Source organism: Acidovorax sp. Root219 (assembly GCF_001428665.1).
Taxonomy (GTDB): Bacteria; Pseudomonadota; Gammaproteobacteria; order Burkholderiales; family Burkholderiaceae_C; genus Acidovorax.
On record NZ_LMIJ01000003.1, the window covers coordinates 1 to 113200 of the forward strand.

98 protein-coding genes, 1 tRNA gene, 1 pseudogene and 1 riboswitch (1 of these 101 cut by a window edge) are annotated in these 113200 nt (G+C 67.4%); of the genes and pseudogenes, 51 read left to right on the forward strand and 49 right to left on the reverse strand.

Annotation, left to right across the window (positions count from 1 at the left end; genetic code table 11):
• Positions 1-117: 117 nt before the first annotated feature.
• Entirely contained in the window at positions 118-1032 is a 915-nt protein-coding gene (locus tag ASE28_RS02910; protein ID WP_057264556.1) for a LysR substrate-binding domain-containing protein, read from the reverse strand.
• A 124-nt stretch (positions 1033-1156) separates the two neighbouring features.
• On the opposite strand from ASE28_RS02910, the gene ASE28_RS02915 reads away from it, so the two are divergent.
• The 3 genes from ASE28_RS02915 (at position 1157) to ASE28_RS02925 (ending at position 3828) form a co-directional block, all read left to right on the forward strand.
• Positions 1157-2155 carry a tripartite tricarboxylate transporter substrate binding protein BugE gene (locus ASE28_RS02915; RefSeq protein ID WP_057264558.1) on the forward strand — a complete coding sequence of 333 codons (999 nt, stop codon included), beginning with the start codon at positions 1157-1159 and terminating at the stop codon, positions 2153-2155.
• Between the two features lie 5 nt (positions 2156-2160).
• Positions 2161-3039 carry an N-formylglutamate amidohydrolase gene (locus tag ASE28_RS02920; protein WP_157421845.1) on the forward strand — a complete coding sequence of 293 codons (879 nt, stop codon included), beginning with the start codon at positions 2161-2163 and terminating at the stop codon, positions 3037-3039.
• Between the two features lie 102 nt (positions 3040-3141).
• Positions 3142-3828, forward strand: a complete 687-nt coding sequence (locus tag ASE28_RS02925) for a glutathione S-transferase family protein (RefSeq protein WP_057264563.1) — start codon at positions 3142-3144, stop codon at positions 3826-3828.
• Between the two features lie 4 nt (positions 3829-3832).
• On the opposite strand, the gene ASE28_RS02930 is transcribed toward ASE28_RS02925, so the two are convergent.
• The 6 genes from ASE28_RS02930 to ASE28_RS02955 all read right to left on the reverse strand — a co-directional run bounded on the left by ASE28_RS02930 (position 3833) and on the right by ASE28_RS02955 (position 9402).
• Positions 3833-5245, reverse strand: coding sequence for an FAD-binding oxidoreductase (locus ASE28_RS02930; RefSeq protein WP_082607869.1), 1413 nt, complete (start codon positions 5243-5245; stop codon positions 3833-3835).
• 90 nt (positions 5246-5335) lie between these two features.
• Positions 5336-6259: a LysR family transcriptional regulator gene (locus ASE28_RS02935; protein WP_057201234.1), complete on the reverse strand. Its 924-nt coding sequence runs from the start codon at positions 6257-6259 to the stop codon at positions 5336-5338.
• Between the two features lie 9 nt (positions 6260-6268).
• Complete coding sequence (locus ASE28_RS02940) at positions 6269-6601, reverse strand: DUF202 domain-containing protein (protein ID WP_057264565.1); 333 nt, start codon at positions 6599-6601, stop codon at positions 6269-6271.
• Positions 6586-6945 (reverse strand): YidH family protein, encoded by a 360-nt coding sequence (locus ASE28_RS02945; RefSeq protein WP_057201236.1) that lies wholly within the window; start codon positions 6943-6945, stop codon positions 6586-6588. The genes ASE28_RS02940 and ASE28_RS02945 overlap by 16 nt, the downstream gene beginning before the upstream one ends.
• A complete protein-coding gene (locus ASE28_RS02950; RefSeq protein WP_057264567.1) occupies positions 6942-8405 on the reverse strand; it encodes a sulfatase-like hydrolase/transferase in 1464 nt (487 codons plus the stop codon). The genes ASE28_RS02945 and ASE28_RS02950 overlap by 4 nt, the downstream gene beginning before the upstream one ends.
• A gap of 22 nt (positions 8406-8427) precedes the next feature.
• Positions 8428-9402 (reverse strand): tripartite tricarboxylate transporter substrate binding protein, encoded by a 975-nt coding sequence (locus ASE28_RS02955; protein WP_057264569.1) that lies wholly within the window; start codon positions 9400-9402, stop codon positions 8428-8430.
• Positions 9403-9752: 350 nt separating this feature from the next.
• Here ASE28_RS02955 and hppD point away from each other — a divergent pair, with 350 nt between their 5' ends.
• The 4 genes from hppD to ASE28_RS02975 all read left to right on the forward strand — a co-directional run bounded on the left by hppD (position 9753) and on the right by ASE28_RS02975 (position 12645).
• A complete protein-coding gene (gene hppD / locus ASE28_RS02960; RefSeq protein WP_057264571.1) occupies positions 9753-10859 on the forward strand; it encodes a 4-hydroxyphenylpyruvate dioxygenase in 1107 nt (368 codons plus the stop codon).
• Positions 10856-11158: a 4a-hydroxytetrahydrobiopterin dehydratase gene (locus ASE28_RS02965; RefSeq protein ID WP_057264573.1), complete on the forward strand. Its 303-nt coding sequence runs from the start codon at positions 10856-10858 to the stop codon at positions 11156-11158. Before hppD ends, ASE28_RS02965 begins: the two co-directional genes overlap by 4 nt.
• A 9-nt stretch (positions 11159-11167) precedes the next feature.
• Positions 11168-12070: a phenylalanine 4-monooxygenase gene (phhA, locus tag ASE28_RS02970; protein ID WP_057264575.1), complete on the forward strand. Its 903-nt coding sequence runs from the start codon at positions 11168-11170 to the stop codon at positions 12068-12070.
• Between the two features lie 62 nt (positions 12071-12132).
• Positions 12133-12645 carry a low molecular weight protein-tyrosine-phosphatase gene (locus tag ASE28_RS02975; RefSeq protein ID WP_057264576.1) on the forward strand — a complete coding sequence of 171 codons (513 nt, stop codon included), beginning with the start codon at positions 12133-12135 and terminating at the stop codon, positions 12643-12645.
• Here the strand turns inward: ASE28_RS02975 and ASE28_RS02980 are convergent, their stop codons facing one another.
• The 7 genes from ASE28_RS02980 to ASE28_RS03010 all read right to left on the reverse strand — a co-directional run bounded on the left by ASE28_RS02980 (position 12646) and on the right by ASE28_RS03010 (position 20568).
• Positions 12646-13719, reverse strand: coding sequence for an XdhC family protein (locus ASE28_RS02980; protein ID WP_057264967.1), 1074 nt, complete (start codon positions 13717-13719; stop codon positions 12646-12648).
• Positions 13720-13939: 220 nt separating this feature from the next.
• A complete protein-coding gene (locus tag ASE28_RS02985) occupies positions 13940-14623 on the reverse strand; it encodes a CoxG family protein (RefSeq protein ID WP_057201243.1) in 684 nt (227 codons plus the stop codon).
• 37 nt (positions 14624-14660) lie between these two features.
• Positions 14661-15878, reverse strand: a complete 1218-nt coding sequence (locus ASE28_RS02990) for a VWA domain-containing protein (RefSeq protein ID WP_057264577.1) — start codon at positions 15876-15878, stop codon at positions 14661-14663.
• Position 15879: 1 nt separating this feature from the next.
• Entirely contained in the window at positions 15880-16869 is a 990-nt protein-coding gene (locus ASE28_RS02995; protein ID WP_057264578.1) for a MoxR family ATPase, read from the reverse strand.
• Positions 16870-16873: 4 nt separating this feature from the next.
• The gene (locus ASE28_RS03000) at positions 16874-17665 is read right to left on the reverse strand and encodes a xanthine dehydrogenase family protein subunit M (protein WP_057264579.1); all 792 of its coding nucleotides are present in this window, start codon (positions 17663-17665) and stop codon (positions 16874-16876) included.
• Between the two features lie 11 nt (positions 17666-17676).
• Positions 17677-20064 (reverse strand): xanthine dehydrogenase family protein molybdopterin-binding subunit, encoded by a 2388-nt coding sequence (locus ASE28_RS03005; RefSeq protein ID WP_057264580.1) that lies wholly within the window; start codon positions 20062-20064, stop codon positions 17677-17679.
• 33 nt (positions 20065-20097) lie between these two features.
• Positions 20098-20568: a (2Fe-2S)-binding protein gene (locus ASE28_RS03010; protein ID WP_057264581.1), complete on the reverse strand. Its 471-nt coding sequence runs from the start codon at positions 20566-20568 to the stop codon at positions 20098-20100.
• 238 nt (positions 20569-20806) lie between these two features.
• Here ASE28_RS03010 and ASE28_RS03015 point away from each other — a divergent pair, with 238 nt between their 5' ends.
• Entirely contained in the window at positions 20807-21958 is a 1152-nt protein-coding gene (locus tag ASE28_RS03015) for a helix-turn-helix domain-containing protein (RefSeq protein WP_057264582.1), read from the forward strand.
• 11 nt (positions 21959-21969) lie between these two features.
• On the opposite strand, the gene ASE28_RS03020 is transcribed toward ASE28_RS03015, so the two are convergent.
• Both ASE28_RS03020 and ASE28_RS03025 read right to left on the reverse strand, forming a co-directional pair.
• Positions 21970-22746: a TOBE domain-containing protein gene (locus ASE28_RS03020; RefSeq protein WP_057264583.1), complete on the reverse strand. Its 777-nt coding sequence runs from the start codon at positions 22744-22746 to the stop codon at positions 21970-21972.
• An 18-nt stretch (positions 22747-22764) separates the two neighbouring features.
• A complete protein-coding gene (locus tag ASE28_RS03025) occupies positions 22765-23397 on the reverse strand; it encodes a LysE family translocator (protein WP_235516032.1) in 633 nt (210 codons plus the stop codon).
• Positions 23398-23523: 126 nt separating this feature from the next.
• On the opposite strand from ASE28_RS03025, the gene modA reads away from it, so the two are divergent.
• From modA to ASE28_RS03060, 7 genes are all read left to right on the forward strand, one after another.
• Entirely contained in the window at positions 23524-24300 is a 777-nt protein-coding gene (modA, locus tag ASE28_RS03030) for a molybdate ABC transporter substrate-binding protein (RefSeq protein ID WP_082607872.1), read from the forward strand.
• A 31-nt stretch (positions 24301-24331) separates the two neighbouring features.
• Positions 24332-25012 (forward strand): molybdate ABC transporter permease subunit, encoded by a 681-nt coding sequence (modB, locus tag ASE28_RS03035; protein ID WP_057264585.1) that lies wholly within the window; start codon positions 24332-24334, stop codon positions 25010-25012.
• Positions 25012-26103 carry a molybdenum ABC transporter ATP-binding protein gene (gene modC / locus ASE28_RS03040; RefSeq protein WP_057264587.1) on the forward strand — a complete coding sequence of 364 codons (1092 nt, stop codon included), beginning with the start codon at positions 25012-25014 and terminating at the stop codon, positions 26101-26103. The genes modB and modC overlap by 1 nt, the downstream gene beginning before the upstream one ends.
• 92 nt (positions 26104-26195) lie before the next feature.
• Positions 26196-27899 carry an EAL domain-containing protein gene (locus ASE28_RS03045; protein ID WP_057264589.1) on the forward strand — a complete coding sequence of 568 codons (1704 nt, stop codon included), beginning with the start codon at positions 26196-26198 and terminating at the stop codon, positions 27897-27899.
• Positions 27896-29038 carry a saccharopine dehydrogenase NADP-binding domain-containing protein gene (locus ASE28_RS03050; protein ID WP_057264591.1) on the forward strand — a complete coding sequence of 381 codons (1143 nt, stop codon included), beginning with the start codon at positions 27896-27898 and terminating at the stop codon, positions 29036-29038. Before ASE28_RS03045 ends, ASE28_RS03050 begins: the two co-directional genes overlap by 4 nt.
• Positions 29035-29403 carry a DoxX-like family protein gene (locus tag ASE28_RS03055; RefSeq protein WP_057264593.1) on the forward strand — a complete coding sequence of 123 codons (369 nt, stop codon included), beginning with the start codon at positions 29035-29037 and terminating at the stop codon, positions 29401-29403. Before ASE28_RS03050 ends, ASE28_RS03055 begins: the two co-directional genes overlap by 4 nt.
• Positions 29400-29879 carry a DUF2269 domain-containing protein gene (locus ASE28_RS03060; protein WP_057264595.1) on the forward strand — a complete coding sequence of 160 codons (480 nt, stop codon included), beginning with the start codon at positions 29400-29402 and terminating at the stop codon, positions 29877-29879. The genes ASE28_RS03055 and ASE28_RS03060 overlap by 4 nt, the downstream gene beginning before the upstream one ends.
• Positions 29880-29886: 7 nt before the next feature.
• Here ASE28_RS03060 and ASE28_RS03065 read toward each other — a convergent pair whose 3' ends face one another.
• Genes ASE28_RS03065 through ASE28_RS03080 form a run of 4 tightly spaced genes read right to left on the reverse strand, consistent with a single transcriptional unit; the run spans position 29887 to position 33031 of the window.
• Entirely contained in the window at positions 29887-30687 is an 801-nt protein-coding gene (locus ASE28_RS03065) for a molybdate ABC transporter substrate-binding protein (RefSeq protein WP_057264597.1), read from the reverse strand.
• Positions 30688-30702: 15 nt separating this feature from the next.
• Complete coding sequence (locus ASE28_RS03070; RefSeq protein WP_057264599.1) at positions 30703-31539, reverse strand: extracellular solute-binding protein; 837 nt, start codon at positions 31537-31539, stop codon at positions 30703-30705.
• Complete coding sequence (locus ASE28_RS03075; RefSeq protein WP_235516033.1) at positions 31536-32273, reverse strand: phosphate ABC transporter ATP-binding protein; 738 nt, start codon at positions 32271-32273, stop codon at positions 31536-31538. The genes ASE28_RS03070 and ASE28_RS03075 overlap by 4 nt, the downstream gene beginning before the upstream one ends.
• Before the next feature lie 20 nt (positions 32274-32293).
• Positions 32294-33031: an ABC transporter permease gene (locus ASE28_RS03080; RefSeq protein WP_057201259.1), complete on the reverse strand. Its 738-nt coding sequence runs from the start codon at positions 33029-33031 to the stop codon at positions 32294-32296.
• A 49-nt stretch (positions 33032-33080) separates the two neighbouring features.
• On the opposite strand from ASE28_RS03080, the gene ASE28_RS03085 reads away from it, so the two are divergent.
• The 3 genes from ASE28_RS03085 to ASE28_RS03095 all read left to right on the forward strand — a co-directional run bounded on the left by ASE28_RS03085 (position 33081) and on the right by ASE28_RS03095 (position 36996).
• Positions 33081-34205 (forward strand): substrate-binding domain-containing protein, encoded by a 1125-nt coding sequence (locus tag ASE28_RS03085; RefSeq protein ID WP_057264603.1) that lies wholly within the window; start codon positions 33081-33083, stop codon positions 34203-34205.
• Between the two features lie 371 nt (positions 34206-34576).
• Positions 34577-35197: a TRAP transporter small permease subunit gene (locus ASE28_RS03090; RefSeq protein ID WP_057201261.1), complete on the forward strand. Its 621-nt coding sequence runs from the start codon at positions 34577-34579 to the stop codon at positions 35195-35197.
• A 17-nt stretch (positions 35198-35214) separates the two neighbouring features.
• Positions 35215-36996: a TRAP transporter large permease subunit gene (locus tag ASE28_RS03095; RefSeq protein WP_057264606.1), complete on the forward strand. Its 1782-nt coding sequence runs from the start codon at positions 35215-35217 to the stop codon at positions 36994-36996.
• Between the two features lie 462 nt (positions 36997-37458).
• Here the strand turns inward: ASE28_RS03095 and ASE28_RS03100 are convergent, their stop codons facing one another.
• The 5 genes from ASE28_RS03100 to xseB form a co-directional block, all read right to left on the reverse strand.
• On the reverse strand, positions 37459-38541 hold the full coding sequence (locus ASE28_RS03100; protein WP_057264608.1) for a TRAP transporter substrate-binding protein: 1083 nt from the start codon (positions 38539-38541) through the stop codon (positions 37459-37461).
• Between the two features lie 218 nt (positions 38542-38759).
• Positions 38760-39842: a TRAP transporter substrate-binding protein gene (locus ASE28_RS03105; RefSeq protein ID WP_057264610.1), complete on the reverse strand. Its 1083-nt coding sequence runs from the start codon at positions 39840-39842 to the stop codon at positions 38760-38762.
• A gap of 182 nt (positions 39843-40024) precedes the next feature.
• Positions 40025-41908, reverse strand: coding sequence for a 1-deoxy-D-xylulose-5-phosphate synthase (dxs, locus tag ASE28_RS03110; RefSeq protein ID WP_057264611.1), 1884 nt, complete (start codon positions 41906-41908; stop codon positions 40025-40027).
• Between the two features lie 113 nt (positions 41909-42021).
• Positions 42022-42993 (reverse strand): polyprenyl synthetase family protein, encoded by a 972-nt coding sequence (locus ASE28_RS03115; protein ID WP_057264613.1) that lies wholly within the window; start codon positions 42991-42993, stop codon positions 42022-42024.
• Positions 42990-43232 carry an exodeoxyribonuclease VII small subunit gene (gene xseB / locus ASE28_RS03120; RefSeq protein ID WP_057264615.1) on the reverse strand — a complete coding sequence of 81 codons (243 nt, stop codon included), beginning with the start codon at positions 43230-43232 and terminating at the stop codon, positions 42990-42992. The genes ASE28_RS03115 and xseB overlap by 4 nt, the downstream gene beginning before the upstream one ends.
• 332 nt (positions 43233-43564) lie before the next feature.
• On the opposite strand from xseB, the gene ASE28_RS03125 reads away from it, so the two are divergent.
• From ASE28_RS03125 to flhC, 5 genes are all read left to right on the forward strand, one after another.
• The gene (locus tag ASE28_RS03125) at positions 43565-44704 is read left to right on the forward strand and encodes an aromatic ring-hydroxylating dioxygenase subunit alpha (protein WP_057264618.1); all 1140 of its coding nucleotides are present in this window, start codon (positions 43565-43567) and stop codon (positions 44702-44704) included.
• A gap of 126 nt (positions 44705-44830) precedes the next feature.
• On the forward strand, positions 44831-45742 hold the full coding sequence (locus tag ASE28_RS03130) for a DMT family transporter (protein ID WP_057264620.1): 912 nt from the start codon (positions 44831-44833) through the stop codon (positions 45740-45742).
• A 67-nt stretch (positions 45743-45809) separates the two neighbouring features.
• Positions 45810-46712 carry a sulfurtransferase gene (locus tag ASE28_RS03135; protein ID WP_057264622.1) on the forward strand — a complete coding sequence of 301 codons (903 nt, stop codon included), beginning with the start codon at positions 45810-45812 and terminating at the stop codon, positions 46710-46712.
• 247 nt (positions 46713-46959) lie between these two features.
• Positions 46960-47286, forward strand: coding sequence for a flagellar transcriptional regulator FlhD (flhD, locus tag ASE28_RS03140; protein WP_007853391.1), 327 nt, complete (start codon positions 46960-46962; stop codon positions 47284-47286).
• Between the two features lie 55 nt (positions 47287-47341).
• Positions 47342-47896: a flagellar transcriptional regulator FlhC gene (gene flhC, locus ASE28_RS03145; protein WP_057201271.1), complete on the forward strand. Its 555-nt coding sequence runs from the start codon at positions 47342-47344 to the stop codon at positions 47894-47896.
• A gap of 108 nt (positions 47897-48004) precedes the next feature.
• Here flhC and ASE28_RS03150 read toward each other — a convergent pair whose 3' ends face one another.
• Both ASE28_RS03150 and ASE28_RS03155 read right to left on the reverse strand, forming a co-directional pair.
• Positions 48005-48571: a FlgO family outer membrane protein gene (locus ASE28_RS03150; RefSeq protein WP_057264624.1), complete on the reverse strand. Its 567-nt coding sequence runs from the start codon at positions 48569-48571 to the stop codon at positions 48005-48007.
• Positions 48568-49350 (reverse strand): hypothetical protein, encoded by a 783-nt coding sequence (locus tag ASE28_RS03155; RefSeq protein ID WP_057264625.1) that lies wholly within the window; start codon positions 49348-49350, stop codon positions 48568-48570. Before ASE28_RS03155 ends, ASE28_RS03150 begins: the two co-directional genes overlap by 4 nt.
• Positions 49351-49555: 205 nt before the next feature.
• On the opposite strand from ASE28_RS03155, the gene ASE28_RS03160 reads away from it, so the two are divergent.
• Positions 49556-50905 carry an AI-2E family transporter gene (locus ASE28_RS03160; RefSeq protein ID WP_057264627.1) on the forward strand — a complete coding sequence of 450 codons (1350 nt, stop codon included), beginning with the start codon at positions 49556-49558 and terminating at the stop codon, positions 50903-50905.
• Here the strand turns inward: ASE28_RS03160 and ASE28_RS33415 are convergent.
• The gene (locus ASE28_RS33415; RefSeq protein ID WP_369818116.1) at positions 50894-52924 is read right to left on the reverse strand and encodes an EAL domain-containing protein; all 2031 of its coding nucleotides are present in this window, start codon (positions 52922-52924) and stop codon (positions 50894-50896) included. The two genes, ASE28_RS03160 and ASE28_RS33415, sit on opposite strands and share 12 nt — an antisense overlap.
• 166 nt (positions 52925-53090) lie before the next feature.
• Positions 53091-55880, reverse strand: coding sequence for a phosphoenolpyruvate carboxylase (gene ppc / locus ASE28_RS03170; RefSeq protein WP_057264629.1), 2790 nt, complete (start codon positions 55878-55880; stop codon positions 53091-53093).
• Between the two features lie 109 nt (positions 55881-55989).
• Between ppc and hemC the strand changes: the two genes are divergently transcribed.
• The 7 genes from hemC to ASE28_RS03205 all read left to right on the forward strand — a co-directional run bounded on the left by hemC (position 55990) and on the right by ASE28_RS03205 (position 62285).
• Complete coding sequence (gene hemC, locus ASE28_RS03175) at positions 55990-56931, forward strand: hydroxymethylbilane synthase (RefSeq protein WP_235516035.1); 942 nt, start codon at positions 55990-55992, stop codon at positions 56929-56931.
• Position 56932: 1 nt separating this feature from the next.
• Entirely contained in the window at positions 56933-57736 is an 804-nt protein-coding gene (locus ASE28_RS03180) for a uroporphyrinogen-III synthase (RefSeq protein ID WP_057264633.1), read from the forward strand.
• The gene (locus tag ASE28_RS03185) at positions 57733-58812 is read left to right on the forward strand and encodes a uroporphyrinogen-III C-methyltransferase (RefSeq protein WP_057201276.1); all 1080 of its coding nucleotides are present in this window, start codon (positions 57733-57735) and stop codon (positions 58810-58812) included. The genes ASE28_RS03180 and ASE28_RS03185 overlap by 4 nt, the downstream gene beginning before the upstream one ends.
• Before the next feature lie 17 nt (positions 58813-58829).
• Positions 58830-60107 (forward strand): heme biosynthesis HemY N-terminal domain-containing protein, encoded by a 1278-nt coding sequence (locus ASE28_RS03190; protein ID WP_057201277.1) that lies wholly within the window; start codon positions 58830-58832, stop codon positions 60105-60107.
• 308 nt (positions 60108-60415) lie between these two features.
• Positions 60416-60991, forward strand: a complete 576-nt coding sequence (locus ASE28_RS03195) for a cytochrome b (protein ID WP_057264975.1) — start codon at positions 60416-60418, stop codon at positions 60989-60991.
• A gap of 62 nt (positions 60992-61053) precedes the next feature.
• Positions 61054-61626: a YceI family protein gene (locus ASE28_RS03200; RefSeq protein ID WP_057201278.1), complete on the forward strand. Its 573-nt coding sequence runs from the start codon at positions 61054-61056 to the stop codon at positions 61624-61626.
• 74 nt (positions 61627-61700) lie between these two features.
• Positions 61701-62285, forward strand: a complete 585-nt coding sequence (locus tag ASE28_RS03205) for a YceI family protein (protein WP_057201279.1) — start codon at positions 61701-61703, stop codon at positions 62283-62285.
• 60 nt (positions 62286-62345) lie between these two features.
• On the opposite strand, the gene ASE28_RS03210 is transcribed toward ASE28_RS03205, so the two are convergent.
• Positions 62346-64046 carry an ABC-F family ATP-binding cassette domain-containing protein gene (locus tag ASE28_RS03210; protein WP_057264977.1) on the reverse strand — a complete coding sequence of 567 codons (1701 nt, stop codon included), beginning with the start codon at positions 64044-64046 and terminating at the stop codon, positions 62346-62348.
• A 224-nt stretch (positions 64047-64270) separates the two neighbouring features.
• On the opposite strand from ASE28_RS03210, the gene ASE28_RS03215 reads away from it, so the two are divergent.
• Positions 64271-64891 (forward strand): VOC family protein, encoded by a 621-nt coding sequence (locus ASE28_RS03215; protein WP_057264636.1) that lies wholly within the window; start codon positions 64271-64273, stop codon positions 64889-64891.
• Positions 64892-64971: 80 nt separating this feature from the next.
• Here the strand turns inward: ASE28_RS03215 and ASE28_RS03220 are convergent, their stop codons facing one another.
• From ASE28_RS03220 to ASE28_RS03240, 5 genes are read right to left on the reverse strand one after another with little or no spacing between them, the layout of a single operon-like run.
• Complete coding sequence (locus tag ASE28_RS03220; protein ID WP_235516036.1) at positions 64972-66600, reverse strand: ABC transporter ATP-binding protein; 1629 nt, start codon at positions 66598-66600, stop codon at positions 64972-64974.
• Between the two features lie 38 nt (positions 66601-66638).
• Positions 66639-67472 (reverse strand): ABC transporter permease, encoded by an 834-nt coding sequence (locus ASE28_RS03225; protein WP_057264638.1) that lies wholly within the window; start codon positions 67470-67472, stop codon positions 66639-66641.
• Complete coding sequence (locus ASE28_RS03230; RefSeq protein WP_057264640.1) at positions 67469-68425, reverse strand: ABC transporter permease; 957 nt, start codon at positions 68423-68425, stop codon at positions 67469-67471. Before ASE28_RS03230 ends, ASE28_RS03225 begins: the two co-directional genes overlap by 4 nt.
• A 32-nt stretch (positions 68426-68457) precedes the next feature.
• A complete protein-coding gene (locus tag ASE28_RS03235) occupies positions 68458-70035 on the reverse strand; it encodes an ABC transporter substrate-binding protein (protein ID WP_082607876.1) in 1578 nt (525 codons plus the stop codon).
• Between the two features lie 36 nt (positions 70036-70071).
• Positions 70072-71232: a C45 family peptidase gene (locus ASE28_RS03240; protein ID WP_057264642.1), complete on the reverse strand. Its 1161-nt coding sequence runs from the start codon at positions 71230-71232 to the stop codon at positions 70072-70074.
• An 81-nt stretch (positions 71233-71313) separates the two neighbouring features.
• Between ASE28_RS03240 and ASE28_RS03245 the strand changes: the two genes are divergently transcribed.
• The 3 genes and pseudogenes from ASE28_RS03245 to ASE28_RS03255 all read left to right on the forward strand — a co-directional run bounded on the left by ASE28_RS03245 (position 71314) and on the right by ASE28_RS03255 (position 75114).
• Positions 71314-72189, forward strand: coding sequence for a GntR family transcriptional regulator (locus ASE28_RS03245; protein WP_057264644.1), 876 nt, complete (start codon positions 71314-71316; stop codon positions 72187-72189).
• A 147-nt stretch (positions 72190-72336) separates the two neighbouring features.
• On the forward strand, positions 72337-73662 hold the full coding sequence (locus ASE28_RS03250; protein WP_057264646.1) for an aspartate aminotransferase family protein: 1326 nt from the start codon (positions 72337-72339) through the stop codon (positions 73660-73662).
• Positions 73663-73672: 10 nt separating this feature from the next.
• Positions 73673-75114, forward strand: a pseudogene (locus tag ASE28_RS03255) (aldehyde dehydrogenase family protein).
• A 31-nt stretch (positions 75115-75145) separates the two neighbouring features.
• On the opposite strand, the gene ASE28_RS03260 reads toward ASE28_RS03255, so the two are convergent.
• The 4 genes from ASE28_RS03260 to ASE28_RS03275 form a co-directional block, all read right to left on the reverse strand.
• Positions 75146-76768 carry a SpoVR family protein gene (locus tag ASE28_RS03260; RefSeq protein WP_369818117.1) on the reverse strand — a complete coding sequence of 541 codons (1623 nt, stop codon included), beginning with the start codon at positions 76766-76768 and terminating at the stop codon, positions 75146-75148.
• Between the two features lie 8 nt (positions 76769-76776).
• Complete coding sequence (locus tag ASE28_RS03265) at positions 76777-78045, reverse strand: YeaH/YhbH family protein (RefSeq protein WP_057264649.1); 1269 nt, start codon at positions 78043-78045, stop codon at positions 76777-76779.
• 75 nt (positions 78046-78120) lie between these two features.
• A complete protein-coding gene (locus ASE28_RS03270; protein WP_057201290.1) occupies positions 78121-80043 on the reverse strand; it encodes a PrkA family serine protein kinase in 1923 nt (640 codons plus the stop codon).
• Between the two features lie 291 nt (positions 80044-80334).
• Positions 80335-82191, reverse strand: a complete 1857-nt coding sequence (locus ASE28_RS03275; RefSeq protein WP_057264652.1) for a M48 family metallopeptidase — start codon at positions 82189-82191, stop codon at positions 80335-80337.
• A gap of 280 nt (positions 82192-82471) precedes the next feature.
• Here ASE28_RS03275 and ASE28_RS03280 point away from each other — a divergent pair, with 280 nt between their 5' ends.
• Complete coding sequence (locus tag ASE28_RS03280) at positions 82472-85369, forward strand: valine--tRNA ligase (RefSeq protein WP_057264654.1); 2898 nt, start codon at positions 82472-82474, stop codon at positions 85367-85369.
• Between the two features lie 80 nt (positions 85370-85449).
• A complete protein-coding gene (gene galU / locus ASE28_RS03285; RefSeq protein WP_057264656.1) occupies positions 85450-86337 on the forward strand; it encodes a UTP--glucose-1-phosphate uridylyltransferase GalU in 888 nt (295 codons plus the stop codon).
• A gap of 124 nt (positions 86338-86461) precedes the next feature.
• Here galU and ASE28_RS03290 read toward each other — a convergent pair whose 3' ends face one another.
• The 3 genes from ASE28_RS03290 to cysM form a co-directional block, all read right to left on the reverse strand.
• The gene (locus ASE28_RS03290; protein ID WP_057201293.1) at positions 86462-86701 is read right to left on the reverse strand and encodes a sulfurtransferase TusA family protein; all 240 of its coding nucleotides are present in this window, start codon (positions 86699-86701) and stop codon (positions 86462-86464) included.
• Positions 86702-86706: 5 nt separating this feature from the next.
• Positions 86707-87273, reverse strand: a complete 567-nt coding sequence (locus ASE28_RS03295) for an NUDIX domain-containing protein (protein WP_057264658.1) — start codon at positions 87271-87273, stop codon at positions 86707-86709.
• Between the two features lie 123 nt (positions 87274-87396).
• Complete coding sequence (gene cysM / locus ASE28_RS03300; RefSeq protein WP_057264660.1) at positions 87397-88299, reverse strand: cysteine synthase CysM; 903 nt, start codon at positions 88297-88299, stop codon at positions 87397-87399.
• A 41-nt stretch (positions 88300-88340) separates the two neighbouring features.
• Between cysM and ASE28_RS03305 the strand changes: the two genes are divergently transcribed.
• The 7 genes from ASE28_RS03305 to ASE28_RS03335 all read left to right on the forward strand — a co-directional run bounded on the left by ASE28_RS03305 (position 88341) and on the right by ASE28_RS03335 (position 98848).
• Positions 88341-88425: transfer RNA gene (locus ASE28_RS03305), tRNA-Leu, on the forward strand.
• Positions 88426-88719: 294 nt separating this feature from the next.
• Entirely contained in the window at positions 88720-91179 is a 2460-nt protein-coding gene (locus tag ASE28_RS03310; protein WP_057264663.1) for a class I SAM-dependent DNA methyltransferase, read from the forward strand.
• On the forward strand, positions 91172-92470 hold the full coding sequence (locus tag ASE28_RS03315) for a restriction endonuclease subunit S (protein ID WP_157421846.1): 1299 nt from the start codon (positions 91172-91174) through the stop codon (positions 92468-92470). Before ASE28_RS03310 ends, ASE28_RS03315 begins: the two co-directional genes overlap by 8 nt.
• The gene (locus tag ASE28_RS03320) at positions 92467-94143 is read left to right on the forward strand and encodes a DNA glycosylase AlkZ-like family protein (protein WP_057264667.1); all 1677 of its coding nucleotides are present in this window, start codon (positions 92467-92469) and stop codon (positions 94141-94143) included. Before ASE28_RS03315 ends, ASE28_RS03320 begins: the two co-directional genes overlap by 4 nt.
• A gap of 273 nt (positions 94144-94416) precedes the next feature.
• On the forward strand, positions 94417-97716 hold the full coding sequence (locus ASE28_RS03325) for a type I restriction endonuclease subunit R (protein WP_057264983.1): 3300 nt from the start codon (positions 94417-94419) through the stop codon (positions 97714-97716).
• Positions 97713-98408: a M48 family metallopeptidase gene (locus ASE28_RS03330; protein ID WP_057264669.1), complete on the forward strand. Its 696-nt coding sequence runs from the start codon at positions 97713-97715 to the stop codon at positions 98406-98408. The genes ASE28_RS03325 and ASE28_RS03330 overlap by 4 nt, the downstream gene beginning before the upstream one ends.
• 215 nt (positions 98409-98623) lie before the next feature.
• Entirely contained in the window at positions 98624-98848 is a 225-nt protein-coding gene (locus ASE28_RS03335; RefSeq protein WP_057264671.1) for a hypothetical protein, read from the forward strand.
• A 12-nt stretch (positions 98849-98860) separates the two neighbouring features.
• Here ASE28_RS03335 and ASE28_RS03340 read toward each other — a convergent pair whose 3' ends face one another.
• A complete protein-coding gene (locus tag ASE28_RS03340) occupies positions 98861-99532 on the reverse strand; it encodes a GntR family transcriptional regulator (RefSeq protein ID WP_057264673.1) in 672 nt (223 codons plus the stop codon).
• Between the two features lie 324 nt (positions 99533-99856).
• Between ASE28_RS03340 and pcaC the strand changes: the two genes are divergently transcribed.
• Positions 99857-100255, forward strand: a complete 399-nt coding sequence (pcaC, locus tag ASE28_RS03345) for a 4-carboxymuconolactone decarboxylase (RefSeq protein WP_057264675.1) — start codon at positions 99857-99859, stop codon at positions 100253-100255.
• An 81-nt stretch (positions 100256-100336) separates the two neighbouring features.
• Here the strand turns inward: pcaC and ASE28_RS03350 are convergent, their stop codons facing one another.
• The 3 genes from ASE28_RS03350 to ASE28_RS03360 form a co-directional block, all read right to left on the reverse strand.
• The gene (locus ASE28_RS03350) at positions 100337-100543 is read right to left on the reverse strand and encodes a hypothetical protein (RefSeq protein WP_157421847.1); all 207 of its coding nucleotides are present in this window, start codon (positions 100541-100543) and stop codon (positions 100337-100339) included.
• A gap of 102 nt (positions 100544-100645) precedes the next feature.
• Complete coding sequence (locus tag ASE28_RS03355; RefSeq protein WP_057264679.1) at positions 100646-100879, reverse strand: hypothetical protein; 234 nt, start codon at positions 100877-100879, stop codon at positions 100646-100648.
• 222 nt (positions 100880-101101) lie between these two features.
• Complete coding sequence (locus ASE28_RS03360) at positions 101102-102031, reverse strand: LysR family transcriptional regulator (protein ID WP_057264681.1); 930 nt, start codon at positions 102029-102031, stop codon at positions 101102-101104.
• Between the two features lie 212 nt (positions 102032-102243).
• Between ASE28_RS03360 and ASE28_RS03365 the strand changes: the two genes are divergently transcribed.
• The 3 genes from ASE28_RS03365 to ASE28_RS03375 all read left to right on the forward strand — a co-directional run bounded on the left by ASE28_RS03365 (position 102244) and on the right by ASE28_RS03375 (position 106661).
• Positions 102244-103443: an acyl-CoA dehydrogenase gene (locus ASE28_RS03365; RefSeq protein ID WP_057201388.1), complete on the forward strand. Its 1200-nt coding sequence runs from the start codon at positions 102244-102246 to the stop codon at positions 103441-103443.
• A gap of 166 nt (positions 103444-103609) precedes the next feature.
• A complete protein-coding gene (locus ASE28_RS03370; protein ID WP_057264683.1) occupies positions 103610-104863 on the forward strand; it encodes a CaiB/BaiF CoA-transferase family protein in 1254 nt (417 codons plus the stop codon).
• 196 nt (positions 104864-105059) lie between these two features.
• Complete coding sequence (locus tag ASE28_RS03375; protein WP_057264686.1) at positions 105060-106661, forward strand: methyl-accepting chemotaxis protein; 1602 nt, start codon at positions 105060-105062, stop codon at positions 106659-106661.
• Positions 106662-106704: 43 nt separating this feature from the next.
• On the opposite strand, the gene ASE28_RS03380 is transcribed toward ASE28_RS03375, so the two are convergent.
• From ASE28_RS03380 to ASE28_RS03390, 3 genes are all read right to left on the reverse strand, one after another.
• Positions 106705-107220, reverse strand: coding sequence for a 6,7-dimethyl-8-ribityllumazine synthase (locus tag ASE28_RS03380; protein WP_200963899.1), 516 nt, complete (start codon positions 107218-107220; stop codon positions 106705-106707).
• A gap of 179 nt (positions 107221-107399) precedes the next feature.
• A riboswitch (FMN riboswitch) is annotated at positions 107400-107597 on the reverse strand.
• Between the two features lie 84 nt (positions 107598-107681).
• On the reverse strand, positions 107682-108167 hold the full coding sequence (locus tag ASE28_RS03385) for a hypothetical protein (RefSeq protein WP_057264690.1): 486 nt from the start codon (positions 108165-108167) through the stop codon (positions 107682-107684).
• Positions 108168-108321: 154 nt separating this feature from the next.
• A complete protein-coding gene (locus ASE28_RS03390; protein ID WP_082607878.1) occupies positions 108322-109299 on the reverse strand; it encodes a LysR family transcriptional regulator in 978 nt (325 codons plus the stop codon).
• 147 nt (positions 109300-109446) lie between these two features.
• Between ASE28_RS03390 and ASE28_RS03395 the strand changes: the two genes are divergently transcribed.
• The 3 genes from ASE28_RS03395 to ASE28_RS03405 form a co-directional block, all read left to right on the forward strand.
• Positions 109447-110457, forward strand: coding sequence for a TRAP transporter substrate-binding protein (locus ASE28_RS03395; RefSeq protein ID WP_057201310.1), 1011 nt, complete (start codon positions 109447-109449; stop codon positions 110455-110457).
• A 70-nt stretch (positions 110458-110527) separates the two neighbouring features.
• Positions 110528-112309, forward strand: coding sequence for an IlvD/Edd family dehydratase (locus tag ASE28_RS03400; RefSeq protein ID WP_057201311.1), 1782 nt, complete (start codon positions 110528-110530; stop codon positions 112307-112309).
• Between the two features lie 172 nt (positions 112310-112481).
• A protein-coding gene (locus tag ASE28_RS03405) for a fumarylacetoacetate hydrolase family protein (protein ID WP_057264695.1) crosses the window boundary here: on the forward strand, positions 112482-113200 show its 5' portion. 496 nt of this gene lie beyond the right edge of the window; 719 of the gene's 1215 nt are visible here — the first part of the coding sequence; the start codon lies at positions 112482-112484; its stop codon lies beyond the right edge, outside the window.

Here is a 113200-nt window from a genome sequence, read left to right on the forward strand (position 1 = left end):
CTGAGTATGGGCTATGTGCAGACAGGAAAAATGCCGCTCACTGGCTTAAGTGAACGGCATTACCTCGCGAGAGGGCTTTTTGCTTGGTGCGCCATGCAAACACGGGCATGGACCCGGTCACGCGGGCATCAGGGCAATGTCCTCGCGGGCCCTGTCCAGCAACCACTGGCGAAAGACCGGCAGGCTGGCCGCTGCCCGGCGCCCCGGCAGGCGGCAAAGGAAGTAGCCGCGCTGCAGGGTGATGGGCAGGTCGAACGGCGTGACCAGGCGACCGGCATCGAGTTCGGCCCGAACCAGGCAGCGCTGCACCAGCGCAACGCCCATGTCGGCCATGGCTGCCTGGACCAGGATGGACACCTGGTCGAACACCGTCGACAGCTCGGGCTCGGCCCCCGCAGCGCCGGCAGCCCGCAGCCACTGCGCCCAGTTGCCAGGCGAGGTGGAATGGGCCAGCAGCGGCTCGGCGGACAGGTCGGCCGGATGCTGCCAGCGCTGCCGGGCGGCACGCGCCGGGTGGCACACCGGCACCACCTCGCGGCCAATGACGTAGTCACACTCCCACCCGGGCCACTGCGCCGCACCCAGGCCCGTAAGGATGGCGGCATGCGGCGTGGGGCCCGAGAAATCCTCATCCTTGCGGTAGGGAACGAAGCGCACGCGCACATCCGGGTGCCGGGCTTGAAAGTCCGGCAGGCGCGGCACCAGCCACACGCTGGCCAGCGTGGGCACCACGGACAGCACCAGTTCCGTGGTGCGCGCGGGCCCCTCGCGCAGGGCCTCGCTGGCCGCCTCTATCGCTGCCAGCGGCTCGCGCACGGCAGCCAACAACTGTTCGCCTGATGCGGTCAGCAGCATCTGCTGCGAACTGCGCTTGAGCAGCACCTTGCCGTAATGGCCTTCGAGACGCGCCACCGCCCGGCTGATGGCGCCCTGGGTCACGCACAGCTCGTCCGCCGCGCGCGAAAAACTGCCTGTGCGCACCACGGTGACAAAGGCGTGCAACTCGGACATCGATGGCGAATGCAGGCGCATGGTGCAGCAAGGCTGGGGTGGTGTATGACCAATGGTAATACAGGAATGCCGGAGTGTCGTTTGCGGGTGATCACCGTTCGCCAGAGACTGCCAGCACCCTTTGGCCACCGAGAGAACCCCCACCATGGCAAGCATCCGCCTCCCTTCCTCCCTCAGCCGCCGGGCCACCCTGCTGGCCCTGGCCCTGGCGCCGCTGGCTGGCGCGGTCCATGCGCAAGCCGCTTTCCCGGACCGGCCGATCAAGCTGATCGTGCCCTTCGCGCCCAGCGGCTCCACCGACCTGGCGGCGCGGCTGATTGCCGAATTCGCGGGGCGCGAGCTCGGCCAGCCCATCGTGGTGGAGAACAAGGCCGGCGCCGGGGGCTCGCTGGGCATGGAACAGGTGGCCAAGGCCCGTGCCGACGGCTACACACTGGGCATGGCCACCATGAGCACGCACGGCTCCAACGCGGCCGCCTATGGCAGCCGCATGAAGTACGACCCGGTGAAGGATTTCGCCCCGGTCTCCAACGTGGCCGCCGTCCCCAGCGTGTTCGCGGTGAACGCAGCTTTTCCCGCCCGGACCATGCAGGAGTTCATCGCCCTGGCCAAGGCCAACCCGGGCAAATACAACTTCGCATCCCCGGGCACGGGCTCGCTGGGGCATGCCAACGTGGAGCATTTCTCCAGCCTGGCCAAGATCCAGCTGCTGCACATTCCCTACAAGGGCGCGGGCATGGCGCTCAACGACGCCGTGGCAGGCCAGGTCGATGGCATCACCGACAACCTGCCCTCGGCGCTGCCGCACATCAAGGCGGGCCGCTTGCGGGCGCTGGCCGTGCTCTCCGAGACCCGCTCGCCCCTGCTGCCCGATGTGCCCACCTACGGCGACCTGGGCTTCAAGGAAATGGGTGCCGGTGGCTGGTTCGGCGTGGTGGCACCGGCCGGCACGCCCGCGCCCGTGGTCAACCGGCTCAACCAGGCGATCCATGCGGCCATGAAACACCCCGACTTCATCAAGAAGATGGACGAGGCCGGTGCCACGCTGATCCCCGGTACGCCCGCGCAGTTCGGCGTGCAGATCCGCCAGGCGCTGGACCGCTATGCGCGCGTGGCCAAGGTCGCCAAGCTGACGGCGGAATGATGCGCATGGACCTGCACCGCGACGTCCCTGCCTTCACCCTGCATGTGCCGGTGGCGCCGGCCATCCCCCTGGTCTGCGACTCGCCGCACAGCGGCACCGCCTACCCTGCGGATTTTGGCCATGCCGTACCCCGCGCCCTGCTGCGCGCGGCCGAGGACACGCACGTGGAGGCGCTGTGGCAGGCCGCGCCCGAGGTGGGCGCCAGCTTGCTGGAAGCGCATTTCCCGCGCAGCTACGTCGATGCCAACCGCACGCTCGACGACCTGGACCCGGCCCTGCTCGACGCGCCCTGGCCCACGCCGCTGGCCCCGGGCGAGAAGACGCGCCTGGGCTATGGCCTCATCTGGCGCAACGTGAACGCCACCACGCCCATCTACGACCGCAAGCTCACCGTGGCCGAGGTGCAGGCGCGCATAGCGCGCTGCTACCAGCCCTACCATGCAGCCCTGGCGGCTGCCATCGGGCAGGCACATGCGCAATTCGGCGCCGTCTGGCACCTGAACCTGCACTCCATGCCCAACAACGCCTACGAGCGGCTGCAGATACACAGCCCACACCCGCTGGCCGACTTCGTGCTGGGCGACCGCGATGGCACCACCTGCGAGCCGGTGTTCGTGGACCTGCTGGAAAAGGAACTGAAGTCCCGGGGCTACACCGTGGCACGCAACGACCCCTACAAGGGCGTGCAGCTCATCGCCCGCATCGGCCAGCCCGCGCACCAGCGGCACAGCATGCAGGTGGAGATACGCCGGCCGGTCTACATGAACGAGGCCAGCCGCGAGCGTGGCGCGCACTTCGACACGGTGCAGCGCGACCTCACCGGCGTGCTGCAGGCGATTGCGCGCTACCTGCGCGAGCACCCCTCCCTGCACACACGGGGATGAACCGCCCGGCACAGGGCCAGAATGGCGCCAGCATCGCCCAGGCGACACAAAGGGCGCACAAAGGGCACACAAAGCATCGGCAACAGCGCCTAAGATGCGCGCATGATCACCGTCCACCACCTTGAAACCTCGCGCTCCCAGCGCGTCCTCTGGCTGCTCGAAGAACTGGGCGTGCCCTACGAGCTCAAGATCTACCAGCGCGACAAGGCCACCAAGCTGGCCCCGCCCGAGCTCAAGAAGATCCACCCGCTGGGCAAGTCGCCCGTGATCACCGATGGCGACGAAGTGATCGCCGAGTCCGGCGCCATCGTCGAGTACCTGGTGGAGACCTATGGCGCGCAGGCCACGGGCGACCTCGCCCATCTGCAGCCCGCGCGCGGCACGCCCGAGTACCGCCAGTGCCGCTTCTGGATGCACTACGCCGAAGGCTCGCTCATGAACTGGCTGGTGATGAAACTGGTGTTCATGACCATCCCGCGCCAGCCCATGCCCTTCTTCGTCAAGCCCATTGCCAAGGCGCTGTGCGGCAAGGTGCTCGACAAGATGGTGGACCCGAACGTGAACACCGCCATGGACTTCATGGAAAGCCACCTGGGCCAGCACAACTGGTTCGCGGGCGAGCACCTGACCATGGCCGACTTCCAGATGAGCTTTGCGGTGGAGGCGGCCCTGTCACGCTCCAGCAAGGCCAGCACCTGCCCCAACATCCAGGCCTACAAAAAGCGCATGGAGGCCCGCCCGGCCTACCAGCGCGGCATCCAGAAGGGCGGCCCGGTGGTGATGGGCTGACAGCTCAGGCCGTATCCAGAATACGGCCTGGGTTCAGAATGCCCGCGGGATCGAGCAGTGCCTTGAGACTGTGCATGAGTTCGATCTCCACCGGCGAGCGGCTGTGCGCGAGGAATTCCTTCTTCACCACGCCGATGCCATGCTCAGCCGAGATGGAGCCGCCCACACGGCCGGTGGCGGCATAGACCACCTCTTCCACCTGGTGCAGGCTGTCCGGTGACGCATGAGGACCGGAGAGCACGTGCAGGTTGCCGTCGCCGATGTGCCCGAAGAACAGGTGGCGCTGCGCCGGGAAGCGGCGCTCCAGCTCGGACCCCACCGATTCCACAAAGGCGTCCATGGCCGCCATGGGGATGCCGACGTCGAAGGCCGCAAACGGCTTGAGTTGGCCCAGCAGCTCGCCAATGGATTCGCGGTAGGCCCAGAGCTTCTTGCCGTCTTCCACCGACTGGGCCACCACCACGTCGGAAATCAGGCCCTGCTCCAGGGCCTCGCCCAGCTCGCGCTCCAGCGCTTCACGGTCGCGCTCGTCGTTGGCCCCCAGTGTCTCGACCAGCACATAGACCGGGTGGGGCGCATCGAAGGGCTGGCGCAGCCGCGTCACCTCCATGGCCGCCTCCAGGTAGTCGTCCCACATCACCTCGAAGGCCGACAGCGCAGGCAGTGCGCAGCGCAGGTCGCGCACCAGGTGCGTGGCCGCATCGAACGAGGGCAGCGCGCACAGCGCCGTGTTCGCCGCCGTGGCCCGAGGCGAGAGCTTGAGCACCAGGCGCGTGATCACGCCCAGCGTGCCCTCCGCGCCGATGAACAGGTGCTTGAGGTCCACGCCCGTGGTGTTCTTGGTCACGCGGTTGAGCATGGTCATGAGCCGGCCGTCGGGCAGCGCCACCTCCAGCCCCAGCACCAGGTCGCGCATGGTGCCGAAGCGGATCACCCGGTTGCCGCCGGCATTGGTGGCCGCATTGCCGCCCACCTGGCAAGAGCCGCGCGCCCCCAGGTCGAGCGGGAAGGACCAACCCTCTGCTTCCACCCGCTGCTGCAGCTGCTCCAGCACCACGCCGGCCTGCACCACGGCCGTCCCGCCCACGGTGTCGATGTCTTCGATGGTGTTGAGTTTGGCCAGCGACAGGGCCACTTCCACACCCGAGGGCGTGGCCCCACCGGCCAGCCCCGTCAGCCCACCCTGAATGGCCACGGGCTGGCCCAGGCGGCTGCACACCGCGAGCACGCCAGCCACCTCCTGCGGCGTTCGAGGGAACACCACCAGGGCGGGCGCATGGCGCGGTGCCTCGCTCCAGTCGCCCGCATGGCTGGCGGTCACGCCGGGGTCCCGAACGATCTGGGCGGGCGAAAGGACGCCAGCCAGGGCATCCACCAGGTCTTGCACCGGCATGTCCTGCCGCGATATCGTCTGCATTGCATTTGTCTCCGTTGAAGTCATTGCACTGTACGGAAAGACAAGCACGCGGAGAAATACGCCTTGCACCCATGCGCCATCAGATAAACCTCATGGCAGCGTGCGCCCCACCAGTTGCCCGTCTGCCAGCAATTGGGCAATGAGCTCCAGCAGCAGGTCGCGCACCAGTTGGCCGGCCGGCGTCAGCGGCTGCTCCATCGACCAGACCACCGACTGGGTACGGCTCAGGACCGGCTCCACGATACGCCGGGCCACGATGCCGCGCGCCTCGAACGCTGGGAAGGAATTGCGCGGCATGACCGCGAAGGCCAGCCCGCCGCAGACCATGCTGCGCAGCAGATCGGAGCTGTTCACCTCATAGCGCACGTTGAGCGGGCAATCGAGCGCGACGGCCGTGCGCTCGATGAGCTTGCGCAGGTCGTGCTCGCGGTCGGGCTCCACCAGCGGGCGGTCGCCGATTGCGCGGAAGGCGATATCGCCCGTGGCATCGCCCATCTGCTCCCGGGTGCCGAACAGGCAGAAATCCTCCTCGTAGGCGGGCCGGGATTCGAGCTTGGCCATCTCGGACGCCGTGGGCAGCAGCGCCAGGTCGACGCGCCGCGCCTCCACCAGGGTCTGGGCCTCGCGCGACATGGCGGTGCTCAGGTGCAGCTGCACCTCGGGCGCGCGCTCCTCTATCAGCCGGTACAGGGGCACCACCAGCACGGGCGCGACCGAGCCGACGATGCAGGCGCGCACCACGCCGCGGAACTGCGAGGCCGCGTCGCGCACGTCCTCGCGCAGGCGTTCCATCTGCCGCAGGATGGAGGCCGCCCGGTCAAACAGGCGTTGCCCCTCCATGGTGAGGCGCACGCCGCGCGCATGGCGCTGCAGCAGCACCACGCCCAGTTCTTCCTCCATCGCCGCGATGTGGTGGCTCAGCGCCGGCTGGGCGATGTGCAGGGTGGAAGCGGCCGTCGTGATGCTGCCGGACCGCGCGATCTCGACGAAGTACTTGAGCTGGCGGGGGGTCATGCCCAGACTCTAATGCAGCAGGTGCCAGGCGACGCGCGCCACGCCCGTAGCGCAGGCCAGCAGAACCAATGCCGCCACCCGGGCCAGGCCGGCCGGGTGGGGTACCTGGCCTTCGCAGGCCAGCAGCACACGGCCGCGGTGCACGCCATAGCCGTACAGCGCACAGGCCGCCAGCGCCAGCATGGCGCCAGTGGCCAGCAGCATGGCCGAGCCATCGATCCAGGCGCCGCGCAGCGCCACCAGGGCGTTCAGCAGCACGGCCAGGGCCGTGCGCGTCCAGGCCAGGCTGGTGCGCTCGGGCTGCAGGCCCGGATCGCGCGCGGTCCCTAGAGCGAAAGCCACAGCACCAGGCCCAGCAGCAGCACCGCCACCAGGAACAGGCCGGCCGCCAGCACGGCCAGCGCCGCAGTAGCGGGCAGCGCGCCCTTGCGGCGCATGGCGATCTCGTTGGCGCGCCAGCGCCGGTAGGCCAGCACGCACAAGGCGGCGGCCAGCGCGCACATCAGCAGCGCAATGGCCGAGACCAGCAGGCGCGGCTGCAGCCGGGTGGCGAACTGCTCCAGCAGCACGCCGCCCGCCAGCACGGCCAGGGCGGTGCGGATCCAGGCCAGGAAGGTGCGCTCATTGGCCAGGGTGAAGCGGTGGTCGGGCTCCTCGCCCTCGTGCCGCCAGGCAGGCCCCTTCATCGGGCCTCGGCAGTGGCCAGCGCCTCCTGCGGTACGGGCGTGGCGCCCCCGGCGCCCATGCGCGAGGCCACCTGCACTCCGCCCAGGCGCTCGATCATGCGCTGCTGGTCGGCCTTGGCCAGAGCGTCCACGGCCTCAGGGTCGCAGATAGCGCGCAGCTCGGCCTCCATGGCGCACAGCACGTCGGCAAAGGCGGGATCGCCCGCCAGGTCGGCGAGTTCCTCAGGGTCCGCCACCAGGTCGAACAGTTCGGGCCGGTGGCGCACGTAGTAGTGATACTTGTAGCGCCCCTTGCGCACCATGAAGCCGGCCGTGTTGCTGCCGGCCGCGTGGTATTCGCTGAAGACCACGCGCTCGGGCTCGGCCGGGCCTTGCGCCAGGTCCAGCAGCGAGCGGCCGGGCCGGTCCTGCATCTCGGGCGCCGGGTTGATGCCCACGCCCTGCAGGATGGTGGGGAACAGATCGAGCAAGTCCACCGGCGTCTCGCAGACCCCGGGTTGCACGCCCTGGCCCGCCACGAGCATGGGCACGCGCACGCTTTCCTGGTACAGCGTGGACTTGCCCCACAGCCCGCGCGTGCCCAGGTTGTCGCCATGGTCCGAGGTGTAGACCAGGGTGGTGTCGCCCTCCAGCCCTGCATCGCGCAGGGCCTGGGTGATGCGGCCCACGTTGTGGTCCAGGAAGCTGCACAGCGCGTAGTAGGCCACGAAGGCCTGCCGCCGCTCCTCGGGGCTCTTGAACTCGCCTTCGTTGTCCATGAAGTCCGCGTAGGCCTGCACCCAGGGGTGGCGCTGGTAGCCGCTTGCAGGCTGCAGCTTGGGCTCCGGCATCACTTCATCGGAATACAGCGCGAAGAACTCCTCAGGAGCAACCAGCGGAAAGTGCGGCGCCAACAGGCCCACATAAAGCACGAAGGGCTTGTCGGGGCGGGTTCCCGCATCGCGGATCCACTCGACCGCACGGCCAGTGACCTCGCGGTCGTAGGCGGTGTAGTGCGATTCGCCAGCGCCGATGTGCTCGCCCAGCATGCGCTTGCCGCTGGGGCTGGAAATGTAGGGGTCGCGGATGGACGCCCACACCATGCCATGGCCGCCCACCACATGCATGGGGATGTGCTCCTTGTCGAAGCCGGCGGGGTCTTCCTCGGCGCGGTAGTGCAGCTTGCCGATGCTCTCCACGCGCACCCCCTGGCGCTGCAGCACATGGCCCCAGCCGCGAGGGTCGCCCACGTAGGGCATGGCGTTGTCCCAGTGGCGCGTCTGGTGCACGCGCAGGCCGGTGGCGAAAGCGGCGCGCGCAGGCACGCAGATGGGGCTGGGGGTGTAGGCATCGGTGAAGCGCACGCCGCGCGCGGCGAGTGCGTCCAGGTGCGGCGTCTTCACGAAGGCATGGCCGGCACAGCCCATGATGCGGGGATCATGCTCGTCGGACATGATCACGATGACGTTGCGGCGTGGCATGGGTCGGGTATCTCTCATCAAGTCACGAGTCTTCAGGTGTGTAGCCGGATGCCTTCACGATCTGGCCCCAGCGCGCATGGTCCTCGCGCAGTTGCCTGTCCAGGGCTTCGGTGGTGGCGGTCTGGGGCTGGTATTCGAGCTTGTGCAGCAGCGAGGCGATCTTTTCGGACTGCACGGCCTCCGTGGCGCTTTTGTTGAGCTGCGCGACAAGGGGCGCGGGCGTTCCGGCCCGAGCGAACAGGGCGAAGGTCTCGGTGATCGCCAGGTCGCCGTAGCCCAACGACTTGAAGGTGGGCACGCCGGGCAGCGCGGCCAGCGGCGCCTCATCGGAGATCGCCAGGATGCGCAGCTTGCCCGACTTGTGCATGGGCAGCAGGTTGGGCAGGGTGGTGATCACGCAGGGCAGCACGCCGCCGATGGCATCGGTCACCGCGGCCGAGCCGCCGCGGTAGGCCACGTGCGCCAGCGGCACCTTGGCGGCCTTGCCCAGCAACTGGCCGATGAAGTGCATGGCCGTGCCCGCACCGGGCGTGCCGTAGGCGGCCAGGGCGTTGTCCTTGCGCGCCAGGTCCAGGAACTCCTTGAGCGTCTTTGCCGGGCTGTTGGCGCTCACGGCCAGGGCAAAGCTCATGCTGCAGGCCTTGCCCACGCCGACGAACTGCTTGAGCGGGTCGTACGACAGGGACTTGAAGACGTGGGGGTACAGGGTCAGGTTGCCCATGGGCGTCATGAGCAGGGTGGCGCCGTCTGCCGGCGCCGCGATCAGGGCCTCGGTGGCCAGCCGGCCGCCGGCACCGCCCTTGTTGTCCACCAGCATGTTGAAGCCATGGCCGCGCACGCCTTCGGCCACGGCACGGGCCACGGTGTCGGCAGAGCCGCCCGCGGCGTAGCCCACGAGCACGCGAATGGTTCTGTCCTGCGCGAAGGCAAAGGGGCTGTGGGCGGCCAGGGCCGAGGCGCCCAGCAGGCCCGCGAACTGGCGGCGGGTGGTGTTCATCGCTTGTCTCCTGTTATGGGGCTTGAGTATGGTCAAGGGATGCCGGCGTGAGAAATACCGTTTCAGCGCCCAAGGCATGCAGAAAACTTGATGCCTTTCACCTCCTCAGGGGCCCGCATGCCTGCACTGCCAGGATGGCCTTGTGCATTGGCTCAACCACGCCCCAATGAGCAGCAAGCCTGCACAAGTTCAGTGCTTTGCGCTCTTCAAATGCACTGCATTTGGTTTCCCGCATGAATCCAGCGCACAACGGTGCTTGGCATGCCGAAATTGCAAGATAACTGCGCCTTGAAATCCCTACAGTCTCCCTATCCCCCGGCCTTAGTGCTGCCCACTTCTGGAGACGATGTATGACCGATCTGTTTGACAACCCCATGGGCCTGTGCGGCTTCGAGTTCGTGGAATTCTCCTCGCCCAAGCCCGGCTTGCTGGAGCCGATGTTCGAGAAGATGGGCTTTTCGCTGGTCGCCAAGCACCGCTCCAAGAACGTGCTGCTGTACCGCCAGGGCGGCATCAACTTCATCGTCAACAACGAGCCAGGCACTGCGGCCTACTTTGCCGGCGAGCACGGCGCTGCGGCCTGCGGGCTGGCGTTCCGGGTGCGCGATGCCCACAAGGCCTACAACCGGGCGCTCGAACTCGGTGCCCAGCCCATCGAGATCCCCACCGGCCCGATGGAGCTGCGCCTGCCTGCGATCAAGGGCATCGGCGGTGCGCCGCTGTACCTGATCGACCGCTTCGAAGATGGCAAGTCCATCTACGACATCGATTTCGAGTTTTTGCCCGGCGTGGACCTGCACCCCAAGGGCCATGGCTTCCAGGTGGTCGACCACCTCACGCACAACGTGTACCGCGGCCGCATGGCCTACTGGGCCGACTTCTACACCAAGCTGTTCAACTTCCGCGAGATCCGCTACTTCGACATCTCGGGCGAGTACACGGGCCTGACCTCCAAGGCCATGACGGCACCGGACGGCCTGATCCGCATCCCGTTGAACGAGGAATCGCGCCAGGGCGGCGGCCAGATCGAAGAGTTCCTGATGCAGTTCAACGGCGAAGGCATCCAGCACATCGCCCTGCTGACCGACAACCTGCTCAAATCGATCGACCAGTTGCAGATGGCCGGCATCCCCTTGTTGACCGCGCCCAACGAGGTCTACTACGAGAACCTGGAAAAGCGACTGCCCGGCCACGGCCAGTCGGTGGGCGAGCTGCAGGCCCGCGGCATTTTGCTGGACGGCACCACCGAAGGCGGCCAGCCGCGCCTGCTGCTGCAGATCTTCTCGCAGCCCATGCTGGGCCCCGTGTTCTTCGAGTTCATCGAGCGCAAGGGCAACTACCGCGAAGGCTTCGGCGAAGGCAACTTCAAGGCCCTGTTCGAATCGCTGGAGCGCGACCAGATCAACCGCGGCGTGCTCACCGCCACCGACAAGGCGCCCGCCAAGGAAGCGGCATGAAGCTCACGCCCGAGGAGCTGGCAGCGCAACTGCCCTCCCTGGCCGGCTGGACGCATGCCGAGGCGCGCGGCGGCCTGATCACCAAGGATTTCCAGTTCGCGGACTTCGTGCAGGCCTTCGGCTTCATGGCCCAGGTCGCCCTGCATGCGGAGCGCATGAACCACCACCCCGAGTGGTCCAACGTCTACCACCGCGTATCGGTCACGCTGACCACGCACGATGTGGACGGCATCTCTGGCAAGGACATCGAGATGGCCCGGCTGATGAACCGCATCGCGGCAGCCCAAGCCGCCGCATAGGAGACAGGCATGCTGCAGCAGCAACTCAAGGAAACCGCCAAGCACGGGCTGGCGGCCGGAGAGGCACAAGCCCCGGAGCGCCCCGACTGGACCATCGACCAGGGCTGGGCCCGCTACACCCAGGAAGAGCACGGCGTGTGGCGCACCCTGTTCGAGCGGCAGTCGAAACTGCTGCCCGGGCGCGCCTGCGACGAGTTCATCCGCGGCATGCAGGACCTGCCCATTGGCCCGGAGCAGATTCCCGACTTCGAGCAGATGTCCAAGGTGCTCAAGAAGCGCACCGGCTGGGAAGTGGTGGCCGTGCCCGGACTGGTGCCCGACGAGGTGTTCTTCGAGCACCTGGCCAACCGGCGCTTTCCCGCAGGCCAGTTCATCCGCAAGCCGCACGAGCTCGACTATCTGGAAGAGCCCGATGTCTTCCACGACGTGTTCGGCCATGTGCCGATGCTGATGAACCCGGTGATCGCGGACTACATCCAGGCCTACGGCGAAGGCGGCCTCAGGGCCTACCGCCTGGGCGTGCTGGAAAAGCTGGCCCGGGTCTACTGGTACACCGTGGAGTTCGGCCTGGTGCAGCAGAGCGACGGCCTGCGCATCTACGGCGCGGGCATTGCCTCGTCGGCCAGCGAGACGCGCTTCTCGGTCGAAAGCGATTCGCCCAACCGCGTGCGCTTTGACCTGGAGCGGGTGATGCAGACCAACTACCGCATCGACGACTTCCAGGAAACCTACTTCGTGCTGGGCCACCTGGACGAACTGCTGGAACTGGCCAAGATCGACTTCGCGCCGATCTACGAGCGGCTGAAGGGGGCCCCCGAGCACGATGCGGGTGCGGTGCTGCCCGGTGACAGCGTGGTGACCCGCGGGACGCTGGCCTACCACGATGCCAAGCGCCAGGTGGCACACGCCTGAGGCCTACCATGCGACACTCCAGAACGGCCCCACGCGGGCCGTTTTGCATGAGGGGAACACACATGGCACAGCAACCAACCGCAGCAGGCTACTCCGTCCTTTTTCTCTGCATGGGCAACATCTGCCGCAGCCCCACGGCGCACGGCGTGTTCCGCCACCGCGTGCAGGCGGCCGGCCTGGCCGACCGGGTGCGCGTGGACTCGGCCGGCACTCACAACTACCACCCGGGCGAGCCACCGGACCACCGCTCGCAGCGCCACGCCTCACGGCGCGGCTACGACCTGTCGGATTTGCGCGCGCGGAAAATGCTGCTGGCCGACTTTGCCGCGCACGACCTGGTGCTGGCCATGGACTGGGACAACCTGGCCATGGCGCAGGAGCTGTGCCCGCCCCAGCACGCCCACAAGCTCAGGCGCCTCACGGAGTTCTGCCTGCACATGCAAAGCCCGGTGGTGCCCGACCCCTACTACGGCGGCACCACGGGCTTCGATGGTGTGCTGGACCTGGTGGAAGATGCCTGCGAGGGGCTGCTGCAGCATGTGCAGCGGGAGCTGCAGCACCGAAGCAAAAGCTGATCAGCGCACCGCACAGACCAGAGGCCCCGGGTCGTTGTGCGCTACGTCCCGGTCGTTCTTCGCCTGGCCGACCTCCATCACGCGCGGCAGGGCAACACCGTTCTTCACGGCCAGGATCTCGGCCATCACGCTCACGGCGATCTCGGGTGGGGTCTTGCTGCCGATGTAGATGCCGATGGGCCCGCGCAGGCGCGCCAGGCTGGCTTCGGTCTGATCGAAGTGCTCGATCATGCGCGCGCGGCGCGCATCGTTGTTGCGCCGCGAGCCGATGCCGCCCACATAGAAGGCCTCGGACGACAGGGCTTCGAGCAGGGCCAGGTCGTCGAGCTTGGGGTCGTGCGTGAGCGCCACCACACAACTGCGCCGGTCGGGCTTGAACTGCACCACCACATCGTCGGGCATGTCGCTCACCAGGGTGGCGCCGGGTACCTTCCAGCCATGGCGGTATTCCTCGCGCGGGTCGCACACCGTCACGGCAAAACCGTTGAACAGGGCCATGGTGGCCAGGTACTCGGCCATCTGCCCGGCGCCGATGATGAGCATGCGGTACTCGGGGCCGAAGGTATTGGTCAGCTCCTGCCCATCCACGGCCAGTTCGGCGGGCTCGGTGGCCATGGCCAGGGTGGCTGCGCCATCGGCCAGGCGCACGGAGCGCTGCACCAGCCGGCCGGCGTCGAGCGCGGCGATCAACTCGGCCAGGCCGGCGGGATCGGGGTCGTATTCGAGCAGCAACTCCAGCGTGCCGCCGCAGGGCAGGCCGAAGCGGTGTGCCTCGTCGGCCGTGATGCCGTACTTGACGAAGGATGGCGGGCCCTGGGGAATGCGGTGCTCATGCCCCGTGGCACCAGCACGCTCTTGCGCATAGGCGCGGGTGTAGCGGTCGATCAGGTCGTCCTCGATGCAGCCGCCCGAGACCGAGCCCACCACCGCACCGTCGTCGCACAGCGCCATGATCGAGCCCACGGGCCGGGGGGATGACCCCCAGGTCCGCACCACCGTGGCCAGCAGCGCACGCCGGCCGGCGGCACGCCAGCCGTGCAGGGAGCGCAACACCATCACATCGAGGTTTTCCATCGTCATCGTGCGTAGATTGTGCCCAAGGCCCGGCGGTTCCGTGCGCCAGAGGGAAAGCTCAGAAGGTGTGAATGAATCCGGCGTGTCCGAGCAGGCTGCCACAACGCGTGCGATCTAGGCGCAAAGCACAGCCATAGCTCGGGCTATGGCGAGCATTTGCAACGACGAGCGCGCGTGTTTTGGCGGGATGAGCGGGCATGGCGGGTTCGTTCATACCTTCTTAGTTCAGCCACCAGGCCAGTGCCACCAGTGCCGCGGCACCCGCCACCCAGACCCAGACGGGAACGCCGCCGCTGGGAGCGTCTGCCCCGCCGGCGGCCTGCAGGCCGGCGCGCTGGCTCGGCACAAAGCCGCTCGGCGGCCCGGCATCTTCGCCCGGCTGGGTGGGGATCTCGGCCGGCACGGTGTCGGGGGGATCGGCATCGCTCTCCCCCTGGGCGGGCGGGTGGCGGCGCTGCATCTCGTTGTCGAAGCGCTTGAAGAAATCCTCAGCCATGCCCTTGGCGGCGCCGTCGATCAGGCGCTGGCCCAGTTGGGCGATCTTGCCGCCCACGGTGGCATGCACGGTGTAGTGCAGCGTGCAGCGCTCCTCGCCGCCTTCGGGCGGCAGCGCCTCCAGCCGCACCTGGGCATTGCCCTTGCCAAAGCCGGCCACGCCGCCCGAGCCATCGAAGGCGATGGTGTAGCTTTCGGGCGGCACGATGTCGGACAGCGTGATCTTGCCCGCGAACTTGGCCGACACCGGCCCGATCTTGAGGGCCATGGCCACGCTGTACTGGTTCTCGCCCGTGGGCTCGATCTTTTCGCAGCCGGGAATGCACAGCTTGAGCACCTCGGGGTCGTTGAGCGCCTCCCAGGCCTGGCTCTGGCTGGCGGCAAGGGGGCGGCTGGCTTGCATTTCCATGGTGATCTTCCTCGGTGATTCGGTCAGGTCGGGGCCGTCATTGCCGCAGTACGGCCGCCAGACTGCCGGCCAGGTCCTGCAGGCGGCTCAGGTTGTGCACGGCCAGCATGCCGTGCGCCTCTCGGTGCAGCACCGATGCGCCGCGCGCCGCTGGCACATAGCCCTCAAAACGCAGCAGTGGGTTGAGCCACAGCAGGCGCGCGCAGTGGCGGCGCAGCCAGGCGAGCTCCTGCCCCAGCAGTTGGGGCGCGCCCGTGTCCAGGCCGTCGGTGATCAGCAGCACCAGCGTGCGCCGGCCCACCAGCCGGCGCGCATGGCGCAGCCGCAGGGTGCGCAGGCTCTCGCCCATGCGGGTGCCGCCGGCAAAATCGTCGATGGCATGGCTGGCAGTCTCCAGCATGGCATCGGTGTCCGCGAGGCGAAAGGCCGGGGTCAGGTCCGTGAGGCCGGTGCCGAAGGCGAACACGTCGCGCCGCAACGCGCCCGCGCGGCGCGGCGCCGTGGCGGCGTGCAAAAAGGCCAGCAGCAGCCGTGCATAGCGCTCCATGGAACCAGACACGTCCACCAGCACCAGCAGCGGCAGGGGCTGGCGGCAGCGCTGCAGCAGCGGCACCCGCAGGAATTCACCGCCCGTGCGCGCCGCCTGGTGCATGGCGCCAGGCCAGTGCGGTCGGGTGCCGCGCGCTCCGGGCCGGGTGCGGCGCGCGGCAAAATCGGGCAGTGGCAGCGGAATCTCGCGCGCGAGCTGCGCCACCAGCCGGTACTCGCTGGCCGAAAGCTGGTTGAAATCGGCCTGGCGCAGGCGCTGCATGTCGCTGGCGGTCATCGCGGCGTCGAAATCGACCTTGTCCTCCTCGCGCGGCGGGGCGTTGCGTGCGGCGCGCACAGGCGCCAGCGCCTCGCTCACGCGCGGGCGGCGTTTCACAGGCTCGGCTTTCGATTCGGCGCTGGGCAGCATCTGGGCCAGCAGCTTCTGCGCCACGTTGGGGTTCTTGAAGTAGGCATCGAACAGTTCGCGGAACACCAGCCGATCCTGCTCGCGGCTGACAAGCACGGTCTCCAGCGCGGCCGCGAAGTCCTGGCGCGGCATGCCGACCAGCATCACCGCCTGCTGGGCCAGCGCCATGCGCGCAGCATCCACGCGCACACCGGCACGGCGCAGGGTGCGGCCAAAGCCCGTGAGGTTGTCGGCCAGCTTGCCGGTGCGCGCATCGCCGAGCTGGGATGCCGTGGCGGCGGAGGGTGCGGCATTCATGTCAGCCCGCTTCTTCCACCGGCTTCAGCAACTCTGCCGCCATGTCCTTCGTAAGCGCCGCCACGTCCTCGCGCTGCTTGAACAGAATGCCGGCGGTGTCGGAGACGATCTCGGGGTCCACCACCAGGGTGTCGAGCGCCACCAGCGCCTTGGCCCACTCCACGCTCTCTGCGATGCCGGGCGCGCGCTGGAAGGCATTGGCAAACGGCTGGCTGCGCAGCCGGTGCACGAAGTCGGCCACCTGCGCGGCCAGGGCTTCGCTGGCACTGGGCACCTGGGCGCGCACGATGGCCAGCTCGCGCTCGCGCTCGGGATAGTCGAGCCAGTGGTACAGGCAGCGGCGCTTGACGGCATCGTGCAGGTCGCGCGTGCGGTTGCTGGTGAGCAGGGTCACCGGGGTGGCCGTGGCGCGCACCGTGCCGATCTCGGGAATGCTGACCTGGTACTCACCCAGGTATTCGAGCAGAAAGGCCTCGAAGGGCTCGTCAGCCCGGTCCACCTCGTCGATCAGCAGCACGGCGCCGGGTGCGGGGGCCTGCAGCGCCTGCAGCAGCGGGCGGCGGATCAGGTAGCGCTCCTGGTAGACCTCGGCTTCGATGTCCCTGGCACCGCCGAGCGCTGCACGGCCGCCCGAAGGCGCGAGCGCCCCCTCGGGGGGCAGCGAGGACACGCCAGTGCCGAGCGTGGGGGCATGGTGCACGAGTTCTGCTGCGCGCATGTGGAGTAGCTGCGCTGCATAGTTCCACTCGTACAGCGCCTCGCGCTGCTCCAGGCCGTCGTAGCACTGCAAACGGATCAGGCTGCGCGCCAGCACTTCGGACAACGCCTTGGCCAGCGCCGTCTTGCCCACGCCGGGCTCGCCTTCGAGCAGCAGCGGGCGCTGCAGCCTGAGGGCCAGGAACACGGCGGTCGCCAGGCGCCGGTCGGCGAAATAGCCCACGCGCTGCAGGGCCTGCACCAGGTCGTCGATGGAGGCCAGTTCTGGTGGCAAGGCGTCAGCCCAGCATCTGCGCCACGGCCCGCTGCGTCTGCACGCTGATCAGGTTGGCACGGTAGATGGCGCTGGCGTGAATGTCGGTGTTCAGGTCGCTGGCGTCCACCTTCACCCCGGCGGCCGAGGCCACCGAGAAGTCCTTGTTCAGCGCGGCCTCCAGTGCCTGCTGGCGGAACACGCTGCTCGCGGCACCGGTGACGGCCACGCGCACGCCGGCATCGGTCTGCGCGACGAACACGCCTACCAGCGAGAAGCGCGAAGCCGCCTGCTTGAACTTGAGGTAGGCCGCGCGTTTCGGGACGGGGAAGCGGATCGCGGTGATCAGTTCGCCCTCCTGCAGCGCCGTGGTGTACATGCCCACGAAGAAGTCGTCCGCCGCGATCTCGCGCTGGTCGGTGATGACGGTGGCGCCCAGGCCCAGCACAGCGCTGGGGTAGCAGGCCGCAGGGTCGTTGTTGGCCACCGAGCCGCCCAGCGTGCCGCGGGCGCGCACCTGGCGGTCGCCGATGTGTGCGGCCAGGTCGGCCAGCGCGGGGATGGCCGCCTTGACCTCGGCGCTGCCGGCCACGTCCATGTGCCGCGCCATTGCGCCGATCACCAGGGCATTGCCTTCGCGGCGGATGCCCGCCAGTTCAGGAATGCCATTCAGATCGATGATCTGGCCCGGATTGGCCAGGCGCAGCCGCATGGAGGGCAGCAGGCTCTGGCCGCCCGCGATGGGCTTGCCGCCCGCAGCCGCCAGGCGCGCCGCATCGGCCACGCTGGCCGGGGTTTCGTAGGTGAATGCGTACATGGTGCTTCTCCTCAGGCCTTGGCGGATTGAATGGCATCCCACACGCGGTGAGGAGAGGCCGGCATGTCGAAATCCTTCACGCCCAGCGGGCGCAGGGCGTCGAGCAAGGCGTTGATCACCGCCGGCGGCGAGCCGATGGCGCCGGCCTCGCCGCAGCCTTTGGTACCGAGCGGGTTGTGCGTGCAGGGCGTGCAGACATGGCCGAGTTTGAACTCAGGGAAGTCGTCGGCGCGCGGCATGGCGTAGTCCATGAAGCTGCCGGTGAGCAACTGGCCCGTCTCGCGGTCGTACACGCAGTTCTCCATCAGCGCCTGGCCGATGCCCTGCACCAGCCCGCCATGCACCTGGCCCTCGACGATCATGGGGTTGATGATGGTGCCGAAGTCGTCCACCGCCGTGAAGCGGTCCACCCGGGTGGAGCCGGTCATGGGGTCCACCTCCACCTCGCAGATGTAGGTGCCGGCCGGGAAGGTGAAGTTGGTGGGGTCGTAGAAGGCGGTTTCGTTGAGCCCCGGCTCGAGCTTGTCGAGCGGGTAGTTGTGCGGCACGTAGGCCGTGAGCGCCACCTGGCCGAAGGGGATCTTCTTGTCCGTGCCGCGCACGGTGAACTCGCCGCCGCTGAAGTCGATGTCGGCATCGCTGGCCTCCATCAGGTGGGCGGCGATCTTCTTGGCCTTGGCCTCGATCTTGTCCAGCGCCTTCATGATGGCCGCCCCGCCCACGCTGATGGAGCGCGAGCCGTAGGTGCCCATGCCGAAGGGCACGCGGCCGGTGTCGCCGTGCACGATGTCCACGTTCTCCACCGGGATGCCCAGGCGCGCGGCCACCACCTGCGCGAAGGTGGTCTCGTGCCCCTGGCCATGGCTGTGCGAGCCGGTGAACACCGTCACGCTGCCCGTGGGGTGCACGCGCACCTCGCCGCACTCGAACAGGCCGGCGCGTGCGCCCAGGGCCCCGGCGATGTTCGACGGCGCGATGCCGCAGGCCTCGATGTAGCTGCTGTAGCCCACGCCGCGCAGCAGGCCCTTGGCGGCGCTGGCGCTCTTGCGCGCCTCGAAGCCGGCCACGTCGGCCAGCTCCTGCGCCTGGTTCATGCAGGCGTGGTAGTCGCCCACGTCGTACTGCAGCGCCACCGGCGTCTGGTAGGGGAAGGTGGTGATGAAGTTGCGCTTGCGGATCTCATCCTGCGACAGGCGCAGCTCCCACGCGCAGCGGGTGACCAGGCGCTCGAGCAGGTAGGTGGCCTCGGGCCGGCCCGCCCCGCGGTAGGCGTCGACCGGCGAGGTGTTGGTGAACCAGGCGTCCACCTCCACGTAGACCTGCGGCGTGGTGTACTGCCCGGCCAGCAGCGTGGCGTACAGGATGGTGGGCACGGCGCTGGCAAAGGTCGACAGGTAGGCACCCATGTTGGCATCGGTGTGCACGCGCATGGCCAGGAACTTGCCGTCCTTGTCCATGGCCATCTCGGCATGGCTCACATGGTCGCGGCCATGCGCGTCCGTGAGGAAGGACTCGCTGCGGTCGGCCACCCACTTGATGTTGCGGTTGAGCTTCTTGGCGGCCCAGGTCAGGCACACGTCCTCGGCGTACAAAAAGATCTTGGAGCCGAAGCCGCCGCCCACGTCGGGTGCGATCACGCGCACCTTGTGCTCGGGCAAGCCCATCACGAAGGCCGTCATCAACAGCCGTTCCACGTGCGGGTTCTGGTTGCTGACGTACAGCGTGTACTCGTCGTTGGCGCGGCTGTACGAACCGATGGCCGTGCGCGGCTCCATCGCGTTGGGGATCAGGCGGTTGTTCACCAGGTCGAGCTGCGTCACGTGCGCGGCACTGGCGAACACCGAGTCCACCGCGCCCTTGTCGCCGATGGCCCATTTGTAGCAGTGGTTGTCGGCCGCGGCATCGTGCAGGCCCGCACCGGCCACCTTGCCGGCAGCAGCATCGGCCACGCTGACCACGGCGGGCAACACGTCGTAATCCACCTCCACCAGTTCGGCCGCGTCGCGCGCCTGCTGCTGCGTGAGGGCCACGATCATGGCCACTTGGTCGCCCACGTAGCGCACCTTGCCCTGCGCCAGGATGGGGTGCGGCGGCTCCTTCATGGGCTGGCCATCGGTGCTGGTGATGAGCCAGCCGCAGGGCAGGCCGTTGATGTTGTCGGCCGCCACGTCGGTGCCGACGAACACACCCAGCACACCGGGCGCGGCCTTGGCGGCGTCGATGTTGATGCTATTGATGCGAGCGTGGGCATGCGGTGAACGCAGGAACACGGCATGGCTCTGCGCGGCCAGCACCACATCGTCGGTGTACTGGCCGGCACCGGTCAGAAAGCGGTAGTCTTCCTTGCGGCGAAGCGATTCACCGATGTGGGGAAGCTTGGAAAAGTCGGATGCACCCATGGTCTTGTCTCCTGGTGGAATGAGGGACGTGACTCAGGCGGAGGCCATGGCTTTTTGGCCATGCTGCACCGCGCGCACGATGTTCTGGTAGCCGGTGCAGCGGCAGATGTTGCCCTCCAGCAGCTCGCGGATCTCGCCCTCGCTGGCCTGGGGATGGTTCTTGCACAGGTCCACCGCACTCATCACCATGCCCGGCGTGCAGAAGCCGCATTGCAGGCCATGGCACTCCTTGAAGGCCGCCTGCATGGGGTGCATGGTGCCGTCGGGCGCGGCCAGCCCCTCGATGGTCTGCACGTCGGCACCCTGGGCCTGCACGGCCAGCATGGCGCAGGATTTGACGGCCCGGCCGTTGACGTGCACGGTGCACGCGCCGCACTGGCTGGTGTCGCAGCCCACGTGCGTGCCGGTGAGCAGCAGGTGCTCTCGCAGCGCGTGGACCAGCAGGGTGTTGGGGGGAACGTCAACGCTGGCCGCGCGGCCGTTGACGGTGAACTGGACTTGCATCTGGCTGTCTCCTCGGGAGGGTGTTGGCTGGATCTGCAAGCCGCATCTTGGGCTGGGCGCGGGGCCCGATTCCTAGGGTCAACCCTAGATTCATGGCGCGCTGCGGCGGATATTCTCAAAATGAAACATGTTGCAGTGCACACCCGCGCATCATGCGGATTGCCTGCCGGTGCCGCGACCGCACCGCCAAGGCCCGCCAAGCCAGCCGTCCACCAGCCAGCCACACCCGGGAGTCGCCATGCTGTCCGCCGCCCTGCCCCCGCCCGCCGAGCGCCAGGCCCTGATTGCGCAGGCGCGCACCGCCCTGCTCAGCCAGGGGCAGGTGCCGGCCGCCCTGGGCATCGAGCCCTGGATCGTGCGCTCCTGGCTGCGCTGCCTGGCGCTGGGGCGCGCGCCCGGCCAGCGCGTGGCCTTCGACCTGGTGAGCGCGGCCATGCTGCGCAACCTGGCCGAACAGCATCGCCACCTGCTGCAGGCCGCCCGCCCCGTGCTGGCCCACCTGACCCGCGCGATTGCCGGCATGCACTACTTCGCGATCCTCACCGACACGCGCGGCGTGGTGGTGGATGTGCAGGGCGCACTCGACCGCCACGATGCGCGCGTGCGCGCCATCGGCCGCGTGGGCATCGACCTGTCGGAGGCGGCCGTGGGCACCACCGCCATCGGTGCTGCCCTGGCCGAACTGCAGCCCGTGTGGCTGCACCGGGGTGAGCACTTCTTCAACGACAACACCAGCTACAGCTGCGCCGGTGCACCGCTGTTCGACCCGCAGGGCCAGTGCATCGGCATGCTCGACCTGACGGGCGTGGACGTGCCCGAGCGGCCGGAGCTGCGCCACCTGGTGACCCGGTCCGCACGCGCCATCGAAGACGCGCTGCTGCTGCAGTTGCCCCACGCCCTGCTGCTGCGCCTGAACTGGCCCGGCAGCACGCTGGGCGGCGAGGGCGACGGGCTGATGCTGCTGGACGCCGATGGCTACGTGGTGGGCACCAACCGCACGGCACGCCAGTTGGTGCCGCAACCGCTGCGCGCGCCGGGCACCCGGCCCCATGCAGGGGATTTGCTGGCGCTGCCCTGGCCGCTGCTGTTCGACGCCGCGCTGCAATCGCGCAGCGGCCCCGTGCCGATGGACATGCCCTTGTGGTCAGGCCTGCGTCTGCAGGGGTTGGCCCTGCCCGCCCGGCCTGCCGGCCAGGGCAGCAGCCTGGCACCATTGCTGGCACCGGCGCCTGGGCACGCTGCGGCCAGCGCACCGCTGCGCGAAGCCGAAACCGCGCTGATACGCCAGGCCGTGCAGGACGCCCGCGGCAATGTGGCCGAAGCGGCGCGCGCGCTGGGTATCAGCCGGGCAACCGTCTACCGCAAGCTGGGCACGCCCAGGGGGCACTGAAGAGGCTCCGCTCAGCCCTGCGCGAGCGCGATCACCACGGCGTTGTCCTGCACCACCAGCAGCACGCGGCTGCCGGCGCGCAGGCCGCTGTCGGGCGCGGCAAAACCCACCATCTGGATGCCCCCTGCGAGCTCGGCGGACACCTCGTCACCGGTGTCACCGCGCACCACGCGCACGGCCTTGGCGGGCAGGCGGCAGATCCCGGGTTCGGGGCGGGGCTGCGCCGCAGCGGCGCGCTCCACCCGCACCGCCGTGGCCTTGCACAGCGCCTGCACCACCAGGCCAGGCGCCAGGCCCAGCAGTTCGGCACTCTCGCGGGTGATGCGGGCGCTGAGGAAGGCATCGGCATCCCCCACGCGGCCCAGGTGCACGCGCACGATCTGGCCGAGCATTTCAAGCCGCTGGACGGCGCAGGGCCACTGGTTGCGCATGCTGGTGCGCACCGCCAGGCGCGCTGCCGCAGGGCCTGCTTGGCCCTCCCAGCGGGCCAGCACGGCGCTGCGCGCCTCGGCCATGGCATCGGCGGCGGCCAGCAACTGGTGGCCGGCATCGGTCAATTGCGCGCCGCCGCCGCCGGCGCCGCCCACGGCGCGGTCCACCAGGGGCGTGCCCGCCAGGTTGGTCAGGGTGTCGAGTGCCTGCCAGGCGGCCTTGTAGCTCACGCCCACGGCGCGCGCAGCCTGCGAGATGGAGCCGCCCGCGCCGATCTCGCGCAGGATGGCGATGCGCTTGTCGGCCATGTCATGGCTGAGCGCGCCGGCGAACGAAACAGAGGAGGTGCCGGGCATCGGGCGACGATGCGGTGCCTAGCGCCGGTTGCCCAGTGCCAGCACCGAGATGCCCGAAGCGATGAAGGTCACGCCGGCGCCGGTGTTGAGCCATTTCGTGGAACGCGGGCGCTGCGCAAGCCAGCCCGACAGCTGCGCCGCACAACTGCCCAGCACCGAGAAGATGACGGCCGTGAGCACCGCGAAGATGGCGCCGTACACCAGCATCTGCGTGGCCACCGGGCCGCGCGATGCATCGACGAACTGGGGGATGAAGGCCAGCACGAACAGCCCCGGCTTGGGGTTGAGCACGTTGGAGAACAAACCCACGCCGAACACCTTGGCCAGCGGCTGGCGCGCCGCCGGCGTGAACGAGATCAGGTTGCCCGACGTGAGGGCCTTGTACCCCAGGTACAGCAGGTAGGCGGCGCCCGCGATCTTGACCGCCCAGAAGGCCAGCGGCGAGGCCTGCACGATGAGCGTGAGCCCCAGCGTGGCGGCCACCGTGTGCACCATGATGCCCAGGCCTGCGCCGATGGAGGACAGCACGGCCGCCAGGCGCCCCTGGCTCAGGCCGCGGCTGATGGCCAGGATGTTGTCCGGCCCCGGCGCGAAGACCACGATGATCACGGCGGCAAGGTAGGCGGCGAGGATTTCGGTGGGGAACATCATGGCCACAGTGTAGAACCAACCCGACCGGGTGCAGTGGCATCCAGGCCTGCGCTCGCACGCCGCCGTGGCGGTGCTTCTATACTTTCGCTATTCCATCACTGAATAGCGCTTGCGCGCCCTACCGCCATGCAGATGCCCAACGCCCGCCTTCTCACCCTTCTCACCCTTCTCAGCGCCATCGGCCTGGCCTTCGCTGGCGCCACTGCGGCCCATGCCGAGCAGGTGTCGGTGGCCGTGGCCGCCAACTTCACGGCGCCCATGCAGAAGATCGCCGCCGCGTTCGAGGCCGACACAGGCCACAAGGCCGAGCTGTCGTTCGGCGCCACGGGCAAGTTCTATGCGCAGATCACCAACGGCGCGCCGTTCCAGATATTGCTGTCGGCCGACGACACCACGCCTGCCAAGCTCGAACGCGAGGGCAAGGTGGTGGCCAACTCGCGCTTCACCTACGCCATTGGCACGCTGGTGCTGTGGAGCGCCAAGGAGGGCTACGTGGACGACAGGGGCGCGGTGCTCAAGAACGGCGACTTCAAGCACCTGGCCATTGCCAACCCCAAGCTGGCCCCCTACGGCCTGGCCGCCACGCAGGTGATGGACACGCTCGGCCTCGCGGCCACGCTGCAGCCGCGCTTCGTGCAGGGTGAGAACATAGCGCAGACCTACCAGTTCGTGGCCACGGGCAATGCGCAGCTGGGCTTTGTGGCCCTGTCGCAGGTGATGGTGGACGGCAAGATCGCGAAGGGATCGGCCTGGCAGGTGCCGGCCGACATGCACGAGCCGATCCGCCAGGATGCGGCACTGCTGGAAACCGGCAAGGGCAATGCAGCGGCCACGGCGCTGATGCAATATCTGAAGACTGACAAGGCGAAAGCCATCATCAAATCTTACGGATATAGTTTCTAAATAGTTTCTGCACGAGCCCTCTCCCCTGTCCATGCCCTTTTCCAGCGCCGATCTTGCGGCCATCGGCCTCACGCTTCGGCTGGCGGGCACCACCATGGCGCTGCTGCTGGTGCTGTGCACGCCGCTGGCCTGGTGGCTGGCGCACACGCCCTCGCGCTGGCGCGGGCCGGTGTCGGCCGTGGTGGCGCTGCCGCTGGTGCTGCCGCCCACGGTGATCGGTTTTTACCTGCTGGTGACCATGGGGCCCAACGGGCCCGTCGGGCAGTTCACGCAGTGGCTGGGCATTGGCACCCTGCCCTTCACCTTCTGGGGGCTGGTGATGGGCTCGCTGATCTATTCGTTGCCTTTTGCGGTGCAGCCGCTGCAGGCGGCGTTCGAGGCCATCGGCAGCCGGCCGCTCGAAGCGGCGGCCACGCTGGGCGCGGGGCCGCTGGACCGCTTTTTCACCGTGGCATTTCCGCTGGCGCGCCCGGGCTTCATCACCGCCGCCATCCTGAGCTTTGCGCACACGGTGGGCGAGTTCGGCGTGGTGCTTATGCTGGGCGGCAACATCCCGGGGGTGACCCGCGTGGTCTCGGTGCAGATCTATGACCATGTGGAAGCGCTTGAATACACGCAGGCGCACTGGCTGGCGGGTGGCATGGTGCTGTTCTCCTTCGTGGTGCTGCTGGGGCTGAACCTCACGCGCCGCCGCGCGTCCATGGTGTCCTGATGGCCGCAGTCGACCAGATTGCCGCACGCCTGGTGCTCGCCCGCCCCGGCGGCTTCACGCTGGACGTGGACCTGCAGTTGCCCGGGCGCGGCGTCACCGCACTGTTCGGCCCCTCGGGCTGCGGCAAGACCACCTGCCTGCGCGCCATCGCGGGGCTGGCGCGCGCCGAGCCGGGCCGGGTGGTGGTCAACGGCGAGGTCTGGCAGGACGACGGCCAGCGCATCTGGCGGCCCACGCACCAGCGTGCGCTGGGCTATGTGTTCCAGGAGGCCAGCCTGTTCGAACACCTGAGCGTGCGCGGCAACATCGACTATGGCCGCAAACGCACGCCCCGGGAGCGGCCCACCGTGGCGCTGGACCAGGCGGTGGACCTGCTGGGCATCGCCCACCTGATGGACCGCCGGCCGCACGCGCTCTCGGGCGGCGAGCGGCAGCGCGTGGCCATGGCCCGATCCCTGGCCACCGGGCCGCGCGTGCTGCTGATGGACGAGCCCCTGGCCGCACTGGACGGGGAGCGCAAGGCCGAGGTGCTGCCCTACCTGGAGCGTCTGCACCAGGCGCTGGACATACCCGTGCTGTACGTGAGCCACGCCATCGACGAGGTGGCGCGCCTGGCTGCGCACATGGTGCTGATGCAGGACGGGCGGGTGCTGGCCAGTGGACGCACCGAAGACATGCTGGTGCGGCTGGACCTGCCACTGGCGCATGGCGATGCAGCCGCCTCGGTGGTCGAGGGCACGGTGCTGCGCCACGACGCGGCTGACCATATCACCACCGTGCAGTTCGCCGGCGGCCAACTGCTGCTGGCCAGCGCCACGGCCCGGCCGGCAGGCGAGCCGGTGCGCCTGCGCATCCAGGCGCGCGATGTGAGCCTGACCCTGGCCGAGCAGGTGGACACCAGCATCCTCAACATCCTGCCCGCCACGGTGGTGCAGGTCAGCGAAGACAGCCCCGGGCAGTGCATGGTGGCGCTCGATGCCGGCCCCACGCGGCTGCTGGCGCGGGTGACCCAGCGCTCGGCTGTGGCCCTGGCGCTGGAGCCGGGCCAACGCGTGTACGCCCAGGTCAAGGGCGTTGCCATCGTGAACTGATCTCCGAGGGCCTTTCGTCACGGACAATCCCGCAGGCCTCGCCATCGGCAGGTCGTATGATGACTGCACACGATTTGGGGGGAAGGGACAGAATGTTTTCAATCGGGCACGACACCGCGCAGATGTTCGCGGTGGGCTTTCCGCCGCTGCTGCACAGCCTGCTGTTCTGGATCTTCGCGTCGCTGGTGGTGCATGTGTGCCAGCGGCTCGTGGAGCACACGGCCTTTGCCATCGACCCGTCGAGCCGGCGCATCAGCGGATCGCAGGCCGCCCTGTGCATCGGCTGCGTGGTCTGGGCGCTGGACGTGGTGGGCATGCTCATGTATGCCGAGTTGGCTGGCCATACGCTGGGCCTGGTGCCGGCGCTCACGGGCCTGGTCATCATGGCACTGAGCGCGCGGCTGACCGTTCCCACACTGAGCACCAGCACCCGCAAGGCGCGCATCCTGCTGGCCGGGGCCGGGCTGTCGCTGGGCATGCTGGCCGCGCACTTCACCATCTCCGAAGGCTATGTATCGAGCTACGCGCGGGTGAACGGTCTGGCCATCGTGCTGGCCCTGGCCACGGCCATAGGCATCACCGCGTACACCTCGATACGCCACCGCGCGGCCAAGATGAAGGCCCTGACGCGCATCTACATTCCCCAGCAATGGCACGACAAGCTGCTGGCCGGCGCCGCCATCCTGGTGCTGCACTGGCTGCTGGTGAACACCTTTCCCCTGGAATGGCCCGACAGCGCCGCCCCCACAGACGGGGTGGCTCTGCTGGTGATCGTGCTGCTGTTCGGCATGGCCATCGCCACCGAGCAGTTGAGCAACATGCGCTTCGACCAGGCGCGCCAGCAGTTGCTGCGCCGCGGCCTGTCCTTGATGCGCACGTCGAGCTACGAAGTGCACCCACCCGAGGGAGACATTCAGCTGTCCCTGATCGCGGACCAGTTGCCGATGCTGCTGCAGCCCGATCAACTGGCCCTGCACTTCCAGCCCATTGTCGACCTGGACCGCGGCGAGGTGCAGTTCGAGGCGCTGCTACGTGTGCGAAGCGAGCTGCTCGGGACCATCCACCCCGAAGCCTTCCTGCTGGTCTGCGAACTGCAGGGCAAGACCCCCCTGGTAGACCGGCTGATCCTGGTCAACGCCATGGCCTCGGCCTGCCGTTGGCGTGGCGAAGGCATGGCAGGCGCGAAGTTCAGCGTGAACGTGGCGCCGGCCACCCTGCTCGAAGAAGGCTTTGCGCCCTGGCTGCAGGCCGAGCTCTCGCGCCATGCCCTGCCCGGCAGTTGCCTCAAGCTGGAGCTGACCGAGCACGCGCTGATCGCCAGCGGCCCGCGCATGCTCGAATCCATCCGCCACCTGCAGGCCATCGGCGTGGGCGTGCTGATGGACGACTTCGGCGCGGGCTATTCCTCGCTGGGCATGCTGGCCGACCTGCCGATCGCCGGCATCAAGTGCGACCGCCTCTTCGTGCGCCAGCTGACCCAGGACCCGCGGCGCCAGTCGATGCTGCGGCATGTGGGGGCGCTGGCCAGCGAGTTCGGCCTGTCGGTGGTGGTGGAAGGGGTCGAAACCCCGGCCGAGCTGCAGACCCTGGCGGCCTGCGGGCTTGCCACCATCCAGGGCTATGTCTTTTGCAAGCCCATGCCGGCCGCCGACGTGCCCGGCTGGAACCAGACCCAATGGCCCCAGCGCCTGGCCGCACTGCGGGCACAGCTGGGCACCACAGCCGGTGTGCCGGGCGCGGGCGGTGCCCCTGCAGCGCCCGCCCAGTGGATGCAGACGCAGGGGTCCGGCCGATGAGCGCAACACCGTTGACCGTGCTGGTCCTGGGGGGCTACGGCAACTTCGGCGCACGCATCTGCCGGGCACTGGCAGGCGACAGCAGCATCCACCTGCTGGTGGCCGGCCGCAGCGCCGCCCGTGCCCAGGCCCTGGCCGCCACGCTGGGCCCGAGTGCCCGGGGCGTCGCGCTGGACCACACCGCACCCGGCCTGGTTGAGGCATTGCGCGCGCACGGCGTGGGCCTGGTGGTCCACACGGCAGGGCCGTTCCAGGCGCAGGGCTATTCGGTGGCCGAGGCGGCCGCCGAAGCGGGCGCCCACTACATCGACCTGGCCGACGGACGCCGCTTCGTCTGCGACTTCCCTGCGGCGCTGCATGCCCGGTTCACGGCGGCGGGGCGCACGGCGGTCTGCGGGGCCAGCACGGTGCCGGCGCTGTCGTCGGCCGTGGTGGACCACCTGTGCGCCGGCTGGCAGCGCATCGACAGCATCGACACCTGCATCGCCCCGGCCCAGCGCGCACCGCGCGGCCAGGCCACGCTGGCGGCCGTCCTCAGCTACTGCGGCGAAGCCATTGCCGTGTGGGAGCAAGGCCGCTGGCAGAACCGGCTCGGCTGGGCGGCGCCCACCCCGGTGCAGTTCCAGCGCCTGCGCCCCCGCCTGGCGGCGATGTGCGACATCCCCGACCTGGAGCTGCTGCCCGCCCACTACCGGGTCACGCAGCGCGTGAGCTTTCGCGCCGCGCTCGAAGTGGGCCTGGCCCAGCGCGCCTTTGCCGCCATCGCCGCACTGCGCGCCTGGGGCGTGCTGCGCCGCCCCGAGCGCCTGGCCGGACTCATGCACCACACCGGCGGGGTGTTCGACTTTTTGGGAACGCCGCTGGGCGGCATGGTGGTGCGCGTGGCCGGCGCCGATGCAGAGGGCGCGCTGCGGCACCGTGCCTGGCACATTGCCGCCGACAACGACCATGGCCCCGAGATCCCGTGCATGGCCGCCATCCTGCTGGCGCGCCAGCTCGCGCGCGGCGAGGCCGTTCCACCCATCCTGCCCATTGGTGCGCACACCAGCACCAGCCTGCTGCCCCTGGATGCCTTCGCCCCCGAGTTCGCGAAGTGGGGCATGCTGACGGATGTGGTGGAAGAGGCCACCACCCCGTGAGCGACGCACAACGCCGCCTGCTGCGCTACAGCCTGGTCTTCGTCTGGCTTGCCACCGCAGTCGTCAGCGTCTGGGAGCTCGACGGCCAGAGCCGGCAATTGCTGGCCACCCTGCCCTTCAGCAGCCCCGAACTCATCACCGCCCTGGTGCTGGCCGGCGCCGCCGCCGATGCCGTGGTGGGCCTGTGGATCGCCTTGTGGCCCGGCCGCGCCGCGTATGCCGTGGCGCTGCTGCTGATGGTGGCGATGACGCTGCTGGCCACCGCCATCGAGCCGGCCTGGTGGCTGCACCCCTTCGGCCCGCTGACCAAGAACCTGCCGATCGCGGCCATCCTGATCGTGCTGCTGCGCGACGCCAAGCCATGAGCCTGTACCTCACCCTGAAATGGATCCACATCTTCTCCAGCGTGCTGCTGGTGGGCACGGGCCTGGGTTCGGCCTACTACATGTTCTTTGCCAACCGCAGCGGCAACCTGCAGGCCCAGGCCGTGGTGGCGCGGCTGGTGGTGCGGGCGGACTGGTGGTTCACCACGCCCACGGTGTTCATTCAGCCTGCCACGGGGCTGGCCATGGCGCACCTGGCAGGGCTGCCGCTGTCCACGCCCTGGCTCGCCGTGTCGCTGGCGCTCTTCGCCCTGGCAGGCCTGTGCTGGCTGCCCGTGGTGTGGCTGCAGTTGCGCATGCGCGCCCTGGCCCAGCAGGCGCTTGACGCCGGCAGCGACGCCCTTCCCGCCACCTACTGGCGCTATGCGCGCTGGTGGGAGGCGCTGGGCTACCCGGCCTTCGTGGCCATGGCCGTGGTGTTCTACCTCATGGTGGCCAAGCCTTCCTTGGATTTTTGAGCACCCTTCAGGGCGCTGCAAAGCCCATTCGCCTGAACACCGCCTGGGCCGGTTCCGAGCGCAGGGTCTGCACGAATGCATGGGCGGCGGGCGGTGCGTCCGCACGCACCGACACGCCGTAGGCCGCGCCCACCTGCAGTTCGGGAGGCACCTGCACCACCTGCAGGCGCGGCAGTTCGCGCTGGCTGGCAATGGCGTTGGTGCAGTAGGTCAGAAAGACATCGGCCTGCCCCTGGTCCATGATCCAGGCATAGGTGCCGCGCCCGGCGGGGGGCTTGGGCGAGTGGGCACCGCCCGTGAGCTGCAATGCCTTGGCGTCCAGCACCGCGAAGGCCCCCGGCTGCACCGCCTCGGCACGCCGGAACAGCTCCCAGGCATAGTCGCCCGACGGGTCCGCGAGCGGCGTGGAGGTGCCCACGCGGATGTCGGGCCGCAGCAGGGTCGCCAGCAGCGTGGTGGAAGCCACCTGCACCTGCTCGCCGGCCAACGCGCACAGGCCGTTGCGCACAAACACCACCGGCGCCTGCCAGCCGCCCCGGGCCGCCAGGCGCGCCGGGTGCTGCGTATCGGCCGAAGCGAACACCTGGGCCGGCGCGCCGTGCTCGATGCGCTCGCGCAGCAGGCCCGAGGCGCCGAAGCTCAGTTCCACCGGCTGGCCGGTGCGCGCCTGGTGCGCGGCGCCCACCTCGGTGAACACCTCGCGCAGGCTGCCCGCGGCATAGACCTGCAGCGCCACGGGCGGGCTAGCGCAGCCCGCCATGGCCAGCATGGCCCCTGCCACCAGGGCCGTGGGCATCCACCGGTGCATGGCGCGGGCCCACCCCTACTTGCCGGCGTTCGGGAAGAACAGCTGTTCGCCGCCGATCTTGTAGCCGGCGATGCTGGCCTGCCCGCCGGGCGAGACCACCCAGTCCACGAACTTCTGTGCGTCCTGCACCTTGACCTGCGGGTGCTTGGCCGGGTTGACCACCATCACGCCGTACTGGTTGAACAGGCGGGTGTCGCCCTCCACCAGCACCACCATGTCGGCGCGGTTCTTGAAGTTGAGCCAGGTGCCCCGGTCGGCCAGCACGTAGGCGCCGCTGGAGGCGGCGATGTTCAGCGCCGGGCCCATGCCACAGCCGCATTCCTTGTAGCCGCTGCCCTTGGCGGCGTCGGCGCCCGCGAGCTTCCAGTAGCGCAGCTCGGCGGCGTGCGTGCCGCTCTTGTCGCCGCGCGAGATGAAGGCGACGTTTCCGGTGGCCAGCTTCTTCAGGGCCTCGACGATGTCCTTGCCCTGCGTGCCGGCCGGGTCGGCCTTGGGGCCCACGAGGACAAAGTCGTTGTACATCACCGGGTAGCGCTTGACGCCCCAGCCATCGGCCACGAACTTCTCCTCGGCCACCTGGTCGTGCACGAAGAGCACGTCGGCGTCGCCGCGGCGCGCCATGTCCAGCGCCTGGCCGGTGCCCAGGGCCACCACCTTGATGTCGATGCCGCTGGCCTTCTTGAACTCGGGCAGCAGGTAGCCGAACAGGCCCGACTGCTCGGTGGAGGTGGTGGACGCCATGGTGATGGTGGCCTGCGCCAACGCCGCGCCGTGCGCGAAGACGATGGCCAGTGCGACCACATGGGGCGCGAACGACAGGCGGCTGCGTGGGGTCTTGTAGTGGTGTCTCATCCGATTTCTCCTTTGACGAACAAACGCGCGGCCTCCGGCAGGGGGCCGTTGAAAAACTCGTGCACCGGCAGGTCGGCCACGATGCGGCCCTGCTCCAGGTAGACCACGCGGCTGGCCAGCCGCTTGACCTGGCCCAGGTTGTGGCTGCTGAAGACCATGGTCACGGCCTGCGCGCTGCCATCTGCAGGGCTGGCTGCGAGGTCGGCCATCAGGCCCTCGACCTCGCGCTTGGCATGCGGGTCCAGGCTGGCGGTGGGCTCGTCGAGCAGCAGCACGCCGGGCTGCAGGGCCCAGGCCCGCGCCAGCGCCACCCGCTGCTGCTGCCCGCCCGAGAGGGTGCGCGCGTTCTGCTGTGCTATGGATTCGAGCCCCACGCGCCGCAGTGCCGCCAGCGCCTGGGCCCGCGCATCGCGCCAGCGCGTGCCGCGCAGCCACAGGGCCAGCGCCACGTTGTTCCGGGCGCTGGTGCGCAGCATGTGCGGGCGCTGGAACAGCATGGCCTGGCGCTGCCTGGCACCACGCTGTACCTGGCCGGCACTGGGTGCCACCAGGCCGTGCAGCACGCGCAGCAGGGTGCTCTTGCCGCTGCCGTTGGCACCCACCAGGGCCACGCGCTCACCGGGGGCAATGCGCAGGTCGATGTCGGCCAGCGCCTGCACGCGCCCATAGCGCACGGCCACGCCGTGCAGGTCGATCACCGGGGAGGCTACCGGCACAGTCACAGGCACGGCCATGGGAAGGGGCGCCGGATGCCTCATGCCGCCACCCCCACCAGGGCGTCGGACGTGCCGCCGTCCACGCGTTCGCGCCAGCGGCGCAGCAGTGCGATCAGCACGTTGAGCGCCAGCACCACGCCCAGCAGCACCAGGCCCAGCGCCAGCGCCAGGGGCAGGTCGCCCTTGCTGGTCTCCAGCGCGATGGCCGTGGTCATGACCCGGGTGAAGCCATCGATGTTGCCGCCCACGATCATCACTGCGCCGACCTCGGAGATGGCACGGCCGAACGAGGCGATGAGCACGGTGAGCAGCGCATAGCGCTCGTCCCAGGCCAGCAGCAGGCTGCGCAGCAACGTGCCGGCGCCCAGCGAGCGCAGCTGCTCGCCATGGGCCCGTTCGGCGTCTTCCACCACCTGGCGCGTGAGCGCGGTGACCACCGGCAACACCAGGATGGCCTGGGCCAGCACCATGGCCTTGAAGCTGAACAGCCAACCCAGGGCACCGAGCGGGCCGCTGCGCGACAGCAGCAGGTACACCACCAGCCCCACCACCACCGAGGGCACGGCCAGCAGGGTGTTGAGCACCGCCAGCACCGCGCCCCGGCCCGCGAAACGGGCCACGCCCAGCCAGGCCCCGAGCACCAGGCCCGCGGCGCACGCCAGCGCACAGGCCGTGGCGCTGACCGACAGGGAACGCCCGACGATGGTCCACAGCGCCGGGTCGGCCGACAGGGTGAGTTCGAGGGCGGTGGCGGCGCTTTGCGTCAGGGTGGACATGCTTGGGCTATCGTAGAGACCTCCTCCATCTCCAGCGATATGAACGTCCGTGCATAGGGTCCAACTTCACTACACGCTCAGCCGCAACGCGGGCGACGCCCAGATCCGCAACCCCCTGCCCGAACTGCTGCAGGCAGTGGCCGAGGAAGGCTCCATCTCAGGCGCGGCGCGCGCGCTGCAGCTGTCGTACCGCCATGTCTGGGGCGCCCTCAAGCGCTGGGAGGAACAGTTGGGGGGCGAACTCATCATCTGGGGCAAGGGCCAATCCGCCCAGCTCAGCGAGTTCGGCGCCAAGTTGCTGTGGGCCGAGCGCCAGGCCCAGGCCCGGCTGACGCCGCAGATCGCCGCCCTGCACGCCGACCTGGAGCGCGCCTTCGCCGTGGCCTTCGACGACCAGGCGCATGTGCTCACCATGTACGCCAGCCATGACGATGCCCTCGCTGCGCTGCGCGCCTACGCCGCCACGCCGGGCGAGACCGGTGCGCTGCACCTGGACATCCGCTTCACCGGCAGCGTGGACGCGATCCGGGCGCTCAACGAAGGCCGCTGTACGATGGCCGGCTTCCACACCCGGGAGGCCCCCGCCGCCGATTCGCTGGCCGCGCGCACCTACAAGCCCCTGCTGCGGCCGGGGCGCCACAAGATCATCGGCTTTGCGCAGCGCACCCAGGGGCTGATCGTCGCGCGGGGCAACCCGCTGGGCCTGCAGACATTGGCCGACGTGGCCCGCCAGGGCGTGCGCTTCGTGAACCGGCCCCTGGGCACCGGCACCCGGGTGCTGCTGGACGACCTGCTGGCGCAATCGGATCTGGGCCCTGGCGACCTGCAAGGCTATGAGCGCCACGAGCCTTCGCACACGGCCGTGGCCCAGGCGGTGGCGGCGGGCGCCGCCGACGTGGGCATGGGCATCGAACTGGCGGCCCATGCCCGGGGGCTGGGCTTCGTGCCCCTGGTGCAGGAGCGCTACCACCTGGCCTGCCTGAAGTCGACACTGGAGCAGCCGGCCACCCAGGCGCTGCGCGACCTGCTGCAGACCCCTGCCTGGCAGGCGCAGATGGCGGCGCTGCCAGGCTACGCACCCATGCACTGCGGCGAGGTGCTGTCCATGAGCGCCGTGCTGCCCTGGTGGCAGTTTGCCCAGCCCAAGCGCAGCCAGAGGCCGCCGGCATTCTGAATGCGCAATGCCCTGGACTGGCCCCGTCACACAAACCAGCAGTGCCTCGCGGTACAACTGCGCCGCAACGCCCGCTGGCAGACGATGCTGGATGCGGCGGTCTTGTTAAGCCTTCGCACTCCGTACCACTGCACCTTGGCGCCTTTTGTCGGTGTCTGGCGCCTTTTGGAGCCTAGGAAGAAACCCTAATTGCTACTTTTATAATAGCAAACAATTGAGTCTACACCAAGGGATAACACCGTCACACTGCCGTCAGGCTCCCATTAAAGTGCTCCGTAGAATCGCGCCGTTGTCACAGTTTGTACGATGCATGCACCTATCCGTGGATGCGTCGTGCATGTCCTACGCACAGCCTTTTTATTGGAGACACCATGCAGGCTCTACTTAAATTCTCACGGGGGGTCGACTGGCTAAGTACCCAGATCGGCAAATACGTCATCTGGCTCATTCTGGCCTCGACCTTGATCAGCGGCGTCAATGCCATCGTGCGCAAGGCGTTCAACATCAGCTCCAATGCCTTTCTCGAAGTGCAGTGGTACCTGTTTGCGGCGTCGTTCCTGCTTGCGGCAGGCTATACGCTGCTGCAGAACGAGCATGTCAAGGTCGACGTCATCTCCGGCCGCCTGTCCAAGCGCAAGCAGATCCTGATCGACATTTTCGGCTTCATCGTTTTTCTCACGCCCGTGTGCCTGGCCGTGCTCTGGTACGGCATTCCGTTCTTCTACCGCGCGTTCGTCTCGGGCGAAATGTCGAACAACGCGGGTGGCCTCCTGCGCTGGCCTGTGTACCTCATGATGCCGCTGGGCTTCGGGCTGCTGCTGCTGCAAGGCTGGTCCGAGCTCATCAAGCGCATAGCCTTCCTGCAAGGCCTGATCGAAGACCCGACGACCAAGAAAGCCGAGAAGACGGCAGAGGAAGAGCTGGCCGACTCGATCCGCCGCCTGTCCGAAGCCGCCAAGAACACCGGTAACACCGCCGACAAGGCCGCTTGAGCGGGGACCAAAAAATCATGGAATTCTTCATACACAACCTCGCCCCGATCATGTTCGCGGGGCTGATCGTCTTTCTGCTGTTGGGCTTTCCCGTGGCCTTCAGCCTGGGGGCCTGCGGCCTGTTCTTCGCCTTCATCGGCGTGGAGCTGGGCGTACTGCCTGAAGCCCTGCTGCAGGCCGTGCCGCTGCGGATCTTCGGCATCATGCAGAACGACACCTTGCTGGCCATTCCGTTCTTCACGCTCATGGGGCTGATACTGGAGCGAAGCGGGATGGCGGAAGACCTGCTGGAGACCATTGGCCAACTCTTCGGTCCCGTGCGCGGTGGACTGGCACTGGCCGTCATCTTCGTTGGCACCCTGCTGGCGGCCACGACCGGCGTGGTCGCTGCTTCGGTGATCTCGATGGGCCTGATCTCCCTGCCCATCATGATGCGCTACGGCTATGACCGGCGCCTGGCCACCGGGGTCATCGCTGCCTCCGGCACGCTGGCGCAGATCATCCCGCCGTCCCTGGTCCTCATCATCCTGGCCGACCAATTGGGCCGCTCCGTGGGCGACATGTACAAGGGCGCCTTCGCTCCCGGCCTGATGCTGTGCGGCTTCTATGCCCTGTACGTGATCCTGATCGCGATCTTCAAGCCCAACTGGGTACCGGCACTGCCGCCCGAAGCCCGCACCCTGCGCGAAGACAACGGCAACAACGGCCTGCCCTCGCTGGCGGTGCTGACCATCGTCTGCACGGCCGCTTCGGTTTACGTAGCCAAGAACATGCCCGCCCTGCACACCTGGTGGTCCGGCGAAACGGTGGAGCGCGTGGCACTGGACGAAACCATCGTGGTGTCCATGTGCTTTGGCGTGGCCCTGGCGTTCGTCGCAGCCATGGTCAACAAGATCACCCGCCTGGGCCTGCTTTCGCGGGTGGCCGAGCGCGTGACCTTCGTGCTGATCCCGCCACTGCTGCTGATCTTCCTGGTGCTGGGCACCATCTTCCTCGGTGTGGCAACCCCCACCGAAGGCGGCGCCATGGGCGCGCTGGGCGCATTCATCATGGCCCTGGTGCGCGGCCGCCTGAGCATGACGCTGCTCAAACAGGCGATGCAGACCACGACCAAGCTGTCGTGCTTCGTGGTGTTCATCCTGGTGGGGGCCACCATCTTCGGCCTGACCTTCCAGGGTGTCGATGGCCCGCTGTGGGTGGAGCACCTGCTCACTGGCCTGCCGGGTGGCCAGTTGGGCTTCCTGATCGTGGTGAACATCATGATCTTCTTCCTGGCCTTCTTCCTGGACTTCTTCGAGCTGTCGTTCATCGTGGTTCCGCTGCTCGCGCCAGTGGCCAACAAGCTGGGCATCGACCTGATCTGGTTCGGCGTGCTGCTGGGCATCAACATGCAGACCTCGTTCATGCACCCGCCCTTCGGCTTCGCCCTGTTCTACCTGCGCAGCGTGGCGCCGACCAAGGAGTACATAGACAAGGTGACCGGCAAGCTGACCCAGCCGATCACCACCATGCAGATCTACTGGGGTGCCGTGCCGTTCGTGATCATCCAGCTGATCATGGTGGGCCTGGTCATTGCGTTCCCGGGCATCGTCTCCAGCGGGCTGGACAAGGAGGTCGTGTATGACCTCGACAAGGTCCGCCAGGAAATGGAAGCCACCATGCAAACCGCACCTGAGGCTGCGGACCCGACGGCGGGCATGGAAGGCAGCGCGCCAGCGGCCCCGGCACCTGACGCCGCACCTGGGGCCGATGACCCGATGAAGGCACTGCAAGACTCGATGTCCACCGACAAGAAGTAGGCAATACACCAGCACCGGGTGGGACCATGACGGTCCCATCCAGCAGCCCCTGCAGATGGAGACATGCTCTCTGGACCTGCAGGGGCTTTTTTGTTGGCGGCCTGCATTCATTGCCCAGGCGCGACCAGGCAGCGACTCCGTGGCATCAGCGTGCTTCGTTGCCCTGCCAACCTGGGCCTGTCTGCTTGTGCGCGCACAAGAAGCGCGCACAACAAAATGGGCCACTGGCGGCGGCTTCGGGGACTTGACCCCACGCGCGAACCACGGGCACATGCGCAGGAAGCTGGCTCCATGGGGTTCGTGGGCAGCGCTCCCGCGATAGACAGGCCATCTGAGACCATGGCTGCATGTGCCATGGCGCTGCTCGACCAAGAAAGGCAGGCGAAAAAAAACCCGCCAATGAAGGGCGGGTTTTCGGACCATGGCGCGGCAGCGGCGACCGCCGCCACGCCTTGGCGGACCTCAGAGCTTCTGGGCAGCCATGAAGGTGTCGAAACGCGATTCAGCGAAGCGGAACCACAGAACCTGGTCACGCTGGAAGGAGCGCATGTCCGCGTAGATCTTCTTCCACTCGGGGCTCTTGGCGTCGTTCTCGGCGAACACTTCCATCGAGGCCTTGAACGATGCCTCCAGGATGGGTTGCGAGAAAGGCAGCACCTTGGTCTTGGCGGCCACCAGTTGCTTGAGGGCCGTGGGGTTCAGGGCATCGTACTTGGCCAGCATGTCGACGTGGGCTGCCTTCGATGCGGCGTCGACGATGGCCTTGTTCTCGGCCGACAGGCCGTCGAAGGCCTTCTGGTTGACGTAGAAGTCGACTTCCGGGCCGCCTTCCCACCAGCCGGGGTAGTAGTAGAACGGGGCGACCTTGTTGAACCCCAGCTTCTGGTCGTCGTAAGGACCCACCCACTCGGCGGCATCCAGCGTGCCCTTCTCGAGCGCCTGGTAGATTTCACCGCCAGGAATGCTCTGGGGCACGGCGCCCATCTTCTGCATGACTTCACCGATCAGGCCGCCGCCCAGGCGCATCTTCAGGCCCTTGAAGTCGGCTGCCGCCTTGATTTCCTTGCGGAACCAGCCACCCATCTGGGTTCCGGTGTTGCCGCCGGCAAAGCTGATCATGTTGTAGCCGGCGTAGAACTCGTTCATGAGCGTGCGGCCGTTGCCGTGCATCATCCAGGCAGTCATCTGGCGCGCATTCAGACCGAACGGCACGGCCGAACCCAATGCGAACGCAGGATTCTTGCCATAGAAGTAGTACGGCACGGTGTGCGCCATCTCGACAGTGCCTTGCTGCACGCCATCCACCACGCCGAAGGGAGGCATCAGCTCGCCACCCGCGTGAACGGAGATTTCGAATTTGCCGCCCGACATGGCCTTGACGGCCTTGGAGAACACATCGGCACCGCCGTAGATGGTGTCCAGCGACTTGGGGAAGCTGGAAGCCAGGCGCCAGCGAATGGCGGCCTGTGCGTGGACGGCAGGCGCAATGCCTGCGGCCAGCACGCCAGCAATACCGGCATTCTTGATGATTGAGCGACGATCCATGAGGTTCTCTCCAATGTATTTGATTGCAAAACCCGGGCAGCACGCGTTGTGCGCGGCAAGCCCAGGACTGGTTTCAGCCGAGATCATTGTAGGAACATGCCCCCCTGCAGATTTGCGGGTTTTCCCGTGAAATCCCGGCTATCGCAAGAGGGCTTCAGGGTTCTGCAAGCAACGGTGCCAGGCATCCCCGGCAGGCGAGGCACATCAGGGCTTGCCCGTCAGATCTTCTGCGCCGACATGAAGGTGTCGTAACGCGCCTCGGCAAAGCGGAACCAGAGAATCTGGTCGCGCTGGAAGTTGCGCATGTCGGCGTATATCTTCTTCCACTCGGGGCTTCTCGCGTCGTTGTGCGCAAAGGCTTCCATCGAAGCGCGGAATGCGGCGTCCAGGATGAGCTGCGAGAAGGGCAGCACCTTGGTCTTGGCGGCCACCAGTTGCTTGAGCGCGTTGGGGTTGAGCGCGTCGTAGCGCGCCAGCATGTCGGTGTGCGCGATGGAGGCTGCGGCCTCGATGATGAAGCGGTAGTCGGGCGTGAGCGCGTCGTAGGCCTTCTTGTTCACGAACAGGTCCACCTCGGGCCCGCCCTCCCACCAGCCGGGGTAGTAGTAGAACGGCGCGACCTTGTTGAAGCCCAGTTTCTGGTCGTCATAGGGGCCGATCCACTCGGCCGCGTCGATGCTGCCCTTTTGCAGCGCCTGGTAGATCTCGCCACCCGGAAGGCTCTGGGGAATGGCGCCGAGCCGCTGCATGACCTCGGCCACCAACCCGCCGCCCACGCGGATCTTGAGGCCCTTGAAGTCCGCAGGGGTCTTCACCTCGCGCAGGAACCAGCCGCCCATCTGCGTACCGGTGTTGCCGCAGGCAAAGCTCACGATGTTGAACCCGGCATAGAACTCGTTCATGAGCCTGCGCCCGTTGCCGTGCAGCATCCAGGCGCTCATCTGGCGCGCATTGAAACCGAAGGGCACGGCACACCCCAGGGCAAACGCCGGGTTCTTGTCGTAGAAATAGTAGGGAACCGCGTGGCACATCTCCACCGCACCGCCCTGCACGCCATCCACCACGTCGAAGGGCGGCATCAACTCGCCACCGGGGTGCACGGAAATCTCGAACTTGCCGTTCGACAGGGTGCGCACGGCCTTGGCAAACACCTGGGCGCCGCCGTAGATGGTGTCCGAGGACTTGGGGAAGCTCGATGCAATGCGCCACCGCAGCGTGGCCTGGGCGTGCACGGCCGGCGCGACGCCAGAGGCCAGTACACCCGCCAGGCCGGTGTGCTTGATGAGCGAACGGCGATGCATACGGCTGGTCTCCTGTTTCCGCGGGGGTGGATGCGGCAGCGATTGCTGCGCAGGGGCACGCGTGCAGATCAATGCAGCGCGCCTGCATTGTAGGAGGCGCCCCGCCAACGGGCTGTGCGGGTTTTCGACAGCACCCGCGCAGCGGGACTGCCCAGGGCCGCACTTCTCAAGCCGTGGGCCTCTCAGGCCAGGAAGCGGGCGCGTACCGCGCGCTCGATGCCCGCCGCATCCAGCCCCTGCAGCGACAGCAGCTTGGCCGGGTCGCCGTGCTCGATGAACACATCGGGCAGGCCCAGCTGCAGCACCGGGCGCACGATGCCGGCGTCGTTGAGCGCCTCGGTCACGGCGCTGCCGGCCCCGCCCATGGTGGCACCTTCTTCGACGGTGACCAGCACATCGTGGCGCTCGGCCACGTCGCGCAGCAACTCCACGTCGATGGGCTTGGCCCAGCGCATGTTGGCCACCGTGGCGTCGAGCGCCTCGGCGGCCTCGAGCGCGGGGTACAGCAGCGTGCCGAAAGCCAGGATGGCGATGCGCGGGCCCTGCGCCCCATCAGCGGCCTTGCGCTCGCGGCGGATCTCGCCCTTGCCGAAGGGCAGGCCTTCGAGGCCCGCGAGCGGCGCCACGCCGGCCCCGCTGCCGCGCGGGTAGCGCACGGCCACGGGGTGGCTTTGTTCGAAGGCGGTGCTGAGCAGTTGGCGGCACTCGCGCTCATCGGCAGGGCAGGCCATGCTCATGTTGGGGATGCAGCGCACGAAGGGAATGTCGTAGGCGCCCGCGTGGGTGGCGCCATCGGCCCCCACCAGGCCGGCACGGTCGAGCGCGAACACCACGGGCAGGTTCTGCAGCGCCACGTCGTGGATCAACTGGTCGTAGCCGCGCTGCAGGAAGGTCGAGTAGATGGCCACCACCGGTTTCAGGCCCTCGCAGGCCATGCCAGCCGCAAAGGTGACGGCATGCTGCTCGGCAATGCCCACGTCGTAGTAGCGCTCGGGAAAGCGCTTTTCGAACTCCACCATGCCCGAGCCCTCGCGCATGGCGGGGGTGATGCCCACCAGGCGCTTGTCCTGCGCACCCATGTCGCACAGCCACTGGCCAAACACCTGGGTGAAGGTCTGCTTGGGGGTCGCCGTGCTCTTGACCAGGCCCACGGCGGGGTCGAACTTGCCCGGGCCATGGTAGGCCACGGGATCGGCCTCGGCCAGCTTGTAGCCCTGGCCCTTCTTGGTGACCACGTGCAGGAACTGCGGGCCCTTGAGGCCCTTGATGTTCTCGAGCGTGGGGATCAGCGAGTCGAGGTCATGGCCGTCGATGGGCCCGATGTAGTTGAAGCCGAACTTCTCGAACAGCGTGGCAGGCACCACCATGCCCTTGGCCTGCTGCTCGAAGCGCTTGGCCAGCTCCAGCAGGGGCGGCACCGGGCGCAGCACGGTCTTGCCCACGTTCTTGGCGGCGGCGTAGAACTGGCCGCTCATGAGCTGGGCCAGGTAGCGGTTGAGCGCGCCCACCGGTGGGCTGATGCTCATGTCGTTGTCGTTGAGCACCACCAGCAGGTTGGCATCGGCCACGCCGGCGTTGTTCAGCGCCTCGAAGGCCATGCCGGCCGTCATGGCACCGTCACCGATGATGGCCACGGCATGGCGGCTCTCGCCCTTGACCTTGGCCGCCAGCGCCATGCCCAGCGCAGCCGAGATGCTGGTGCTGGAGTGTGCCGTGCCAAAGGTGTCGTACGGGCTTTCGGCGCGCTGCGGAAAGCCCGAGATGCCGCCCATCTGGCGCAGCGTGTGCATGCGGTCGCGCCGCCCGGTGAGGATCTTGTGCGGGTAGGTCTGGTGGCCCACATCCCACACCAGCCGGTCTTCGGGCGTGTTGAACACGTGGTGCAGGGCCACGGTAAGCTCCACCGTGCCCAGGTTGGAGCTCAGGTGCCCGCCCGTCTGCGACACGCTTTCGAGCACGAATGCGCGCAGCTCGGTGGCCAGGGCCTTGAGATCGGCGCGCGACAGGGCACGCAGATCCGACGGGTCGTTCACGTTCTGCAGCAGGGGGTAGGAAGTCGTGGACATTGGATGTTGTTCTTGGGTCGTTCAGTGCGCACGGGGCAGACGGCGGGCGCTGGTGGCTGCCAGCGCTTCCTGGCGCATCGTACCAACGGACGCGGGCAGCCTGTTCACCGCCATCAGTGGGTCCGGTCCACCACCATGTCGGCCAGGGCTGCAAGGGCGCGGGTGTCTGCCAGGCCGCTGCGCGCCAGGGCCGCGTGGGCCTGCACCTGCAGCTCGCGGGCGTAGGCCTGTGCCGGCGCCAGGCCCAACAGGGACACATAGGTAGGCTTGTCGCTCGCGGCGTCCTTGCCGGCGGTCTTGCCCAGCGTGGCGGAGTCGGCCACCACGTCGAGAATGTCGTCCACGACCTGGAAGGCCAGGCCCATGACAGCGCCGTAGTCGGACAGGGCCTCATGCGCCTGCGCGTTCGCCGGGCCGCAGGCCACGCCCATCATCACGCTGCCCTGCAGCAGCGCACCGGTCTTGAGGCGGTGCATGTGGCGCAACTGGTCCTCGGTGAGGGCCACGCCCACACTGGCCAGGTCGATGGCCTGGCCGCCGGCCATGCCGGCAGAACCCGCCGCGCGCGCCAGCAGGCGGCACAGCACGGCCTGCACTGCCGGGGGCACGCGGCCATCGTCGGGGGTCAGCAGCTCGAAGGCAAAGGCCTGCAACGCATCGCCGGCCAACAGGGCCTGCGCTTCGCCGAACTGCACGTGCACCGTGGGCTTGCCGCGGCGCAGCACGTCGTTGTCCATGCACGGCATGTCGTCGTGCACCAGGGAATAGGCATGGATCAGTTCGACGGCGCACGCTGCCCGCAGGGCAGCCTCGTCAGATACGGCGCGCAGGGCCGCTTCGTCGGACACGGCATGCGCCGAAGCCTCGACCTCGGCACCGCTGCACACAGCCTCCTCGGCCGCCAGCACCAGCAGCGGGCGCAGGCGCTTGCCGCCGTCGAGCACCGCATAGCGCATGGCCTCGCCCAGGCCGGCGGGCGCACCCTCGCCCACCCAGCGGGAGAGGGCTTCTTCCACACGGGCCAGGTGCCGCAGGCTCCAGCCAGCCAGGTCCAGGGGGGAGTTCACCACGGGCGCCGCGCTCATTCGGGCGTCCAGGCGTGCAGGCCGCCTTCGTCCAGCACCTTGATCTGGTCCTGAACGGCATCCAGGCGCTTGCGGCAGAACGCCAGCAGCGCGGCGCCACGCTGGTAGCCCGCGAGCATCTGGTCCAGGGGCAACTGGCCCGACTCGATCCGGCCCACGAGCTGCTCCAGCTCTTCCAGCGCCGCTTCGTAGCTGGCGGGTTCGGCGGGGGGCACGGGGGTGGCGGTGGCCTTGGGCATGGGTGGAGGCGGCAGCACCGCGAATGGAAAAACCCCTGATTTTAGGCCCAGCGAACCAGCGGCCGCCGCACAGGGCCCGGTTTGGAGAGCATTGCCGGTAAACGTTGCCACCGCCTTGAACGCAGCCACGCCCGGCCGACCCCACACCATCGGCGCGCGCACCGCTGCCAGCGCGCCAATACACGCAGGGGGGGTGCGGGAATGGGGGCGCCGAATAACCCCATTGGCTATAATCCCATTCTCGTCCAGCCGGCCTATGCGCCGGTTTCTTTTTTCCAGATGTGCCAACCGTGGCACACCTCCCTGTGGGGAGTCTTTAGGTCAGGTCACCCATGTCTGATTTAAGTCTTCAACTGCAGCAGGCCGCAAGCCAACTACCAGTTTCAAGCTACTTTGACCCAGCGCTGTTCCAGCGCGAGCTGGACACCATCTTCCAGCGCGGGCCCCGCTATGTGGGGCACCAACTGTCCGTGCCCAACGCGGGCGACTACTACACCCTGCCTCACGAGGCCGAGGGTCGGGCCCTGGTGCGCAATGCCCAGGGCGGGGTGGAGCTCGTCTCCAATGTCTGCCGCCACCGCCAGGCCATCATGCTCAAGGGCCGCGGCTCGCTGCACACGCAGCAAAAGGGCAGCGCGGGCGGCAACATCGTGTGCCCGCTGCACCGCTGGACGTACAACGCCAAGGGCGAGCTGCTGGGTGCGCCGCACTTTGCCGACGACCCCTGCCTGAACCTCAACAACTACCCGCTGCGCGAGTGGAACGGCCTTTTGTTCGAGGACAACGGCTGCGACGTGGCGGCCGACCTGGCCCGGATGGGCCCGCGCGCCGACCTGGACTTCGGCGGCTACGTGCTCGACCACGTGGAGCTGCACGAGTGCAACTACAACTGGAAGACCTTCATCGAGGTCTATCTGGAGGACTACCACGTAGGCCCCTTCCATCCGGGCCTGGGCAGCTTCGTGACCTGCGACGACCTGCGCTGGGAGTTCGGCAAGAACTACTCGGTGCAGACCGTGGGCGTGGCCAACCGCCTGGGCAAGGCCGGCAGCCCCGTGTACGAGCGCTGGCACGAAGCGCTGCTCGCATTCCGCGGCGGCAAGCCGCCCAAGCATGGCGCCATCTGGCTCACGCTGTACCCGCACATCATGGTGGAGTGGTACCCGCATGTGCTCACCGTGTCCACGCTGCACCCCATCAGCCCGACGAAGACGCTGAACATGGTGGAGTTCTACTACCCCGAGGAGATCGCTGCCTTCGAGCGCGAGTTCGTCGAGGCACAGAAGGCCGCCTACATGGAGACCTGCATCGAGGACGACGAGATCGGCGAGCGCATGGACGCCGGCCGCAAGGCCCTGCTGGCGCGCGGCGACAACGAAGTGGGCCCTTACCAAAGCCCCATGGAAGACGGCATGCAGCACTTCCACGAGTGGTACCGCGGCGCGATGGGCGAGGCAGTCCCCCAGCGCTGAAAACCTGAACAGCGAGGTAAACGCCGCCGAATAGCGGCCATTGCCCAAAGCGCTCTCATTACAATAGCTGCCAGTGCTTGGCCTTCAAGCACGGCAGCTATTTTCACTTTCAAGTTCCATTTCCCCATGCAAGCCCTCTGGATGGTGTTGGCCGCGTTCCTCTTTGCGAGCATGGGGGTGTGCGTGAAGATCGCTTCGGCCCATTTCAACTCAGCCGAACTGGTCTGCTACCGGGGCCTCATCGGCATGGCCATCCTGTGGCTGCTGGCGCGCTCGCAGAAGGTCACCCTGGGCACCGCCTACCCAGGCATGCATGCCTGGCGCAGCCTGGTGGGAGTGGTGTCGCTCGGCGCCTGGTTCTATGCCATCGCCCACCTGCCCCTGGCCACGGCCATGACCCTGAACTACATGAGCAGCGTGTGGATTGCCGCCTTCCTGGTCGGCGGCACGCTGCTGGCGTGGCGCCCCTCGGCCGCCGCGCCACGCCCGGCGCTGCAGGGCACGCTGATCGTCACCGTGCTCACCGGCTTCGTCGGCGTGGTGATGATGCTGCGCCCCAGCCTGGACCAGAACCAGGCTTTCGCCGGCATGATCGGCCTGCTGTCGGGCCTGTCGGCCGCGTTTGCCTACATGCAGGTGGTGGCCCTGTCGCGCCTGGGCGAACCCGAGTCGCGCACGGTGTTCTATTTCGCCGTGGGCTCGGCGGTGGCCGGCGGCGTGGCCCTGCTGTTCACGGGCACCTCGGTGTGGCCCGGCTGGCAGGCCCTGTGGCTGCTGCCCATCGGCATCCTGGCCGCAGGCGGCCAGCTGTGCATGACCCGCGCCTACGCCAGCGCCAAGACGCAGCGCGGCACCCTGGTGGTGGCCAACCTGCAGTACTCGGGCATCGTCTTCGCGGCGATCTACAGCGTGGCGCTGTTCGGCGACGTGCTGCCGCCCATCGCCTGGGCCGGCATGGTGCTCATCGTGGGCAGCGGCATCGCGGCCACCGTGCTGCGCGCCCGCGCGGCTCCCGGAGCCCCGGCTGAAGAACATTGATACGACTGTGGACACCAACCATTGACACAATGCGGGGCATCCCTTCGCCATTGCCCCAACCGCTGCCATGACCTACACCACCCTGATCTCCGCCACCGAACTGCAAACCCTGATCGCCAGCGGCGCGCCGCTGATGGTGTTCGACTGCAGCTTCGACCTGATGCAATCGAGCGCAGGCGCGCAGCAGTATGCGCAGGCCCATATTCCCGGCGCGGTGTATGCCGATCTCAACGAGAACCTGAGTGCAAAGCACGGCGCGCCCGGCGCCTCCGGCACCGTATTGACGGCCCAGGAGGCGGACATGCCCGCATCGGGCGGCCGCCATCCGCTGCCCAGCCGCGAGCGCTTTGCCATCTGGCTGTCGAGCGTGGGTTTTGCCAATGGCATGCAGGCTGTGGTGTACGACCGCCAGGGCGCCAACTACTGCGGCCGCCTGTGGTGGATGCTCAAGTGGGCCGGGCACGATGCCGTGGCCGTGCTCGACGGCGGCCTGCAGGCCTGGCAGGCTGCGGGCGGCGCAGTCGCCAGCGGTGAAGAACCAGCGCACTTCCAGTCCAACTTCGAACTCAAGGAGCCGCTGCGCCGCCTGGCCACGGCCAGCGATGTGCTGGCCAACCTGCAGCAACCCGGCCAGACGGTGGTCGACGCACGCGCTGCGCCCCGCTACCGGGGCGAGGTGGAGCCGCTGGACCCGGTGGCCGGCCACATTCCCGGCGCCTTGAACCGCCCCTTCGTGGACAACATCGGCCCCGATGGCAAGTTCAAGCCCGCAGCCGTGCTGCGCGCCGAGTTCGACGCCCTGCTGGCAGGCCGCGATCCGACCGGCGTGGTGCACCAGTGCGGCAGCGGTGTGAGCGCGCTGCCCAACCTGATCGCCATGGAGGTCGCCGGACTCGGAAAAACATCGCTTTTTGCCGGCAGCTGGAGCGAATGGGTGAGCGATTCTTCGCGCCCGGTGGAACGCGGCTGAGCAGGGTTGGGGGCGTTTGACCACCTGGCGGCAGCAGGCCGCAGCGCTCTGGGGCGCAGGACCTGGGCTTGGTGTTTTGTAAGGCAAATTCCTACACGCACCACCCCTGAACCAGACACGCTGCACAGAGCAACGCTGACTTAATTTTTGATTGGCCCGGTTTCACAATCCATTTCAACGGATCACGCAAAACATGCAAACAGCATGGCAAGGCGAAGACCCGGAACTGGAACAAAGGAACCCTGCCATGACCAACGAACAACTGCTCGCCGAAATCCGCGAAGCCAACCTGACCTACCTGATGCTGGCGCAGAACCTGATTCGCCACGACAAGGCAGAAGCAGTGTTCCGTCTGGGCATGAACGAAGACGCTGCCGATATTCTGGCATCGCTGTCGGCCGCACAAGTGCTGAAACTGGCCTCCCGGAACACGCTTCTTTGCAGCTTCCGCGTGGACGACAACCTGGTGTGGAGCTTGCTGACCAACCACACGGCCAAGAAGGTGGGCAACGAAGCCACCAACACCCTGCACGCCAACATCCTGATGGCCAGCCGCGTGTCGGAAGTGCTCTGAAGCACCGCACTTTCCTGCAGCCCTTCCTGTTCACCGCCCCTTTCGAAAGCCCGCCATGACCACGCCTGCCGCCAAAGCCCCAGCCAAGAGCGTCCTCAACGAATCCAAGCAGATCGAGCGCGCTGCGATGCTGATCGGCATGGGGGCCCGCATGCAGGTGCTGGAGTCGGAGACCACGCTGTCTTATGAACGCCTGATCCGCCTGTACAAGGAGATCGCCGGCAAGTCGCCTTCCAAGGGCCAACTGCCCTTCTCGACCGACTGGTTCCTGACCTGGCAGGAAAACATCCACAGCTCGCTGTTTTTGAACATCTACGAATACCTGTCCAAGGGCGTGGACCTGGATTCGGTGGAACTGCTGACCAAGGCCTACCGCCTGTACAACGAGCAGGTCACCACGGCCGAGATCGAACCCCTGCTGTCCTTCACCCGCGCCTGGCGCCTGGTGAAGTTCGTGGACGCCGGCATGCTCACCCGCACCCAGTGCTCTGACTGCAAGGGCCAGTTCGTGACCGAACTCTATGAAAACCGCCACTACACCTGCGGCCTGTGCAACCCGCCTGCCCGCGCTGGCAAGAGCAAGAACGCCGGTGCCCTGATGTTGCATTGACTCCCAGCCCGGCAACGCCGGACTGCACAAGAATGACAAAGCCCCGCCGGTTTCGCCGTGCGGGGCTTTTTGCTGGAAAGAAGATTTCCCGACGGTCCCGGCCGAGGCCTACCGCGCTGCCAGGAGCGAGCGCACGTTCTCGTCCACCGGCATCGCATAGTCGTGCGCGGCCACCACGGTGTTGCCCACCGGGTTCACGATCTTCAGGCTGATGAACAGTGTGGTGGTCGAAACGGCGTATGTGCCCACCACCACGGCCTGTGCATCGTGCGCGCGGCTCACCTCGCGCACTTCACGCGAAAGCAGCAACTCGCCGGTGCCGCGCTGCATGGCGACGTTCTCGCGCAGCTTGAGTTCGGTCACGCGCAGGCCGCGCTGCACCAGGCGCGAGCCGATCTGCTCGGAAAAGATGCGCCCCAGGCGCGAGGACTCATTGAGCCGGTCCACATTGACCAGCGTGGCCACCAGCACCGCATGCGCAGGGTCCAGTGGGGCCTGCAGCAGCAGCGCATCGGCTGCGCGGTGGTTGCGCTCGATGGTGCTGGGGGTGATGAGGTCCATCAGCCCGCCACCGCCACCACCGGACTTGTCACCGTAATAGTACGAGGCACAGCCCGGCAGGGCCAGCACCGGCAGCAGCGCGCCGGCCGTGCGCAGCAGGGTGCGCCGCTTCATGGCGCCACCATCATCATGACCGGCGGGCTCACCACCTGCCAGGTCTTGACCGGGGTGGGTGCGGGCGGCGGGGGGGGAGGTGGCGGCGGTTGCTGGACCTGGTAGAGCACGGCATCGTCCTGCTCGATGTAGTACACGTCGGAGGTGCGGGCCAGGTAGCGGTCGCCGCTTTCCAGCGACGTGGTGATGAGCACCTCGGTGCGCGTGGGGCCGCCAGCGGCGGGGCCGTCGGTGGTGTACTGCGCGGCATCGGCCAGCGCCCCGATCGCGATCGTCCCGGCCACGATGGAGCCGGCGCCGGGCGCACGGTGGGCCCAGTCGCGCGCCACACCCACGCCCAGGGCCAGCCGGGTCCAGGGCATGGGCAGGCTGTTGGAGACACGGCCCGGGTGCTGCACCAGCTGGGTTTCGAACGCCAGGGTGACAGCCGAGGGCTGGTTGGTGAGCACCACGCCCCGGTCCAGCAGGCGGGTGATCAGCAGCTTGCGAAAGCCGTTGTTGAAGCTGGTGTCGCCCGAGGCGGACACATAGATGGGGTGTTCGCCCGCAGGCCAGTCGCGGATCTTGCCGGTGATGCGCGTGGCCACATCGTCGGCCAGCACGTCCCAGTGGTGCACGGCGCGTGCCTTCTTCTGGTTCGATGCCGGGTAGTTGTCGGCCCGCGGCACGTCCAGCGACGAACAGCCAGCCGCCAGCAGCGAGGCCACCGCCAGCAGCGGCACGACCACACGGTGCAGGGCGGGTCGGACACGGACATCGCCATGCCCGGTCACTGCCATGCCGGACTGCCCGGCGGGCAGTCGTCCTTGGGATGGGCCTTGCGGCAGACCGCCAGCCAATGGTTCAACTTGCATGCAGCCATGCTAGCGGCCCGGCGGCGCCCCCATGGCGCGAATAACGGGGCAATTGCGTTGCATTTGCGCGGCCAGCGCGTTGGCGCCGGCACCTACAAAACATTTGCTCACAGTGCGTGACAATCCCCGCATGACCGCCGTGCCCGCCCCCTCCCACCCCAACGCTCCACCCACAGCCCTGCCGCAACAGCCGCCAGCTGCCGACACGTGCGACGGCACAGCGCCGGGAGGCGCGCAGGCAACGCCCGGCGCCGCCGATCCGCAACCCGAAGCCGGGCCAGAACGCACGGCCAGCCCGCCCGATGCCGCCACCCTGGCAGCAGCCGCGCACCCGACCCTGCCCGCCCCGCCCGCCATGGCGGCGCCTGCCACGCCCACCCAGCTGATGCTGCAGATGCCGGTGGACGTGCGCAACATGTCCCTGGCGCTGCTGGCCCTGTTCGCCGGCGTGGCCCTGCTGCACTGGGCCAGCGCGGTGTTCATCCCGCTGATGCTGAGCCTGCTGCTGACCACGGCGCTGCGCCCTGCCGTCAACATCCTGCGCCGCTGGCACCTGCCGCGCCCGCTGGGCGCGGCCCTGCTGCTCATCGCCATCGTGGGGGGCATGGCCAGCATGGCCTGGTCCTTGAGCGACCAGGCGGTGCAACTGGTGGACTCGCTGCCCGTGGCGGCCAAGAAGGTGCGCGACAACCTGCGCGCGCGCGCGGGCATGCCCAGCACGCTGGACACGATGCAGAAGGCCGCTGCCCAGATCGAACAGGCTGCTGCCGAGAACAGCGCCGCCACCCCCGCGCGGCGCGGCGTGCAGCGCGTGGTGGTGGAGCGCCCGCCCTTCAACATCCGCGACTACCTGTGGAGCGGCACCATGGGCCTGGTATCGGCCGTGGGCCAGCTCACCGTGGTGGTGTTCCTGACCTACTTCGCGCTGGCCTCGGGCAACCTGTTCCGCCAGAAGCTGGTGCGCATTGCGGGCAGCAGCCTGGAGCGGCGCAACATCACCATGCAGGTGCTCGACGACATCACCGGCCAGATCCAGCGCTACCTGCTGGTGCAGGTGTTCACCAGCATCCTGGTGGGCGTGGCCACGGGCTGCGCCTACTGGGCGCTGGGGCTGGAGAATGCGGCGGTGTGGGGCGTGGTGGCCGGCGTGCTCAACCTCGCGCCCTACATCGGTTCGGCCTTGACGGCCGGCGCGTCGGCGCTGGTGGCCTTTCTGCAGTTCGGCACCATCGACATGGCCCTGGCCATTGGCGGCGCATCGCTGGTCATCCACACCCTCATCGGCAACCTGCTCACCCCCTGGCTCACCAGCCGCACCAGCAGCATGAGCCCCGTGGCCGTGTTCGTCAGCGTGCTCGCCTGGGGCTGGCTCTGGGGGCTGTGGGGGCTGCTCCTGGGCATCCCGGTCATGATGGCCGTGAAGGCGGTCTGCGACCGGGTGGAGGACCTCAAGGCGGTGGGAGAACTTTTAGGAGACTGAGGCAGAGCTGGCGTCCTGTTCGGCGGTGGCCAGCGTACAGCACTGCACGAAGGCCGGCAGCTCGTCGGCCGCCATCGCCCGGCCGTAATACCAGCCCTGCACCTGCAGGTCCATGTCGCCGGGCAGCACCTGCAATTGCTCCAGCGTCTCCACCCCCTCCACCACGATGGCGACCCCCAGGCTCTGGCAGAAATGCAGCAGGCCCTGCAGCAGGCGAGCCCCCCGGGGGTCGGCGCTGGCCACCACGAAACTGCGGTCGATCTTGATGGTGTCCACCTCAAAGGCGTGCAGGTAGCTGAGCGAGGAATAGCCGGTGCCGAAGTCGTCGATGGCCACCTGGGCACCCACGGCGTGGATGCGGGCGATGGCGTCGCGCATCTGGCCCACGTCGGCGGCCAGCGCATCCTCGGTGAGTTCGACGCTGATGCAGCCGCCGGCAGGCGCTATCAACGCCACCAGCCGCTGGCAGTGCGCTGCCGACATGAGCGTGGGCCCGGTGACATTGATGGAGATGGGCAACTCGAAGCCCGCGCTGCGCCAGCGCCGGTACTGCTGCAGGGCCGCGTCGGCCACCCACAGGTCGACATCCTTCATGAGCCCGGCCTCGGTCAGCCATGCCAGAAAAGCCCCCGGTGACTGCGTGCGCCCCCGGCCATCGCGGGCCCTGAGCAGCGCCTCGCAACCCACGCATTCGCCCGTGCGTGGCGACACCTGGGGCTGGTACTCCAGGAAGAACTCGTACTCGCCCATGCGGCGCACCTGGGCCAGCAGCTCCTCGCGGCCGGCCTGCCGCTGCTGCGCCAGGACCACCGGGTCGCTGGCATACAGGCGGCCCTGCTCCTGCAGGCGCGAGAACGTGGTGTCCAGCCCCGGCAGGTGCACCGTGGTGGCGTTGTGGCGCTCCAGCGCCCGCACCGCCGGCGCGTAGATGCAGGCCCCCAGCAGCACCAGTGCCAGCTGCAGCACCACCGCTGGCCAGGAGCCCTGGGTGCTGGCGTAGGCGTTGAAGAGGACGGGGGCATTCAGCGGCATTGCCATCGTGGCCACCGGCACCCAGCCCGCCTGCACGGCGCCCAGCGCCAGGCAGGCGTTGACGGCCGGCACGAGGATGAACGGCAGCAGCAGACGCGGATTCAGTATCAGGGGAATGCCGAACAGCAGCAGCTCATTCACGTTCAGCAGGGCCATGGGCAAGCTGGCCAGGGCCAGCAGGCGCAGGCCGGGACTGCGCGCACGCCACAGCACGGCCACCACCAGCGACAGGGTGGCCCCCGCCCCGCCGATGAAGGCGAAAGCCCCCAGCAGGCCGGCGTTGAGCAGGTAGGGCGGTGGCTGGTCTGCCAGCACCTCGATGGCATTCCACCCCACGGCCAGCTCCAGCACCTGGAACAGCGGCTGCAAGGCATGGTAGCCATGGATGCCGAAGAACCACAGCAGCGAATTCATGCCCGTGATCGCCACGGCATTCAGGTAAGGCCGGTCCGGGTCCACCACATCCAGGGGCAGGCTCCAGTGCGCCAGGCCCGACCATTGCTGCAGCAGCGTCAGCACCACGACAAGCAATCCGGCCGTGAGCACACCGGGCAACACCATGTTCATGGCATCTTCCACGTTGTCGCTGACCAGCGAGCCGCGCGACAGCTGCAGCCAGCGCACCCGCATCAGCCGGGCCATGAGGGGCACGTTGACGATGGGCGAGGCGATGGCGATGAACAGCACCAGCGTGGCGGCGGCACGCGGGTGCCCGCGCAGCAGGTAGGCGGCCAGCGCCACGTACACAAAGCACAGGAAGGCCACGGGCAGGCGCGGCAGGCTGTGGCGGATGGCCAGCATATAGCCGATGGAGGCCGCGATCAGCAGCGGCAGGATGCGGCTGATCTCGGCATGCAGGCCGGCCAGCAGGTCCGTGGTCTGCGTGGGCAGGCCGAGCATCTGCGCGAGCACCGACGACACCAGGAACACCGCCGACACCATGAGGCAGGGCAGCACCCACAGCAGTCCCTCGCGGATGGCGCGCATGGAGTCGGCGCGCGCGACCGCCTGCAGCCGCAGCGACAGCCGCACCTTCAGGGCCGCGATACCAATGCCCACACCATGCCCTCCCTGCCGCGCACTGCGGTCAGCCCCATGCTAGCAGGCAGGCACCGGGATGGCAAAGTGGCCGGACCAGCTCGGCCCGACCAGTTCAGCCCGTATTGCGCAGCCCCGCCGCGATCCCGTTGATGGAGATGTGGATACCGGTCTGCACGCGCTCGTCGCCCTGCCCTGCACGCCAGCGGCGCACCAGCTCGACCTGCAGATGGTGAAGCGGGTCGATGTACGGGAAGCGGTGCTTGATGGAGCGTGCCAGGGCCGCGTTGTGCGTCAGGCGCTGCTTGTCGCCGGTGATGCGCGTGAGCGCCTCGGCGGTGCGGTGCCATTCGGTCTCGATGGCGCTGAAGACCTTCTTGCGCAGGCGCGCGTCTGTGACGAGTTCGCTGTAGCGCGAGGCCAGGGCCAGGTCGCTCTTGGCCAGCACCATGTCCATGTTGGACAGCAGGGTGCGAAAGAACGGCCACTGGCGGTACATCTTCTGCAGCAGCGCCAGCTGTGCCTTGGGGTCCTTGCCCTCGGCGTTCACGAAGGCATCGACCGCCGCGCCGAAGCCGAACCAGCCCGGCAGCGTGAGGCGGCACTGGCCCCAGCTGAAGCCCCAGGGGATGGCGCGCAGGTCCTCGATCTTCTGGCTGGCCTTGCGCGATGCGGGGCGCGAGCCGATGTTCAGTTCGGCGATCTCGCGGATCGGCGTGGAGTTGAAGAAATACTCGGTGAAGCCCGGGGTCTCGTACACCAGCGCGCGGTAGGCCCCCATGCTGGCCAGAGAGAGCTGCGCGGCCGCCTCCAGGAAGGCCTTGGTGGCCGGCTTGGTGGGCTGCAGCAGCGTGGCCTCGAGCGTGGCCGCGACCAGGGTTTCGAGGTTGCGCCGGCCGATCTCGGGGTTGGCGTACTTGGAGGCGATGACCTCGCCCTGCTCCGTCAGGCGGATCTGGCCGCGCACGGTGCCGGGCGGCTGCGCCAGGATGGCCTGGTAGCTCGGGCCGCCGCCGCGGCCCACGGTGCCGCCGCGGCCGTGGAACATGCGCAGCTGGATGCCGTGGTTGGTGGCCAGCTCGTCGAACAGCTCCACCAGCGCGATCTCGGCGCGGTACAGCTCCCAGTTGCTGGTGAAGATGCCTCCGTCCTTGTTGCTGTCGGAGTAGCCGAGCATGATGTCCTGCTCGCTGCCGCTGCGGTGCACCAGCCCCGCCACGCCGGGCAGGGCATAGAACTCGCGCATGATGGGCGCGGCATTGCGCAGGTCTTCGATGGTCTCGAACAGCGGCACCACGATGAGGTCATTGCGCGCATCGCCGTCCAGCGTGCCGCGCATCAGGCCCACTTCCTTTTGCAGCAGCAGCACTTCGAGCAGGTCGCTCACCGTTTCGGTGTGGCTGATGATGTAGTGGCGGATGGCCTCGTGCCCGTAGCGGTAGCGCATGGCCAGCGCCGCCTCGAAGATGGCCAGCTCGCCCCGGGCGTGGTCCGAGTAGCTGGCACCCACCACGCGCAGCGGGCGCGCGTCGTTGAGCAGGCGCAGCAGCAGCGCGCGCTTGTCGGTCTCGGACAGCGCGGAGTACGCCGTCTCGACGCGCGCCGTGGCCAGCAGCTCGGCCACCACCTCCTCGTGTTTGTCGGAGCTCTGGCGCAGGTCCACCGTGGCCAGGTGGAAGCCGAAGACCTGCACGGCGCGGATCAGCGGGTGCAGGCGCTCGGCGGCCAGGGCCTCGCCATGGTGCGACTTGAGCGATGCCTCGATCACGCGCAGGTCGGCCAGGAAGGCCTCGGCGCTCACGTAGGGATTCTGTGGGGCCACGGCATGGCGCGCCGCCTCGCCGCCCGTCAGTTCCTTGAGCGATGCGGCCAGGCGCGCATAGACGCCGGTCAGGGCGCGGCGGTAGGGCTCGTCCTGGCGGTGCTCGTTGGTGTCGGGCGAGCGCGCGGCCAGGGCCTCCATCTCGGCCGATACCTGCACCAGACGGGCCGACAGCGACAGCTCGCCGCCCAGGTAGTGCACCTCGGTCAGGTAGTGGCGCAGGGCCACCTCGGCCTGGCGCCCCAGGGCGTACTGCAGGGTCTGCGCGGTGACGTTGGGGTTGCCGTCGCGGTCGCCGCCGATCCACTGGCCCATGCGCAAAAAGCTGTGCACCGGGTACTGGCCGAGCTCGGTCTCGAGGTCGGCATAGATCTTGGGGATCTCGCGCAGGAAGGTGGCCTCGTAATACGACAGCGCGTTCTCGATCTCATCGGCCACGGTGAGCTTGCTGTAGCGCAGCAGGCGCGTCTGCCACAGCTGGGCCACGCGGGCGCGCAGTTGTGCTTCGTTGGCGGCGAGTTCGCGCGGGGTGAGCGCGTCCTTGGCGGTGTTGTACAACTGGGCGCGCACCTGGATGTCGTCGCGCGCGGCCAGCAACTGGGCGATGTCGCGTTCGGCATCCAGGATGCTCTTGCGCTGCACCTCGGTCGGGTGGGCCGTGAGCACCGGCGCCACATAGCTGCCGGCCAGGGTCTGCGAGATGGTCTTGGGCGCGATGCCAGCCCAGCGCAGGCGCGACAGGGCGACCTCGATGCTGCCCTCCTGCGTGTCGCCCGCGCGCTCGTGCACGGCGCGGCGGCGGATGTGGTGGCGGTCTTCGGCCAGGTTGGCCAGGTGGCTGAAGTAGGTGAAGGCGCGGATCACGCTCACCGTCTGGTCGCCCGAGAGGGTCTTGAGCAGCTTCTTGAGCGCCCGATCGGCCTCCTGGTCCGCGTCGCGGCGGAAGGCGACCGAGAGCTTGCGCACCTGCTCCACCAGCTCGTAGGCGGCCACGCCCTCCTGGTCCCGGATCACGTCCCCCAGAATGCGGCCGAGCAGGCGGATGTCGTCAATCAGGGGCTGGTCCTTGTCGGATCGTCTCATGCGGTAGTCTCCGGGAATGGGGGCGGCGTCCTGCACGGGTGGTGCGGGCGCATGCTAGCATCGCCCGCCCCTGAATAATTACAAACAGGTTACGAACTTGAGCCGCCCTTTGCCCCACCCCATCGTGATCGCCACGCGCGAAAGCCGCCTGGCCCTCTGGCAGGCCGAGCATGTGCAGGCCCTGCTGCAGGCCCGCGGCCACACCGTGGAGCTGCTGGGCATGACCACCAAGGGCGACCAGATCCTGGACAAATCGCTGTCCAAGGTGGGCGGCAAGGGCCTGTTCGTCAAGGAGCTGGAAGTCGCGCTCGAAGAAGGCCGTGCCCACATCGCCGTGCATTCGCTCAAGGACGTGCCCATGGAGCTGCCCGAGGGCTTTGCCCTGGCCTGCGTGATGGAGCGCGAGGACCCGCGCGATGCCTTCGTCTCCCCCCGCTACGCCTCGCTCGACGAACTGCCCCAGGGCGCGGTGGTGGGCACCTCCAGCCTGCGCCGCCAGGTGCTGCTGCAGGCCCTGCGGCCCGACCTGCGCATCGAACCCCTGCGCGGCAACCTTGATACGCGCCTGCGCAAGCTCGACGAAGGCCAGTACGACGCCATCGTGCTCGCGGCCGCAGGCCTCAAGCGCCTGGGGCTCGAATCACGCATCCGCCTGGCTTTCGAGCCCGCCACCATGCTGCCCGCCGCCGGCCAGGGTGCCCTGGGCATCGAGGTGCGCAGCGACCGCCTGGACCTCATCGCCGCATTGGAGCCCCTGGCACACCAGGCCACCTGGCTCACCGTGGCCGCCGAGCGCGCCGTGAGCCGCGCCATGGGCGGCAGCTGCTCCATGCCCCTGGCAGCGCACGGCACCCTGGGCGCCGACGGCACGCTGCAGCTCGATGCGGCCTGGGGCGACCCCGAAGATGCCCATGCGCCGCTGGTGCGCGCCCATGCCAGCGCCCCCGTGGCCACCCTGGGCCAGGCCGAAGCGCTGGGCGACGAGATTGCCCGGCGCCTGCGCGCGGGTGGCGCCCGGGGCGTGGACCCGGCTTCGCCCGCCCCCAACTGACATGGCCGCTGCGCCGCCCCGGGTGATCGTCACGCGGCCCGAGCGCGAGGCGGCCCAGTGGGTGGAACAGCTCACCGTGCGCGGCCTGGCCGCCACCGCCCTGCCTCTGATCGCCATCGGCCCCTGTACCGACCCTCAGGCTGTGCAGGCACTGGCCCAAGCCCGCGCACGGCTGGCCCAGGCCCCCGGCTACCGGGCGCTGATGTTCGTGAGCAGCAATGCGGTGCTGTATTTCCTGCACGGGGCCCCACCCCTGCCGGCCGGCACCCGTGCATGGGCCCCCGGGCCAGGCACGGCGCGCGCGCTGGAACAGCTGGGCGTACCGCCTGCCGCCATCGACGGCCCCGCCGCCGATGCCGCGCAGTTCGACTCCGAATCACTGTGGCAGCAGGTGGCACCCCAGATCCGGGCCGGGGACCGCGTGCTCATCGTGCGCGGCCGTTCGGCCGGAGTGCATGAATCCTCCGAGGGTTCGGGCCGCGACTGGCTGGCGCGCCAGGTGCAGGCCGCAGGCGGCCAGGTGGACTGGGCCGTGGCCTACGAACGCGGCGCGCCCAGCTTCACCCCCGAGCAGACCGCGCTGGCAGAGGCGGCCACCCAGGACGGGTCGCTGTGGCTGCTGAGCAGCTCCGAGGCGGTGGCAAACCTGGCCGAGGCCCTGCCCGGCCGGTCCTGGACGGCTGCAAAGGCCCTGGCCACGCACCCGCGCATCGCCCAGACCGCCCGCGCCATGGGCTTTGGCCATGTAAGGGAGTGTCGGCCGGCGCTGGAAGACGTGGTGGCCTCGATAGAATCGGCCCCATGAGTTCCGCGCCCCCCAACGACCTGCCCGCCGCAGCCCCCGCTACCCCCGTCGCCCCTCGTGGGAGCAGCCTGCCCACCCTGCTGGTGGGCGTGCTGGCCGTGGCCGCCGTGGCGAGCAGTGGCCTGCTGTGGCAGAAACTGAGCGTGATCCAGGAGCAGTTGGCGCGCCAGTCGGCCGATTCCGGAGCGCTGGCCATCGAGGCACGCACCATGGCCCGCCAGGCCGAGGAACTGGTGCGCGAGACCGCCGCCCGCCTCTCGGTGGCCGAGGCCCGTGTGAGTGAAGTGGCGCTGCAGCGCAGCCAGCTCGAAGAATTGATGCAGAGCCTGTCGCGCTCGCGCGACGAAAACCTGGTGGTGGACATCGAATCGGCCGTGCGCCTGGCGCAGCAACAGTCCCAGCTCACCGGCAGCCTGGACCCTCTGGTGGCCGCCCTCAAAAGCGCCGACCAGCGCATCGAGCGCGCCGCACAGCCACGCCTGACCCCCGTGCAGCGCGCCATCAACCGCGACCTCGATCGCCTGACCCGCGCCGTGGTGACCGACACGGCCGGCCTGCTCGCCCGCCTGGATGATCTGGTGCGCCAGGTGGACGAACTGCCCGTGCTCAATGCCGTGGCCCAGGCCGCGTCCACGAAGCGCCTGGGCCTGTCTCCCGCTGCGCCGGGCTCTGCCGGTGGCACCGCAGCCGGGGCCGAGTTGCCCTGGTGGCAAGCCACCCTGCAGCGCAGCTGGGAGGTGGTGCGCGACGAGGCCCGCAGCCTGGTGCGCGTGAGCCGGGTGGACCAGCCCGAGGCCATCCTGCTCGCGCCCGAGCAGACCTTCTTCCTGCGCGAGAACCTGAAACTCAAGCTGCTCAATGCGCGCCTGGGCGTGCTGGCGCGCCAGTTCGACTCGGCGCGCGCCGACCTGGCCGCAGCCACCACGGCGCTCAACAAGTATTTCGACCCGGCCTCGCGCCGCACGCAGGCGGCAGCCACGGTGCTGCAACAGGCCCAGACCGGGATGAAGGCTGCCGAGCTGCCGCGCCTGGACGATACCCTCTCCGCGCTGGCCACGGCCGCCGCGGGGCGCTGAGAGAGAGGGCAGCACGCATGCGCGCAGCACTCTGGCTCCTGGCGTTGTTTGGCGTGGCCGTTGCGGCCGCGTTGTTTGCGGGCAACAACCAGGGCACGATCACCCTTTACTGGCCCCCGTACCGGGTCGATCTGTCACTGAACATGGTGGTGCTGCTGCTCGTGGGCGGCTTCGTCACCGTGCATGCCGCCCTGCGGGCCCTGGCGGCCCTGCTGGAGCTGCCGCACCAGGCCCGCCGCTGGCGCGTGCAGCAAAAGGAACGAGCCATGCACAGCGCGCTGCTCGACGCCATGACGCACCTGCTGGGCGGGCGCTTCATCCGTTCGCGCAAGGCCGCCGTGGCCGCGCTGGCGCAGGAGAACGCCCTGGCTGCCGCCGGCGAGTCGGTGCCGCATGGCAACCAGTTGCGCTCGCTGGCCCACCTGGTGGCGGCCGAGGGCTCGCACGCCCTGCAGGACACCGCCACGCGCGACAGCCATCTGCAGCGCGCGCTCGACGATGCACCCGCCCGCGGCACGGCCCTGGAGCTGGAACTGCGCGAAGGCGCCCAGATGCGCGCCGCTCGCTGGACGCTGGACGACCGCGACGCCGATGCCGCCCTCGAATGGCTCGCCGCCCTGCCCCAGGGCGCCGCGCGCCGCACCCTGGCGCTGCGCATCAAGCTCAAGGCCACGCGGCTGGCCCGCCGCACGCAGGAGGCGCTGGACACGGCCCGCCTGCTGGCCAAGCACCGCGCCTTCTCGCCCACCGCCGCACAGAGCATCGTGCGCGGCCTGGCCACCGAACTCATCCAGAGCGCGCACGACACGGCACAGCTGCGCCGCGTGTGGGACGACCTGGAAACCTCCGAGCGCAACATGCCCGAGCTGGCCATCCAGGCCGCGCAGCGCATGGCCACCCTGGGTGGTGACGCCACGCAGGTGCGCGCCTGGCTGCTGCCGGTGTGGGAGCGCATGGTGGACCTGCCCGATGCGCTGGCCGAACACCATGCCCTGAAGCTGGTGCGCGCACTGGAATCGGGCCTCGATGCCCTTGACGCCCCCTGGCTGGCGCGCATCGAAGCCGCCCAGCAGGCCAACCCGCGCGATGCGCGCCTGCAGTACATGGCCGGCATGGCCTGCCTCAAGCGCCAGCTGTGGGGCAAGGCCCAGCAGTTGCTGACCCAGGCCGCCCACCAGCTCGCCGATGCCGGCCTGCGCGCCAGCGCCTGGCGCCACCTGGCAGAGCTGGCCGAACAGCGCGGCGACGAAGCCGCCGCCGCCGAGGCCTGGAAAAAAGCCGCACTCGCCCGCTGACCAAGCAGGCGGGGGGCCCGCCCATCCCCTGGCCATCTACCGGCCATCCATCTGCGCCCACCTTTTGCGAAACAAGAGGGAACTTTGAGCGCACACCCCCTGTCAATTCAGTTTTTTTGAATTGAAGCATCAATCCTGCTGAAGCCGAACGCGCTGGCAGCTTCCTACACTGCGCTCACCGCGGGGCCTTGTGCATGCAGCACGGGGCGCGGCATGCGAGGCAGCGACGGATGCGCCAGCCCGAAAAACCTGCTCCCAGCACCTGCTGCCCACCCCTGCCCTGCCACCCCATCGCCGATTTCCCCAAGATGCCATCCTCCACGCCGACTCCCACCAGCCGACCGGCCCGCTACACCCACACCGCCATGCTGATGCACTGGGTGCTGGGCCTGGCCCTGATCGGTGCCTTCTGCGTCGGCCTGTACATGACCAGCCTGCCGTTCTCACCAGCACGGCTGAAGCTCTACAACTGGCACAAGTGGGCCGGGGTCACCATCCTCACGCTGTCGGTGCTGCGCATCCTCTGGCGCCTGACGCACCGCCCGCCGGCCCTGCCGGCCGCCATGGTGCAGGCCATGCCGCGCTGGCAGGCGCTGGCGCACCACGCCACGCACGGCCTGCTGTACGCGCTGTTCCTGGCCGTGCCGCTGATCGGCTGGGCCTACAGCTCGGCGGCGGGCTTCCCCATCGTGTTCCTGGGCCTGTGGCAATTGCCCGATTTCGTGCCCGTGAGCAAGGAGCTGGCCGAGGCCATCAAGCCCTGGCACCAGTACACCGCCTTTGCCATGGCCGGGCTGGTGGTGCTGCACGTGGCCGCCGCCCTCAAGCACCAGTTCATCGACCGGGACGGCCTCATCGGCCGCATGCTGCCCGGCCCGCGCTGAGCCCCCGCCCCAGCCCTCCGCCCTCTTCCTTGTTCTTCCGCACCGATTTTTCAGGAGCCTTCATGCAAGCATCTTCCTTTGTCTCGAGCCTTGTGCTGGGCGCCGCCGTGCTGGCTGCACCGTCCGCCTTCGCGCAGCAGCAACTGGTCCCCGCACAGAGCGAGGTGCAGTTCACCGCGCGCCAGATGGGCGTGCCCCTCGAAGGCCATTTCAAGAAGTTCGATGCCAAGGTGGCCTTCGACCCGGCCAAGCCCGACACCAGCAAGATCAGCTTCACCGTGGACACCGGCAGCGCCACGCTGGGCTCGCGCGAGACCGATGCCGAATTGCCCAAGCCCACCTGGTTCAACGTGCCCAAGTTCCCCCAGGCAGTGTTCGAATCCACCACCATCAAGGCGCTGGGCGGCGGCAAGTTCGAAGTGGCCGGCAAGCTCACCATCAAGGGCAATGCGCAGAACGTGGTCGTGCCCGTGGCGCTGGCCCAGAGCGGTGCCACCACCACGGCCACCGGCACCCTGCCCATCAAGCGCCTGGCCTTCAAGATCGGCGAGAACGAATGGGCCGACACCTCCATGGTGGCCGATGACGTGACCGTCAAGTTCAAGCTGGCGCTCACGGGCGTGGGCAAGCTCTGATCGCCCTGCACCCTCCCTTTTCCGCGTTCCCTTTCCCTGTTCCCTTGATCCTTCCTTTTTCAGGAGTTGTTTACATGCGCAAGTCTTCGTTCGCCCTGCTCGCACTGGCCGCAGCCGCCGTTCTGTCCACGGGCGCAGCCCAGGCCCAGAGCGCCGCCTACGCCATCGATCCGACGCACACCTTCGTGACGTTCGAGATCAGCCACTTCGGCGCAACGACCAACCGCGGCCGCTTCGACAAGAAGGAAGGCACTGTGCAGTTCGACCGCGCCGGCAAGACCGGCAAGGTGGAGATCACCGTGGACACCACCTCGATCAACTCGGGCACGCCCCCGTTCGACAAGCACCTGCAAAGCGCTGACCTGTTCAACGCCGCCAAGTACCCGACCATCAAGTTCGTGTCCGACAAGTTCACCTTCAACGGCGACAAGGTCAGCGAAGTGGCCGGCCAGCTGACGCTGCTGGACAAGACCCTGCCCGTGACCCTGAAGGCCACGCAGTTCAACTGCTACCAGAGCCCCATGCTCAAGCGTGAAGTCTGCGGTGGCGACTTCGAAGCCACCATCGACCGCACCCAGTGGGGCCTGAACTACGGCGTGGAATGGGGTTTCCCCAAGAACGTGCGCCTGGTGGTGCAGATCGAAGCCATCAAGCAGTAATCCACAACGGGCCTTCTGGTCCGCACAAGCCACCCGCGGCACGGCCACGGGTGGCTTTTTTCATGCCAGGCGTGCATCGAGCCGCCAGCCTTCGGCATGCCATGCCCAGACATGCGTGGGCGCCAGCGCCGCCAGGAAATGCAGGTCGTGCGACACCACCAGCAGCGCACCGGTGAAGCCCTGCAGCGCCACCTGCAAGGCCTCCGCCGAGGCCAGGTCCAGGTGGTTGGTCGGCTCGTCCAGCAGCAGCATCTGCGCTGGCTCGCCGCACCACAGCGCGCAGGCCAGCGCGGCCTTGATGCGCTCGCCACCGCTGAGCACCCCGGCGGGCCGCTGCACGCGGTCTGCATCCAGACCCAGCTGCGCCAGGCGCGTGCGCAGCGTGGCCTCGGGCAGGGGCGAGCCCAGTTCGTCCAGGCGCTGCAGCACGCTCGCGTGCGGCGGCAGCAGCTGGGCGTTGTGCTGGTCCAGCCAGGCCGCGCGCACGCCGCGCACCACGCGGCCCGAAGCGGGCGCCAACTGGCCGGCCACCAGGCGCAGCAGGGTGCTCTTGCCACAGCCGTTGGGCCCGGTGATGGCAATGCGCACGGGACCATTCCATACCCCACCGAGGGCAGGCATCCCCTGGGGAGCAAACGGTGCTCGCACCTGTTCCAGCGCCAGCACCTGCTTGCCGCAGGGCACGCTGCTTTCAGGCAGGGCGAGTGCCACGGGTGCCTGCTGTGGCGCCTGGCGGGCGGCATCGCGCACGGCTGCATCCAGCTTCTCGCGCGCCTGCCGCTGGCGTTCGTGCTCGTTTCCGGCATGGGCTTCGGCGCTGTTCTTCATGCGGCCCAGCAGGATGGGAGCCAGGTTGGCTGTGCGCCCCACCCGGTGTCCCTGCGCGGTGCGGCGCTGCTGCGCCTCGTGCTCGCGCTGCAGCGCCTTCCTGCCCCGGTCGCGCTCGGTGCGTGCATGGTCGAGCGCCGCCTGCGCGGCCGCCCGCTCCTGCGCACGCTGCGCGGCGTACAGCGCCCAGTTGCCTCCGTAGCGGCGCAGCCCGGCGGGCGACAGCTCCACGATGGTGTCGACCATGCCGAGCAGTTCACGGTCATGACTGGCCACGACCACAGCGCCCTGGCGCGCCGCCACCTGGTCCAGCAGCCAACGGCGTGCACTGCGGTCCAGGTGGTTGGTGGGCTCGTCGAGCACCAGCATCTCGGCGTCGCAGACGAAGGCCCCGGCCAGCGCCACGCGCATGCGCTCGCCGCCGCTCAGCCGGGTCGCATCGCCATCGCTTGGCAGATGCCCCAGGTCCAGCGCCTGCAGGGCGCGCTGCCAGCGCGCAGGCAGGTCCCACTGGCCATCGGCCCGCAGCAGGTCCTCGGGCGTTCCCTGGCCCGCCTCCAGGCGCTCCAGCGCACGCAGCACGGGTGCCAGGCCCGCAAGGTCGGCCACCGTGCTGCCGGGGGCTCCCCGCACCTCCTGCGCCACGGCGTGCAGGCGCGCGTCGCGCAACACCGTGCCCGCAGTCGGCTGCAGCCGGCCCAGCAGCAGTTGCAGAAACACGCTCTTGCCCACGCCATTGGCACCCACGATGCCGGTGGTACCGGCGCCCAGGGCCACGTCGAGGGGCTGGCTCCACAAGGGCTGCCCATCGGGCAGCGTCCAGACAACGCCCTGGAACTGGAGCGAAAAAGAAGAAGAGGAAAAGGAAGCAGAAGCGACAGCAGCCTTGCTGTCGCCCCGGGCGCGCTGGCCCGAATGGTTGGTCGTCGCCATGCCTGAGAACTCCACGGTCACCATCAAGCCGCACCTGCGCAAAAAGGCAGGAGCGGAACAGCGTGAAAGTGGCTTACAGGCGCATCGGTGAAAACACCCCGGGTGGTTGGCGAGAGGCGCAATGTACCGCAAATAACCGCGCCTTCAAAATTCCCTTTACGTAAATTGATTACGAATAGTAGAATTTCCACATCGACACCCGCATGGACCCAAGGAGACAACGCATGAATGCCGTTCTGAAGCCCGATCTCGCCAGCCTGCCCGCACCTGCCGCCTTCCAGCAGCTGCACCACTACGCCTACAAGGCGCGCGACGCGGAGGAGACACGCCAGTTCTACGAGGACATCCTGGGCCTGCCGCTGTACCACATCATCCAGAGCGACCACGTGCCCAGCACGGGCGAGTACTGCCCCTACACGCACTTCTTCTTCCGCCTGAAGGACGGCTCGTTCATTGCCTTCTTCGACCTGGGCGACGACGTGAAGGCCGAGCCCTCGCCCAACACCCCGCTGTGGGTCAACCACATTTCGTTCCGCGTGGACACGGTGCAGGAACTGCAGAACACCAAGGAGCGCCTGGAAGCCTTCGGCATCGAGGTACTCGGCGTGACCGACCACCACATCTTCAAGAGCATCTATTTCTTCGACCCGAACGGCATCCGCCTCGAACTCACGGCGCAGTTGGCCGATGCCAACGCCATGGCCAAGGACAGCACCGTGGCGCATGCGCGCCTGAAGGAGTGGACGGCGCGCAAGGAGCAGTGGCGCAAGGAGCGCGCCGAAGGCAAGGCGGCCGAGCCGCTCAAGCCCCAGGCCAACGACCGGCCTGAATTCGCCAAGGGCTAAGAGGCTGAACCGCTGCCCCAGTAAAAATGGCGCCGCCCTTGCGGGCGGCGCCTTTTGCATTTTCTTGTGCCGGCCAGTGGCTACACCGCATCCAGCTCGGCCAGCAGGTCGCTGGTCGTGGCGGCCTCCAGCAGCGCCCGGGTGTAGGGCTGCTGCGGCCGGTCGAAGATGTCGGCCACGCTGCCCTCTTCGACGATGCGGCCGTTCTCCATCACGATGATGCGATCGGCGATCTCGGACACTACCGCCAGGTTGTGCGAGATGAACAGGCAGCCGAAGCCGCGCTCGGCCTGCAGGCGCCGGAGCAGCTCCAGCACCTGCTTCTGGATGGTCATGTCCAGCGCCGAGACGGGCTCGTCGGCCACCACGAAGGCGGGCTTGCGCACCAGCGCGCGCGCAATCGCCACGCGCTGGCGCTGGCCGCCCGACAGGGCGTGCGGGTAGCGCTCGCCAAAGCCGGCAAGCCCCACCTCGTCGAGCATGGCGTCCACCGAGGCCTGCAGCGCCTCGCGCGTGAGCGGCGGGCCGTGGCGCAGCGGCTCGGCCACGATATCGCGCACGCGCTGGCGCGGGTCGAGCGAGGAGTACGGGTCCTGGAACACCAGTTGGCAGGCCAGGCGGAAGTCGCGCCGCCCTGCCGCATCGGCCTGGCCCAGCGGCGTGCCGCGAAAGCACACATCGCCACCCGCCACGGGCAACAGGCCGATCATGGCGCGGCCCAGCGTGGTCTTGCCTGAGCCCGACCCCCCGACCACGGCCACCACCTCGCCGGGCTGGATGGCCAGCGACACACCGCGCACCGCCAGCTTGGGCGTCGCCTTGGACAGCCAGCCCTGGCGCGCACCGGGAAAGCTCACGTGCACGTCCTTGGCCTCGATCAGCGGCGCCTGCACGGGCCGTGCCGGGCGCTGGGCGCTGCGCTGGGGCAGCGCATCGATGAGGCTCTTGGTGTAGGCCTGGCGCGGCGCGGTCAGCACGCTGCGCACGGGGCCGGCCTCGACGAGCCGGCCTTTTTCGAGCACCACCACCGATTGCGCGTAGCGCGCCACCAGTCCCAGGTCGTGCGTGATCAGCAGCACCGCCGTGCCCTCGGTGCGCGTGAGCTCGGCCATGATCTCCATCACCTCGCGCTGGCTCAGCGAGTCGAGCGCCGTGGTGGGTTCGTCGGCGATCAACAGGCGCGGTTTGAGCAGCATGACCGAGGCCAGCATGATGCGCTGGCGCATGCCGCCCGAGAACTGGTGCGGGTAGGCGGCCAGGCAGCGCTCGGGGTCGGCGATCTGCACGCGGCGCAGCATGGCGATGGCGCGCTCGCGTGCCTGGGCTACGCTCAGCCGCTCGTGCAGGCGCAAGCCTTCGAAGAGCTGCTCGGCAATGGTCATCGCCGGGTTGAGCGAGACCATGGGCTCCTGGAACACCATGCCCACGTCGCAGCCGCGCAGCGCGCGCAAGGCGTTCGCCGACATGGTCCCCACATCACGCCCCTGCAGCAGCACGCTGCCGCCGCTCTGGCGCACCTGGGGCGGCAGCAGGCCCATCACGGCGCGCCCGGCCATGGTCTTGCCGCTGCCCGATTCGCCCACCAGGGCCACCACGCCGCCGGCGGGCACGTCAAACGAAACGGCGTCCAGCAGCGGACGGACGTGGGGGCCATGCACCGTGAGCTCACGCACGGACAGCAGCGGCAGCGGGTTCTTCTCGGTCGTCATGTCGGTTCTTTCCGCCAAGGGGTAGGACGATGGCCGCATCAGCGGCGCTCCATGCGCGGGTCGAGCCAGTCGCGTAGCGCGTCGCCCAGCAGGTTCACGCCGAGCAGGGTGAGCGCGATGCAGGCGCCGGGCGCAATGCCCAGCCAGGCGGCGGTCTCGATGTAGGGTCGGCCCGAGGCCAGCATGTTGCCCCAGGTGGGTGCCGGTGGCGGCACGCCCAGGCCCAGAAAGCTGAGCGCGCTCTCGGCCAGGATGACCCAGCCGAACATGGAGGTGGCCAGCACCACCAGGGGCGCCACGCAGTTGGGCAGGATGTGCGCGAACACCGTGCGCAGGCCGGAGTTGCCGATGACCTCGGAGGCCTCGATGTACTCCTTCTCGCGCAGCGAGAGCACCGAGCCGCGCACCACGCGCACTGCGGTGGGCGCATAGGCCAGGCCCAGCGCGACGATGATGCCCCACTGGTTGGCGCCCACGATGACCATCACCCCGAGGGCCAGCAGAATGCCGGGGAAGGCCAGCATGGCGTCGTTGAAGACCATCAGCACCCGGTCCAGCCAGCCGCGGAAGTAGCCGGCCACGAGGCCGATCACCACGCCCAGCCCCAGAGCCAGCGCCACGGTCAGCCCGGCCACCAGCAGGCTGGTGCCGGCCCCGGCCATCAGGCGCGAAAGGATGTCGCGGCCGAACTCATCGGTGCCCAGCAGGTAGCTGCCCGAGGGCGGCTGCAGCCGCTGGCGCAGCGCCACACCCATGGGGTTGTAGGGCGTCCAGAACACCGACAGCAAGGCCATGGCGCCCACCAGGGACACCAGCACGCCGCCGACCAAGGCATTCGTGCGCAAACGTTGGAGAAAGCGCTTCATCATCATGACGCGGACACCCGGGGATCGAACAGGGGATAGCACAGGTCCACCACGAGGTTGACGAGCACGTAGATGGCGGCCGTGAACAGCAGGCAGCCCTGCACCACGGGGTAGTCGCGCGCAAAGATCGCATCCACCAGCAGGCGGCCCAGGCCGGGCAGCGTGAACACCGTCTCCAGCACCGCGATGCCGCCCAAGAGGTTACCGAGTACCAGGCCGATCATGGTCCAGGTGGGCGCAAACGCATTGGGCAGCACGTGGCGCAGCAGCACCCGCCGCTCCGACAGGCCCTTGGCCCGCGCATGCGTCACGTACTCCAGGCGCAGCACCTCCACCGCGCTGGCACGCGCCATGCGGGTCAGGATGCCGAGCTCGATCAGCGCCAGCGTGATGGTCGGCAGGATCAGGAAGGTCAGCGCCGAGCGCCAGTCTTCGCTGAAGGGCACGTAGCCCACCACCGGCACCAAGCCGAGCTTGAGCCCGACGAAGAGCAGCAGCAGCAGGCCCAGCCAGAAGCTCGGAATGGACAGGAAGAACGTGGCGGCGGCTACCACCATGGTGTCGAGCACGCTGTTCTGCTTCCACGCGGCCAGCAGGCCGGCGGGCACGGCCAGCAGCGCGGCCAGGGCTACCGCCACGAGCACGATGGCGGCGCTTACCTGGAAGCGTTCGAGCAGCAGTGGCAGCACGGCCTCGCCACTGGTGATGGAGTGGCCCAGGTCACCCTGCAGCATCTTGCCCAGCCACAGCGTGAACTGCACTGGGATGGGCCGGTCGAGCCCGAACTGGGCATGCAGGTCGGCCAGTTGATCGGGCGTGGCACTGTCACCCAGGATGAGCAGCGCTGGATCGCCTGGCACCAGGCGCATGAGCACGAAGACCATCAGGCTCACGAGAAAGAGGGTCGGCAGCGTCCACAGCAGGCGCCGGCCGACGTAGAGGGGAAAGGAGGAACCCATGGTGTGCGTACCAGGTCAGCAGGCCATCGGCTTCACGGAGCGCGCAGCGCCACGCCCCAGGCACGCGGTGTGCCCAGCGCCCAGCCCTTGTAACCCCTGGCGTACGAGCGGGCGGCGCTGGTGTTCACAGCCGAGTACATGAAGATCGCGGGCACGTCCTCGCGCATGCGGACTTCGAGCTTGTCGAACAGGGCCTGGCGCTGGGCTGCGTCGCTGGTCTCCATGCTCTTGGCCAGCAGTTCGTGGGCCAGGGGTTCGTCCCACACCTTGCGCGGCTGCTTGTCCTTGGGGCCGGTCACCATCTCGTACGAGAGCGCCGGATCCAGCCGGGCCGAGAAGGTGAAGGCCATGGCCTGGTAGTTGCCCTTGGTGTAGCGATCGAGCAGCGTGGCCCAGTCGAGCACTTCCACTTCGGCCTTGATGCCGGCCTCCTGCACCATGGCCTGGGTCAGCACGGCGATGTTGAACACGCTGTTGTAGCGCTTGGTGGCCAGGATCTTGATGGGCTCGCCCTTGTAACCGGCCTCGGCCAGCAGCTTTTTGGCCAGCGCCAGGTTGCGCGGCGGCACCGCAGCCTGCGGCTTCTTGTAGAAGGCGCTGGGCGTGGGCACGACCGAGCGGCTGGGCGGGGCATTGCCCGAGGTGACGGCGGCCACCAGCTCGGGCATGTCCAGCGCGAGCGCGATGGCGCGGCGGATGCGCGCATCCTTGAGCAGCGGGTCGCGCGTCTGGAACAGCAGGCCCTGCACGTTCATGGTTGCCTGGGTCTCCATCAGCACGTCCTTGCGCCCCTTGTACTCGGCCATGTCCTCATCGTTGATGTCGTAGTTCAGGTCGATGCCACCCGAGAACAGCGCGGCCTTGGCGGCCGAGGCATCGGGGATGATGACGAAGCGCACCTTGGGCGTCTCGGCGATCTTGGCGCCGGTGTTGCCATCGCGCGGGCCGGGCAGCGCCGCATAGCCGTCGTTGCGCAAGAGTTCGATGTACTGGCCGCGCTTCCACTCACCGAGCTTGTAGGGGCCGGTGGCCACGGGCTCGCGCCACTTGCCGTCGGCCTCAAGCGAACTGCGGTGGTAGATGCCCGTGCCGCCGCAGTCCACGCGCGCCAGCGTCGCCAGGAACAGGGCCGAGGGCTTGTCCAGCGTGTAGACCACGGTGGCCGCATCGGGCGCATCCACCTTGACCACCTTGGCCAGGCCACGCCCGTCGAACTCGGCCAGGCAGCGCCAGTTGTTGGCCGGGGCCATGTAGCGGTTCCAGGCGAAGAGCACGTCATCGGCCGTGAGCGGAGCCCCGTTGTGGAACTTGACACCCTGGCGCAGCTTGAAGGTGTAGGTCTTGCCGTCGGCCGAGGGGGTGACCGACTGGGCCAGCAGCGGCGCCACGGAGGCGTCTTCGCGGTAGGCCACCAGGCCTTCGAGCACGTGCATCATCACCGCGTCGGTGTTGTTGTCGCGGTTGACGCCGGGGTCGGTGGAGCGGATGTCGGCATTCAGGCGGATGCGCAGGGTGTCGGCCTGCGGCTGGGCCTGGGCCAGGCCAACCGCGCAGCAGCCGGCGAGCATGGCCAGGCCTTGGGACAGCCAGCGCGAGGGGGCAGTAGTCATCTCGGGGTCCTTTCTTCGTGGGGCAAGCGGGCGCGCTCAGGCCAGCGCCAGGTGGCGTTCCAGGTCCAGGCGGTAGGCCTCAAAGCGGCGGCTGAGCGCGGGCAGCATGGCGACTTCCATCTCGCCGAGGGCCGGCTCCATCACCACCATCGCCACCGTGGCCGAGAGGTTGCTGCTGGAGTTGGGGCGTGGCGGGCGGCACACCGACCAGGGCGACTGGAAGTCGTCGAACAGCGCGGCCTTGATGTGCTCGCGGGTGAGCGCGCCGATGTGCGGCTCCACCAGGGCGCGCACGCGCAGGTCGCGGTACAGCGAATCGGGCGTGTTGACGATGCCCATGTCCTTGATCTTGGAGAGCGCAATCGGGCTCTGGAAGTGGTTGGCATGCACGATGACGCCGCGCTCGGGATGGATCTGGAAGGTCTCGTCCGGCGCGCACTCGAAGTCGATGGCCACGCCCGTGGCGTGCGAGACCATCACGTTGTTGGATGCCGACTTGGGCGTGCAGTACACGATGCGCATGGCCAGGGCCAATTGCACCTGCTCCAGCGCCTTGCGGCGCAACAGGGCCAGGGGCACGCCGAGCTGGCGGTAGTCACGGTCGGACTCCAGGTAGTTGGCCGTGATGGAGATGCCTGCAGAATTCATGCCCGAGCGCGCCATGCCGCCCGCCTCGGTGAAGGTCAGGATGTCCGGGCCGTCGTCGCGCAGCACGCGCAGCACCACGGCGGTCTCGGCGCACTCCGCCTTCCAGTCCCAGTTCTGCGCATGGATCACGCGGCCAGAGGCGGTGGCCTCGGGCATCGCGACCACGCCGGTGCAGCCGTCGGGGTCGATCTGCGCGGGCTGGCCCTTGCGGCGGCGGTCGGCCAGCTTGAGGATCTCGGTGCGCGCATTGAGCATCACGATGGCCTCATACGACACACCGGCCCCCTCGGCAATGCCACGCATCTCGTCGAGGTAGGCGGCATCGAAGGCTTCGATGGTGGGCTCGAAAGTCTTCACCAGCGTGCCGATCTCGGGCCAGCCGAGTTGGCTGCCCTCCAGCTGGGTGGAGTAATGTGCGATGCCGCGCAGGATGCGCGCCTTGGCCTGTTCGCCATACTGGCGGCCGCGCTCGCGCGGTGCACCGCGGACCTCGATCAACGGGCAGGAAGGGATGGGCTGGTCGGCGCCCCAAGGGAAAGTCTGGTCCATGGCGATGGGTGGAGTGAGCGATCATTGATCGATGGACTGAATTGTATTTTGTAGAATAAAAAACATCAACTGTTTCTGACTATGGTTTCTACCCCCCTGCATCTGGAACTGGCAGACCGCATCAGCCGCCTCATCCACGAGGACGGCCTGGCGGCCGGTGCGCGCCTCAACGAAAACCAGCTCGCCGAGCGCCTGGGCGTCTCGCGCACGCCGGTGCGTGCTGCGCTCGACCACCTCGCGCAGCAGGGCTTTGCCGAGCGCAAGCCGCACCGCGGGGTGGAGCTGCTGCGCGTGCCGCCCCTGCCCGCCCCCGCCCGCGAGGCGGCCGATGGCAGCGACGAGCTGCTGCGGCGCATTGCCTACGACCGCCAGCACGGCAACCTGGGCGAGTACGTCTCCGAGAAGGAGCTGATGGAGGCCTACGACCTGGGCCGCCCGGCCATCCGCAATGCGCTGGAGCGCCTGGCCGACCTGGGCGCCATCGAGCCCAAGCTCGGCTATGGCTGGCGCTTTGCCACGGGCGCCTGGGACGCTAGCGTGCGCCACGAGAGCTACCGCTACCGCATGGTGATCGAGCCGGCCGCCATCCGCGAGCCCGGCTTTGCGCTGCCGCCCCCCTGGGCGCAGGACATGCGCCGCCAGCACGAGGAGTTTCTGCGCACGCTGTCGGAGGATTCGTCGAGCATCGCCTTCTTCGAGATGAACGCCGCCTTCCACGAGGGCGTGGCCGCCGCATCGGGCAACCGTTTCTTCCATATGGACATCCAGCGCCAGAACCGCCTGCGCCGCCTGTCCAACTACGACTGGAAGTACGGACCCGAGCGCATGCAGGTGAACTGCCGCGAGCACCTGGAGATGCTCGACCGCCTGCAGGCCGGCGACACGGAACTGGCTGCCCTGTTGATGCAGCGCCATCTGGATGTCGCCAGCCGCCTGCGCCCTCCCGGCAAAGCCTGAGCGGGCGCAGTGCGCGAAGGCTTCATGTCGGTGTATTGATTTTTGTTAAAACAAAAAACATAATAGAAGGCATGCAGGGGACGATGCCGCCATGGCGGGCACGCGGCTCCCTGCGCTTCCCTGTGCAGCACCCACCGAAAGCCCCTCATGACTTCCGCCACCCCCTCCAGCCCCCAGAACGACGACGCCTTCTGGCTGCCCTTCACCGCCCAGCGCCAGTTCCAGCAGCAGCCCATGCTGTTCACCGCCGCCCAGGGCATGCACTACACCACCGACGATGGCCGCCAGGTGCTGGACGCCATGGCCGGCCTGTGGTGCTGCAACGCGGGCCACGGCCAGCCGCGCATCACCGAGGCGATCCGCGAGGCCGCGGGTCGCATGGACTTCGTCTCGTCGTTCAAGATGAGCCACCCGGCTGCCTTCACCCTGGCCCGGCGCATCGCCGACCTGGCGCCGGGCGGCATGGACCACGTGTTCTTCACCAACTCGGGCTCCGAGGCGGTGGACACGGCCCTCAAGATCGCGCGCGCCTACCACCAGGCGCGCGGCGATGCGCGCCGCACCCTGCTGGTGGGCCGTGCCAAGGGCTACCACGGCATGGGCTTTGGCGGCCTCTCGGTGGCCGGGCTCGGGCGCCACAAGCGCGACTTCGGCCCGCTGCTGCCCGACACGGCACACCTGCCCCTGCCGTACGACGCCGATGCGCGCTTCTCGCGCGGCCAGCCCGCCACGGGCGCGCACTACGCGAACGCGCTGGAACAGCTGTTCGTGGTGCACGACCCGGCCACCATCGCGGCCGTGATCGTCGAGCCCGTCACCGGCTCGGGCGGTGTGTACCCGCCGCCCGTGGGCTACCTGCAGCGCCTGCGTGAGCTGTGCACGCAGCACGGCATCTTGCTGATCTTCGACGAGGTGATCACCGGCTTTGCGCGCGTGGGCGCCGCCTTCGGGGCCCAGGCCTTCGACGTCACCCCCGACCTGATCTGCTGCGCCAAGGGCATGACCAACGGTGCTGTGCCCATGGGCGGCGTAGTCGTAGGCAACACGGTGTACGACGCGTTCATGCAGGGCTCGACCGGCGCGATCGAGCTGTTCCACGGCTACACCTATTCGGCCCACCCGCTGGCCTGCGCGGCGGGCCTGGCCACGCTCGATGTGCACGAAGAGCTTGGCCTGGCCGCGCGCGTGCAGGCCATGGCCCCGGTGTGGGAGGCCGCGCTGCACGGCCTGCGCGACGCACCGCACGTGGCCGATGTGCGCAACATCGGCCTGCTGGGCGCTGTCGACCTGGCACCCCGCCCAGGCGCTGCCGGCGCGCGTGGCAATGCCGTGCATGCGGCCTGCTTCGAGGCGGGCGTGCTGGTGCGCAACTCGGGCGATACGCTGGTGCTCTCGCCCCCGCTGGTGATCAGCGAGGCACAGATCGGCGAGGTGGTGGACAGCATCCGCACCGCCCTGCGGGCCACCGCCTGAAGCGAGCGCCATGCAGCAGCACCTGAATTTCTACATCGATGGCGCCTGGACGCCCGCGCTGGGCACCCGCACGCAGGACGTCGTGGACCCCTTTACCGAGCAGCCCGTGGCGCGCATTGCGCTGGGCGATGCGCGCGACCTGGACCGCGCCGTGCCGCCGCGCGCCGCGCCTTCCCCGCATGGGCGGCGCACAGCCGCGAGCAGCGACTGGCCGTGCTGCACGCGGTGATTGCCGCCTACGAGCGCCGCATGGACGAGATTGCCATGGCCATCTCACTCGAGATGGGTGCACCTATCACACTGGCCCGCCAGGCCCATGCAGTGGCCGGCCTGTCGCACCTGCGCCAGACCGCAGAGGTGCTGGCGGGCTATGCCTTCGACGAGGTGGTGAACCGCACCCGCGTGGCGCGCGAACCCATCGGCGTGTGCGGCCTGATCACGCCGTGGAACTGGCCCATGAACCAGATCGCCTGCAAGGTGGCGCCCGCGCTGGCCGCGGGCTGCACCGTGGTGCTCAAGCCCAGCGAGACGGCGCCGCTGTCGGCCCTGCTGTTCGCGCAGGTGCTGCACGAAGCGGGCGTGCCACCCGGCGTGTTCAACCTGGTCAACGGCGACGGGCCGGGCGTGGGCGCAGCCATGGCGGCGCATGCGGACATCGACATGGTTTCCTTCACCGGCTCCACGCGCGCCGGCGTGGCCGTGGCCAAGGCGGCGGCCGACACGGTCAAACGCGTGGCGCAGGAACTGGGCGGCAAGTCGCCCTGCATTGTGGTGGACGGCGTGGACCTGCCGGCCACCATACGCCAGGCGGCGCTGCAGTGCTTTCGCAACACCGGGCAGTCGTGCAATGCGCCCACGCGCCTGCTGGTGCCGGGGCACCTGCACGACGCGGCCACGGCCATCGCGGTGGACGTGGCGCAGTCGCTGCGCATGGGCGACCCGCGCGACGCGGCCACCACGCTCGGGCCCGTGGCCAACGCGGTGCAGTACGCCAAGGTGCGCGAGTGCATTGCCAACGGCCTGCACGAAGGGGCCCGACTCGCCACCGGCGGCCTTGCCCGGCCTGCGGGCCTGGACCAGGGCTACTTCGTGCTGCCCACGGTGTTTGCCAATGTGCGCAACACCATGGCCATTGCGCGCGAGGAGATCTTCGGCCCGGTGCTCTGCATCCTGCCGTACGGCACCGAGGAAGAGGCCGTTGCGATCGCCAACGACACGGTCTACGGCCTGTCGGCCTATGTAAGCGCGCCCGACCTGGCCCACGCCCGCCGCATCGCCCGCCGCCTGCGCGCCGGCATGGTGCACCTCAATGGCGCACGGGCCGACCACGCAGCGCCCTTCGGCGGCTACCGGCAGTCGGGCAACGGCCGCGAGTGGGGGCGCATGGGCTTCGAGGAGTACCTGGAGGCCAAGTCCATGTTCGGGTACGAGGAGGAAGTGACCACCCCCTGAGCCGCTTTCGCGCCTCAGGGGGTGCTTCAGCTCATTCCGCGGGCGCGGGCACCGAGTGCAGCATCACCGGGTGGTTGCCGTAGGCGTCCACGCCCTCGATCTGCACGCCAAAGCCCCACAGCCGTGCCACATGCCGCAGCACCTCCTGTGTGCCGTCGGCCAGCGGGCGGCCCTGGTACTGGGTGTGGCGCAAGGTCAGGCTGCGGTCGCCGCGCAGGTTCACATTCCACACCTGGATGTTGGGCTCGCGCGTGCCCAGGTCGTACTGCTGCGACAGCAGTTGGCGCAGGTTGCGGTAGCCGTTTTCGTCGTGGATCTCGCTGACCAGCAGCTCGCTCTGGCGCGTGTCGTCGTGCAGGGCGAACAGGCGCATCTCGCGCATCAGGTGCGGGCTCAGGTACTGGCCGATGAAGCTCTCGTCCTTGAAGTTGCGCATGGCATGGTCGAGCGCGGGCAGCCAGGGGGTGCCGGCGATATCGGGGAACCATTGCCGGTCTTCGGCCGTCGGGTTCTGGCAGATGCGCTGGATGTCGCGGTACATGCCGAAACCCAGTGCGTAGGGGTTGATGCCGCTGTAGGCGCGGTGCCCCACGGGGGGCTGGAAGATGACGTTGGTGTGCGAGCCCAGCCACTCCATCATCACCCCGTCGCTGAGGTAGCCCTCGTCGTACAGCGAATTGAGCAGGGTGTAGTGCCAGAAGGTGGCCCAGCCTTCGTTCATGACCTGGCTCTGGCGCTGGGGGTAGAAATACTGCGCGATCTTGCGCACGATGCGCACGATCTCGCGCTGCCAGGGCTCCAGCAGCGGCGCATGCTTCTCGATGAAGTACAGGATGTTTTCCTGCGGCTCCTGCGGAAAGCGGTTGTGCTCCAGCGCCGCGCCGTCCTTGCCGGGGCGCGTGGGCAGGGTGCGCCACAGGTCGTTGACCTGCTGCTGGGCATAGGCCTCGCGCTGCGCGCGCTCCAGGCGCTCGCGCGCCAGGTTCTTCTTGGAGGGGCGGCGATAGCGGTCCACGCCGAAGTTGGCCAGCGCGTGGCACGAGTCCATGAGCCGCTCCACCTCGTCGAAGCCGTAGCGCTCCTCGCACTGGGCCACGTAGTCCTTGGCGTAGACCAGGTAGTCGATGATGGAGGAGGCGTCCGTCCACATGCGAAACAGGTAGTTGCCCTTGAAGAAGCTGTTGTGCCCGTAGGCGGCATGGGCGATCACCAGGGCCTGCATGGCCGTGGTGTTCTCCTCCATCAGGTAGCTGATGCAGGGGTTGGAGTTGATGACGATCTCGTAGGCCAGGCCCATGTGGCCGCGCCGGTAGCGCCGCTCGGTGGCCAAAAATTCCTTGCCGTAGCTCCAGTGGCGGTAGTTCACCGGCATGCCCACGCTGGAATAGGCATCCATCATCTGCTCGGCGGTGATGACTTCGAGCTGGTTGGGGTAGGTGTCGAGGCCGAAGCGCTCGGCGGTGGCGGCGATCGCCGCGTGGTAGCGCTCGATCAGCTCGAAGGTCCAGTCGCTCGGATCGGGCAATGGCTGCGCGGGTCGCGCCCCGGCGGGCAGGGGCTGCTCGGGCACGGTGCGGTGGCGGCGCTCACCGACGACCGCGGTCTTCCAGGGGTTGTCGCGCAGGCGCCGCTCCAGCACCGGGTACTGGGCCATGTGGTTCATCACTGCACCCCCTCTTTCTTGAAGAGGTCGCGGAACACGGGATAGATGTCGCCCGGCTCGGAGACCTTGCGCATGGCGAAGTGGGAAAACTGCGACTGCAGCTGGCTGTACTCCTCCCACAGGTTCTGCTCTTCCTGGGCCACCTGCACATAGGCAAAGTAGCGCACCAGCGGCAGTATCCGGTCCACCAGCAGGCTGCGGCAATTGCCGCTGTCGTTGGTGAAGTTGTCGCCATCGCTGGCCTGGGCGGCGTAGATGTTCCAGTCCCCCGCAGGGTAACGCGCGCGGATGATCTGGTCGAGCAGCACCAGCGCGCTGCTGACCACCGTGCCGCCGCTCTCGGTGGAGTGAAAGAACTGCTCCTCGCTGACCTCGGCGGCCTGCGTGTGGTGGCGGATGAAGACGATGTCGATCTTCTCGTAGTGCCGCGTGAGGAACAGGTACAGCAGGATGAAAAAGCGCTTGGCCAGGTCCTTGCGCGCCTGGTCCATGGAGCCCGAGACGTCCATCAGGCAGAACATCACCGCCTGGCTGTTGGGCACCGGCACCTGCACGCGGGAGCGAAAGCGCAGGTCGATGGGGTCCAGGTAAGGAATGCGGCCGGTGCGTGCCTTGAGCTCATCGATGCGCAGCCGCAGCGCTGCCGCCTCGTCACTGGCGCCCTGGCCTTCTTCCACCAGGGCATCGAGCTGCACCTGCAGAGCCGCCCGTTCGCGTTGCGCCGACTGGCCCAGCGCGATGCGCCGCCCCAGCGCCCCGCGCATGGTGCGCAGCACCGCCAGGTTGTTGGGAATGCCGTTCTGGCTGTAGCCGGCCCGGCGCGGCTTGTACTTCGGGGTCTCGCCGATGTGCGTGCGCAGCAGGTTGGGCAGCGCCAGGTCCTCGAAGAAGAGCTGCATGAACTCTTCCTTGGTCAGGGTGAAGGTGAAGTCGTCCTCCCCCTCCCCGCTGTCGCTGGCCTGCGAGCCGCCACCGCCCCCCGCCCCGCCCTGGGGCCGCTGGATGCGGTCGCCGCGCACATGCTCCGCGTTGCCCGGGTGCACCATGTCGCGGATGCCGCCCTGGCCATGGTGGAACACCGGCTCGCCGATGTCCTTTTTGGGAATGGTGATGCTCTCGGCCTGCTCGATGTCACGGATGCCGCGCTGCGAAACCGCACGGCGCACGCTCTCGGCGATCTGCTCCTTGAAGCGTCGCACGAAACGTTCGCGGTTACCCACCGATTTGTTCTTGCCGGCGAGCCTGCGGTCGATGATTTGCAATGCCATCCCTTGCCCCCATCATGGGCCAGCGCACCGGTGGGATGCACTGGCAAAACCTTCAAGAGCCTGTTGGCCGCTGCGCTAGCTGCTCTTGCGCACGCGCAGGTACCACTCGCACAGCAGCCGCACCTGCTTGGGCGTATAGCCCTTCTCCACCATGCGGGTGACGAAGTCCTCGTGCTTGCGCGCCTCTTCGGCGCTGCCCTTGGCGTTGAAGCTGATCACGGGCAGCAGCTCTTCGGTGTTGGAGAACATCTTCTTCTCGATCACCAGGCGCAGCTTCTCGTAGCTGGTCCAGCTCGGGTTGTTGCCCTGGTTGTTGGCGCGCGCGCGCAGCACGAAGTTGACGATCTCGTTGCGGAAATCCTTGGGGTTGGCAATGCCCGCCGGCTTCTCGATCTTTTCGAGCTCGGCGTTGAGCGCGCCGCGGTCGAAGACCTCGCCGGTATCGGTGTCGCGGTACTCGTTGTCCTGGATCCAGTAGTCGGCGTAGGTGACGTAGCGGTCGAAGATGTTCTGCCCGTACTCGCTGTAGCTCTCCAGGTAGGCCGTCTGGATCTCCTTGCCGATGAACTCGGCATAGCGCGGCGAGAGGGACTCCTTGATGTAGCTGGTGTACTTGGTTTCCAGCTCGGCAGGGAACTGCTCGCGCTCGATCTGCTGCTCCAGCACGTACATCAGGTGCACCGGGTTAGCCGCCACCTCGGCACTGTCGAAGTTGAACACCTTGGACATGATCTTGAACGCAAAGCGCGTGGAGATGCCGGTCATGCCCTCGTCCACGCCCGCGTAATCGCGGTACTCCTGGTAGCTCTTGGCGCGCGGGTCGGTGTCCTTCAGGCTCTCGCCGTCGTACACCTGCATCTTGCTGAAAATGCTGGAATTCTCGGGCTCCTTCAGGCGCGTGAGGATGGCGAACTGCGACATCATCTTCAGCGTGCCCGGCGCGCACACGGCGTTGCCCAGCGACGATTCGCGGATCAGCTTTTCGTAGATTCGGATCTCCTCGCTCACGCGCAGGCAGTACGGCACCTTGACGATGTAGATGCGGTCCAGGAAGGCCTCGTTGTTCTTGTTGTTGCGAAACGCCTTCCACTCGCTCTCGTTGCTGTGGGCCAGCACCACGCCATCGAACGGGATGGCACCAAAGCCTTCCGTGCCCTTGTAGTTGCTCTCCTGGGTGGCGGTGAGCAGCGGGTGCAGCACCTTGATGGGCGCCTTGAACATCTCCACGAATTCCAGCAGGCCCTGGTTGGCCAGGCACAGGCCGCCGCTGTAGCTGTAGGCGTCGGTGTCGTCCTGGGCGAAGGTTTCGAGCTTGCGGATGTCCACCTTGCCCACGAGACTCGATATGTCCTGGTTGTTCTCGTCGCCCGGCTCGGTCTTGGCAATGCCCACCTGCTTCAGGATGCTGGGGTAGCGCTTGACCACCTTGAACTGGCGGATGTCGCCACCGAACTCCTCAAGCCGCTTGACCGCCCAGGGCGAGAGCACGCGCTGCAGGTAGCGCCGGGGAATGCCGAACTGCTCCTCGAGCACCGGGCCGTCCTCCACCGCGTCGAACAGGCCCAGCGGCGACTCGTTCACCGGCGAGCCCTTGATCGCATAGAACGGCACCTTCTGCATCAGGTACTTGAGCCGCTCGGCAATGGAGCTCTTGCCACCGCCCACCGGGCCCAGCAGGTAGAGGATTTGCTTGCGCTCCTCCAGCCCCTGCGCAGCGTGGCGAAAGAAGCTGACCACCTGCTCGATGGAATCCTCCATGCCGTAGAACTCGGCGAACGCGGGGTAGCGCTTGATCACCTTGTTGGCGAAGAGGCGCGACATGCGCGGATCGTTGCGCGTGTCGACCGTCTCGGGATCCCCAATGGCGGCCAGCATGCGCTGGGCCGCCGTGGCATACGTCATGGGATCACGCTTGCACTCGGCGAGGTACTCGTCGATCGACATTTCTTCTTCACGGCTACGGGCGTAACGCGAGGCGAAATTGCTGATGGCATCCATACGACCTCCTGTGGTGGCACCCTGCGCATGGGTGCCACGGTTTGCAGTGGGAATCGCTAACGGCTCCGGTCCTTTGTAGCACCACGGCCTGCCATTGAACAGGGTAATAGCGCAGGCATGCCGTGCTTTTTTCCAGGGCCATGCACGCTTGGGTAGAGCATGGCACACTGCAGAAAGTTCAGCCGTCATCACCACTGCAAGAGGACCCTGCAGATCAGCACCTGTCACCAGGCGCAGGGCTGGTATTGGCGGGTCGGCCCTGGCCGCCGCCCGCAAGCTTTGGGCAGGGGCCTACCCTTCCTGCTGGTGCGCGCGCATGATCTGGTGGCGCTGCCAGTAGTGGCCAACGGTGGCGTTGAAATCGTCTTTCTCTTTCTTCAGGCCGGCGAGCTTGATCTTGCTGGTCTTGGCGCCAAGGCCCAGGGCATTTTTCTCGGGGTGGGTGACGACGAGCGCATTGCCAAAGCTGCTTTCCTTGAACTCCAGCGCCTTCACGGCATCCCAGAACACAGTGGTGCCGTCGGCCGAGGTGCTGATGCCGTCGACGCTGACCGTCACCGTCTCGCTGCCTTTCAAGGCGAACTGCACCGGCGGAAAATACTGCAGCACCAGCGCGCGCTCCTCGTCGGTGGCGGGCTCGTAGCGGTAGGCTAGGCTGCGTTCGTGGTCAGCGGCAAAGGCCTGCTCGTATTCGCCCCACATGCGCTGCTCGATGGCATCGGCCGTGAGAATCTGCTGCGCCCAGGTGGCAACAGGCGCCCGCGTGACGATGGCGCCATAGGCGCTCTCGGGCAGCTTCACACCCACGGCACGCATGCGCTCGGTCATGGCAGGGTGCGAGTCGAACGGGTGGGGCACGTTGGCGGACTTCATCTCCTGCAGGAAGTCGGCCGATGCGGCATAGGGTGGCAGCCCCTGGGCCACGTAGCTGGCAATGCCCAGCGCGGCGGAATCGTGCTTGCGGTTCTGGCCGAAAAGCTCGCTCTCGATCTTGGAGCGGTACTGCGCATAGGCAGCAATCTTGATCAGCGACTGCGCTATCGCCTCGGGCGAGATGAGCTTGGCGGCAATACGGTCGGCCTTGAACTCGCGCTCACGGCTTTCGCGCGCCAGAGCCACCTCGAAGATCATGCGGTACAGGTCGAGCAGCGGTGCCACCACGGCCGTGAGCCCGCCGGTGCGCATGGCGTGGCGGTAGTGGTCGTACTGGCTGATCTTGGGGCCCAGCAGCGCGCTGCTCTTGGTGTCGCCACCGCGCAGGTGGGCCAGCTCGTGGCCGAAGACGGCATCGGCTTCCGACTGGTCCAAGAGGCGCAGCAAGGGGATGCTCACGAACAGGGTACGCCCCGTGAGCTGCTGGCCACCGACGGTGAGCGGCGCCTCGGTGACGAAGAAGTTGGCGTCGATGCCGGCCACGATGTGCCTGGGCGGCTCGGTCTTGAGGCGGCCCGCCATGTGGCGGATGCGCTTCCACAGCAGCGGCGCATCGGCCTCGGTCACGAGTTCTCCGTCCACACCGTTGCGCAACTGCACGCGCTTGAAGATGCCCTTGACGGCCAAGAACACGCCGCCGGCGACCAGAATCCCCACCAGGATGATGAGCTTGGGCGAATACTTGTGGAAAAAGAAGGCCGTGACCCAGAACGACAGCCACACCGCCAGCGCACCCTGCACCACCAGCGAGGCGGCGCTGGCCCAGGTGGTCAGATGCCAGCCGGTGACGAAGCTGGTGTACTGCATCTTGCGGTCCACAAAGGCCAAGGCGCCCAGGCCCAGCACCGCCACCAGCAGCACTGCGCCGGCCACCATGCTCCAAAGCGAGACCTTGCGCACCAGGTTGAACTGCCACAGCTCGCCATAGGTCTCGCACATGGCCTCGCGGTAATCCGCCACCTGAGGGCTCTTGTTGGTGCAGATCGTGGACGGCGGGTTGGCCCGGTAGAAGTCTTTTTGCGCCTGCTTCTCGGCCGCGGGCATGCCCTTTTCGGCGTCGATGCGCTGGCTGATGCGGGTGATGAACTGAGCGTCCTCATCGCGCTGCGCATAGCCGGTGAACAGGTAGGCCGCCAGCGGGATCAGGAACAGCGAGAGCAGCGAATAGGCAAAGACCTTGGCCAGGCCCACGCGCAGGGCAGATGCAATGTTCATACGGGAAGCGGATTGTTTGGTATGGTTTTTCCGGCCATGGAGCCTGGGCGTTGGCACGCAACACCCCTTTCCTCACTCCATCGCGGCGGATTATCGGCAAACATCTGCTTTCCGCCAGTCGCACAAGGTAACAATTCGATAGCGCGCCGCGAAGTGCCCTGGGCGATGCACACCACCCGGTCGGGACGGTGGGGCCCTTGCTGGCTGACTTAAAATGGCCGGTTCCACCCTCTCGAACGTGGAGGCAGCCCCCAGGCGGCCCCACCACCAGCCCTACCCCATGAGCTCGCCCCTGCAACAAACCGGCCTCGACAGCCTTTCCAAGTCCTTTGAACCCGCCGCCCTGGAGGCCCATTGGGGCCCCGAATGGGAACGCCGAGGCTACGGTGTAGCGGGCTTTCGGGGCACCGGCGTAGCGCAGGCGGGCGAGCCGGCGTTTTCCATACAGCTGCCGCCACCCAACGTGACCGGCACGCTGCACATGGGCCATGCGTTCAACCAGACGATCATGGACAGCCTGACGCGCTACCACCGCATGCGCGGCTTCAACACGGTCTGGGTGCCCGGCACCGACCACGCCGGCATCGCCACGCAGATCGTGGTGGAGCGCCAGCTGCAGGAGCAGGGCATCAGCCGCCACGACATGGGCCCCACCCCGCCCGAAGCACGCAAGAACTTCGTCGCCAAGGTCTGGGAGTGGAAGGAACAGAGCGGCAACACCATCACCACGCAGATGCGCCGCATGGGCGACAGCGTGGACTGGAGCCGCGAATACTTCACCATGGACGACAAGCTGTCCAAGGTGGTGACCGACACCTTCGTGAAGCTCTACGAGCAGGGCCTGATCTACCGTGGCAAGCGCCTGGTGAACTGGGACCCCAAGCTGCAGTCCGCCGTGTCCGACCTCGAAGTCGAGAGCGAGGAGAAGGACGGCTCGCTGTGGCACATCGCCTACCCGCTGGCCGACGGCTCGGGCAGCCTCACCGTGGCGACCACCCGCCCCGAGACCATGCTGGGCGACGTGGCGCTGATGGTGCACCCCGAGGATGCGCGCTACACGCACCTGATCGGCAAGAACGTGGTGCTGCCCCTGGTGGGCCGCGAGATCCCCATCATTGCCGACGACTATGTGGACAAGGAGTTCGGCACCGGCGTGGTCAAGGTCACGCCTGCGCACGACCCGAACGACTATGCCGTGGGCCAGCGCCACCAACTGCCGATGATCGTGGTGCTGACGCTGCAGGCCACCATCAACGACAACGCCCCTGAAAAATACCGCGGCCTGGACCGCTTCGTGGCGCGCAAGGCCATCGTGGCCGACCTGGAAGCCTCGGGCGCGCTGGTGGAGACCAAGAAGCACAAGCTCATGGTGCCCATCTGCACCCGCACCGGCCAGGTGGTCGAGCCCATGCTGACCGACCAGTGGTTCGTGGCCATGAGCAAGGTGAGCGAGCAGGACCCCACGGGCAAGACCATCGCCCAGAAGGCCATCGACGCCGTGGCCACGGGCGAGGTGCAGTTCGTGCCCGAGAACTGGGTGAACACCTACAACCAGTGGATGAACAACATCCAGGACTGGTGCATCAGCCGCCAGCTGTGGTGGGGCCACCAGATACCGGCCTGGTACGACGAAGACGGCAACGTGATCGTGGCCCGCAACGAAGCCGAAGCCCAGGCCAAGGCCCCGGGCAAGACGCTGCGCCGCGACGAGGACGTGCTGGACACGTGGTACTCCTCCGCCCTGGTGCCGTTCAGCACCATGGGTTGGCCCGAGCAGGGCGACGGCCCGACCGACGACTACAACCTGTACCTGCCCTCTTCGGTGCTGGTGACCGGCTACGACATCATCTTCTTCTGGGTCGCCCGGATGATCATGATGACCACGCACTTCACGGGCCGCGTGCCGTTCAAGCACGTGTACATCCACGGCCTGGTGCGCGATGCGCAGGGCAAGAAGATGAGCAAGTCCGAGGGCAACGTGCTCGACCCGGTGGACCTGATCGACGGCATCGCGCTCGACCCGCTGCTCGACAAACGCACCACCGGCCTGCGCAAGCCCGAGACCGCGCCCACGGTGCGCAAGAACACGCAAAAGGAATTCCCCGAGGGCATCCCCGCCTACGGTGCCGATGCTCTGCGCTTCACCTTTGCTGCGCTGGCCAGCCTGGGCCGCAGCATCAACTTCGACAGCAAGCGCTGCGAGGGCTACCGCAACTTCTGCAACAAGCTGTGGAACGCCAGCCGCTTCGTGCTGATGAACTGCGAGGGCCAGGACTGCGGCCTCAAGGAGCACACCAAGGAAGAGTGCCAGCCGGGCGGCCCCGCCCACGGCTACATGCACTTCAGCCAGGCCGACCGCTGGATCTCCTCGCTGCTGCAGAAGACCGAGGCCGAGGTGGCCAAGGGCTTTGCCGAGTTCCGCCTGGACAACGTGGCCAACACGATCTATGACTTTGTCTGGAACGAGTTCTGCGACTGGTACCTGGAGATCGCGAAGGTGCAGATCCAGACCGGCACCGAGGCCGAGCAGCGCGCCACGCGCCGCACGCTGATCCGCACGCTCGAAGCCATCCTGCGCCTGGCGCACCCGATCATCCCGTTCATCACCGAAGCCCTGTGGCAGACGGTGGCGCCGGTGGCCGGCCTGCAAGGCGACTCGGTCAGCATCGCCCGCTACCCCGAGGCGCAGCCGAGCAAGATCGACGAGGCCGCCATTGCGCACATGCAGCGCGTCAAGGGCCTGGTGGACGCCTGCCGCACCCTGCGCGGCGAGATGAACGTCTCGCCATCGACCCGCCTGCCGCTGTACACCGTGGGCGACACCGAGTTCATGCGCGGCGTGGCACCGGTGCTGCAATCGCTGGCCAAGCTCAGCGAAGTGAAGGTGTTCGACGACGAGGCCGCGTGGGCCGCCGCCGCACAGGCCGCACCCGTGGCCGTAGTGGGCGAGGCGCGCATGTGCCTGCACATGGAGATCGATGTCGAGGCCGAGAAGGCCCGCATCTCCAAGGAAATCGCGCGCCTGGAGGGTGAATTGGCCAAGGCCAACGCCAAGCTCGGCAACGAGGCCTTCGTGGCCAAGGCGCCGCCTGCAGTGATCGACGAGGCCAAGAAGCGCATCGCCGACTTCACCGCCACGCTGGGCCGATTGCGCGATCAGCTTACACGCCTGGGCTGAAACCGCTGTGATACTCAGGGGACATCTGCCCGCTTCGGCGCGGCACAGTCCCCTTTTTTACCTTTCCTGCAAGGAGCCCCATGACCGCTGCATCCGCCATCCGCAAAGCCGTTTTCCCCGTTGCCGGCCTGGGGACACGCTTTCTGCCTGCCACCAAGGCATCGCCCAAGGAAATGCTGCCCGTGGTGGACAAGCCGCTGATCCAGTACGCCGTGGAAGAGGCCTACGCCGCCGGCATCCGCCACATGATCTTCGTGACGGGCCGCAGCAAGCGTGCCATCGAGGACCATTTCGACACCGCCTACGAGCTCGAAAGTGAGCTGGAGGCCGCCGGCAAGCAGGAGCTGCTGGCCCTGGTGCGCTCGGTGCAGCCCGACGACATGGACTGCGCCTTCGTGCGCCAGCCCCGCTCCCTGGGCCTGGGCCATGCCGTGCTGTGCGCCGAGCCCCTGGTCGGCAAGGAGCCGTTCGCCGTGCTGCTGGCCGATGACCTGATGGTCGGCCCCAAGGGCGGCCAGCCGGTGCTGGCGCAGATGGCAGCGGCCTTCCGCCAGCAGGGCCGCTCGGTCATCGCCGTGCAGGAGGTGCCCGAGGACCAGGTACACAAGTACGGCATCGTGGCCGGTGAATCCGCCGGGGGCCCGCTGATCCGCATCGACCGCATCGTCGAGAAGCCCAAGGCCGACGTGGCCCCCTCGCGCATGGGCGTGGCCGGGCGCTACATCCTCACGCCCGGCGTGTTCGACGAGATCCGCAACCAGCCGCGCGGCGTGGGCGGCGAGATCCAGTTGACCGACGGCATCGCCCGCCTGATGCAGCACGAGGCCGTCTACGCCTTCCAGTACGAAGGCAAGCGCTACGACTGCGGCAGCAAGGAGGGCTTCCTCGAAGCCACGGTGGAACTCGCCCTGGAGCACCCCCAGGTGGGCGCCCACTTCCGTGAATACCTCAAGGGGTTGAGCCTGTAAGGCACATCCCCATGCCGCACCGGTTGCGGCACGCCCACAAAAAAGTCCTCCAGCTGCTGCTTGCAGCAGGAGGACTTTTTGCTGTGGAGCGAGGACTTTCCTCGCTCCATTCAGACCATCGCTGTTACCTGCGGCGCAGGACGTGGATGAACTCTTTCGCCTCGTCCGCCCCTTCGGTCGTCTGCTCCACCAGTTCATTGCCGGTCTGCTTGGCAAACGCCTGAAAGTCGCGCACCGAGCCCACGTCGGTGGACACGACCTTGAGCAACTGGCCGCTGGCCAGGTCGGCCAGCGCCTTCTTGGCCTTGAGGATGGGCAGGGGGCAGTTCAGTCCGCGCGTGTCGATTTCTTTGTGGATGTCCATGGTCGTCAGTCCTTTGGCGGCAGGTCCAGGCCGCGGCGTCGCTCTGCATTTTCTTCGGCGGTGAAGAACACCGGCTCGTGCCCGCGCGTGCGCAGCCAGTCGGCCAGCGCATAGCCGGTGCCGGCGGGCCAGCACTTGAGGTCTGCCAGATCGTACATCCGGTAGTCCACCAGCTCGGGCGATAGCTTCACCTCGCCCTGGGCCACCACATGGTAGGCAATGATGACCTGGTTCATGCGCATGAATTCGTAGGCCCCCACCAGCGTGGTGGCGGTCACGTCGAGGTTCGTCTCTTCCTTGACCTCGCGCGCGATGCCTTCCTGCGGTGATTCGCCCGCCTCCATGAAGCCGGTGATCAGCGCGAACATCTTGCCCGGCCACGCCGCATTGCGCGCCAGCAGCACCTGGCCGTTGACCTCCACGATGGCGGCAAGCACCGGCGTGGGGTTGTTCCAGTGCGTCCAGCCGCAGGCCGGGCAGCGCAGGCGCTGCTTGTCGCCACCATCCTCTGCCACGGTGATGAGGGCCAGCGGCGTGCCGCAATGGGTGCAATGGCGGGGTTCGTACTGCATGTTGCTCTTGATTTTATAGCATCAACCGCCCCGGATGCGGGCAGGCTGCTGCCTGGATTGGTTCATCATGCGGGCCAGCGGGCCGCGCCACCACAGCGTAGCAGCGGTGGACGGCCCATGCTGTCAGGCGGGGAACACCCCGGTGGACAGGTAGCGGTCACCCCGGTCGCAGACAATGAAGACGATGGTCGCGTTGCTCACGCGCTGCGACAGCTGCAGCGCCGCCCAGCAGGCCCCTGCCGCCGAGATGCCGCCGAAGATGCCCTCCTCGCGCGCCAGGCGCCGGGCCATGTCCTCGGCATCGTCCTGGCTCACGTTCACGGTTTCGTCCACGGCACTCGGGTCGAAGATCTTGGGCAGGTACTCCTGCGGCCACTTGCGGATGCCGGGGATGCGCGAGCCCTCCTGCGGCTGGGCGCCGATGATGTGGATGCTGGCGTTCTTTTCCTTCAAGAAGCGCGACACGCCCGTGATGGTGCCCGTGGTGCCCATGGCGCTCACGAAGTGGGTGATGCGCCCATCGGTCTGCTCCCACAGCTCGGGGCCCGTGGTCTCGTAGTGGATGCGCGGGTTGTCGGCATTGGCGAACTGGTCGAGCACCTTGCCTTCGCCGCGCTTTTGCATGGCCTCGGCCAGGTCGCGCGCGTGCTCCATGCCGCCGCTCTTGGGCGTGAGCACCAGGTCGGCGCCAAAGGCCTTCATGGTTTGCGCACGTTCGACCGACAGGTCTTCGGGCATCACCAGCACCATGCGGTAGCCCTTGATCGCCGCCGCCATGGCCAGCGCAATGCCGGTGTTGCCCGAGGTCGCCTCGATCAGCGTATCGCCGGGGCGGATGTCGCCGCGCTCTTCGGCACGGCGGATCATGGACAGCGCCGGCCGGTCTTTCACCGAGCCCGCGGGGTTGTTGCCTTCGAGCTTGCCCAGGATCACGTTGCCCCGCGCGGTGCTGTCTGCCGCCCCAATGCGCTGCAGCGCCACCAGCGGCGTCTTGCCAATCGCGTCTTCAATCGTCGGATATTTCATGCGCCCTACTGTGCCATAATTTGAGTCTTCACGAATTCCCTGCCCGGGTGGTGAAATTGGTAGACGCAGGGGACTCAAAATCCCCCGCCGCAAGGCGTGCCGGTTCGATTCCGGCCCCGGGCACCATCGAATGCACCCATGCATCCAGATGAATCCAACCCGCTGCACCGCCAAGGTGAAGCGGGTTTTTCTTTGCCTTGCCCCGTGTCACTGGCTTCCATGACCTGCATGAAGCACCTCGATAACATGACACCGGTGCGGCGGACAGGGCAGGCAGCACGCATAAATAACCTGAAACTGTAGCTCCACTCAGGCGGCCCTCAAGCAAGGCCGCCAGGGCGACCATGTAAGGTAACCTATTGCCGGCACATGGTTTTTGCCTACGAAGTTTGAAGCGCCGGACCTCCCGACAAGCCCCCAATGCCCCTTACCCTCTCCCAGTTAGAACGCCACCTTTTCAAAGCTGCGGACATCTTGCGCGGCAAGATGGATGCCTCGGAGTTCAAGGAATACATCTTTGGCATGCTGTTCCTCAAACGCTGCTCCGATGTCTTTGACCAGCGCCGCGAGGAAGTCATCGCCCAGGAGGCAGCGGCCGGGAGCAGCCAGGTGGACGCCATCATGAGCGCCGAAACCCGGCGCTGGTACGGCCAGTCGTTTTATGTACCCCCTGATTCCCGTTGGCAGTATCTGGTCAACGACGCGCATGTCGATGTTGGCGGCTTTCTGAACCGGGCACTGGGTGGCCTGGAAAGCAACAACTCCAGTCTGAGTGAGGTACTGGAGCACATCGACTTTTCGCGCAAGGTGGGTCAAAGCAAGATACCTGACATCAAGCTGCGCCAGCTCATCAGCCACTTCAGCACCTACCGCCTGCGCAACGAGGATTTCGAGTTCCCGGACCTGCTGGGCGCCGCCTACGAGTACCTGATCGGCGAGTTCGCTGATTCGGCCGGCAAGAAGGGCGGAGAGTTCTACACCCCGCGCTCGGTGGTGCGCATGATGGTGCGGCTGGTCAAGCCCGAGCAGCGGCACAGCATCTACGACCCTTGCGTGGGCTCGGGTGGCATGCTGATCCTGGCCAAGGAATACATCGACGAACACGGTGGCGACGGGCGCCGCGCCGACCTGTGCGGGCAGGAGGCCAACGGCACCGTCTGGTCCATCGCCAAGATGAACATGCTGCTGCACGGCATCAGCACGGCCGACCTGCGCAACGAAGACACCCTGGCCGAACCGCAGCATGTGGAAGATCGCGAACTGATGCGCTTTGACAGGGTGCTGTCGAACCCGCCGTTTTCCATCAACTGGGGCAGCACCGACAGCGACCGCACGGGCCAGTCCACCTGGGCGCCCAAGTTCCGCGCCGAGCGGTTCAAGTATGGCGAGGTATCGCTGGGCAGCAAGAAGGCCGACCTGATGTTCCTACAACACATGGTGGCTGTGCTGCGCGAGGGCGGCATGCTGGCCACCGTGATGCCGCACGGCGTGCTGTTTCGCGGCGGTGAAGAACGGGCCATTCGCTCCGCCATGATCGAGGCCGACCTGCTGGAAGCCGTGATCGGCCTGCCCGCCAACCTGTTCTACGGCACCGGCATCCCCGGCTGCGTGCTGGTGATGCGCCAGCGCCAGGGCAACGCCAGCGGCAAACCGGCCGAGCGCCAGGGCAAGGTGCTGTTCATCAACGCCGACCGCGAATACTTCGAGGGCCGGGCGCAAAACCACCTGCTGCCCGAGCACATCGAGAAGATCGTCAACACCTTCGATTCGTTTGCCGAGGTGCCGGGCTTTTCCGCCATCGTCTCGACCACCACGCTGCGCGAGAACGACTTCAACCTCAACATCCGCCGCTACGCTGACAACGCGCCGCCACCCGAACCCCACGACGTGCGCGCCCACCTGTTGGGCGGCGTGCCCAAGGCCGAAGTGCAGGCCAAGGCCGCGTTGTTCGCCGCTCACGGCCTGGACCCGCTGGCAATATTTGCAGAGCGCGATGCCCACTGCTTCGACTTCCGCGCCGAACTGGGCCAGCGGCAGGCCATCAAGCCCGCAGTCGAGGCCAACCCCGGCTTGATAGCCCGCGAGCAGGCCGTTCGGGACGCCTTTGATGCCTGGTGGCGGGAACACAGCCCCCGCATCACCGCGCTGGCGGGTGCATCGGGCTTGGTGGGCCTGCGCAACGACCTGCTGCAGAGCTTCGCCGTCGCACTGGAGCCGGTCGGGGTGCTCGGGCGGTTTCAGGTGCGCGGCATCGTGGCCGGCTTCTGGGACGATGCCAAGTACGAGTTCATGACCTTGATGGCGCGCGGCGCCCATGGCGTGGTGGATGCCTGGCGCACCAGCATCCTCACCGCGCTGGACGACGAAAAAGCCAAGGACAACCCGCTGGATCACAAGCTGGTCAAGTTTCTGATGGCGGAGTTTGTCGAGGCGTTGGGCGCGCTCGAAGCACGCAAGGCTGCGCTGGACAGCCAGATCAAAGCGGGGACACCCGGCAAGACGACGGGCGAGGATGGCGATGAATCCGAGCCCGCTGACGAGGAGACCGCAGTCGACGAGGCGCAGCTCAAGGAATGGAAGAAGCAGCTCGCCGCTTTGAAAAAGGAGATGAAGGCCAAGGAGCAGACTTTCGCCCAGCAGCTCAATGCGGCAGTCAATGCCCTGGACGAAGCCCGTGCGGCCACGTTGTTGCTGGCGATCCTGCACAACGATATGCAGATGATCCTGGATCGATATATCAATGCGCAGCGGCAGCAAGTGGTCGCTGCGTTTGAGAATTGGTGGGACAAGTACCGAGTTACGCTGACGACGATCGAGGAGGAGAGAAATTTGGCAGAGTCCGAGCTTCGTGAATTCCTCGGAGCGCTTGGCTATGTTTGACTCTAATATTGCGGATTGGCGAGAGGTCAAGGTTGTCGATGTAGTGGAGCGCCACTTTTGTGGCCCTAGCCCTGATTGCGAGGAGCGGCCAGTCTTTGACAGCGGAGAGTGGGGCGTCCTAAAGACAACAGCGATTACTTGGGCCGGTTGGAATCAAGATGCCCACAAGGTCCTTCCCCGCTCATACTGGGGGCGAGAGGAAATTGAAGTAAAGACTGGGGATGTTCTGATCACAAAAGCTGGCCCGCGCAATCGGGTTGGCGTGGTGGTTTATGTTCCGTCGACCCGACGACAGTTGGTTGTCTCAGGAAAAATGATAGGACTACGCCCCAGCTTAGACGCAGTGCTACCCCAGGTGCTTTCTGCATTGCTGGCGCTCAGTGGACCACAGAAGTACATCCATGATCGAACAACAGGGATGGCGGAGTCGCAAGTCAACTTCGCCAACGAGGTTCTTCTCAACACGCCATTGAGGATACCGCCCATAGCAGAACAGAATGAAATCGCGCGTATTGGAGTCGCCCTCGACACCGCCATCCGCCAGACCGAGGCAATTGTCGACAAACTCAATCAGGTCAAGCAGGGGCTACTGCACGACCTGCTGACCCGCGGCATCGACGCCAACGGCGAACTGCGCCCGCCGCAGAGCGAGGCACCTCATCTTTACAAGGAGTCGGCGCTGGGGTGGATTCCGAGGCAATGGGAAGCTCGTACTTTCTCTGAATTAGCTGACTTTGCAAACGGAAACTCGTTCGATGCGGGAATGTGGACTGACTATGGCCTTCCTATCATCCGAATTCAAAACCTCAACGGTTCTCGCGAATTCAACCATTACGCTGGACCGATAAATTCAAAGTGGCATATCTTGCCTGGCGATCTCTTGTTCGCGTGGTCAGGGCAAAAGGGTGTCTCATTTGGCCCTCGCATATGGAATGGGCCAGAAGGCGTTCTCAACCAGCATATTTTCAAAGTGTTGGCACGCTCGGCATTGGTGAATCGCTCCTATCTCTTTGAAGTTCTTCGATTTCGACAGGGGGCCATTGAAGACACTGCCCACGGCTTCAAGGACTCCTTCCTCCATGTGAAGCGCGGTGAGCTTGGTGGCGTCTACGCCGGAGTTCCCGTGGTGAGTGAGCAAGCTGCGATTGTTTCTAAAATTAAGGCGCTCGAACATCGGATTAGCAAGGAGTGCGCCTACCTCAAAAAGAACAAGTTAGTGAAGTTCGGCCTCATGGACGATCTCCTCACCGGCCGCGTCCGCGTCGCCTCGCTGCTCGGCACCGCCCCATGAACACCACCCCGCCCTCACTGCCCGCCCGCGAGTCGCTGACGGTCGAATTCAAGAGCGACCGCAAGCGCCTGTCGGACAACGACCTAGTGGAGGCGGTGGTCTGCCTGGCCAATGCCGAAGGTGGCGAGCTGTGGCTGGGCGTGGAAGACGATGGCACGCCGACCGGCCTGCACGCCGAACATTTGCAGCTGGCAGGCCTGGGTGGGTTGGTGGCGGCGCGCACCTCGCCGTCAGTGGCGGTCACCGTTACGCCGGTCTTTCTGGGTGGCGTGAATGTCGCGCACATTGCCGTGCCCAAGGGCAGCGCCGAGGTGTCCACCAGCGGCGGCGTCTACCTGCGCCGCCGCATCAAGCACGACGGCACGCCCGAATGCGCGCCCATGCTGCCGCACGACCGCGCCAGCCGCACAGCGCACTTCGGCCTGGCCGATGCGTCGGCCCTGCCGGTGGCGGGCGCCACCTTGGCCGATCTGGACCCCCTGGAGCGCGAGCGCCTGCGCCAGAGCGTGCAGCAGTATGGCGGCGACCGTGTGCTGCTGGACCTGGACGACGAGGCGCTGGACGGCGCGCTGGGCCTCACGGCACGCCAAGCCAATGGCATGCGTGCTCCCACGCTGACCGGCCTGCTGCTGGTGGGTCGTGAACAGGCGCTGCGCGACCTGGTGCCCACCCACGAGTTCGCGTTTCAGGTGCTGGCGCGCGAGGCGGTGGGCTTCAACGAGTTCCGCCGCTTCCCCTTGCTCAAGGCGCTCGATTGGCTGGAGACCAACTTCCGCCCCTACAACCCCGAGCATGAAATTCAGGTCGGTCTGTTCCGGGTGCCTGTGCCGCGGGTGGACTTCGGCGCCTTCCGCGAAGCAGTGGCCAATGCGCTGGTGCACCGCGACTACCACCGCCTGGGCGCCGTGCATGTGCGCCTGGACGATGGGGGCCTGACCATCAGCAACCCCGGCGGCCTGGTGGATGGCGTGACGCTGGCCAATCTGCTGACCACCGAGCCGCGACCGCGCAACCGGGCACTGGCCGATGCCATGAAGCGCGTGGGTGTGGTGGAACGCTCGGGCCGGGGCGTGGACAAGATCTACCGGGGCATGCTGCGCTTTGGCCGGCCAGAGCCCGACTATCGACGCACCGATTCGCAGAACGTGGTGTTGCGGCTGGCCACGGTGGACGCGGACGAGGCGTTTCTGAAACTGGTGGTGGCCGAAGAAGGCCGGCTTGGCACAAGCCTGCCCATTGACAGCCTGATCGCACTGGCCGCCTTGCGCGAGCTGAAACGGCTGACCTCCGAAGACCTTGCCGCGCACATCCAACGCGACATCGCGCAGGCCAAGCGCACGCTGGAAACACTGCTGGAGGCAGGCCTTGTGCAGGCGCATGGCGCGACCAAGGGCCGCACCTACACGCTGTCGCCGGGGGTGTATATGGCAGACGGCAACAAGGCGGCCTATACACGGCAGGCAGGTTTCAGCGCTTTGCAGCACGAACAGCTGGTACTGAACTATGCACGGCAACACGGCAGTATTCGGCGCAGCGAGGTTGTGGAGCTGTGCCGGCTGACCGCCCCGCAGTCGCGCGACCTGCTAAAGCGGTTGAAGGTGGCCGGGCAGCTGGTGCAGCATGGCGAGCGCCGTGGGGCCTACTACACCCTGGCCGAACCTGCCCAGGGCTGAATACCCGTGGTGGACGGATATGGACGGATATGGACGGATATGGACGGATATGGACGGATATGGACGCCTGCACCGCGCGTGAAAGCCCGCACATCCAGCATTCGGCCCAAGCCGGGGCGCCATTTGGACTGGGAAATGGATGGACTGCTGGACGGGTGGCGCACCTGCAAGGCCGATTTGCACATAAGCCGTTGATTTATATGAGCCAATGCTGTTTGATGGCTATTTGATCGGCGCGCAGCGCCTTGGTGATCACTGAACCTGGGGATGTATATGGGTTGGGAATTGGACGAGGTCGAGCGACCTTTTGTCGAGCAACTGCAGACCCTGGGCTGGAAGCATGTGGCCGGCCACCTGGACACCCCGGACTCCACGGACCGGGCCAGCTTTGCCGAGGTGATCCAGCAGGCGACGCTGCACCGCCAGCTCCTCGCACTGAACCTGCGCGACGGCCAGCCCTGGCTCGATGCCGAGCGCCTGTCACAGGCCGTGGGCGCCATCACCCACCTTCCGGCCCATCGGCTGATGGAGGCCAACCGCGCCGCCACTGAGCTGCTGCTGGGCGGCATCACGGTCGAAGGCCTGCCGGGGTGGGACGGTGGGCGCAACCAGACCATCCATTTCATTGACTGGGAGCACCCCGAGCGCAACGAGTTCATGGTGGTCAGCCAGTATCGGGTGGACTGCCTGCCGGGCTACACACGCGGCAAGGCCTTCATCGTGCCCGACCTGGTGCTGCTGGTGAACGGCATCCCGCTGGTGGTGGTCGAGTGCAAGAGCCCCAACGTGCCCGAGCCGCTGGCCGATGCCGTGGACCAACTGCGCCGTTACAGCAACCAGCGCCACGCCAGCGGCGAGGTGGCGGACAACGAAGGCAATGAACTGCTGTTCCACACCAACCAATTGCTGATTGCAACGAGCTTCGACGAGGCCCGTGTGGGCACCGTGGGTGCCGCCTTTCGCCACTATGCTGCCTGGAAAACGGTAGTGAGCGCCGATGGCCAGGGCACGGAGGCCGATGTGGCTGCGGCACTGGGCAAAGAACAGCTCTCAGAGCAGGAGCGACTGGTGGCCGGCTTGTTGCGCCCATGCAACCTGCTGGACGTGGTGCGGCACTTCACCCTGTTCATGGCGGTAGAGGGCATGACCGTGAAGGCGGTGTGCCGCTACCAGCAATACCGCGCCGTGGGCCGTGCCGCAATGCGCTTGCGCACCGGCAAGTCCCGGGCACAAGACGGCGAACACGACCGGCGCGGCGGAATCGTCTGGCACACGCAGGGTTCGGGCAAGAGCCTGACCATGGTGTTCCTGATGCGCAAGCTGCGCACCGACCCGGCTTTGCGCCGCTTCAAGGTGGTGGTGGTGACCGACCGCACCGACCTGGAAGAGCAGCTTTCTGCGACTGCCACACTCACGGGGCAGAACGTCCTGCGCGCTACCTCGGCCGAGGATCTGAAGCGCCACCTGCGCCGCCAGGGGCCTGACATTGTGTTTGGCATGATCCAGAAGCAACGCAGCGGCGATGCGGCCGGTGAGCCAGGCCTGAAGGCAGAAGATTTCCCCAAAGCCAGCACACGCGAGCCATCGCCGGGCGCCTACCTCTCCGAGGTGCTGAACGCGGACGAACACATCCTGGTTCTTGTGGACGAGGCGCACCGCAGCCAGGCCGGCGATCTGCAGGCGGCACTGCAGGTGGGCCTGCCCAACTGCGCGCGCATCGGCTTCACTGGCACCCCGATCCTGATGGGCGACAAGAAGCGCACGCACGAGATCTTCGGAGAGTTCATTGACCGCTACACCATCCGCGAAGCCGAGGCCGACGGTGCCATCGTGCCCATACTCTACGAGGGCCGCACGGCCAATGGTGCCCTGAAAGACGGCGCCAGCATGGACGACTTGTTCGAGGATCTGTTCCGCGAGCACACGGCCGAGGAGCTGGAGGCGATCAAGAAGAAGTACGCCACCAAGGGGCAGATTTTCGAGGCGACGGACATGATTCGTGACAAGGCGCGCGACATGCTGCGCCACTACGTCACCAACATCTTGCCCAATGGCTTCAAGGCTCAGGTGGTGGCCTACAGCCGATTGGCGGCGGTGCGCTACCTGGACGCCTTCGCTGCAGCGCGCGACGAGTTGCTGGTCCAAGCCGGGGCCCTGGGCACCGACGACAAGGCGATGGACGATGAAACCCTTTGCCAGCGGCCGCCGGCCGTGCAGGCACAGGTGCAGGCCTGGCGCTACCGCGAGTTGCTGGGCCGGATTGAGTTTGCGCCCATCATCTCGGGCAGCAACAACGATGACCCGGTGTGGAAGCACTGGACCGATAGCGCAGCACAGGAGCAGCGCATCAAGCGCTTCAAGCAGCCGCTGCTGCACAAGGAGCCGGCCAAGGCCGATCCCCTGGCTTTCCTGATCGTGAAGTCCATGCTGCTCACGGGCTTTGACGCGCCGATCGAGGGCGTGATGTACCTGGACCGGCCGATACGCGAGGCGGAACTGCTGCAAACCATTGCGCGGGTCAATCGCACGGGCCACGGCAAGAAGTTCGGCATCGTGGTGGACTACTTCGGGCTGGCCCACCACCTGAAGGAGGCGCTGAACGTCTATGCCGACGACGATGTCGACGGCGCATTGCAGAGCCTGAAGGACGAGGTGCCTGTGCTGCGTGACCGCCACCTGCGGGTGGTGGACCTGTTCCGCAGCCGCGGCGTGGAGAATCTGACCGACGTGGAGGCCTGTGTCGAGTTGCTGGCCAACGAGCGGTTGCGCGCCGAATTCTCGGTCAAGCTCAAGGCCTTTCTGGACACCCTGGACGTGGTGCTGCCGCGCCCCGAGGGTCTGCCGTTTTCGCCCGATGCCAAGCTGCTTGCCTTCATCTACGCCCGGGCTCGCAACCGCTACCGCGACACACCGGTGCTTGGCAAGGATGTGGGTGCCAAGGTGCGCAAGCTGATCGACGATCATGTGATTTCGATGGGTGTGGACCCAAAGATCCCGCCCATCTCGCTGACCGATGCCGACTTTGGCAACCAGGTGGCTCGCGAGCCCAACGACCGGGCCAAGGCTTCGGAGATGGAGCACGCCATCCGGGCACACATCCGGGAGCATCTGGACCAGGACCCGGTGGCCTTTCGCAAGCTCAGTGAGCGCCTGCGTGAGTTGCTCCACCAGCTTGGCGAGCAATGGGATGAACTGACCAAGGCCTTGCAGGTGCTGATAGACGAGATCCGCACAGGACACGCCGTGCACGATGAGCGTCTGCCGGACCTGCCCGCGCAGTATGGGCCGTTCCTGCGGCTGGTGGTCGATGCTGCGGCTGGCGACCGTGCCATCACGCAGGCCGAGCAAAAGAAGCTGGTCGACCTGTCCGTGGAGGTGGTAGACACCATGGTGTCGGAGCTGACAGACAACTTCTGGCGGCCGAACCGGCAACCGGCACAGGACGCGCTCGGCACGCGGATCTTTGAAATCCTGATGAAGTCGCGCCTGATGCCGACGCCTCATATCGAAGCACTGGTCGACAAGCTGATGGAGTTGGCGCGGGCAAACCACGACCGGCTGCTGAAAGCATGAGCACGCTGAGCGTCAACGACCTGCGTTTCGAGGTGCGGCGCAGCAACGTGCGGCGCGCGCTGGAGATTACCTTGGACCGGAGTGGTGAACTAATCCTGTCAGCACCGCCCGAGGTGCCAGACGCTGCACTGCGCGACTTCGTGCAGCGCAAGCGCATGTGGGTCTACAAGCAGATGGCACGCAGGGAGTTACTAGCAAACGAGCCACCGCACAAGGTCTTCACCGATGGCGAGGGCTTCGCCTACCTGGGCCGCAACTACCGCTTGCGCCTGGTGCCCGAATCGGACGCCGCAGTAAAGCTGGTCAGCGGGCGTTTCGTGATGCCCAAGGCGCTGGCTCAAGATGGCCGAGAACACCTGGTCCGCTGGTACTGCGAGCGGGCCCGGCCTTGGCTAATGAGCAAGGTGCAGGACTTTTCGGCCAGAATGGAAGTGGAGCCGGCTGGCGTACGCGTTCAGGATTTGGGCTACCGCTGGGGTTCATGTGGCAAGGGCAGCCTGCTGTATTTCCACTGGAAAACCATCTTGCTGCCAGCACGCATTGCAGAGTATGCTGTGGTGCACGAGATGGCTCACCTTCACGAGCCGCATCACACTCCCGAGTTCTGGCGCCGCGTAGAGCGCGCCATGCCGGACTACGAGCGGCGCAAGGTGTGGCTTGCCGAGCGCGGGATGGAAGTCGAAGGTTTGTGAGATTTGCTGGCCGACGCTGCAAGCCTTGAGATGATTTTTTGCAGAGATCCCAATGGGGTGCGCTTGTTGCGCATCACGCCGCCTCAAACACGCTACAAAGGTGTCTCTCCTTTCTTCTGAACGATATTTTCAAAAAAGCGGGTTCTCGAGACGTTTTCCCCTTCCTGACTTGAACGCGGCGGTGGCGCCGCGACAACGGCAAACGGAGGTTACTCATGTTCGACACAGGCCGATGGAATGTGACCGACCCATCCGGGAAGCACGTGGGCGTGGTCGATGGCGACGAGTACGTGCGCGATGGCGAGCACCTGCTCTACCGCATCGACGGCAATGAACTCTACTCCGCCGGCCCCGAGGGGCGGCTGTACGGCTTCATCGAGGGCGAACTGGTGATCGCGCCGGCGACCAGCGCGCTGCTGCTGCGCTTCATCAAGGAATAGGCCAGCTCCCTGCTACTCCTTGTGCTCCATGCTGCGGAGCACGTTCTCCCCCGCCTTTTGCACGTGCGCGGCCGACAGCTTGGCCGCCGCCTCGCCATCGCCGCGCTCGATGGCCGACACGATGGCGTTCAACTCCTGCAGCGTATGGGGCAGCCGCTCGGGCTGGGCCATGGAGATGCGGCGCAGCACCGTCACGCGGTTGTTGAGCTGGCGCAGCATCTGGCCGGCAACGAGGTTGCCGCAGCCGTCGACGAGGATTTCGTAGAACTGGTTCTTGGCCTGGAGCAGCCGGGCCCGGTCCTGCGCCAGGGCGGGTTTGGCCAGTTCGTTGAGCTTGGCGCGCAGGGCGCGCACCTGCTCGGGCGGGGCTTTGAGCGCGAATCCCCGGGCGGCCAGGCTTTCGAGGTGGGCGCGCACTTCGTAGATGTCGCGCACCTCACTGGGTGAGATAGTGCTCACCTCCGGCCCGCGGTGCGGGACGATGGTGATGAGCCCCTCGGCCTGCAGGTGCTGCAGAGATTCGCGCACGCACGAGCGGCTGACCTCGAGGCTTTCGCACAGCTCGCGCTCCGAAAGCTTCTGGCCGGGGGAGAAGACCCCGTCGAGGATGGCCTGGCGCAGCGCGCCGGTGGCGCGCTCGCGCAGGGAGGTTTCTTCACGGGGCACACGGAGCATGGCGGTCATCGCGGCATCTTAGTGTCCCAAGTTAGAAATTCGTTGAATCAATCTACCGACAATCCCCGCCATGCGTCGTTGCAAATGCTCGCCATGCCCCCAGCATGGCTGTGCTTTGCGCCTAGCCTGGCAGCGATTTCGGCAGATTGCTTTCTTCAACGAATTTCCAACTCGAGACACTAGCGGATCCTCCTGCAAACAGATTGTCCGACAGAATGCGGTGCTTGCCTTAGGGAACGGCTCCACCGTATGATTGTCTGACAATCTTATTGTATTTAATCTACAGCGCACTATTACGCTGTTTTTCCATTCCTTTGCCATCCAGGAGTTTTCATGACCCGAGCCCTCGCCCCCAAGAACCCCGCCCTGTTCGACCAGGGCTTGTCCACCCGCCGCGAGGTACTGGGTGCCGCCTACGTCGACGCCGCGATCCAGAATGCGACGGACTTCAACATCGACATGCAGGAGATGGTGACCCAGTACTGCTGGGGCGATGTGTGGAACCGGCCCGGGCTGGACCGCAAGACGCGCTCGTTCCTGAATCTGGCCATGCTCACGGCGTTGAACCGCCCGCACGAACTCAAGCTGCATGTGCGTGGGGCGATCAACAACGGGCTGACGCGTGACGAGGTGAAGGAAGTGTTCCTGCAAACCGCGATCTACTGCGGCGTGCCCGCAGCGATCGACTCCTTCCGCGTGGCGGCGGAGGTCTTCAAAGAGATGGACCAGTAACCGGCACGAACAAAGGCGCCACACCGAGGTGTAGCGCCTTGCGCCCACGGGCCCTGCAACCGACCCTGAGGGCCGGGTGGGCTACGGCTTGCGCGCACCCGAGGCGATTTCGTCCAGCGCCTGCATGGCCTCTTCACGGCTGGCCCAGCCATCGTTGGTGACCAGCGTGTTGTGGCCGTCCACCACCAGGTTGCTGCAGTAGTACCGGCCCGCCTGCTCGCGCAGCGTGGCCGAGTAGGTCGATCCGTCGTACTCACCGAAAACGTTCTCTTCGTGCGGGTCTTGCATCATGGCCTCCTTGTGGTTGCCATTGTGCGATGACCTTCGGCCTCGGTGTGTAGGCGCAGTGCGCAGGGCCTGCCCAAATCGGCTGGCCGCGACCGCTCCGGTTCAGTTGTTCTGCCTGCGCACCAGGTGGCGGCCGGTGTCAGTGATGGCCAGTTGGCCCGACGCGTTCTTGGTGATGAAGCCGTGCTCGTACAAGCGCCCGGACAGATGCTCCTTCAGCGCCGAGGTGACGCTGATGTTCTCCATCTCCAGGTGCTTGAGGGTGGCGATTTCGTCCACCGTGGGCTCGAAATGGGGGGCATGGTAGACGGGGCTGTAGTTCGCGTTCAATGTCATGACGGCTCCTTGATGAAATAGTGAAGGTATGAGGTGCCTGCATGGCCCCGGAGACTCGTCCCCGAAGCCACACACGGGTGTGACCCGCGCACCGCGCATACGTTCCGTCCATCTTTCCACTCGGGCTGTAGGACCAGGGAGGACGCGGCCCTCACCCCACCATTGCCCGCACCACCAGCGTAGACCTGTCCACTGCGGGGCGCAAGCGGGGGAGCCCCTTGCTCAGGTACTGCCCCGAGCGGCCTCCTGGAGCCATTGCGAAAACGCTGCCAGAACCGGCGACTGCACATGCGCGGGGCTCACCAGGTAGTAGCCGCGCTCGCCTTGCAGCGGCTGGTTGCAGGCCACCACCAGTTCGCCCCGCGCCAGCTCGGCTTCGATGAGCAGCGGGGGGATCAACGCCACGCCCAGACCGCAGGTGGCGGCCACGGCCAGCATGGAAAACAGCTCGTAGCGCGGGCCGTCGAGCGCATGCGGCGCATCCACGCCCATGGCCTCGAACCACTGGCGCCAGCCATAGGGGCGCGTGCTTTGCTGCAGCAGGGGCAGCTCGGTCAGCACCGCAGGGGCCACGGGCTGGTAGGCGCGGCCCAGGCCGCGCTGGGCGGCGGCTTCGAGCAGGCGTGGGCTGCACACGGGCACCACGTCCTCGTGCATGAGCAACTGCGCCTTGATGCCGGGCCAGTTGGCCACCTGCTCGGCCGTGCCGGCGTACAGGGCGGCGTCGAACGGGGCGTCGGCAAACAAAAAGGGCCGGGTCTGTGTCTCGATGTGCACCACGATGTCGGGGTGCTGCTGCGCCAGTTGCGGCAGGCGCGGTATCAGCCAGCGCGTGGCAAAGGTGGGCACGGCCGCCAGCGACAGCGTGCCGCCCTGGCCCTGGTGGGCCATCACGTCGAGCGTGTCGCGCTCGAGCCCCTGCAGCCAGCGCGCGACCTGCCGGCCATAGTGCGCGCCTGCTGGCGTGAGCACCACGCCGTGGCGTGTGCGCCGGAACAGCGCCACGCCCAGAAATTCCTCCAGCGCCTGGATCTGGCGCGACACGGCGCTTTGGGTGAGAGACAGCTCCTGCGCGGCGCGGGTGTAGCTCTCGTGCCGGGCGGCGACTTCAAAACAGGCCAAGGCCTGGGTAGAGGGAATATTGCGGCGCATGCTGAACAGGAACTTTTAAACGCGGGCTCTGCGGCGCCACTATTTACTAGGCACCCGGGAACGCAGTATTCCATACATTCCAAAAACGCATTTCTGGATGAAAAGAACTCGCTTGCTGACAGGCAGCGCCAGGCCTACGATGGCACCCATTCGCAGCACGGCCTCGTACCGTGCCCCCCTCTTTCATCTGCTTCTTCACGGAGACACGCACCATGGCCAAAAACGCCGCTTTCCATTGGGACGACCCCTTTCTTCTCGACCAGCAACTGAGCGATGACGAGCGCATGGTGCGCGATGCCGCAGCCGCCTACTGCCAGGACAAGCTGGCACCGCGCGTGCTCGACGCCTTCCGCCACGAGAAGATGGACACCACGATCTTCCGCGAGATGGGCGAAGTGGGCCTGCTGGGCCCCACCATCCCCGAGCAATACGGCGGCCCGGGCCTGAACTACGTGGCCTACGGCCTGATTGCCCGCGAAGTGGAGCGCGTGGATTCGGGCTACCGCTCGATGGCCAGCGTGCAGAGCTCGCTGGTGATGGTGCCGATCTATGAGTTCGGCACCGAAGCCCAGCGCCAGAAGTATTTGCCCAAGCTGGCCAGCGGCGAGTGGATCGGCTGCTTCGGCCTGACCGAGCCCGACCATGGTTCGGACCCCGGCAGCATGGCCACGCGCGCCTACAAGGTGGACGGCGGCTACAAGCTCAAGGGCAGCAAGATGTGGATCACCAACAGCCCCGTGGCCGACGTGTTCGTGGTCTGGGCCAAGGAAGTTTCCGAAGGCGGCGCCGTGGGCCCCATTCGCGGCTTCGTGCTGGAAAAGGGCATGAAGGGCCTGACGGCCCCGGCCATCCACGGCAAGGTGGGCCTGCGCGCCAGCGTGACCGGCGAGATCGTGATGGACGACGTGTTCGTGCCCGAAGAAAACGCCTTCCCCGAAGTGCAGGGCCTGAAGGGCCCATTCACCTGCCTGAACAGCGCGCGCTACGGCATTGCCTGGGGTGCGCTGGGTGCGGCCGAGTTCTGCTGGCACACCTCGCGCCAGTACACGCTGGACCGCAAGCAGTTTGGCCGCCCCCTGGCCGCCAACCAGTTGATCCAGAAGAAGCTGGCCGACATGCAGACCGAGATCGCCATCGGCCTGCAGGCCTGCCTGCGCCTGGGCCGCATGAAGGACGAAGGCACGGCCGCGGTGGAAGCCACCTCCCTGATCAAGCGCAACAGCTGCGGCAAGGCGCTGGACATCGCCCGACTGGCCCGCGACATGATGGGCGGCAACGGCATCAGCGACGAGTTCGGCGTGGCCCGCCACCTGGTGAACCTGGAAGTGGTGAACACCTATGAAGGCACGCACGACGTGCATGCGCTGATCCTGGGCCGCGCGCAAACGGGTATCGCCGCCTTCAGCAACTAAGAGCGGCTAACAAAACTCTTCTGGCGTCGTTGCTGCGTCTTGTCGTACTACTCGTACTGCNCGAAGGAGAAGGCCGCGCGCCAGCGCGCCCTTTCCTCCCGCGGCCGCTGCCCCTTGCATGGTGCGGCGGCCGTCTGTCCTTTCATGATTTGCAGTTCCTGATCCTATGACCACACCTTCTGTCGGCGCCCTCGATGGCATCAAAGTCCTGGACCTCTCGCGCGTGCTGGCGGGCCCGTGGTGCACGCAGATCCTGGCGGACCTGGGCGCCGATGTGGTCAAGGTGGAGCGCCCCGGCGCGGGCGACGACACGCGCCACTGGGGCCCTCCCTTCCTGAAGGACGCCGAGGGCAACGACACCACGCAGGCCAGCTACTTCACGGCCTGCAACCGCAACAAGCGCTCGGTCACCATCGACATGGCCACGCCCGAAGGGCAGCAACTGATCCGCGACATGGCGCTGCAAAGCGACATCGTGGTGGAGAACTTCAAGGTCGGGGGCCTTAAACAGTACGGCCTGGACCACGCCAGCCTGCGCGCGCTGAACCCGCGCCTCATCTACTGCTCGGTCACGGGCTTCGGGCAGGACGGGCCGTATGCCGAGCGCGCGGGCTACGACCTCATGATCCAGGCCATGACCGGCATGATGAGCATCACCGGCCGGGGCGACGCCGAGCCCGGCGGCGGCCCGCTGCGCGTGGGCGTGGCGCTGACCGACCTGTTCACCGGCGTGTACGCCAGCACAGCCATCGTCGCCGCGCTCAACGTGCGCCAGCGCACCGACGAGGGCCAGCACATCGACATGTCGCTGCTGGACGTGGGCATGGCCATTTTGGCCAACCAGGCCGCGGGCTTTCTGGCCACGGGCAATGCGCCCACACGCCAGGGCAACAGCCACCCGAGCCTGGCGCCCTACCAGGACTTCCCCACGCAGGACGGCGCGATGCTGCTGGCCATTGGCAACGACGGCCAGTTTGCGCGCTTTTGCGCCGCCGCCGGCCAGCCCCAGTGGGCCAGCGACGAGCGCTTTGCCACCAACACCCTGCGGGTGAAACACCGCGCCGAGCTGATCCCGGCCATGGAGGCGCTCACCCGCACGCGCACCACGGCCAACTGGATCACCCTGCTCGAAGACAAGGCCGTGCCCTGCGGCCCGATCAACACCATTGCCCAGGCCTTCGACGACGCGCAGGTGAAGGCGCGCGGCCTGGCTGTGGCCCTGCCGCGCTGGAAGGACGGCGAGGCCGGCGACGGTGTGGCCCACATCACCGGCGTGGCCAGCCCGCTGCGCCTGTCGGCCAACCCACCCACGCTGCGCAATGCGCCGCCGGCGCTGGGGCAGCACACCGACGAGGTGCTGGCCGAGCTGGGGCTGGATGCGGAGCGCATTGCGCAGCTGCGGGCCGCTGGCGTTCTGTAGCACAGGGGCACGACCCTCCCCCGAGGCCTGGCCGTATACGCCCGGCCTTTTTCTTTGCCTGGAGGGGTTTGCCCCCTCCGAACGGGCTACAAAAAAGCCGGACACAAACATTTACAACGGCCCATAATGCAGTGGAATGCCTTGGCACGCCGACTGCCATGGCTGCAGTGATCTGTGGAATCCAAGGAGTCCCGTCATGAAGCTCAGCCTCAAGCTCCCCCTGGCCTTTACCGCGTCGCTGTTGCTGCTGTTTGCGGCAGCCCTGTTCGGCATCAGCCGACTGAATCAGGCGCTAGACACCTACCAGACCACCGTGGCGCAGAGTTTTCTGCACGAGCGCATGGCGTCGGACGTGCTCAATGGCTTCAAGGTGCAGGTGCAGGAATGGAAGAACGTGCTGATCCGCGGCAAGGACCCGGCCCAGCTCACGCGCTACTGGGCCGCGTTCGAGAAGCAGGAAAAGTCCGTCAGCGACCAGGCGCAGAAGCTGCTGGCCGCCCTGCCCCCGGGCGAGGGACGCGAGCATGTGGCGAAATTTGCGCAGGCGCACGAGCGCATGGGCGCGGCCTACCGCAAGGGCTTCGAGGCCTTCAAGGCGGCTGGCCAGGACGTGGAAGCCGGCGACAAGGCCGTGCAGGGCATGGACCGTGAACCCTCCCAGTTGCTCGACCAGGCCGGCGAGCTGATCGGCAAGGCCAGCAGTGAAGTGGCCGACCGCGCCGCTGCCACGGCACAGCGCGCAACCACCATCAGCCTGGCCGTGATGCTGGTGGTGTGCGCCCTGGGCATAGGCGGCGCCGTCGCCTTCAGCCGCACGGTGACGCAGCCGCTGGGCAATGCGGTGCGGGTATCGCAGGCCGTGGCCAGTGGCGACCTGACGGTGGCCACCGAGGTGCGCGGCAAGGACGAGATTGCGCAACTGCTCAACGCCCTGCTCGCCATGCAGGACAGCCTGTCGAACGTGGTGAGCAATGTGCGCACCAATGCCGACAGCGTGGCCCTGGCCAGCGCCGAGATCGCGCAGGGCAACAACGACCTGTCGGCCCGCACCGAGCAGCAGGCCAGCGCGCTCGAAGAAACCTCGGCCTCGATGGAGGAACTCAACTCCACCGTGCAGGCCAATGCGGACAACGCCCGCCAGGCCAACCAGTTGGCGCTCAATGCCTCCACCGTGGCGGTGCAGGGCGGCGACGTGGTCTCCGAGGTGGTGAAGACCATGAAGGGCATCAACGACAGCAGCAAGAAGATCGCCGACATCATCAGCGTCATCGACGGCATTGCCTTCCAGACCAACATCCTGGCGCTGAACGCGGCGGTGGAAGCCGCCCGCGCTGGCGAGCAAGGCCGGGGCTTTGCCGTGGTGGCCAGCGAGGTGCGCAGCCTGGCCGGCCGCAGTGCCGAGGCGGCCAAGGAGATCAAGAGCCTGATCCACGCCAGCGTGGAGCGCGTCGAACTGGGCACCACGCTGGTCGACAAGGCCGGGGCGACCATGACCGAGGTGGTGGCATCGATCCGCCGCGTGACCGACATCGTCGGCGAGATCAGCGCGGCCAGCAGCGAGCAGAGCCTGGGGGTGTCCCAGGTAGGCGAGGCCATTACGCAGATGGACCAGGCCACGCAGCAGAACGCGGCCCTGGTGGAGGAAAGCGCGGCCGCTGCCGACAGCCTCAAGGTGCAGGCCCAGCAACTGGTGCAGGCCGTGGCCGTGTTCCGGCTGCGCCCGGGTGCCGGTAAAGCCCAGGGCGGCAACGCACCCACAGTCCCGCTGCACCAGGTGCCCCGGCTGGCTGCGGGCTGAACGCCTTCAGGCCGCGCCGCAAGCGGCCAGGGCCTGCGGAGCCTCAGTCTCCGTGGGCGGGCTCCAGCGCACGCAGGTGGGCCATGGTGGCCAGACAGGCCTGGGCCACTTCCGTGCCCTTCTTCACGAAGTGCTCGCGGAAGAAGCGCAGGTGCTCTTCGTGCTCATGAAAATCGCGCGGGGTGAGCACGGCAGACATCACCGGCACCTCGGTGTCGAGCTGCACGCGCATCAGGCCGTCGATGACGGCCGTGGTCACGAACTCGTGGCGGTAGATGCCGCCATTGACCACCAGGGCGCAGGCCACGATGGCGTCGTAGCGCCCGCTTTGCGCGAGCTTCTTGGCCAAAAGCGGGATCTCGAACGCGCCGGGCACGTCGAAATGCTCGACCTGGCCAGCGGGCAGGCCGCTGCGGGCGAATTCCGCCACGGCCGCATCGCGGGCCTGGTGGACGATGTCCCGGTGCCAGCTGGCGCAGATCAGCGCCACGCGCCCGCTGCGCGCTGCGCCGTTGTCGCCCATGGCGGTGACGGCTCGGGAAGGAAAAGGCTGATTCATGGATTTTCTCGGATCGAAGAAAAGGATTACCAGAATCAGGGCGCGCGCGAACAAGGCGTCTGCACACGGCGTGGCGCACGCGCGGGCAAGCCGCACGGCGGTGCCGGTCCGAAAACCGGCCGCGCCCAGCGGCAACTGGCCAACGCGGGCGCCCACACCTGCGGCAGGGGCCCATGGCTTCGCGATCTCTTTCATCCGGACTGTGACCGTCGGCTCTGGCATCGCACCAGATCTGCTGACCCCGCTGCGCCTGGCGTGCACCCGAAGATGCACCGGCCAGTTGCAACGGGCGCTCGCGGGCTCCTGTGCGGCCCTGGATGGCCCAAGACTGCACAGATACCGCCGGTGGGGAATTGCACCCCGCCCTGAGAACGCTGCCGGACGGAAAGCTTTTCTGCCCGGCACCGCCATTCTAGGGAAAAACCCGCACTCTTGCAGTCGCCTGCAAGACCAGCGCGCTGTCAGCGCGGCTTTTCGAACCCGCCCTCAACCCAGGCCGTGGCGCTGGCCACGGTGAGCTTGAAGCCCGGCGACACGGGCACGCGCGCCAGCTCTTCGCCCAGCTCGTCCTGCGCGCTCAGCGTGGCCGTGGCGCCCTCCTCGTCGGGCACGATGGCCAGCGCCACGCGCAGGCGCTGGCCCTGGGCGGTGGTGATGGCCAAATTCTTGTTGAGCTGGGCGTGCAGCTGCTGCTCATGCCGGCGCAGCACCTCGCTGGCGGTCTTCACCAGCGTGTTGAAGGCCGAGACGTCGAGCGGCTTGGGGTTCTTCTTGTCGCGCCCCATGGTCCAGGGGCCCACCAGCGCGGGTTCGGCCTCGCCGTGCAAGGTCATGGACACGGCCCAGCCATCGTCGTCCTCGTTCTTGATGACGCGCGCCATCCAGCGCTCGTCGCTCCACAGGCGGGGTTCGTTGATGGGTTCGGGGATGTCCGGGTGATCTGGCATGGGGGTCCCGCAGGGATTCAGAGAGAGAAAGAAAGGGCGCAGAGCATAACGGCCTGCGGCTGGCACCCTTGTCATGCGGGGCTATCGGCGAAGGAATTGCCTCCATTTTCCAATAAGCGTTGTTATCGAAGAAGGAGGGGCGGCTGCAGCCGGATCACGGCGCGGCGTCGATGGACGGGGCCGCCACCGCGCGCAGGACATCGATGAACGCCTGCGCGGCCGGCGGGGGCGACTCGCCCAGCCGCGTGATGAGGCCGTAATCCGGCATGCGGTCCGGCAGCTCCACCGGAATGCGGGCCAACAGCCCCTTGTGGATGTAGCGCTCCACCAGGGCCGAGGGCTGCAATGAGAGCATGTCGGTCGCCTGCATCATCTCCAGTGCGAACAGGAAAGAAGGGGTCTCGACCACGCCCGAAGCGAGCGCCAGCCCGTTGCGCCCGAAGATGTCGTCGGACACCTTGCGCAAGGCGGTCGAGGCAGGGTACAGGATCCAGGGCCAGTGGGACAGCTCCGCCATGCCCAGGTCGCGAACGCCGCGCAGCGGGTGGTGCACGCCCGCCACCACCTGCAGCGGCTCGCTGGACAGGCGCTCGTACTGGAACTGTGTTCGCTGCGCGTCGTCGGTGAAGCGCCCGATCATGAGGTCGATCTTGCGCTCCCCCAGCCAGGCGATGAGCTGGTCACTGCTCTGCTCCAGCACCTTGAGCACCAGCAACGGGCGCAGGCGCTGTATCTCGGCCACCGAGGTGATCAGCACATGCGCAGCCGACCCTGTGATGGCGCCTATGGTGAGGTGGCCATGCCCGCCTTGCTTGAGCGCATTGAACTCTTCCACGAATTTGCGGTGCCCGGCCAGCGAGGAGGCGGCATAGCGCAAGGTGAACAGACCCAGTTCGTTGGGCCGCATGCCGCGCGAGAGGCGCTCGAACAGGCGGGACTCCAGGATCTCCTCGATGTCCATCAGGATCTTGGTAGCCGCGGGCTGCGTGATATGCATCTGCTCGGCGGTCAGGCGCAGATTGCGCGTCTGGCCCAGGATGTCCAGAAACTGCAGATGCCGAAAACGCAGCCTGGCACAGGCCTGCGCCATGGACAAGGGTTTACCCGGAAATGGGCCTGAAGTCATAAGCATTTGGAATGGATGCTAGCAAAAAAGTGAGTGGACCCGGCAAGGCCCAAAACCTAATCTCTGCCCTGCGTACAGGAGGGTCCGTCAGAGACCTGATGGCGCCGATGGGCCAGCCCACCGTGTCCAGCCATTCCATATTTGGAGACATTCATGAAGTTCAAAGCCTTGGCCCTGGCGGCCACGATCCTGGCCGCCGTGGCCGCTCCGGTTTCTGCACAGATCAAGGAACACGTGTTCAAGGTGGGCATCGGCCTCAACGATGACCATCCGCAGGCGCTGGCCGTCAAGCACTTTGCCGAGCAGCTCTCAGCCAAGAGTGGCGGCAAGCTGGTGGCCAAGCTGTATGCGAGCGGGTCGCTGGGCAACGACGTGACCATGACCTCGGCGCTGCGCGGCGGCACCCTGGAGATGACGATTCCCGACAGCTCGACCCTGATGTCGCTGATCAAGCCCTTCGGCGTGCTGAACCTGCCCCTGACCTTCAACACCGAGCAGGAAGCCGATGCTGTGCTCGATGGCCCCTTCGGCCAGAAGCTGCTGGCCAAGCTGCCTGAAAAAGGCCTGGTGGGCCTGGGCTTCTGGGAGAACGGGTTTCGCCATGTCACCAATTCGCGCCGCCCGATCACCAAGGCCGATGACCTGGCCGGCCTGAAGCTGCGCGTGATCCAGAGCCCCCTGTTCCTGGACACCTTCAACGCCCTCGGGGCCAACGCCACGCCCATGCCCTTCACCGAGCTGTATTCGGCGATGGAGCAGGCCGCCGTAGATGGTCAGGAGAACCCGCCCGCCACCATCCTGTCGAGCAAGTTCTACGAGGTGCAAAAGCACCTGGTGCTGTCGCGCCACATGTACAGCGCCTGGGTGCTGCTGATGTCCAAGAAGGCCTGGGATGGCCTCTCGGCCCAGGAGCAGAAGATCGTGCAGGAGGCGGCGCGCGAGGCCACGCTGTTCGAGCGCAAGACCATCCGCGCCTTCAGCGAGACGGCCCTGGGCGAGCTCAAGAAGGCGGGCATGCAGGTGACCGAACTGTCGCCGGCCGAGCAAGCCAGGATGCGCGCCAAGCTGCAGCCGGTGCTGGCCAAGTACGGCAAGGAATTCGGGGAAGAGACGACGGGCGAGCTGAACGCCGAACTGGCCAAGGTGCGCGGCACCGCCAAGTGATCGCGGCCAGCGCGGGCACCGCCCCGCGCCAGCGCGACAGCCCTTCTCCCCCTTTTTCAGAAGCCAAGCCATGGACAAGACACCCCGCCGCCCGTTTCGCTCGCGCGAGTGGTTCGCCGACCCCGAGCGCTCGGACATGACCGCGCTCTACCTCGAACGCTTCATGAACTACGGGCTCACACCCGACGAGCTGCGCTCGGGCCGGCCCATCATCGGCATTGCGCAGACGGGCAGCGATCTGTCGCCCTGCAACCGCATCCACGTCGAGCTGGCGCGGCGCGTGCGCGATGGCATCCGCGATGCCGGCGGCATTCCGATGGAGTTCCCGGTGCATCCGATCTTCGAGAACTGCCGCCGCCCCACGGCCGCACTGGACCGCAACCTGGCCTACCTGGGCCTGGTGGAGATCCTGTACGGCTACCCCATCGACGCCGTGGTGCTGACCACGGGCTGCGACAAGACCACGCCGGCCGGCATCATGGCGGCTTCCACCGTGGACATACCGGCCATCGTGCTCTCGGGTGGCCCCATGCTTGACGGCTGGCACGACGGCGAACTGGTGGGCTCGGGCACCGTGATCTGGCGCAGCCGGCGCCAGCTGGCTGCGGGCGAAATCGGCGAAGAGGAATTTCTGCAGCGCGCCTGCAGCAGCGCCCCGTCGGCCGGCCACTGCAACACCATGGGCACGGCCTCCACCATGAACGCGGTGGCCGAGGCGCTGGGCCTGTCGCTGCCGGGGTGTGCCGCCATACCGGCGCCGTACCGCGAACGCGGCCAGATGGCGTACGAGACCGGGCGGCGCATCGTCGAGATGGCCTTCGAGGACCTGCGGCCCTCGCGCATCCTGAGCCGTGAGAGCTTTCTCAACGCGCTGTCGGTGGTCAGCGTGGCAGGCGGCTCCAGCAATGCGCAGGTGCACATCATGGCCATGGCGCGGCATGCCGGCGTCAACCTGCGGCCGGAGGACTGGACCACCCACGCCTACGACCTGCCGCTGCTGCTCAACATGCAGCCGGCTGGCAAGTTCCTCGGCGAGCGCTTCTTTCGCGCCGGGGGTGTTCCAGCCCTTATGTGGGAGCTGCACCAGGCCGGTCGCCTGCGGGGCCACTGCCTGAGCGTGACCGGCAAGACCGTGGCCGACAACCTGCAGGGCCGCGAGACCCGCGACCGCGAAGTGATCTTCCCCTTCGCGGCGCCCTTGATGCACAAGGCCGGCTTCCTGGTGCTCAGGGGCAATCTGTTCGACTTCGGGATCATGAAGACCTCGGTGATTTCCGAAGCCTTTCGCCAGCGTTACCTGAGCCGGCCCGGCGAAGAGGGCATCTTCGAGGCCCGCGCCGTCGTGTTCGACGGGGCCGACGACTACCACGCGCGCATCAACGACCCGGCGCTGGGCATCGACGAAGGCTGCATCCTGGTCATGCGCGGTGCCGGCCCCATCGGCTGGCCGGGCTCGGCCGAGGTGGTCAACATGCAGCCGCCCGACGCCCTGATCCGGCGCGGCATCACCACCTTGCCCACCCTGGGGGACGGCCGCCAGTCCGGCACGGCCGACAGCCCCTCGATCCTCAACGCCTCGCCCGAGAGCGCGGTGGGCGGCGGCCTGTGCTGGCTGCACAGCGGCGACACCATCCGCATCGACCTCACGGCCGGCCGCTGCGATGCGCTGGTGGCGCCCGAAGAGATCGCACGCCGCCGCCGCGAACTGCCAGCGCCCCCGGTGCCCAAAAGCCAGTCGCCCTGGGAGGCGCTGTACCGCGAGAAGACCGGGCAGCTGGTCGACGGCGCCACGCTGGACTTTGCCCTCGATTACCGCCGCATCTCAGAAACGACACCGCGCCACAACCACTGACACGGATTTGCCTTCAACCGACTAACGTCGTTGGAAAGCCTTGCCGTGCCAAAGCACTGTCTGCGGCTTCCCGCCTAGTTATACGGCTGTATGCAAATCCGCAGGAGCCCTGCATAGCTGCGCCCGCCCCAGGGTGGCGCAGCACCGATTTCGACCTTCCAAGGAATTCTCGATGAGTGAAACTACAGCGGCCGCCGTGGCCGGTGCGGCGACGCACGCCCATATCCTGCCCGACGACGGCCTGGCCGGCACCCTGGTGGGCCGCGCCTGGGTCGATGGCAGCCCGCCCGGGCCCGCCGTGGTGGCGCTGCGCGCCGATGGCGTCTATGACCTGAGCCAGCACTACCCCACCATGAGCACCCTGCTGGACACGCCCCGGCCCGCCGAGGCGGCGCAGGCGGCCTCGGGCCGGTACCTGTGCAGCGTGCTGGAACTGCTGGCCAACAGCCAGCCCGGCATGCGCGACACGGCACGCCCCTGGCTGCTGGCGCCCTGCGACCTGCAGGTGGTGAAGGCGGCCGGCGTGACCTTTGCGGCCAGCCTGATCGAGCGTGTGATCGAAGAGCAGGCGCGGGGCGACGCCAGCCGCGCCCAGGGCCTGCGCAGCCAGGTGATTGGCCTCATCGGCGACAGCCTGGCCGACATCCGGCCGGGCTCGGACCAGGCCATGGCCTTGAAGGCGCTGCTGCAGCACAAGGGCCTGTGGTCCCAGTACCTCGAAGTGGGCATCGGCCCCGATGCCGAGGTGTTCACCAAGGCCCCCGTGCTGGCCTCGGTGGGCACGGGCGAGGACATCGGCATCCGCGCCGACTCGGCCTGGAACAACCCCGAACCCGAGGTGGTGCTGGCGGTGAACAGCCGTGGCGACATCGTGGGCGCCACCCTGGGCAA

Excerpts from the sequence above, each read along its gene's own strand:
- ASE28_RS03160 (WP_057264627.1), top strand. The coding sequence starts at position 49,556 with ATGACCGCCGTGCCCGCCCCCTCCCACCCCAACGCTCCACCCACAGCC.
- ASE28_RS02945 (WP_057201236.1), bottom strand. The coding sequence starts at position 6,945 with ATGAAGGGGCCTGCCTGGCGGCACGAGGGCGAGGAGCCCGACCACCGC.
- ASE28_RS03115 (WP_057264613.1), bottom strand. The coding sequence starts at position 42,993 with ATGAGCGCGGCGCCCGTGGTGAACTCCCCCCTGGACCTGGCTGGCTGG.
- ASE28_RS03340 (WP_057264673.1), bottom strand. The coding sequence starts at position 99,532 with ATGACCGCCATGCTCCGTGTGCCCCGTGAAGAAACCTCCCTGCGCGAG.
- ASE28_RS02985 (WP_057201243.1), bottom strand. The coding sequence starts at position 14,623 with ATGGAAATGCAAGCCAGCCGCCCCCTTGCCGCCAGCCAGAGCCAGGCC.
- ASE28_RS03025 (WP_235516032.1), bottom strand. The coding sequence starts at position 23,397 with ATGATGTTCCCCACCGAAATCCTCGCCGCCTACCTTGCCGCCGTGATC.
- cysM (WP_057264660.1), bottom strand. The coding sequence starts at position 88,299 with ATGAAATATCCGACGATTGAAGACGCGATTGGCAAGACGCCGCTGGTG.
- ASE28_RS03330 (WP_057264669.1), top strand. The coding sequence starts at position 97,713 with ATGAGCACGCTGAGCGTCAACGACCTGCGTTTCGAGGTGCGGCGCAGC.
- ASE28_RS03190 (WP_057201277.1), top strand. The coding sequence starts at position 58,830 with ATGCGCGCAGCACTCTGGCTCCTGGCGTTGTTTGGCGTGGCCGTTGCG.
- ASE28_RS03220 (WP_235516036.1), bottom strand. The coding sequence starts at position 66,600 with ATGACGACCGAGAAGAACCCGCTGCCGCTGCTGTCCGTGCGTGAGCTC.
- phhA (WP_057264575.1), top strand. The coding sequence starts at position 11,168 with ATGCTGCAGCAGCAACTCAAGGAAACCGCCAAGCACGGGCTGGCGGCC.
- ASE28_RS03000 (WP_057264579.1), bottom strand. The coding sequence starts at position 17,665 with ATGTACGCATTCACCTACGAAACCCCGGCCAGCGTGGCCGATGCGGCG.
- ASE28_RS03095 (WP_057264606.1), top strand. The coding sequence starts at position 35,215 with ATGGAATTCTTCATACACAACCTCGCCCCGATCATGTTCGCGGGGCTG.
- ASE28_RS03320 (WP_057264667.1), top strand. The coding sequence starts at position 92,467 with ATGAACACCACCCCGCCCTCACTGCCCGCCCGCGAGTCGCTGACGGTC.
- ASE28_RS02965 (WP_057264573.1), top strand. The coding sequence starts at position 10,856 with ATGAAGCTCACGCCCGAGGAGCTGGCAGCGCAACTGCCCTCCCTGGCC.
- ASE28_RS03380 (WP_200963899.1), bottom strand. The coding sequence starts at position 107,220 with ATGAATCAGCCTTTTCCTTCCCGAGCCGTCACCGCCATGGGCGACAAC.
- ASE28_RS03370 (WP_057264683.1), top strand. The coding sequence starts at position 103,610 with ATGACCACACCTTCTGTCGGCGCCCTCGATGGCATCAAAGTCCTGGAC.
- ASE28_RS03075 (WP_235516033.1), bottom strand. The coding sequence starts at position 32,273 with ATGGCCGTGCCTGTGACTGTGCCGGTAGCCTCCCCGGTGATCGACCTG.
- ASE28_RS02925 (WP_057264563.1), top strand. The coding sequence starts at position 3,142 with ATGATCACCGTCCACCACCTTGAAACCTCGCGCTCCCAGCGCGTCCTC.
- ASE28_RS03265 (WP_057264649.1), bottom strand. The coding sequence starts at position 78,045 with ATGGCATTGCAAATCATCGACCGCAGGCTCGCCGGCAAGAACAAATCG.
- ASE28_RS03385 (WP_057264690.1), bottom strand. The coding sequence starts at position 108,167 with ATGCCAGATCACCCGGACATCCCCGAACCCATCAACGAACCCCGCCTG.
- ASE28_RS03325 (WP_057264983.1), top strand. The coding sequence starts at position 94,417 with ATGGGTTGGGAATTGGACGAGGTCGAGCGACCTTTTGTCGAGCAACTG.
- ASE28_RS03015 (WP_057264582.1), top strand. The coding sequence starts at position 20,807 with ATGCTGTCCGCCGCCCTGCCCCCGCCCGCCGAGCGCCAGGCCCTGATT.
- ASE28_RS03155 (WP_057264625.1), bottom strand. The coding sequence starts at position 49,350 with ATGGCAGTGACCGGGCATGGCGATGTCCGTGTCCGACCCGCCCTGCAC.
- flhD (WP_007853391.1), top strand. The coding sequence starts at position 46,960 with ATGACCAACGAACAACTGCTCGCCGAAATCCGCGAAGCCAACCTGACC.
- ASE28_RS03130 (WP_057264620.1), top strand. The coding sequence starts at position 44,831 with ATGCAAGCCCTCTGGATGGTGTTGGCCGCGTTCCTCTTTGCGAGCATG.
- ASE28_RS02935 (WP_057201234.1), bottom strand. The coding sequence starts at position 6,259 with ATGACCCCCCGCCAGCTCAAGTACTTCGTCGAGATCGCGCGGTCCGGC.
- ASE28_RS03245 (WP_057264644.1), top strand. The coding sequence starts at position 71,314 with ATGGTTTCTACCCCCCTGCATCTGGAACTGGCAGACCGCATCAGCCGC.
- ASE28_RS03150 (WP_057264624.1), bottom strand. The coding sequence starts at position 48,571 with ATGAAGCGGCGCACCCTGCTGCGCACGGCCGGCGCGCTGCTGCCGGTG.
- ASE28_RS03020 (WP_057264583.1), bottom strand. The coding sequence starts at position 22,746 with ATGCCCGGCACCTCCTCTGTTTCGTTCGCCGGCGCGCTCAGCCATGAC.
- ASE28_RS03125 (WP_057264618.1), top strand. The coding sequence starts at position 43,565 with ATGTCTGATTTAAGTCTTCAACTGCAGCAGGCCGCAAGCCAACTACCA.
- ASE28_RS03355 (WP_057264679.1), bottom strand. The coding sequence starts at position 100,879 with ATGACATTGAACGCGAACTACAGCCCCGTCTACCATGCCCCCCATTTC.
- ASE28_RS03275 (WP_057264652.1), bottom strand. The coding sequence starts at position 82,191 with ATGAACATTGCATCTGCCCTGCGCGTGGGCCTGGCCAAGGTCTTTGCC.
- ASE28_RS03280 (WP_057264654.1), top strand. The coding sequence starts at position 82,472 with ATGAGCTCGCCCCTGCAACAAACCGGCCTCGACAGCCTTTCCAAGTCC.
- ASE28_RS03195 (WP_057264975.1), top strand. The coding sequence starts at position 60,416 with ATGCCATCCTCCACGCCGACTCCCACCAGCCGACCGGCCCGCTACACC.
- ASE28_RS02990 (WP_057264577.1), bottom strand. The coding sequence starts at position 15,878 with ATGAATGCCGCACCCTCCGCCGCCACGGCATCCCAGCTCGGCGATGCG.
- ASE28_RS03065 (WP_057264597.1), bottom strand. The coding sequence starts at position 30,687 with ATGCACCGGTGGATGCCCACGGCCCTGGTGGCAGGGGCCATGCTGGCC.
- ASE28_RS02930 (WP_082607869.1), bottom strand. The coding sequence starts at position 5,245 with ATGCAGACGATATCGCGGCAGGACATGCCGGTGCAAGACCTGGTGGAT.
- ASE28_RS03290 (WP_057201293.1), bottom strand. The coding sequence starts at position 86,701 with ATGGACATCCACAAAGAAATCGACACGCGCGGACTGAACTGCCCCCTG.
- ASE28_RS03100 (WP_057264608.1), bottom strand. The coding sequence starts at position 38,541 with ATGGATCGTCGCTCAATCATCAAGAATGCCGGTATTGCTGGCGTGCTG.
- ASE28_RS03295 (WP_057264658.1), bottom strand. The coding sequence starts at position 87,273 with ATGCAGTACGAACCCCGCCATTGCACCCATTGCGGCACGCCGCTGGCC.
- ASE28_RS03310 (WP_057264663.1), top strand. The coding sequence starts at position 88,720 with ATGCCCCTTACCCTCTCCCAGTTAGAACGCCACCTTTTCAAAGCTGCG.
- ASE28_RS03010 (WP_057264581.1), bottom strand. The coding sequence starts at position 20,568 with ATGCAAGTCCAGTTCACCGTCAACGGCCGCGCGGCCAGCGTTGACGTT.
- ASE28_RS03365 (WP_057201388.1), top strand. The coding sequence starts at position 102,244 with ATGGCCAAAAACGCCGCTTTCCATTGGGACGACCCCTTTCTTCTCGAC.
- flhC (WP_057201271.1), top strand. The coding sequence starts at position 47,342 with ATGACCACGCCTGCCGCCAAAGCCCCAGCCAAGAGCGTCCTCAACGAA.
- ASE28_RS03400 (WP_057201311.1), top strand. The coding sequence starts at position 110,528 with ATGGACAAGACACCCCGCCGCCCGTTTCGCTCGCGCGAGTGGTTCGCC.
- ASE28_RS03315 (WP_157421846.1), top strand. The coding sequence starts at position 91,172 with ATGTTTGACTCTAATATTGCGGATTGGCGAGAGGTCAAGGTTGTCGAT.
- ASE28_RS03230 (WP_057264640.1), bottom strand. The coding sequence starts at position 68,425 with ATGGGTTCCTCCTTTCCCCTCTACGTCGGCCGGCGCCTGCTGTGGACG.
- dxs (WP_057264611.1), bottom strand. The coding sequence starts at position 41,908 with ATGTCCACGACTTCCTACCCCCTGCTGCAGAACGTGAACGACCCGTCG.
- ASE28_RS03360 (WP_057264681.1), bottom strand. The coding sequence starts at position 102,031 with ATGCGCCGCAATATTCCCTCTACCCAGGCCTTGGCCTGTTTTGAAGTC.
- ASE28_RS03005 (WP_057264580.1), bottom strand. The coding sequence starts at position 20,064 with ATGGGTGCATCCGACTTTTCCAAGCTTCCCCACATCGGTGAATCGCTT.
- pcaC (WP_057264675.1), top strand. The coding sequence starts at position 99,857 with ATGACCCGAGCCCTCGCCCCCAAGAACCCCGCCCTGTTCGACCAGGGC.
- ASE28_RS02915 (WP_057264558.1), top strand. The coding sequence starts at position 1,157 with ATGGCAAGCATCCGCCTCCCTTCCTCCCTCAGCCGCCGGGCCACCCTG.
- ASE28_RS03390 (WP_082607878.1), bottom strand. The coding sequence starts at position 109,299 with ATGCTTATGACTTCAGGCCCATTTCCGGGTAAACCCTTGTCCATGGCG.
- ASE28_RS03250 (WP_057264646.1), top strand. The coding sequence starts at position 72,337 with ATGACTTCCGCCACCCCCTCCAGCCCCCAGAACGACGACGCCTTCTGG.
- ASE28_RS03260 (WP_369818117.1), bottom strand. The coding sequence starts at position 76,768 with ATGGCCCAGTACCCGGTGCTGGAGCGGCGCCTGCGCGACAACCCCTGG.
- ASE28_RS03225 (WP_057264638.1), bottom strand. The coding sequence starts at position 67,472 with ATGATGATGAAGCGCTTTCTCCAACGTTTGCGCACGAATGCCTTGGTC.
- ASE28_RS03070 (WP_057264599.1), bottom strand. The coding sequence starts at position 31,539 with ATGAGACACCACTACAAGACCCCACGCAGCCGCCTGTCGTTCGCGCCC.
- ASE28_RS03200 (WP_057201278.1), top strand. The coding sequence starts at position 61,054 with ATGCAAGCATCTTCCTTTGTCTCGAGCCTTGTGCTGGGCGCCGCCGTG.
- ASE28_RS03235 (WP_082607876.1), bottom strand. The coding sequence starts at position 70,035 with ATGACTACTGCCCCCTCGCGCTGGCTGTCCCAAGGCCTGGCCATGCTC.
- ASE28_RS03350 (WP_157421847.1), bottom strand. The coding sequence starts at position 100,543 with ATGCAAGACCCGCACGAAGAGAACGTTTTCGGTGAGTACGACGGATCG.
- ASE28_RS02910 (WP_057264556.1), bottom strand. The coding sequence starts at position 1,032 with ATGCGCCTGCATTCGCCATCGATGTCCGAGTTGCACGCCTTTGTCACC.
- ASE28_RS03185 (WP_057201276.1), top strand. The coding sequence starts at position 57,733 with ATGAGTTCCGCGCCCCCCAACGACCTGCCCGCCGCAGCCCCCGCTACC.
- ASE28_RS03060 (WP_057264595.1), top strand. The coding sequence starts at position 29,400 with ATGAGCCTGTACCTCACCCTGAAATGGATCCACATCTTCTCCAGCGTG.
- ASE28_RS33415 (WP_369818116.1), bottom strand. The coding sequence starts at position 52,924 with ATGCGCGCCATCCGCGAGGGACTGCTGTGGGTGCTGCCCTGCCTCATG.
- ASE28_RS03270 (WP_057201290.1), bottom strand. The coding sequence starts at position 80,043 with ATGGATGCCATCAGCAATTTCGCCTCGCGTTACGCCCGTAGCCGTGAA.
- ASE28_RS02950 (WP_057264567.1), bottom strand. The coding sequence starts at position 8,405 with ATGCCACGCCGCAACGTCATCGTGATCATGTCCGACGAGCATGATCCC.
- ASE28_RS03180 (WP_057264633.1), top strand. The coding sequence starts at position 56,933 with ATGGCCGCTGCGCCGCCCCGGGTGATCGTCACGCGGCCCGAGCGCGAG.
- galU (WP_057264656.1), top strand. The coding sequence starts at position 85,450 with ATGACCGCTGCATCCGCCATCCGCAAAGCCGTTTTCCCCGTTGCCGGC.
- xseB (WP_057264615.1), bottom strand. The coding sequence starts at position 43,232 with ATGCCCAAGGCCACCGCCACCCCCGTGCCCCCCGCCGAACCCGCCAGC.
- ASE28_RS03045 (WP_057264589.1), top strand. The coding sequence starts at position 26,196 with ATGTTTTCAATCGGGCACGACACCGCGCAGATGTTCGCGGTGGGCTTT.
- ASE28_RS02955 (WP_057264569.1), bottom strand. The coding sequence starts at position 9,402 with ATGAACACCACCCGCCGCCAGTTCGCGGGCCTGCTGGGCGCCTCGGCC.
- ASE28_RS03375 (WP_057264686.1), top strand. The coding sequence starts at position 105,060 with ATGAAGCTCAGCCTCAAGCTCCCCCTGGCCTTTACCGCGTCGCTGTTG.
- ASE28_RS03105 (WP_057264610.1), bottom strand. The coding sequence starts at position 39,842 with ATGCATCGCCGTTCGCTCATCAAGCACACCGGCCTGGCGGGTGTACTG.
- ppc (WP_057264629.1), bottom strand. The coding sequence starts at position 55,880 with ATGAGACGATCCGACAAGGACCAGCCCCTGATTGACGACATCCGCCTG.
- modB (WP_057264585.1), top strand. The coding sequence starts at position 24,332 with ATGCCCTTTTCCAGCGCCGATCTTGCGGCCATCGGCCTCACGCTTCGG.
- ASE28_RS03090 (WP_057201261.1), top strand. The coding sequence starts at position 34,577 with ATGCAGGCTCTACTTAAATTCTCACGGGGGGTCGACTGGCTAAGTACC.
- modA (WP_082607872.1), top strand. The coding sequence starts at position 23,524 with ATGCAGATGCCCAACGCCCGCCTTCTCACCCTTCTCACCCTTCTCAGC.
- hppD (WP_057264571.1), top strand. The coding sequence starts at position 9,753 with ATGACCGATCTGTTTGACAACCCCATGGGCCTGTGCGGCTTCGAGTTC.
- ASE28_RS03240 (WP_057264642.1), bottom strand. The coding sequence starts at position 71,232 with ATGGACCAGACTTTCCCTTGGGGCGCCGACCAGCCCATCCCTTCCTGC.
- ASE28_RS03205 (WP_057201279.1), top strand. The coding sequence starts at position 61,701 with ATGCGCAAGTCTTCGTTCGCCCTGCTCGCACTGGCCGCAGCCGCCGTT.
- modC (WP_057264587.1), top strand. The coding sequence starts at position 25,012 with ATGGCCGCAGTCGACCAGATTGCCGCACGCCTGGTGCTCGCCCGCCCC.
- ASE28_RS03335 (WP_057264671.1), top strand. The coding sequence starts at position 98,624 with ATGTTCGACACAGGCCGATGGAATGTGACCGACCCATCCGGGAAGCAC.
- ASE28_RS03050 (WP_057264591.1), top strand. The coding sequence starts at position 27,896 with ATGAGCGCAACACCGTTGACCGTGCTGGTCCTGGGGGGCTACGGCAAC.
- ASE28_RS03395 (WP_057201310.1), top strand. The coding sequence starts at position 109,447 with ATGAAGTTCAAAGCCTTGGCCCTGGCGGCCACGATCCTGGCCGCCGTG.
- ASE28_RS03210 (WP_057264977.1), bottom strand. The coding sequence starts at position 64,046 with ATGGCGACGACCAACCATTCGGGCCAGCGCGCCCGGGGCGACAGCAAG.
- ASE28_RS02980 (WP_057264967.1), bottom strand. The coding sequence starts at position 13,719 with ATGGAAAACCTCGATGTGATGGTGTTGCGCTCCCTGCACGGCTGGCGT.
- ASE28_RS03215 (WP_057264636.1), top strand. The coding sequence starts at position 64,271 with ATGAATGCCGTTCTGAAGCCCGATCTCGCCAGCCTGCCCGCACCTGCC.
- ASE28_RS03135 (WP_057264622.1), top strand. The coding sequence starts at position 45,810 with ATGACCTACACCACCCTGATCTCCGCCACCGAACTGCAAACCCTGATC.
- ASE28_RS02920 (WP_157421845.1), top strand. The coding sequence starts at position 2,161 with ATGGACCTGCACCGCGACGTCCCTGCCTTCACCCTGCATGTGCCGGTG.
- ASE28_RS03080 (WP_057201259.1), bottom strand. The coding sequence starts at position 33,031 with ATGTCCACCCTGACGCAAAGCGCCGCCACCGCCCTCGAACTCACCCTG.
- ASE28_RS02975 (WP_057264576.1), top strand. The coding sequence starts at position 12,133 with ATGGCACAGCAACCAACCGCAGCAGGCTACTCCGTCCTTTTTCTCTGC.